This window comes from Altererythrobacter litoralis (assembly GCF_036324225.1).
Lineage (GTDB): Bacteria > Pseudomonadota > Alphaproteobacteria > Sphingomonadales > Sphingomonadaceae > Erythrobacter > Erythrobacter litoralis_A.
Genome location: NZ_JAZDQV010000004.1, coordinates 112,745 through 221,919, shown reverse-complemented (window position 1 = coordinate 221,919; position 109,175 = coordinate 112,745). Strand labels below are relative to the sequence as shown.

General features: G+C 63.8%; 118 protein-coding genes and 2 tRNA genes (2 of these 120 running past the window's edge). 56 read left to right on the top strand and 64 right to left on the bottom strand.

Features of this window, described 5'->3' with window-relative positions; genetic code table 11:
• The 3 genes in view from VRS74_RS06140 to VRS74_RS06130 are tightly spaced (each overlapping or abutting the next) and all read left to right on the top strand, a layout consistent with a single transcriptional unit that may run on beyond the window.
• Positions 1–357 carry the 3' portion of a pilus assembly protein TadG-related protein gene (locus tag VRS74_RS06140; RefSeq protein ID WP_354144364.1) on the top strand. It extends 903 nt beyond the left edge of the window, so only the last 357 of its 1,260 coding nucleotides appear in the window; its start codon lies beyond the left edge, outside the window; it ends in the stop codon at positions 355–357.
• Positions 357–848 carry a TadE/TadG family type IV pilus assembly protein gene (locus VRS74_RS06135; RefSeq protein WP_354144363.1) on the top strand — a complete coding sequence of 164 codons (492 nt, stop codon included), beginning with the start codon at positions 357–359 and terminating at the stop codon, positions 846–848. The genes VRS74_RS06140 and VRS74_RS06135 overlap by 1 nt, the downstream gene beginning before the upstream one ends.
• The gene (locus VRS74_RS06130) at positions 845–1,249 is read left to right on the top strand and encodes a TadE/TadG family type IV pilus assembly protein (protein ID WP_354144362.1); all 405 of its coding nucleotides are present in this window, start codon (positions 845–847) and stop codon (positions 1,247–1,249) included. The genes VRS74_RS06135 and VRS74_RS06130 overlap by 4 nt, the downstream gene beginning before the upstream one ends.
• Positions 1,250–1,282: 33 nt before the next feature.
• Here the strand turns inward: VRS74_RS06130 and VRS74_RS06125 are convergent, their stop codons facing one another.
• On the bottom strand, positions 1,283–2,488 hold the full coding sequence (locus VRS74_RS06125) for a trans-sulfuration enzyme family protein (protein ID WP_354144361.1): 1,206 nt from the start codon (positions 2,486–2,488) through the stop codon (positions 1,283–1,285).
• Between the two features lie 101 nt (positions 2,489–2,589).
• Between VRS74_RS06125 and VRS74_RS06120 the strand changes: the two genes are divergently transcribed.
• On the top strand, positions 2,590–3,864 hold the full coding sequence (locus VRS74_RS06120; RefSeq protein ID WP_354144360.1) for a phospholipid carrier-dependent glycosyltransferase: 1,275 nt from the start codon (positions 2,590–2,592) through the stop codon (positions 3,862–3,864).
• On the opposite strand, the gene VRS74_RS06115 is transcribed toward VRS74_RS06120, so the two are convergent.
• The 6 genes from VRS74_RS06115 to VRS74_RS06090 all read right to left on the bottom strand — a co-directional run bounded on the left by VRS74_RS06115 (position 3,861) and on the right by VRS74_RS06090 (position 8,450).
• On the bottom strand, positions 3,861–4,964 hold the full coding sequence (locus VRS74_RS06115; protein ID WP_354144359.1) for a glycosyltransferase family 2 protein: 1,104 nt from the start codon (positions 4,962–4,964) through the stop codon (positions 3,861–3,863). The genes VRS74_RS06120 and VRS74_RS06115 overlap by 4 nt on opposite strands.
• A gap of 1 nt (position 4,965) precedes the next feature.
• Entirely contained in the window at positions 4,966–6,024 is a 1,059-nt protein-coding gene (gene leuB, locus VRS74_RS06110; protein ID WP_354144358.1) for a 3-isopropylmalate dehydrogenase, read from the bottom strand.
• Between the two features lie 10 nt (positions 6,025–6,034).
• Entirely contained in the window at positions 6,035–6,637 is a 603-nt protein-coding gene (gene recO, locus VRS74_RS06105) for a DNA repair protein RecO (protein ID WP_354144357.1), read from the bottom strand.
• 12 nt (positions 6,638–6,649) lie between these two features.
• Complete coding sequence (locus VRS74_RS06100) at positions 6,650–6,901, bottom strand: accessory factor UbiK family protein (protein ID WP_354144356.1); 252 nt, start codon at positions 6,899–6,901, stop codon at positions 6,650–6,652.
• A gap of 154 nt (positions 6,902–7,055) precedes the next feature.
• Positions 7,056–7,604, bottom strand: a complete 549-nt coding sequence (locus VRS74_RS06095; protein ID WP_354144355.1) for a TspO/MBR family protein — start codon at positions 7,602–7,604, stop codon at positions 7,056–7,058.
• A 108-nt stretch (positions 7,605–7,712) separates the two neighbouring features.
• Positions 7,713–8,450, bottom strand: a complete 738-nt coding sequence (locus VRS74_RS06090; protein WP_354144354.1) for a TlyA family RNA methyltransferase — start codon at positions 8,448–8,450, stop codon at positions 7,713–7,715.
• Between the two features lie 51 nt (positions 8,451–8,501).
• On the opposite strand from VRS74_RS06090, the gene VRS74_RS06085 reads away from it, so the two are divergent.
• The 4 genes from VRS74_RS06085 (at position 8,502) to VRS74_RS06070 (ending at position 12,010) form a co-directional block, all read left to right on the top strand.
• Positions 8,502–8,987 (top strand): hypothetical protein, encoded by a 486-nt coding sequence (locus VRS74_RS06085; RefSeq protein WP_354144353.1) that lies wholly within the window; start codon positions 8,502–8,504, stop codon positions 8,985–8,987.
• A gap of 370 nt (positions 8,988–9,357) precedes the next feature.
• On the top strand, positions 9,358–10,437 hold the full coding sequence (locus VRS74_RS06080; protein WP_354144352.1) for a branched-chain amino acid aminotransferase: 1,080 nt from the start codon (positions 9,358–9,360) through the stop codon (positions 10,435–10,437).
• 2 nt (positions 10,438–10,439) lie between these two features.
• Positions 10,440–11,381 carry an oxygen-dependent tRNA uridine(34) hydroxylase TrhO gene (gene trhO, locus VRS74_RS06075; protein ID WP_354144395.1) on the top strand — a complete coding sequence of 314 codons (942 nt, stop codon included), beginning with the start codon at positions 10,440–10,442 and terminating at the stop codon, positions 11,379–11,381.
• Positions 11,378–12,010 (top strand): glutathione S-transferase, encoded by a 633-nt coding sequence (locus tag VRS74_RS06070; RefSeq protein WP_354144351.1) that lies wholly within the window; start codon positions 11,378–11,380, stop codon positions 12,008–12,010. The genes trhO and VRS74_RS06070 overlap by 4 nt, the downstream gene beginning before the upstream one ends.
• Here the strand turns inward: VRS74_RS06070 and VRS74_RS06065 are convergent.
• On the bottom strand, positions 12,007–12,912 hold the full coding sequence (locus VRS74_RS06065) for a LysR family transcriptional regulator (protein WP_354144350.1): 906 nt from the start codon (positions 12,910–12,912) through the stop codon (positions 12,007–12,009). The two genes, VRS74_RS06070 and VRS74_RS06065, sit on opposite strands and share 4 nt — an antisense overlap.
• A 104-nt stretch (positions 12,913–13,016) precedes the next feature.
• On the opposite strand from VRS74_RS06065, the gene VRS74_RS06060 reads away from it, so the two are divergent.
• Both VRS74_RS06060 and VRS74_RS06055 read left to right on the top strand, forming a co-directional pair.
• Complete coding sequence (locus VRS74_RS06060; RefSeq protein ID WP_354144349.1) at positions 13,017–13,730, top strand: pirin family protein; 714 nt, start codon at positions 13,017–13,019, stop codon at positions 13,728–13,730.
• An 84-nt stretch (positions 13,731–13,814) separates the two neighbouring features.
• On the top strand, positions 13,815–14,408 hold the full coding sequence (locus VRS74_RS06055) for an FMN-dependent NADH-azoreductase (protein ID WP_354144348.1): 594 nt from the start codon (positions 13,815–13,817) through the stop codon (positions 14,406–14,408).
• Between the two features lie 52 nt (positions 14,409–14,460).
• Here the strand turns inward: VRS74_RS06055 and VRS74_RS06050 are convergent, their stop codons facing one another.
• The 3 genes from VRS74_RS06050 to VRS74_RS06040 all read right to left on the bottom strand — a co-directional run bounded on the left by VRS74_RS06050 (position 14,461) and on the right by VRS74_RS06040 (position 19,147).
• On the bottom strand, positions 14,461–15,822 hold the full coding sequence (locus tag VRS74_RS06050; RefSeq protein ID WP_354144347.1) for an MFS transporter: 1,362 nt from the start codon (positions 15,820–15,822) through the stop codon (positions 14,461–14,463).
• Positions 15,823–15,919: 97 nt separating this feature from the next.
• Complete coding sequence (locus VRS74_RS06045; protein WP_354144346.1) at positions 15,920–16,807, bottom strand: DMT family transporter; 888 nt, start codon at positions 16,805–16,807, stop codon at positions 15,920–15,922.
• A 9-nt stretch (positions 16,808–16,816) separates the two neighbouring features.
• The gene (locus VRS74_RS06040) at positions 16,817–19,147 is read right to left on the bottom strand and encodes an NAD(+) synthase (RefSeq protein ID WP_435521376.1); all 2,331 of its coding nucleotides are present in this window, start codon (positions 19,145–19,147) and stop codon (positions 16,817–16,819) included.
• Positions 19,148–19,303: 156 nt separating this feature from the next.
• On the opposite strand from VRS74_RS06040, the gene yghU reads away from it, so the two are divergent.
• From yghU to VRS74_RS06025, 3 genes are all read left to right on the top strand, one after another.
• Positions 19,304–20,155 (top strand): glutathione-dependent disulfide-bond oxidoreductase, encoded by an 852-nt coding sequence (gene yghU / locus VRS74_RS06035; RefSeq protein WP_354144345.1) that lies wholly within the window; start codon positions 19,304–19,306, stop codon positions 20,153–20,155.
• Positions 20,156–20,227: 72 nt separating this feature from the next.
• Positions 20,228–21,607, top strand: coding sequence for an MFS transporter (locus VRS74_RS06030; RefSeq protein ID WP_354144344.1), 1,380 nt, complete (start codon positions 20,228–20,230; stop codon positions 21,605–21,607).
• Positions 21,608–21,653: 46 nt separating this feature from the next.
• Positions 21,654–21,728 (top strand) — tRNA-Gln (locus VRS74_RS06025).
• 21 nt (positions 21,729–21,749) lie between these two features.
• Here VRS74_RS06025 and VRS74_RS06020 read toward each other — a convergent pair.
• The 6 genes from VRS74_RS06020 to VRS74_RS05995 all read right to left on the bottom strand — a co-directional run bounded on the left by VRS74_RS06020 (position 21,750) and on the right by VRS74_RS05995 (position 30,455).
• Positions 21,750–22,421, bottom strand: a complete 672-nt coding sequence (locus tag VRS74_RS06020; protein WP_354144343.1) for a retropepsin-like aspartic protease family protein — start codon at positions 22,419–22,421, stop codon at positions 21,750–21,752.
• 35 nt (positions 22,422–22,456) lie between these two features.
• Entirely contained in the window at positions 22,457–23,443 is a 987-nt protein-coding gene (gene egtD, locus VRS74_RS06015; protein WP_354144342.1) for an L-histidine N(alpha)-methyltransferase, read from the bottom strand.
• Positions 23,440–24,684, bottom strand: a complete 1,245-nt coding sequence (gene egtB, locus VRS74_RS06010) for an ergothioneine biosynthesis protein EgtB (protein ID WP_354144393.1) — start codon at positions 24,682–24,684, stop codon at positions 23,440–23,442. Before egtB ends, egtD begins: the two co-directional genes overlap by 4 nt.
• A gap of 94 nt (positions 24,685–24,778) precedes the next feature.
• Entirely contained in the window at positions 24,779–25,849 is a 1,071-nt protein-coding gene (locus VRS74_RS06005) for a GGDEF domain-containing protein (RefSeq protein WP_354144341.1), read from the bottom strand.
• A 122-nt stretch (positions 25,850–25,971) separates the two neighbouring features.
• Positions 25,972–27,345, bottom strand: coding sequence for a class II 3-deoxy-7-phosphoheptulonate synthase (locus VRS74_RS06000; RefSeq protein WP_354144340.1), 1,374 nt, complete (start codon positions 27,343–27,345; stop codon positions 25,972–25,974).
• 119 nt (positions 27,346–27,464) lie between these two features.
• Positions 27,465–30,455: a M16 family metallopeptidase gene (locus VRS74_RS05995; protein ID WP_354144339.1), complete on the bottom strand. Its 2,991-nt coding sequence runs from the start codon at positions 30,453–30,455 to the stop codon at positions 27,465–27,467.
• Between the two features lie 96 nt (positions 30,456–30,551).
• On the opposite strand from VRS74_RS05995, the gene VRS74_RS05990 reads away from it, so the two are divergent.
• The 7 genes from VRS74_RS05990 to VRS74_RS05960 all read left to right on the top strand — a co-directional run bounded on the left by VRS74_RS05990 (position 30,552) and on the right by VRS74_RS05960 (position 34,861).
• Complete coding sequence (locus VRS74_RS05990) at positions 30,552–31,136, top strand: NifU family protein (protein ID WP_354144338.1); 585 nt, start codon at positions 30,552–30,554, stop codon at positions 31,134–31,136.
• 24 nt (positions 31,137–31,160) lie between these two features.
• Positions 31,161–31,769, top strand: coding sequence for a malonic semialdehyde reductase (locus tag VRS74_RS05985; protein WP_354144337.1), 609 nt, complete (start codon positions 31,161–31,163; stop codon positions 31,767–31,769).
• Positions 31,770–31,814: 45 nt separating this feature from the next.
• The gene (gene tsaB, locus VRS74_RS05980) at positions 31,815–32,438 is read left to right on the top strand and encodes a tRNA (adenosine(37)-N6)-threonylcarbamoyltransferase complex dimerization subunit type 1 TsaB (RefSeq protein ID WP_354144336.1); all 624 of its coding nucleotides are present in this window, start codon (positions 31,815–31,817) and stop codon (positions 32,436–32,438) included.
• A gap of 44 nt (positions 32,439–32,482) precedes the next feature.
• On the top strand, positions 32,483–32,926 hold the full coding sequence (locus tag VRS74_RS05975) for a GNAT family N-acetyltransferase (RefSeq protein ID WP_435521378.1): 444 nt from the start codon (positions 32,483–32,485) through the stop codon (positions 32,924–32,926).
• 123 nt (positions 32,927–33,049) lie between these two features.
• Positions 33,050–33,490, top strand: coding sequence for a Ros/MucR family transcriptional regulator (locus VRS74_RS05970; RefSeq protein WP_354144334.1), 441 nt, complete (start codon positions 33,050–33,052; stop codon positions 33,488–33,490).
• Between the two features lie 89 nt (positions 33,491–33,579).
• Positions 33,580–34,002: a Fur family transcriptional regulator gene (locus VRS74_RS05965; RefSeq protein ID WP_354144333.1), complete on the top strand. Its 423-nt coding sequence runs from the start codon at positions 33,580–33,582 to the stop codon at positions 34,000–34,002.
• Positions 33,974–34,861, top strand: coding sequence for a lysophospholipid acyltransferase family protein (locus VRS74_RS05960; protein ID WP_354144332.1), 888 nt, complete (start codon positions 33,974–33,976; stop codon positions 34,859–34,861). The genes VRS74_RS05965 and VRS74_RS05960 overlap by 29 nt, the downstream gene beginning before the upstream one ends.
• A 3-nt stretch (positions 34,862–34,864) precedes the next feature.
• Here the strand turns inward: VRS74_RS05960 and VRS74_RS05955 are convergent, their stop codons facing one another.
• The 3 genes from VRS74_RS05955 to ybeY all read right to left on the bottom strand — a co-directional run bounded on the left by VRS74_RS05955 (position 34,865) and on the right by ybeY (position 37,287).
• Positions 34,865–35,749, bottom strand: a complete 885-nt coding sequence (locus VRS74_RS05955; RefSeq protein WP_354144331.1) for a LysR family transcriptional regulator — start codon at positions 35,747–35,749, stop codon at positions 34,865–34,867.
• A gap of 78 nt (positions 35,750–35,827) precedes the next feature.
• A complete protein-coding gene (locus tag VRS74_RS05950) occupies positions 35,828–36,751 on the bottom strand; it encodes a hemolysin family protein (RefSeq protein WP_354144330.1) in 924 nt (307 codons plus the stop codon).
• Between the two features lie 20 nt (positions 36,752–36,771).
• Positions 36,772–37,287, bottom strand: a complete 516-nt coding sequence (gene ybeY / locus VRS74_RS05945; RefSeq protein ID WP_354144329.1) for an rRNA maturation RNase YbeY — start codon at positions 37,285–37,287, stop codon at positions 36,772–36,774.
• A 273-nt stretch (positions 37,288–37,560) separates the two neighbouring features.
• Between ybeY and VRS74_RS05940 the strand changes: the two genes are divergently transcribed.
• Complete coding sequence (locus tag VRS74_RS05940; protein WP_354144328.1) at positions 37,561–38,382, top strand: COG4705 family protein; 822 nt, start codon at positions 37,561–37,563, stop codon at positions 38,380–38,382.
• A 63-nt stretch (positions 38,383–38,445) separates the two neighbouring features.
• Here the strand turns inward: VRS74_RS05940 and VRS74_RS05935 are convergent, their stop codons facing one another.
• Together VRS74_RS05935 and VRS74_RS05930 are read right to left on the bottom strand one after the other, a co-directional pair.
• Positions 38,446–38,895 carry a GFA family protein gene (locus tag VRS74_RS05935; RefSeq protein WP_354144327.1) on the bottom strand — a complete coding sequence of 150 codons (450 nt, stop codon included), beginning with the start codon at positions 38,893–38,895 and terminating at the stop codon, positions 38,446–38,448.
• Between the two features lie 194 nt (positions 38,896–39,089).
• A complete protein-coding gene (locus VRS74_RS05930; protein WP_354144392.1) occupies positions 39,090–40,034 on the bottom strand; it encodes a PhoH family protein in 945 nt (314 codons plus the stop codon).
• Between the two features lie 252 nt (positions 40,035–40,286).
• Between VRS74_RS05930 and VRS74_RS05925 the strand changes: the two genes are divergently transcribed.
• Positions 40,287–40,856 (top strand): COG3650 family protein, encoded by a 570-nt coding sequence (locus tag VRS74_RS05925; RefSeq protein ID WP_354144326.1) that lies wholly within the window; start codon positions 40,287–40,289, stop codon positions 40,854–40,856.
• On the opposite strand, the gene miaB is transcribed toward VRS74_RS05925, so the two are convergent.
• Entirely contained in the window at positions 40,845–42,197 is a 1,353-nt protein-coding gene (miaB, locus tag VRS74_RS05920) for a tRNA (N6-isopentenyl adenosine(37)-C2)-methylthiotransferase MiaB (protein WP_354144325.1), read from the bottom strand. The two genes, VRS74_RS05925 and miaB, sit on opposite strands and share 12 nt — an antisense overlap.
• 254 nt (positions 42,198–42,451) lie before the next feature.
• Positions 42,452–42,913, bottom strand: a complete 462-nt coding sequence (locus VRS74_RS05915) for a peptidylprolyl isomerase (RefSeq protein ID WP_354144324.1) — start codon at positions 42,911–42,913, stop codon at positions 42,452–42,454.
• A 96-nt stretch (positions 42,914–43,009) separates the two neighbouring features.
• Here VRS74_RS05915 and mgtE point away from each other — a divergent pair, with 96 nt between their 5' ends.
• Positions 43,010–44,461 (top strand): magnesium transporter, encoded by a 1,452-nt coding sequence (gene mgtE, locus VRS74_RS05910; RefSeq protein ID WP_354144323.1) that lies wholly within the window; start codon positions 43,010–43,012, stop codon positions 44,459–44,461.
• A gap of 23 nt (positions 44,462–44,484) precedes the next feature.
• Positions 44,485–44,877 (top strand): DUF1489 family protein, encoded by a 393-nt coding sequence (locus tag VRS74_RS05905; protein WP_354144322.1) that lies wholly within the window; start codon positions 44,485–44,487, stop codon positions 44,875–44,877.
• A 32-nt stretch (positions 44,878–44,909) separates the two neighbouring features.
• Here VRS74_RS05905 and VRS74_RS05900 read toward each other — a convergent pair whose 3' ends face one another.
• Both VRS74_RS05900 and VRS74_RS05895 read right to left on the bottom strand, forming a co-directional pair.
• Positions 44,910–45,866 (bottom strand): S41 family peptidase, encoded by a 957-nt coding sequence (locus VRS74_RS05900; RefSeq protein WP_354144321.1) that lies wholly within the window; start codon positions 45,864–45,866, stop codon positions 44,910–44,912.
• A gap of 1 nt (position 45,867) precedes the next feature.
• On the bottom strand, positions 45,868–46,392 hold the full coding sequence (locus VRS74_RS05895; RefSeq protein ID WP_354144320.1) for a hypothetical protein: 525 nt from the start codon (positions 46,390–46,392) through the stop codon (positions 45,868–45,870).
• A gap of 194 nt (positions 46,393–46,586) precedes the next feature.
• Here VRS74_RS05895 and VRS74_RS05890 point away from each other — a divergent pair, with 194 nt between their 5' ends.
• Positions 46,587–46,931 (top strand): hypothetical protein, encoded by a 345-nt coding sequence (locus tag VRS74_RS05890; RefSeq protein WP_354144319.1) that lies wholly within the window; start codon positions 46,587–46,589, stop codon positions 46,929–46,931.
• Here the strand turns inward: VRS74_RS05890 and VRS74_RS05885 are convergent.
• From VRS74_RS05885 to VRS74_RS05870, 4 genes are all read right to left on the bottom strand, one after another.
• Positions 46,928–47,737: an SDR family NAD(P)-dependent oxidoreductase gene (locus VRS74_RS05885; protein WP_354144318.1), complete on the bottom strand. Its 810-nt coding sequence runs from the start codon at positions 47,735–47,737 to the stop codon at positions 46,928–46,930. The two genes, VRS74_RS05890 and VRS74_RS05885, sit on opposite strands and share 4 nt — an antisense overlap.
• Positions 47,738–47,859: 122 nt before the next feature.
• Entirely contained in the window at positions 47,860–48,543 is a 684-nt protein-coding gene (locus VRS74_RS05880; RefSeq protein ID WP_354144317.1) for a DsbA family oxidoreductase, read from the bottom strand.
• A complete protein-coding gene (nudC, locus tag VRS74_RS05875) occupies positions 48,540–49,424 on the bottom strand; it encodes an NAD(+) diphosphatase (protein ID WP_354144316.1) in 885 nt (294 codons plus the stop codon). The genes VRS74_RS05880 and nudC overlap by 4 nt, the downstream gene beginning before the upstream one ends.
• Positions 49,417–50,736, bottom strand: coding sequence for a serine hydrolase domain-containing protein (locus VRS74_RS05870; protein WP_354144315.1), 1,320 nt, complete (start codon positions 50,734–50,736; stop codon positions 49,417–49,419). Before VRS74_RS05870 ends, nudC begins: the two co-directional genes overlap by 8 nt.
• 104 nt (positions 50,737–50,840) lie before the next feature.
• On the opposite strand from VRS74_RS05870, the gene VRS74_RS05865 reads away from it, so the two are divergent.
• Positions 50,841–51,062 (top strand): hypothetical protein, encoded by a 222-nt coding sequence (locus VRS74_RS05865; RefSeq protein WP_354144314.1) that lies wholly within the window; start codon positions 50,841–50,843, stop codon positions 51,060–51,062.
• Here the strand turns inward: VRS74_RS05865 and VRS74_RS05860 are convergent.
• Positions 51,059–52,102 (bottom strand): A/G-specific adenine glycosylase, encoded by a 1,044-nt coding sequence (locus VRS74_RS05860; protein ID WP_354144313.1) that lies wholly within the window; start codon positions 52,100–52,102, stop codon positions 51,059–51,061. The two genes, VRS74_RS05865 and VRS74_RS05860, sit on opposite strands and share 4 nt — an antisense overlap.
• A 29-nt stretch (positions 52,103–52,131) precedes the next feature.
• On the opposite strand from VRS74_RS05860, the gene VRS74_RS05855 reads away from it, so the two are divergent.
• The 4 genes from VRS74_RS05855 to VRS74_RS05840 all read left to right on the top strand — a co-directional run bounded on the left by VRS74_RS05855 (position 52,132) and on the right by VRS74_RS05840 (position 57,666).
• Positions 52,132–52,683: a DUF721 domain-containing protein gene (locus VRS74_RS05855; RefSeq protein WP_354144312.1), complete on the top strand. Its 552-nt coding sequence runs from the start codon at positions 52,132–52,134 to the stop codon at positions 52,681–52,683.
• On the top strand, positions 52,680–53,372 hold the full coding sequence (locus tag VRS74_RS05850) for a DsbA family protein (protein WP_354144311.1): 693 nt from the start codon (positions 52,680–52,682) through the stop codon (positions 53,370–53,372). The genes VRS74_RS05855 and VRS74_RS05850 overlap by 4 nt, the downstream gene beginning before the upstream one ends.
• A 91-nt stretch (positions 53,373–53,463) precedes the next feature.
• Positions 53,464–54,213, top strand: coding sequence for a DsbA family protein (locus VRS74_RS05845; RefSeq protein WP_354144310.1), 750 nt, complete (start codon positions 53,464–53,466; stop codon positions 54,211–54,213).
• Between the two features lie 30 nt (positions 54,214–54,243).
• Positions 54,244–57,666 (top strand): chromosome segregation SMC family protein, encoded by a 3,423-nt coding sequence (locus VRS74_RS05840; protein WP_354144309.1) that lies wholly within the window; start codon positions 54,244–54,246, stop codon positions 57,664–57,666.
• Between the two features lie 14 nt (positions 57,667–57,680).
• Here the strand turns inward: VRS74_RS05840 and VRS74_RS05835 are convergent, their stop codons facing one another.
• From VRS74_RS05835 to rpmF, 5 genes are all read right to left on the bottom strand, one after another.
• Positions 57,681–58,070 (bottom strand): MerR family transcriptional regulator, encoded by a 390-nt coding sequence (locus VRS74_RS05835; RefSeq protein ID WP_354144308.1) that lies wholly within the window; start codon positions 58,068–58,070, stop codon positions 57,681–57,683.
• Positions 58,071–58,074: 4 nt separating this feature from the next.
• A complete protein-coding gene (locus VRS74_RS05830; RefSeq protein ID WP_354144307.1) occupies positions 58,075–58,377 on the bottom strand; it encodes an integration host factor subunit alpha in 303 nt (100 codons plus the stop codon).
• A gap of 95 nt (positions 58,378–58,472) precedes the next feature.
• A complete protein-coding gene (locus tag VRS74_RS05825; protein ID WP_354144306.1) occupies positions 58,473–59,441 on the bottom strand; it encodes a beta-ketoacyl-ACP synthase III in 969 nt (322 codons plus the stop codon).
• A complete protein-coding gene (gene plsX, locus VRS74_RS05820) occupies positions 59,438–60,511 on the bottom strand; it encodes a phosphate acyltransferase PlsX (protein ID WP_354144305.1) in 1,074 nt (357 codons plus the stop codon). The genes VRS74_RS05825 and plsX overlap by 4 nt, the downstream gene beginning before the upstream one ends.
• A gap of 25 nt (positions 60,512–60,536) precedes the next feature.
• On the bottom strand, positions 60,537–60,716 hold the full coding sequence (rpmF, locus tag VRS74_RS05815; protein ID WP_165197281.1) for a 50S ribosomal protein L32: 180 nt from the start codon (positions 60,714–60,716) through the stop codon (positions 60,537–60,539).
• A 203-nt stretch (positions 60,717–60,919) separates the two neighbouring features.
• Here rpmF and VRS74_RS05810 point away from each other — a divergent pair, with 203 nt between their 5' ends.
• Entirely contained in the window at positions 60,920–61,312 is a 393-nt protein-coding gene (locus VRS74_RS05810; protein WP_354144391.1) for an MAPEG family protein, read from the top strand.
• Positions 61,313–61,517: 205 nt separating this feature from the next.
• Here the strand turns inward: VRS74_RS05810 and VRS74_RS05805 are convergent, their stop codons facing one another.
• Together VRS74_RS05805 and VRS74_RS05800 are read right to left on the bottom strand one after the other, a co-directional pair.
• Positions 61,518–62,159 (bottom strand): MBL fold metallo-hydrolase, encoded by a 642-nt coding sequence (locus VRS74_RS05805; protein WP_354144390.1) that lies wholly within the window; start codon positions 62,157–62,159, stop codon positions 61,518–61,520.
• An 81-nt stretch (positions 62,160–62,240) separates the two neighbouring features.
• On the bottom strand, positions 62,241–62,675 hold the full coding sequence (locus tag VRS74_RS05800; protein ID WP_354144304.1) for a hypothetical protein: 435 nt from the start codon (positions 62,673–62,675) through the stop codon (positions 62,241–62,243).
• Positions 62,676–63,007: 332 nt separating this feature from the next.
• On the opposite strand from VRS74_RS05800, the gene VRS74_RS05795 reads away from it, so the two are divergent.
• Positions 63,008–63,421, top strand: coding sequence for an ester cyclase (locus tag VRS74_RS05795; RefSeq protein WP_354144303.1), 414 nt, complete (start codon positions 63,008–63,010; stop codon positions 63,419–63,421).
• A gap of 106 nt (positions 63,422–63,527) precedes the next feature.
• Here VRS74_RS05795 and VRS74_RS05790 read toward each other — a convergent pair whose 3' ends face one another.
• Positions 63,528–63,788, bottom strand: coding sequence for a hypothetical protein (locus VRS74_RS05790; RefSeq protein ID WP_354144302.1), 261 nt, complete (start codon positions 63,786–63,788; stop codon positions 63,528–63,530).
• A gap of 145 nt (positions 63,789–63,933) precedes the next feature.
• Positions 63,934–64,602: a S24 family peptidase gene (locus VRS74_RS05785; RefSeq protein ID WP_354144301.1), complete on the bottom strand. Its 669-nt coding sequence runs from the start codon at positions 64,600–64,602 to the stop codon at positions 63,934–63,936.
• A 131-nt stretch (positions 64,603–64,733) separates the two neighbouring features.
• Here VRS74_RS05785 and VRS74_RS05780 point away from each other — a divergent pair, with 131 nt between their 5' ends.
• On the top strand, positions 64,734–64,934 hold the full coding sequence (locus tag VRS74_RS05780) for a hypothetical protein (RefSeq protein ID WP_354144300.1): 201 nt from the start codon (positions 64,734–64,736) through the stop codon (positions 64,932–64,934).
• Positions 64,924–65,283, top strand: a complete 360-nt coding sequence (locus VRS74_RS05775) for a hypothetical protein (RefSeq protein ID WP_354144299.1) — start codon at positions 64,924–64,926, stop codon at positions 65,281–65,283. The genes VRS74_RS05780 and VRS74_RS05775 overlap by 11 nt, the downstream gene beginning before the upstream one ends.
• A 4-nt stretch (positions 65,284–65,287) precedes the next feature.
• On the opposite strand, the gene VRS74_RS05770 is transcribed toward VRS74_RS05775, so the two are convergent.
• From VRS74_RS05770 to fsa, 6 genes are read right to left on the bottom strand one after another with little or no spacing between them, the layout of a single operon-like run.
• On the bottom strand, positions 65,288–66,226 hold the full coding sequence (locus VRS74_RS05770; protein ID WP_354144298.1) for a D-2-hydroxyacid dehydrogenase: 939 nt from the start codon (positions 66,224–66,226) through the stop codon (positions 65,288–65,290).
• Positions 66,223–66,681: an RES family NAD+ phosphorylase gene (locus tag VRS74_RS05765; RefSeq protein ID WP_354144297.1), complete on the bottom strand. Its 459-nt coding sequence runs from the start codon at positions 66,679–66,681 to the stop codon at positions 66,223–66,225. The genes VRS74_RS05770 and VRS74_RS05765 overlap by 4 nt, the downstream gene beginning before the upstream one ends.
• Positions 66,681–68,204, bottom strand: coding sequence for a cysteine--tRNA ligase (cysS, locus tag VRS74_RS05760; protein WP_354144296.1), 1,524 nt, complete (start codon positions 68,202–68,204; stop codon positions 66,681–66,683). Before cysS ends, VRS74_RS05765 begins: the two co-directional genes overlap by 1 nt.
• 34 nt (positions 68,205–68,238) lie before the next feature.
• Positions 68,239–68,913, bottom strand: coding sequence for a nitroreductase (locus tag VRS74_RS05755; RefSeq protein WP_354144295.1), 675 nt, complete (start codon positions 68,911–68,913; stop codon positions 68,239–68,241).
• A complete protein-coding gene (gene cobT, locus VRS74_RS05750; protein ID WP_354144294.1) occupies positions 68,910–70,736 on the bottom strand; it encodes a cobaltochelatase subunit CobT in 1,827 nt (608 codons plus the stop codon). The genes VRS74_RS05755 and cobT overlap by 4 nt, the downstream gene beginning before the upstream one ends.
• 18 nt (positions 70,737–70,754) lie before the next feature.
• On the bottom strand, positions 70,755–71,411 hold the full coding sequence (gene fsa, locus VRS74_RS05745) for a fructose-6-phosphate aldolase (protein WP_354144293.1): 657 nt from the start codon (positions 71,409–71,411) through the stop codon (positions 70,755–70,757).
• A 193-nt stretch (positions 71,412–71,604) separates the two neighbouring features.
• On the opposite strand from fsa, the gene VRS74_RS05740 reads away from it, so the two are divergent.
• From VRS74_RS05740 to VRS74_RS05730, 3 genes are read left to right on the top strand one after another with little or no spacing between them, the layout of a single operon-like run.
• A complete protein-coding gene (locus VRS74_RS05740) occupies positions 71,605–73,770 on the top strand; it encodes a primosomal protein N' (RefSeq protein ID WP_354144292.1) in 2,166 nt (721 codons plus the stop codon).
• A 34-nt stretch (positions 73,771–73,804) separates the two neighbouring features.
• Positions 73,805–75,364, top strand: coding sequence for a cryptochrome/photolyase family protein (locus tag VRS74_RS05735; protein ID WP_354144291.1), 1,560 nt, complete (start codon positions 73,805–73,807; stop codon positions 75,362–75,364).
• 17 nt (positions 75,365–75,381) lie between these two features.
• The gene (locus VRS74_RS05730; RefSeq protein ID WP_354144290.1) at positions 75,382–76,011 is read left to right on the top strand and encodes a glutathione S-transferase family protein; all 630 of its coding nucleotides are present in this window, start codon (positions 75,382–75,384) and stop codon (positions 76,009–76,011) included.
• A gap of 102 nt (positions 76,012–76,113) precedes the next feature.
• On the opposite strand, the gene VRS74_RS05725 is transcribed toward VRS74_RS05730, so the two are convergent.
• Complete coding sequence (locus tag VRS74_RS05725) at positions 76,114–76,770, bottom strand: hypothetical protein (protein ID WP_354144289.1); 657 nt, start codon at positions 76,768–76,770, stop codon at positions 76,114–76,116.
• 489 nt (positions 76,771–77,259) lie between these two features.
• Positions 77,260–77,733 (bottom strand): DUF6456 domain-containing protein, encoded by a 474-nt coding sequence (locus tag VRS74_RS05720; protein ID WP_354144288.1) that lies wholly within the window; start codon positions 77,731–77,733, stop codon positions 77,260–77,262.
• 104 nt (positions 77,734–77,837) lie between these two features.
• On the opposite strand from VRS74_RS05720, the gene VRS74_RS05715 reads away from it, so the two are divergent.
• Positions 77,838–78,410: a helix-turn-helix domain-containing protein gene (locus VRS74_RS05715; RefSeq protein WP_354144287.1), complete on the top strand. Its 573-nt coding sequence runs from the start codon at positions 77,838–77,840 to the stop codon at positions 78,408–78,410.
• A gap of 4 nt (positions 78,411–78,414) precedes the next feature.
• Here the strand turns inward: VRS74_RS05715 and secF are convergent, their stop codons facing one another.
• The 3 genes from secF to yajC are packed head-to-tail and all read right to left on the bottom strand — an operon-like array spanning position 78,415 to position 81,369.
• A complete protein-coding gene (gene secF / locus VRS74_RS05710) occupies positions 78,415–79,395 on the bottom strand; it encodes a protein translocase subunit SecF (RefSeq protein WP_354144286.1) in 981 nt (326 codons plus the stop codon).
• Between the two features lie 13 nt (positions 79,396–79,408).
• Positions 79,409–81,007, bottom strand: a complete 1,599-nt coding sequence (secD, locus tag VRS74_RS05705; RefSeq protein ID WP_354144285.1) for a protein translocase subunit SecD — start codon at positions 81,005–81,007, stop codon at positions 79,409–79,411.
• Positions 81,008–81,048: 41 nt separating this feature from the next.
• Positions 81,049–81,369: a preprotein translocase subunit YajC gene (gene yajC, locus VRS74_RS05700; RefSeq protein WP_354144284.1), complete on the bottom strand. Its 321-nt coding sequence runs from the start codon at positions 81,367–81,369 to the stop codon at positions 81,049–81,051.
• Positions 81,370–81,606: 237 nt separating this feature from the next.
• Between yajC and VRS74_RS05695 the strand changes: the two genes are divergently transcribed.
• From VRS74_RS05695 to VRS74_RS05685, 3 genes are all read left to right on the top strand, one after another.
• A tRNA-Pro gene (locus VRS74_RS05695) sits at positions 81,607–81,683 on the top strand.
• A 75-nt stretch (positions 81,684–81,758) separates the two neighbouring features.
• Complete coding sequence (locus VRS74_RS05690) at positions 81,759–82,679, top strand: HpcH/HpaI aldolase/citrate lyase family protein (protein WP_354144283.1); 921 nt, start codon at positions 81,759–81,761, stop codon at positions 82,677–82,679.
• A 61-nt stretch (positions 82,680–82,740) separates the two neighbouring features.
• Positions 82,741–83,154 (top strand): holin family protein, encoded by a 414-nt coding sequence (locus tag VRS74_RS05685; protein ID WP_354144282.1) that lies wholly within the window; start codon positions 82,741–82,743, stop codon positions 83,152–83,154.
• Positions 83,155–83,250: 96 nt separating this feature from the next.
• On the opposite strand, the gene ada is transcribed toward VRS74_RS05685, so the two are convergent.
• Together ada and VRS74_RS05675 are read right to left on the bottom strand one after the other, a co-directional pair.
• On the bottom strand, positions 83,251–84,270 hold the full coding sequence (ada, locus tag VRS74_RS05680; protein WP_354144281.1) for a bifunctional DNA-binding transcriptional regulator/O6-methylguanine-DNA methyltransferase Ada: 1,020 nt from the start codon (positions 84,268–84,270) through the stop codon (positions 83,251–83,253).
• Positions 84,270–84,737, bottom strand: a complete 468-nt coding sequence (locus VRS74_RS05675; RefSeq protein WP_354144280.1) for a DUF1203 domain-containing protein — start codon at positions 84,735–84,737, stop codon at positions 84,270–84,272. Before VRS74_RS05675 ends, ada begins: the two co-directional genes overlap by 1 nt.
• 100 nt (positions 84,738–84,837) lie before the next feature.
• Between VRS74_RS05675 and VRS74_RS05670 the strand changes: the two genes are divergently transcribed.
• Positions 84,838–86,415 (top strand): S1 family peptidase, encoded by a 1,578-nt coding sequence (locus VRS74_RS05670; protein WP_354144279.1) that lies wholly within the window; start codon positions 84,838–84,840, stop codon positions 86,413–86,415.
• 17 nt (positions 86,416–86,432) lie between these two features.
• Here VRS74_RS05670 and VRS74_RS05665 read toward each other — a convergent pair whose 3' ends face one another.
• Positions 86,433–87,260 (bottom strand): TauD/TfdA dioxygenase family protein, encoded by an 828-nt coding sequence (locus VRS74_RS05665; protein ID WP_354144278.1) that lies wholly within the window; start codon positions 87,258–87,260, stop codon positions 86,433–86,435.
• Positions 87,261–87,466: 206 nt separating this feature from the next.
• On the opposite strand from VRS74_RS05665, the gene VRS74_RS05660 reads away from it, so the two are divergent.
• From VRS74_RS05660 to VRS74_RS05625, 8 genes are all read left to right on the top strand, one after another.
• Positions 87,467–88,021 carry a F0F1 ATP synthase subunit delta gene (locus VRS74_RS05660; RefSeq protein ID WP_354144277.1) on the top strand — a complete coding sequence of 185 codons (555 nt, stop codon included), beginning with the start codon at positions 87,467–87,469 and terminating at the stop codon, positions 88,019–88,021.
• Positions 88,022–88,023: 2 nt separating this feature from the next.
• Positions 88,024–89,553, top strand: a complete 1,530-nt coding sequence (gene atpA / locus VRS74_RS05655; protein WP_354144276.1) for a F0F1 ATP synthase subunit alpha — start codon at positions 88,024–88,026, stop codon at positions 89,551–89,553.
• Between the two features lie 28 nt (positions 89,554–89,581).
• Positions 89,582–90,454, top strand: a complete 873-nt coding sequence (locus tag VRS74_RS05650) for a F0F1 ATP synthase subunit gamma (RefSeq protein ID WP_354144275.1) — start codon at positions 89,582–89,584, stop codon at positions 90,452–90,454.
• Between the two features lie 15 nt (positions 90,455–90,469).
• Entirely contained in the window at positions 90,470–90,823 is a 354-nt protein-coding gene (locus VRS74_RS05645; protein WP_354144274.1) for a hypothetical protein, read from the top strand.
• Positions 90,824–90,858: 35 nt separating this feature from the next.
• Entirely contained in the window at positions 90,859–92,316 is a 1,458-nt protein-coding gene (atpD, locus tag VRS74_RS05640) for a F0F1 ATP synthase subunit beta (RefSeq protein ID WP_354144273.1), read from the top strand.
• Between the two features lie 5 nt (positions 92,317–92,321).
• On the top strand, positions 92,322–92,579 hold the full coding sequence (locus VRS74_RS05635) for an ATP synthase F1 subunit epsilon (RefSeq protein WP_354144272.1): 258 nt from the start codon (positions 92,322–92,324) through the stop codon (positions 92,577–92,579).
• A 178-nt stretch (positions 92,580–92,757) separates the two neighbouring features.
• Positions 92,758–94,863, top strand: a complete 2,106-nt coding sequence (locus tag VRS74_RS05630) for a prolyl oligopeptidase family serine peptidase (protein WP_354144271.1) — start codon at positions 92,758–92,760, stop codon at positions 94,861–94,863.
• A 196-nt stretch (positions 94,864–95,059) separates the two neighbouring features.
• Complete coding sequence (locus VRS74_RS05625) at positions 95,060–95,332, top strand: DUF1153 domain-containing protein (protein ID WP_354144270.1); 273 nt, start codon at positions 95,060–95,062, stop codon at positions 95,330–95,332.
• Between the two features lie 33 nt (positions 95,333–95,365).
• On the opposite strand, the gene VRS74_RS05620 is transcribed toward VRS74_RS05625, so the two are convergent.
• Positions 95,366–95,644: an HNH endonuclease gene (locus VRS74_RS05620; protein WP_354144269.1), complete on the bottom strand. Its 279-nt coding sequence runs from the start codon at positions 95,642–95,644 to the stop codon at positions 95,366–95,368.
• 7 nt (positions 95,645–95,651) lie between these two features.
• A complete protein-coding gene (gene glmU, locus VRS74_RS05615) occupies positions 95,652–97,010 on the bottom strand; it encodes a bifunctional UDP-N-acetylglucosamine diphosphorylase/glucosamine-1-phosphate N-acetyltransferase GlmU (RefSeq protein ID WP_354144268.1) in 1,359 nt (452 codons plus the stop codon).
• A 59-nt stretch (positions 97,011–97,069) separates the two neighbouring features.
• Between glmU and VRS74_RS05610 the strand changes: the two genes are divergently transcribed.
• From VRS74_RS05610 to VRS74_RS05600, 3 genes are all read left to right on the top strand, one after another.
• Complete coding sequence (locus VRS74_RS05610; RefSeq protein WP_354144267.1) at positions 97,070–97,753, top strand: HAD hydrolase-like protein; 684 nt, start codon at positions 97,070–97,072, stop codon at positions 97,751–97,753.
• Between the two features lie 143 nt (positions 97,754–97,896).
• On the top strand, positions 97,897–98,832 hold the full coding sequence (locus VRS74_RS05605) for an SDR family NAD(P)-dependent oxidoreductase (RefSeq protein WP_354144266.1): 936 nt from the start codon (positions 97,897–97,899) through the stop codon (positions 98,830–98,832).
• Positions 98,833–98,902: 70 nt separating this feature from the next.
• A complete protein-coding gene (locus VRS74_RS05600) occupies positions 98,903–99,976 on the top strand; it encodes a hypothetical protein (RefSeq protein ID WP_354144265.1) in 1,074 nt (357 codons plus the stop codon).
• A 63-nt stretch (positions 99,977–100,039) separates the two neighbouring features.
• Here VRS74_RS05600 and VRS74_RS05595 read toward each other — a convergent pair whose 3' ends face one another.
• Genes VRS74_RS05595 through VRS74_RS05580 form a run of 4 tightly spaced genes read right to left on the bottom strand, consistent with a single transcriptional unit; the run spans position 100,040 to position 103,044 of the window.
• Positions 100,040–100,405 (bottom strand): DUF2794 domain-containing protein, encoded by a 366-nt coding sequence (locus VRS74_RS05595; RefSeq protein ID WP_354144264.1) that lies wholly within the window; start codon positions 100,403–100,405, stop codon positions 100,040–100,042.
• Positions 100,405–101,103 carry a serine O-acetyltransferase EpsC gene (gene epsC / locus VRS74_RS05590; protein ID WP_354144263.1) on the bottom strand — a complete coding sequence of 233 codons (699 nt, stop codon included), beginning with the start codon at positions 101,101–101,103 and terminating at the stop codon, positions 100,405–100,407. Before epsC ends, VRS74_RS05595 begins: the two co-directional genes overlap by 1 nt.
• Positions 101,104–101,129: 26 nt before the next feature.
• Positions 101,130–101,741 carry a DnaA ATPase domain-containing protein gene (locus VRS74_RS05585; protein WP_354144262.1) on the bottom strand — a complete coding sequence of 204 codons (612 nt, stop codon included), beginning with the start codon at positions 101,739–101,741 and terminating at the stop codon, positions 101,130–101,132.
• Between the two features lie 19 nt (positions 101,742–101,760).
• Positions 101,761–103,044 (bottom strand): heavy-metal-associated domain-containing protein, encoded by a 1,284-nt coding sequence (locus tag VRS74_RS05580; RefSeq protein WP_354144261.1) that lies wholly within the window; start codon positions 103,042–103,044, stop codon positions 101,761–101,763.
• 73 nt (positions 103,045–103,117) lie between these two features.
• Between VRS74_RS05580 and purM the strand changes: the two genes are divergently transcribed.
• From purM to VRS74_RS05565, 3 genes are read left to right on the top strand one after another with little or no spacing between them, the layout of a single operon-like run.
• On the top strand, positions 103,118–104,224 hold the full coding sequence (purM, locus tag VRS74_RS05575; protein WP_354144260.1) for a phosphoribosylformylglycinamidine cyclo-ligase: 1,107 nt from the start codon (positions 103,118–103,120) through the stop codon (positions 104,222–104,224).
• On the top strand, positions 104,214–105,191 hold the full coding sequence (gene purN, locus VRS74_RS05570) for a phosphoribosylglycinamide formyltransferase (RefSeq protein WP_435521377.1): 978 nt from the start codon (positions 104,214–104,216) through the stop codon (positions 105,189–105,191). The genes purM and purN overlap by 11 nt, the downstream gene beginning before the upstream one ends.
• Positions 105,192–105,195: 4 nt before the next feature.
• Positions 105,196–106,407 carry a sulfotransferase family protein gene (locus tag VRS74_RS05565; protein ID WP_354144258.1) on the top strand — a complete coding sequence of 404 codons (1,212 nt, stop codon included), beginning with the start codon at positions 105,196–105,198 and terminating at the stop codon, positions 106,405–106,407.
• On the opposite strand, the gene mddA is transcribed toward VRS74_RS05565, so the two are convergent.
• The 4 genes from mddA to VRS74_RS05545 form a co-directional block, all read right to left on the bottom strand.
• Positions 106,408–107,145 carry a methanethiol S-methyltransferase gene (gene mddA, locus VRS74_RS05560; protein WP_354144257.1) on the bottom strand — a complete coding sequence of 246 codons (738 nt, stop codon included), beginning with the start codon at positions 107,143–107,145 and terminating at the stop codon, positions 106,408–106,410.
• A 149-nt stretch (positions 107,146–107,294) separates the two neighbouring features.
• Positions 107,295–107,717, bottom strand: coding sequence for a nucleoside-diphosphate kinase (ndk, locus tag VRS74_RS05555; protein WP_354144256.1), 423 nt, complete (start codon positions 107,715–107,717; stop codon positions 107,295–107,297).
• 96 nt (positions 107,718–107,813) lie between these two features.
• Positions 107,814–108,260: a DNA polymerase III subunit chi gene (locus VRS74_RS05550; RefSeq protein ID WP_354144255.1), complete on the bottom strand. Its 447-nt coding sequence runs from the start codon at positions 108,258–108,260 to the stop codon at positions 107,814–107,816.
• Positions 108,261–108,306: 46 nt separating this feature from the next.
• A protein-coding gene (locus VRS74_RS05545; protein WP_354144254.1) for a leucyl aminopeptidase crosses the window boundary here: on the bottom strand, positions 108,307–109,175 show its 3' portion. Its footprint extends 598 nt past the window's final position; 869 of the gene's 1,467 nt are visible here — the last part of the coding sequence; the start codon falls outside the window, past its right edge — the gene reads right to left on this strand; its stop codon occupies positions 108,307–108,309.

Genomic DNA, 109,175 nt, shown 5'->3' with positions numbered 1-109,175 from the left:
GGCAACACGTCGAGCAACGTGGCGACGCTGAACATCAACGGTAGCGCCTATCTCGACCTGCGCGCACCGACCTCGGCCGAAAACGCGACCTGGGCCGGAATCCTGTTCTTCCAGGACCCGATTGGCGACGAGCCGGCGCATATCATCAACGGTGGCGCCGATGTCGATCTTGAGGGCATCATTTACATGCCGACCGGCAACCTCACCTATAACGGCGGCGCGACGCAAGATGCGCAATGCCTGCTGATCGTCACCGAACGAGTGAACTTCGGCGGGACCAACCGGATCGACAATAATTGCAACGACGAGATCGATGCAAACCTCGGCACGGCCCGCGTAATCCGGGTGGTAGAGTGATGGCTATGCTTGGCCAGATGATCCGTATCACCCGCAAGCTGCGCCGCGACAGCCGCGGCTTCGGCGCGATGGAACTGGCGCTTTCGCTGCCCTTCGTGCTGTTCCTGTGCCTGGGCATGATCGAGGCGTTCGGCTTGGTCGCAACCAAGATCGACTATGAGCGCGCGGCCCAGCGGACGACTGACTATGCCTTTGCGAAGCGCCCCAACACTGCCGACGGCACCTATCTGGTGACGGTCGCCAGGGCTGCTGCAAGCGTGCCCGCCGAAAGCGTCGCCGTGCAAATCTTCCTCGAATGCGATGGTACGCGCCAATCGGACTTCAATTCCAACTGTATGGCCGGTGAGGTGCCCGCGCGCTTTGTAAGCGTCGAGATCCGCCAGGCGCAGGCGACGCGTTTCGATTGGGCGGCGCTGGCCGGAATTTTCGGAGTACGCGGTTTCGCCAGTTCGATCGTTGTTACCGGGGACAGCCTAGTGAGGATCCAATGACCTACTTGCGCCGCATCCTGCGCTCTTCGAGCGCCTCGTCGACAGTCGACTTCGGTTTTGCACTTCCCGTGCTGGTCACGATCATGCTTGGCACCTTGCAACTGGGCCAATATTTCCAGGTGTCTGGCACGCTGCGCCATGCGCTGGGCGAAGGCATTCGCTACGCCAAGGTCTATCCCACCGCGACCCAGGCGCAGGTGACGGACGAAATCAGGGACTCGATGCCTGCCGTCGATCAGGGAAAGATCAGCGCTGTGGTGTTCGTGCGCGGCACTTCAGGCGGGATCGACTGGGCTGCAGCCGCGATCCGCTATCGGCTCGAGCCGTTCATCCCGTTCATCCCGGTTCCGCCGATCACGATCCAGGAAACCAGCGTAGCCTATATTCCCGCTGGCGTCTGAGCTCGCTTCGACCGGCGCTGCCGGTGGGAGAAGCTAGAATCCTGCCGATCTGAGCGCCTGGTCGAGATCCTCGATCAAATCTTGTGGGTCTTCCAGGCCAATATTGATCCGCAGCAGCCCCTCGGTCACGCCCATTTCCGCGCGCGCCTCCTCGCTCATCCCTGCATGGGTGGTGGACGCCGGGTGGCACATCAGGCTGCGAGAATCGCCGATATTGTTCGAGATATCGACCAATTCCAGCGCGTCGAGGATCGCAAAGGCCTTCGCGCGGCTACCCACATCGAAAGCGAAGATCGAGCCTGTCGCGTCCATCTGTTTGAGCGCCAATTCATGGCGCGGATGGCTCGGCAGGCCCGGATGGAGGATGCGGGGAACGCGCGGCTCGATAAAGCGCCCCAATTCGAGCGCGTTCTCGCTTTGCTTGTGCGCCCGCAGGCTCAGCGTTTCGAGCCCCTTGTGCACTACCCATGCATTGAAGGGCGAAATGTTCGGGCCGGTATTGCGCTGGAACGGCAGCAGCACATCGTTGATGAACTCCGCGCTGCCGCAAACGGCACCGGCAAGCACCCTGCCCTGCCCGTCCATCAGCTTGGTGGCGGAATAGGCCACCACGTCCGCACCGAATTCGAGCGGGCGCTGAAGCGCGCTGGTGGCGAAGGCGTTGTCGACAACCGTGGTGATGCCATGCGCGCGGGCGAGGCCGCAGACGAACGCAAGATCGACCACGTCGAGCGTCGGGTTGGCGGGCGTTTCGAAGAAGAAGACCTTGGTGTTGAGGCGGATCGCGGCTTCCCATGCGGCGTTTTCAGTGCTGTCGATCACGCTCACTTCGATGCCGAAGCGCGGGCAAAGGTGGTCGAGCAGCCAGCGGCACGAACCGAATGCAGCGCGCGCGCCGACGACATGGTCGCCGGCCGATAGTTGGCACAACAGTGCTGCGGTCATCGCAGCCATGCCGCTGGCCTGGGCGCGGCAGGCCTCTGCGCCTTCCAGCAGAGCGATGCGTTCTTCCAGCATGGCGACGGTGGGGTTCTGCAGGCGCGAATAGGTCATCCCTTCGGCCTCACCCGCAAAGCGGTCTGCCACCGTTTGCGCATCGTCGTAAGTATAGCCCGAGCTGAGGAACAGCGCCTCGCTCGTCTCGCCATGTTCGCTGCGCCAGGTGCCGCCACGCACCGCGCGGGTGGCGGGGCGCCATTTTCGGGTCACGGCCCGATCCATGCCGGTGGTTTTCTTCATGACTGGCGGGTTAGTCGCCGCAGCCACCATCGCGCAATAGAAAAGCGGGGCAGGCAGCCCCTCCTTGCAGGCGCCAATGCAAGTCGGTAATCGCTGGATTGATGAGCCAGGCTCCTGAACAGCCCCGCGACCCGCTCGGCCTGACCATACTTGTCGCCGTGACTTTCGCCGCGCTCTGCTCGATCCGGCTAACGACGCTCGCCATGCCCTATTTCGACGAGGTGCATTACCTCCCAGCTGCGCGCGAAATGCTGGCCGGCGGCGAATACATCAACCGCGAACACCCGCTGCTGGGCAAGGCGATCCTTGCAGCTGGCATTGCGCTGTTCGGAGATACGCCGTTCGGCTGGCGCATATTCCCCTTGCTGGCTGGTGTGCTGACATTGTTCGCGAGCATGCGCGCGATGTGGCACGCCAGCCAGTCGCGCTTTGCGACCTTCGCCTTCGGCTTCCTCCTCGCCAGCGGCTTCATGCTGCTGGTGCAGGCGCGGATCGCCATGCTCGACATCTTCATGGCCTGCTTCCTTGCGCTCGCCGCATGGCAATTCACCGCCGCCATGCGCAAGCCCGAGCAGGGCCGTTCGCGCCTCGCCGCGACGGGCCTGTTCCTCGGTGCCGCTATGGCCGCCAAATGGAACGCGATCCCGCTTGCCATGCTGCCGGGCATCGCCTTTTTCTTCGCGCGGCTATCGGCAGGACGCCGTCGCCTGTTCACCAGCCGCCGCGGTATTCCGGTGCCGGGCGTTTCGCTGCTGGAAGCGGCGCTGTGGCTCGGCGCGGTGCCGCTGGCGGCCTATGCGCTCAGCTTCTGGCCTGCATTGTTCATGCAGGAAAACCCGCTGACCGGCGGAGGTCTTTTCGCGCTCCATGGCGAAATGCTGGCACTGCAAACCCAAGTGCTCGCGCCGCACAGCTACGAGTCGAACTGGCCCGACTGGGTGCTAAATGCGCGCGCGATCTGGTATTATTACGAGGCCGTCGACGGCATCCAGCGCGGCGTGCTCCTGCTTGGTAACCCTCTCGCCATGCTCCTGGGAATTCCCGCGCTTTTCTGGTGTCTTGCCAGCGGTATTTCAGAGAGAAACTGGGCTCGGACCGGCATGGTGGCGGGCTATCTCGCCAGCCTTGGCCTGTGGTTCGTCGCTGAGAAATCGGTGCAGTTCTACTACCATTATTTCGTGCCGCATTTCTTCCTGCTGGGGGCACTCGCGCTAGCGCTCGACGCGCTCTGGCAAGCCGGGAACCGGCGCGTTCCGATGCTGGTGCTGGGGAGCAGCCTGGCCATCTTCGCGTGGTTCTATCCGATCCTCACCGCAGCAAGGCTGGCAAGCCCGCAAAGCTTCCTCGACTACGCTTGGCTCAATGGATGGCGTTAATACCGGCCCCAGACGAAGCGGCTCGATAGCGCATAGTTCCAGACCGAACCGACCAATATCCCCGCCAGCGCCGCGAGGAACCACACCAGCCCCTGCATCTGCAGCAATGTCGCCACCGCCACATTGGCAAAACCGCCCACCGCACAGGTAAGGCAGAAGCCGACCCACCCCTTGAAAAGCGCAGCCCCGCCCTTAAGCCGCTGGTCGCGATAGGTCAGCCAGTTGTTGAGAAAGAAGTTGAAGCTTATCGCGCTGAGCACGGCGAGCGCCTGCCCGACGGCAAAACCCTTGCCGAAGGCAAACAGCAAAAGGCTCAGGACGGCCATATGCACCAATACGCCCAGCGCACCCACAGTGCCGAACAGCGCGAAGCGGGTGGGAATCACCTTGCCGAACACCTTGTCATACATCCCGGCGAGGAAATCGAAGGCGATGGCGCGGTCGAGCTTGCTTTCGCCTTCGCGCCGCGCCGCGAAGTATAGCGGGAACTCCCGCACCTGCAGCGGGCGATCCGAACTCGCCAGCAGGTCGAGCAATATCTTGAAGCCGATGCCTGACAGGCGCGGCACCAGCGCGCGCGCCAGATCGCTCGAAAGCAGGAAATATCCGCTCATCGGATCGCTCAGTTCGACGCCGGTAAGCTTGCGCGCCAAAGCATTGGCGGCCTGGGACAACCGCTCGCGTTCGGGATTGTCCCAGCTGGCAGTGCTGGCACCGTCTGCAAATCGCGAAGCAACCGCAACGTCGGCTTCGCCTGCACGCACGGACGCCAGCATCTGCGGCAACAGCGCCGGATCGTGCTGGTGGTCGGCGTCCATCACCGCGACATAGGTCGCGGCGGTCGCACAAAAGCCCTCGATCGCTGCACTGGCGAGTCCCTTGCGCCCGATCCGCTGGATCACGCGGACGCGCAGGTCCTGCCGCGCGAGCGCGCGCGCTTCGTCGGCCGTGCCATCGGCGGAATTGTCATCGACGACGAGCACTTCCCAACCGGTGTCGCCCAGCGCCGCGGCCACGCGTTCGATCAGCGGAGCAAGATTGCCGCGCTCGTTCAGAGTGGGCAGGATGATCGCGAGTTCGAGTTGTCCCGCGCGCGTCACGTCAAAGCCGCTCGCAGACGGCCTCGCCGATCGCCGCGCAGCCGAGCGTGCCGCCCAAGTCCCCGCCGCGCACGCCGTCCTTCAGCGCGCTGGCGACAGCATTCTCGATCCGTGCCGCTTCGGCTTCGAGCCCGAAGCTGTGGCGCAGCATCATCGCAGCCGAAAGGATCGTCGCCATCGGATTGGCCTTGCCCTGCCCGGCAATATCGGGCGCGCTACCGTGGATCGGCTCGTACAGCCCGAAGGTTCCGTAATCGGTCTGCCTTTCGCCGAGCGAAGCGCTGGCGAGCAGCCCGATCGAGCCGACGCACATGCTTGCCTGGTCAGACAGGATGTCGCCGAAAAGATTGCCGGTCAGCACCACGTCGAATGCCCCGGGCGCCTTCACCAGCTGCATCGCGGCATTGTCGACATACATGTGCTCAAGCGCGACATCGGGATATTCGGCAGCGACTTCCTCGACCACTTCGCGCCAGAGGCGGCTGGTCTCGAGCACATTAGCCTTGTCGACACTGGTGACGCGATTGCCACGCGTCTGCGCGGTGCGGAAGGCGACATGCGCGATCCGGCGCACTTCGTCCTCGGCATAGGCCATGCGATCCCAGCCCTCGCGCCGCCCGTCGGGCAGCACATGGCGCGCCTTGTCGCCAAAATAGACGTCGCCGGTCAGCTCACGCACGATCACCAGATCGATCTCGCGCGCGATCTCGGGGCGCAGCGCGCTCAGTTCCTCAAGCCCGTCAAAGCCCTTTGCCGGGCGAAGGTTGGCAAACAGGTCCAGTTCCTTGCGCAACCCCAGCACCGCCTGTTCGGGGCGCAAGTGCCGGTCCAGATTGTCGCAAGCGGGATCGCCCACCGCGCCGAACAGAACCGCATCGGCTTCGCGCGCCATCGCCAGGGTCTCGGGCGGAAGCGGGTGGCCGTGCTTGCGGTATCCCGCCGCGCCGACATCGCCTTCGAGCAGCGTCAGCCCCGGCAATTGCAGCGCATCGAGCACGCGCAGCGCCTCTTGCGTCACTTCGGGGCCGATCCCGTCACCGGGCAGGACTGCAATCTTCATCGGGGCGCCTTCATGTCAGCATCCGCGCAAGCCGTTCGCGCAGCAGGTGCCGGGCCGCCATAACATCGCCGCGCCGGTCGGCAAGCAGGTAGCGCGCAAGAGGTCCTTCCAGCCGGTCAAACGCAGCTAACAGCCCGGCGAGCTCGTCTCCCGTCTCGGGCCGTTCGCCGCCATAGCCGAGCTCGCGCAGCAGCAGCGTCTCATAGGCGATCATCGCCGGCAGCCAGCCGCGCGCCGAAGGGGCCTGGCACACCGCCGAAAGCAGGGCGTCGAGCGCCGAGAACAGCGAAGGATATGGGTTGCGTTCAGGCAGAGCGGTGGCGGTGAGCGCGCAGGCCCAGCCGATCGCCGCCGCCGGAAGCGGCTCGGTCAGCCACGGCCCGCGGCTTTCGGTGAGTTCGAGCTTGGCGAAAGGAAGCTGGCTGTCCGACTTGCTGCGCAGCTCGGCCTCGATGCGGTTTCCGGGGATCATCACCGGCCGCAGCTGCCGCCCGCGCCCGCCCGCGATATAGGCCGCAACCACGCCGAATTCCTCGGTCAGCAGCCGCGCAATCGCGGCGGTTTCGCCATGGTGGCGCGAAGCGATGAGGATGGCGGGCGCGCGCAGGTTCATTGCGCGGCCGGATTACTTGCCCGCGAGCTTGGCTTCCAGCGCTTCGATCCGCGCCTTGAGCGCGTCGTTTTCTTCGCGGGCCCTCTGCGCCATCAGCTTGACGGTGTCGAATTCCTCACGCGAGACGAAGTCCATGCCGCCGAACGCTTCTTTCAGTCGCTCGCGCGCGCTTTCGCGCGCTTCGCGCGTCATCCCGGCGAATGTGCCCGCGGCACTGTTCGCAAGCTTCACGAAATCGGCGATCATGGGGTTCTGGCTTTGCATGGCCGCTATCTGGCCCCGAAGCCCCGCGATGACAAGCGGAGAATCGGTCGCCGATAGGCGACCGCAAGCGCGACCGCGCGCCCGCAGCGCCGCGAGCTTGGCTCGCTAGGCGCGAGGAAATCGCACACCCGGATGGGTGTGCGGAGAACGAAAGCTAAAGCTGGTATCGCTGGGTCGAGGCCGAGGGCACATCCTGACCGCCATCGGGATTGAGCCGCTGGAACTCATAATTGAGCACAGTCGCGAAACCCACCCAGGCGAGATAGGGCAACAACAGCTGCGCCGCCGAGTGGCGCACGCGCCAGAAAGCCGCGATCACCAGCAGCAGGGTGAAATCGACCAGCCCCAGCACCATCAGCCCGCCTTCGATGTTCTGGTTGCCGAAGAACACCGGCGCCCACGCGAGGTTGCAGAGGAAATGCACCACGAACAGCCCGATCGCGAGGCCGCGCCCGCGTGCGCCCCAGGAGCTGCACACAAGCGCCAGGGAAAAGCCGATCATCACGTAGAGGATCGTCCACACGATCCCGAATGCGGCCGGCGGCGGATAGATCGAAGGCTTTACGAGGCTCTGGAACCACAACGTATTGGGGCTGCCCGCCTGCCCGGCGATAAAGCCCAGCAGCACCACCAACGGCACGGTGAACAGCGCCCAGCGGATCAGGCTGGCGCGCAGCTGGCTGCGTGACGCGATGACGTTCATGCTTCCCCCGTGCTGATTCGATGCCAAATCATGGCCGGGCGATACACGCTGCGCAACCGGCGGTAAAATCTCTGTGCCAGAGCGGGATGGGTTGCATCATGCGCGCGTTCAGCCGCGCCGGGCGCAAATCAGGAACTCGACATTGCCCTGCGGCCCGGTGATCGGGCTCTCGACGATCCCTTCGACCGCCCAACCTGCGCCTTCGAGCCAGTCGCGCACTTCGCCGCACACTCGCTCGTGAAGCGCCGGGTCGCGCACGACCCCGCCTTTGCCCACTTCCTCGCGCCCCACTTCGAATTGCGGCTTGATCAGCGCCACCAGCGTGCAAGGGGTTGCGGCCAGCTCCAGCGGGCGCTCGAGGACCTTTGCGAGGCTGATGAAGCTGGCGTCGCACACCACCCAATTGCACGGCCGATCGATCAGCTCCGGAGTAAGCACGCGCGCGCTGGTCTGCTCAAGCACGGTGACGCGCGGATCCTGCCGCAGCTTCCAGGCCAGCTGGTTGGTGCCGCTGTCGACCGCGAAGACATGCTCCGCCCCGCCTTGCAGCAGCACATCGGTGAAGCCGCCGGTGGAACTGCCGATGTCCATCGCCACCGCGCCCGCCGGATCGAGCCCGAAATGCTCGATCGCATGCGCCAGCTTGATTCCGCCACGGCTGACCCACGGATGGTCGCGCCCGCGCACATCCAGCGGTGTGTCCGCTGGAACCTGCTGCCCGGGCTTGGCGATCTTGGTCTCGCCGCTGAACACCAGCCCCGCCATCACCAGCGCCTGCGCGCGCGCACGGCTTTCGGCGAGCCCGCGCTCGACAAGCAACTGATCGATCCGGCGTTTTCCGCTCATGGTGCAGCCTTGGTCATGGACGCGAAAGGCGTTAGCGCGCATTGTGGCGACATGAAACCGATCTATTTCCTGATGGCTGCGGCAATCGCGGCGACGAGTGCCTTGGCGGCGGGCGTAGCGAGTGCGCAACAGCCCGCCGATGACGACGCGAACTGGCTCGACGCACCGCAAACGCCGGGCGACTGGAGCTATCGCGCCATTGCCGGCGGCACGCAGGCGACCTTTGCCGCTGGCACCGCGAGCGAGTTCATCATGCAATGCCAGTTGCAGCCGCGCGCGATCGTGCTGGCGCGGCCCGGCCATTCGGATACCGACCTGCTGGTGCGGGTGCGCACCGAAACGCAGGACCGCATCCTGCAGGCGAAGCCCTCGACAGCGGGCGCGCCGCAAGTGACGGTGCAATTGCCGGTAAGGGATTCGCTGCTCGATGCCATGGCGATCACTAAAGGCCGCTTCGCGATCGAAGTCGAAGGGATGGCGCCGCTCTATATTCCGGCCTGGGCCGAAGTAACCCGCGTGATCGAGGATTGTAGGTGAAAAAATGGCGCCTCACGGGCGCCACGCAACAGCGCATCATTCTGACGTGGGAAAACTTTTTTACAAGCCTTGTTTTCATGATTCGCATGACTCAAATTGTACCTCGAGGCCAGCGGCGAACGCGGTCCTCGGCCCCCGGTGAAACGGTGCGGGTCTTGGCTCAAAAGCGCGAAAGGAGGTGATCCGATGTCTCATGGTTCAGCAGAGAGGTCGGCAAGTTTCCGCGCGAGGCACTATCGGTAAGCTATTATCGCTAGAGGCTTCGTGAGCGGCACTTCCCGCCGCTGACCATGAAAGGGCGATCCTCCGACGGGCTGGATCGCCCTTTTCATATCTTGCCCTCGTCCATTGCTGGCATTACCCGCGAACTATGGACTTTACGCGCATCCTGCACCCCGCCCCCATGCCCGCCGCCGAGCGCGACGCGGCGCTCGCCAATCCCGGCTTCGGCACGCTGTTTTCCGATCACATGGTCACGATCGACTATGACGAAGCGAAAGGCGGCTGGCACAATGCCGTCGTGGGCCCGCGCGGACCGCTCAGCCTCGATCCTTCGGCAGCCGTGCTGCACTATGCGCAGGAAATCTTCGAAGGGCTGAAGGCCTACAAGCAGGTCGACGGATCGACCGCGCTGTTCCGGCCCGATGCCAATGCGCGCCGCTTCAACGCCTCGGCTGACCGGCTCGCCATGCCGCACCTGCCCGAGGAAACCTTTCTCGAATCGATCCGCCAGCTGGTTGCGGCAGACCGGGACTGGTTCCCCAGCGTCGAAGGCGGATCGCTTTACCTGCGCCCCTTCATGATCGCGACCGAGGCCTTCCTGGGCGTGCGCCCCGCCAGGCAATACAAGTTCATCGTGATCGCGAGCCCTGCAGGCAGCTATTTCAAGGGCGGCCCCAAGCCGGTCAGCATCTGGATTTCGGACTATACCCGCGCCGCGCCCGGCGGCACCGGCGCGGCCAAGTGCGGCGGCAATTATGCCGCCAGTCTCGTGCCCACAGGCGAAGCATTTGCGAGAGGCCATGACCAGGTGCTGTTCCTCGATGCGGTCGAACGCAAATGGGTCGAGGAACTGGGCGGGATGAACCTGTTCTTCGTGTTCGATGACGGGCGGGTGATCACTCCGCCGCTGACCGGCACCATCCTACCCGGCATCACGCGCGACAGCCTGATCCAGTTGCTGCGCGAGGAAGGGCTGACGGTCGAAGAAGGCATGTATTCGATCGACCAGTGGCGCGAGGACGCCGCCAGCGGCAAATTGCTCGAAACGCTTGCCTGCGGCACCGCGGCGGTCGTCACTCCGGTCGGCAAGGTCGCCGGGCCGGACGGCGAGTTCGAGATCGGCAGCGGCGGCCCGGGCCAGATCACGATGAAGATCCGCGAGAAGCTGGTCGGCATCCAGAAGGGCGAAGTTGCAGACACCCATGGCTGGGTGATGAAGCTGGGGTGAGCATGTCGGGCCAATTGCCCATCACCGTCGCCGCGCTCTACCAGTTCACCCGGTTCGACGATCCGGCTGCGCTGCGCGAGCCCCTGCTCGCGCTGTGCGAGGAGGTCGGCATCAAGGGCACGCTGCTGCTCGCCAAAGAGGGCATCAACGGCACGGTGGCGGGCAGCGAGAACGCCATCCGGCAGGTGTTGGCGCATATCCGCGCCCTGCCCGGCTGCACCAGCCTCGACGTGAAGTTTTCGCATGCCGCCGAAATGCCGTTCCACCGCATGAAAGTTCGGCTGAAGCGCGAAATCGTGACCATGGGCGAGCCCGATATCGATCCCACCTTGAGCGTCGGCCATTATGTCGACCCGCAGGACTGGAACGCGCTGATTTCTGACCCCGACACGATCGTGATCGACACGCGCAACGACTATGAGGTCGCTTGCGGCACATTTCGCGGCGCGATCGATCCGCGCACCGCCAGCTTCCGCGAATTTCCCGAATGGTTCCGCCAGCACCGTGACGATCTGCTCGAAGGCCGCAAGAAGGTCGCCATGTTCTGCACCGGCGGGATCCGCTGCGAGAAATCGACCAGCTTCCTGCGCGCCGAGGGGATCGACGAAGTCTATCACCTCAAGGGAGGCATTCTCAAATATCTCGAGCAAGTCCCTGAAGAAACGTCGCTTTGGGACGGAGAATGTTTCGTATTTGACGAGCGCGTGACGGTGAAACACGGGCTGGAAGTCGGCGCATACGGCCTGTGCCGTGCCTGCCGCCGCCCGGTCAGCGAAGCCGACCAGCAATCGCCGCACTATGTCGAAGGCGTCAGCTGCCCGCACTGCATCGACGAACGCGACGAGGAACAACGCGCCCGCTACGCCGAACGGCAGCGGCAGGAAGAGCTCGCCCGCCAGCGCGGCTTGAGCCATGTCGGGGCCGAGTTCTCGCACGAGGAATGAGCCGACACCCGGTCCTTTATTCCTTCCGCCGCTGCCCCTATGCGATGCGCGCGCGCATGGCCTTGTGGATCGCGAGCGTCAGCGTCGAGCTGCGCGAAGTGAAGCTCTCCAGCAAGCCGCCCGAATTGGTCGAAGCTTCGCCCAAAGCGACCGTGCCGGTGTTGGTTCTGCCAGATGGCACCGTTCTGGACGAAAGCATCGAGATCATGCGCTGGGCATTGGCGCAGAACGATCCCGAAAGTTGGCTGACGGGCGATGATCGAGATCTGCTCGCCACGATCGAAGAGCCGTTCAAGCACCACCTCGACCGCTACAAATATCCCACGCGTTACGAAGATTGCGATCCGGATCAGCATCGCGCAGCGGGTTACGAGATTTTGCGCGAACTTGATGCGCGGCTGGCTGACCAGCCCCAGCTATGCGGCGATACCCGCACCTTCGCCGATATTGCCAGCTTCCCGTTCGTTCGCCAGTTCGCCAATCACGATCGCGAATGGTTCGACGCGCAGCCGATCCCGCATCTTCAGGAATGGCTGGAACGCCACCTCGCCTCCGACCTTTTCGCCAACGTGATGCCCAAGTTCGCGCCCTGGAAAGCAGGCGACGAAGAGTCGATCTTCGGTCCTTAGTTGCCGGGACAAAGCGCGAGCCGATCGCGCAGCGCGTCGATCAGCCAGCTGGTCGCCGGGCCCGGGCGGGCATCGCGGCGCCAGGTCGCGCTGAGCGTGTAGGATGCGCCCGGTTTCTCGGGCAGGTCGAGTTCGACGAGCCGGCCCGCCGCAATATCCTCGCGCACAAGATGGCGCGGCATATTGCCCCAGCCGATCCCTTCCTTGAGCAGCGAGTGCTTCGCACCAAGGTCCGCCAGCCGCCAGGTCTGCGGGCTGAGAACAGAAAATTCGCGCCCTTCGGTCAAGCGCGAGCGGTCCGACAGCACCAGCTGCAGGTGATGGCGTGTATCGCCCGGAGCGATGGTGCCTGCTGCCAGCGGATGGTCGGGCGCGGCGACCGGCACCAGCTCGATCTCGCCGATCGCCTGGTGCTCCAACGCGGGATGCGCGGCCACGACTGGCCCTGCCACCGCCAGGTGCGCTTCGCCATCGAGAAGGCAGGCGGTGACTGCGCCCAGCGCCTCGATGTTGAGCCGCAGCGCTACAGTCGGGAACATGCGGCGGAATTCGCGCAGCACCGGCGCAGTGACGTCGCCCGGCACCATTACGTCGAGCACAAGCGAAACGTCGCTCTCCAGCCCGGCGTGCAGGCTGCGCGTCTTGGCCAGCATGGCGTCGGACGCTTCGGCGATTGCGCGCGCCTCCGCCAGCAGCCCCCGCCCCGCTTCGGTCAGCACCGGCTTGCGCGATCCCTCGCGCGCGAACAGCTTGACGCCCAACTGCGCTTCCATCTGCTGGATGCCATAGCTGATCGCCGAAACGGCGCGCCCCATGCGCCGCGCGGCGCCGCCGAAACTGCCTTCCTCCTCCACGCTGAGGAAGATGCGCAACTGGTCGAGGCTCGGCTCTCCAAGTTTCATTGTTCAAATTTTCCGAACATTTCGATGTGTTTTATCGCTGTTTTCAGGACAGGCAGCAAGAACTATCTCGGCTCCACAACGTTACTCCAACGAGGAGATGTCACATGATCGAACTTCGACCCTATGAAACGCTCGGCGCAGCGAACCACGGCTGGCTTGATGCGCGGCATCACTTTTCCTTTGCGGGCTATCACGATCCCGCGCGGGTCCACTGGGGCGCATTGCGTGTGTGGAACGATGACAGGATCGCTCCCAAGAGCGGTTTCCCCACTCATCCGCATAATGACATGGAAATCATCACCTATGTCCGCACCGGCGCGATCACCCACCGCGACAGCATGGGCAATGAAGGCCGCACCGAAGCGGGAGACGTTCAGGTGATGAGCGCAGGGCGCGGGGTGCAGCATTCCGAGTTCAACCTCGAGGATGAGGAAACCACGCTGTTCCAGATCTGGATCATCCCCGACGAGCGCGGCGGCAATCCCGGCTGGGGCGCACGCAAGTTTCCCAAGGGCGACCGCGCTGGTGCCTTCGTGCCGCTCGCCAGCAGCGCGTCCAACGATGACGATGCCGCGGCGGGAGCGCTGCCGATCCGTACCGACGCCCGCGTGCTCGGCGCGACGGTGAAGGCGGGTGAAAGCGTAGCCTACGTCCCGCGCGATCCCTCGCGGCACCTCTACCTCGTTCCCGCGACGGGCCGAGTGAAGGTCGAGGATGTAGAAGCCAAGGCGCGCGACGGCATCGCCATCACCCAGCAGGACAGCATTACCATCACCGCGCTCGAAGACGCCGAGCTCGTCCTGGTAGACGCGGCCTAACTACCACTACCCCTCGCCGCTCCCCTCCAACCCCTCCCCCCTCGGGAGGGAGCGGCACCCCCTTGCCAAAAAAGGAGACCACCAATGTCCACTATCCTCCACATCACCGCTTCGATCCGCAGCGGGGAATCTGTCTCGCGTGACCTGAGCAGCCGCCTGGTCCGCTCGATTGCCGAGCGCGACGGGGCCGAAGTGATCAGCCGCGACCTTTCCGCCAACGACCTGCCCTTCATCTCGGCAGAACGGTTTGGCGCGAACCTGACGCCCGCCGATGCGCGCACCCCCGAACAGCGGGAACTGGCCGCGATCGCGGACACGCTGATAGCAGAATTGCAGGCAGCCGATACGATCGTGATCGGCGTTCCGATCTACAATTTCGGCGCCCCCTCCACCCTCAAGGCATGGGCCGATCTGGTGGCGCGTGCAGGCACGACCTTCCAATACACTCCCAACGGCCCTGAAGGCCTGCTCAAGGGCAAGAAGGCCTATCTCGCCATCGCTTCGGGCGGCACACCGGTGGGCAGCGATTTCGACTTCATGACGCCTTGGCTCAAGTTCTTCCTCGGTTTCCTCGGCATCGAAGTGGTCGCGCATGTCGCGGCTGACGGAATCATGGGTGAAGGCGGCGAGGAAAAGATCGCGCAGGCGCAGGAAACCGCGCTCAAGCTTGCAGCCTGAATTCGCCATTGAACAGATGGAGCCGGGGCCAGTACGCCCCGGCTCTTTCGCGTCAGTCGATGCGCGGCTTCAGCCGGTCGTCATGCGGCAGTTGCTCGGCCTTGGCAGCCAGTGCGGCATAGAATTCAGGGCGGCGCGGGTATCTTGCGAACAGCAGCAGCGTCAGCGCCACCGCCATGCCCGCTCCCACCACCAGGAAGATCGAAGGCAGGCCGCCAAAGCTGTCGACCCGGCTCAGCGCGAAGGCGCCAATGCTGATCCCGAAGTTGGAAATCGCCATGTAGATAGTGAACTGGGTGGCAGCCACGCGCGGGTCGCACAGCCGCATGGAGATCGGCAGGCACGAAACCGTCAGCAGCAGGTCGAGCGAGATCCAGGCATAGACGAAGGCCATGAAGACCAGCTCGTTGTTCCATTCGGAGACCGAGAAATACATGGTGGTGCACATCGCCAGTTGGACGATCAGCCAACCGATCGAGGTGCGCTTCGCGCCATACCTGTCGCCCAGCCAGCCCCCCAGCGTCAGGCACAATATGCCCGCCACCAGCCCGGCCGCCGCGGTCAGCGAGGAAATCTCTGTTTCGTTCCAGCCCAGATAGTTCGAGCCGATCAACGGGGTCGCCCCGGTTAGCCCGCCATAGAGCAACCCGCGCCCCATCAGCACCGGCGCCCATAGCACGCTGGGCATCTTGAACAACGAGCTGAGCGTGCTCTTGAGAATCGGCCACCACGCGCCAACCTGCATTTCGAGATTGCGCGGGTGCGCCGTGCCTTGCTGCCATGGCAGTTTGCGCTCTCCCTCGCGCTCGTTGAAGGCGAGGATGTAGAGGCACAGCAGCAGGATCAATCCGGCCACGATGGCATAGGCCGCCGGCGCGCCATATGCGCCGATCACCGCCCCCGTAAGCGCCGTCGCCACGGCAATGCCGATCGATTGCCCGCCAAACATCATCCCGCTGCCGCGCGCGCGTTCGTCTTCCTCCATGATATCGACCGCCAGCCCGTCTACCGCCACATCCTGGAAAGTGGTCGCCATATTGACCACGAAGCCGATCGCGCCGAGCACAGCGACGTCGCCGACCCCCGGATCGAGCAAGATCGCAGCGCAGAGCGCGGCGATCATCACCGTTTGCGCGCCGAGCAGCCATATCCGCCGCCGCCCCATCGGCAGGAAGGTGTAGCGGTCCATGAAGAAGCCGTTGACGAATTTGAGCGACCAAGGGAGCGCGGTGAGCGCCACCACCGACCCGACATCCTTTGCGGAGGCGCCATTGGCGGCCATCCAGGCTGGTATGGCGAACCAGAACAGCCCGATCGGCAGGCCTTGTCCGACATAGAGAATGAACAGCGTGAACAGGCGCAGCCGCCTGCTATGCGAAAGGATAAGCCCGTTCTGCGATGAAATGGTCACCATCAGTCCCCGTGGCCCGACAGTGTCGGGCATGCGAGCGACCGCTTGGAGGCCAAGCTAACGGCTCGTGCCGGAAGCGCAAGACTGCTCCTGTGGAGAGCTAGAAGCGGGCCTTCACCAGCAAGGGCTTGAAGATGTTCCGGCTCGGGCGAAGCACGATGATCGCCACGCCGACGATCGCCAGCGCGCACCCTCCGATAAGGCGCCAGCCGATCACGTCATCGGTGATCAGCGCCCCGAACACGATCGTCAACAACGGGGTCATCAAGGTGAGCGGCACCACAAGGTTGGCGTCGTTCTGCTGCAGCATCCGGTAATAGGCCGTGTGCGCCCCTACCGAGACGACGATGCTCGCAAAGAACAGCGCCCCGGCAAATTCGAGCGGCTGCGCCGCCACCGAAGCGAACTGCCCGCTCTCTGTCGCGAACGACAGGGGCGCGAGCACGACCACCGAAGCAAGGCCGGACCACGCCTGCATGGCGCGCGCATCGATCTCGATCCGCTTGAAGAAAACCGAGCCCAACGCGCCGATCACCGCCGCTGCGAACAGCAGCATTGCACCCTCGCCGCCGCTCATCCCCGCTGGCGATCCCATCGCGATCAGCACCCCCGCCAGCGTCAGCAAAATGCCCAGCCCGCGGCGCCAGCGCACCCTTTCGCCCAGGAAAATCATCGCGAACACCACCGTCATCGGCGCGCCCGACAGGCTGATGATGCCCGCTACCGAAGGCGAAGCGGTCTCCAGCCCCATGAACAGCAGCGCGAATGAGCCGCCCCCGATCGCCAGCCCGATCAGCAGCACCTTGCCCAGTTCCTTGGGCAGAGGGCGCAGGAGATAGGCCAACGCCACGACCACCAGCAGCGCGCGGGCGGAAGCGTAGAACAGCGGCGGTACGCCCAGATCGTCGACCACCAGCTTGCTCACCACCACGTTGAGCGACCACACCAGGTTGCAAAGCATCAGGACGAGGATCGTGCGCAGGCTCATCGGGTGCGCCTAACCATCCGCAGGCGGCAGCGCATCGCGCAGCTCCGCCAGCCAGACATCCGCCACCGCATCCGACGGCGCGCGCCAGTCGCCACGCGGGGACAGCGCCCCGCCCGCGCTCACCTTGGGCCCATTGGGGATCGCGCTGCGCTTGAACTGGCTGAAGCCGAAGAAGCGCCGCAGGAAATTCTCTAGCCAGTGGCGGATCGTCGCAAGGTCATACTCGTTCTTCTCCGCCTCGGGAAAACCGGCAGGCCACAGGCCGGCGCGCGCATCGCGCCAGGCATGCCATGCCAGGAAAGCGATCTTGCTGGGCCGCTGGCCCCAACGAATGGTGTGGTGCAGGAAGAAATCGTTGAGCTCGTAAGGCCCGATGATGCTTTCGGTGCTCTGGATCTCGCCGCTTTCGCCCGGCGGCACGAGTTCGGGCGAAATCTCGGTATCGAGGATCGACAGCAGCACTTCGTCGGTCGCGGAATCGAACTGTTCGGTGCTCACCGCCCAGCGGATCAGATACTGGATCAATGTCTTGGGAACGCCCGAATTCACCGCGTAATGGCTCATCTGGTCGCCCACGCCGTAGGTGCACCAGCCGAGCGCGAGTTCGCTGAGGTCGCCCGTGCCGATCACGAAGCCCGAATGATGGCCCGCAAGGCGGAACAAATAATCGGTGCGCAACCCCGCCTGCACATTCTCGAAGGTCACGTCATGCACCGGCTCGCCCGCCGCGAAAGGATGCCTCATGTCTTCGAGCATGCGCGTGGCTGCAGGGCGGATGTCTATCTCTTCTGCGGTGATGCCCAGCGCCTTCATCAGCTTCCACGCGTTCGATTTGGTGTGATCGGACGTGGCAAAGCCGGGCATGGTGTAGCCGCGAATGGTGCTGCGCGGCAGGCCCAGCCGGTCGCAGCATTTCGCCGCCACAATCAGCGCATGAGTCGAATCGAGCCCGCCCGAAACGCCGATCACCATCGATTTGGCATGGGTCGATTCAAGCCGCCGCATCAGCCCGTCGACCTGGATGTTGAAGGCTTCGTAGCAATCCTCGTCCAGCCGGTGCTGGCGATTGGGCACGAAGGGGAAGCGCCGGGTCGCGCGCACCAGCCCGCGATCGCCCCCGGTCGGCGCGAGTTCGAATGTGATTGTGCGAAAGCTGTCTTCGGGCCGCCCGGCCGCCTCGGCCGCGTCGTTGAAGGTCTGCATCCGCGCGCGCTCGGCCAGGATGCGCTCGCAATCGACATCGGCGATGCACAATTCGGCGTGAAGGCTGAAGCGTTCGCTCTCGGCCAGCAAATCGCCCAGTTCGTAGATCATGCCCTGCCCGTCCCAGGCAAGGTCGGTGGTGCTCTCGCCATGCCCGCTGGCGCAATAGAGATAGGCAGCTACCGCGCGCGAACTCTGCGCGCGGGCGAGCAGGTGCCGCTCGTCGGATTTGCCGATGGTGATATTGCTGGCCGAAAGGTTCGCCAGCACGGTCGCCCCGGCCAGCGCGCCGCGCGTCGAAGGCGGAGTGGGCGACCAGTAATCCTCGCAGATCTCGACGAACAGGCGGAAGCCCGGCAGGTTCTCCGCCGCGAAGATCAGATCGGTGCCGAAGGGAACCACGCTCCCCGCCACCGCGATCTCCATCCCCTTGATCTCGCGGCCATGCGCAAACCAGCGCTTCTCGTAATATTCGCGATAATTGGGCAGGAAGCTCTTGGGGATGACGCCGAGCAGCCTGCCGCGCGCGACCACCGCGGCGCAATTATAGATGCGCCCGTTGTGCCGCAGAGGTGCGCCGACCAGCAGCACCGGATCGAACTTGCCGCTCGCCGCCACGATTTCACCCAGCCCCGTCTCCACCGCATCGAGCAGGGCCGATTGCAGGTGCAGATCGTCGATCGCGTAGGAGGAAATGCAGAGCTCGGGATAGACCACCAGGTCCACCCCGGCCTCATGCGCGCGCTCCGCCTCGGCGAGTATTCCGGCGACGTTATAGGCGACGTCCGCCGTGCGCGATTTCGGCGTGCTGGTCGCTACGCGGACGAAGCCATGGCGGCGCATGTCGTAAAAGGGATGCGCACGGCTTTCTTCTTCAATTCTATCCTTATAGGATACTTCGTATCCTGCGGATGAATCCAGCGCGGGCGAAGGCTCCAGCCAGTCTTCAGGCGCGCAAATACCCAGTTCGGCCAGTCGCTTCTGCACCGGCGCACGCGCGATTTTCCCTTTGGCTTCCCAGCCATAGACGGTGCGGCTAGGCCACGGATCGCCATAGCGCGCGCCGAATTCCTCCGCCGAAAGCGGCGGTTCGTGCGCTTCGCGCCATTGGCGAATCTTGTGTCCCGCAAGGTGCATATCCCGCAAAGTATCCCTTTGGGATACCAATGGCAAGTGCTGCTTGCAGGGGTGAAAGCATTTGCCGCCATCCTCCATGCAGCCATTCCTTGCGCATGGCGGCGCGATGCGTAACTTCACATGCGAACGCTCAAACCAGCGACAAGGAACCCGCGCATGGCCGATGCCTATATCCCGCCCAAGATCTGGACCTATGACAAGGAAAGCGGCGGTCGCTTTGCCAGCATCAACCGACCGACTGCCGGGGCGCAAGTCGAGAAGGCATTGCCGGTGGGCGAGAACCCCTTCCAGCTCTATTCGCTGGCGACCCCCAATGGGGTCAAGGTTACGGTTATGCTCGAGGAATTGCTCGAGCTGGGCCACCAGGGCGCCGAATACGATGCCTGGCTGGTCAACATCGGCGCCGGTGACCAATTCACCTCCGGCTTCGTCGGGCTCAACCCCAATTCGAAGATACCCGCACTGGAGGATCGCAGCGGCGAAGTGCCGTTCCGCGTGTTCGAGTCCGGCGCGATCCTGGTCCATCTGGCGGAGAAATTCGGCGAGTTCCTGCCAACCGAACCCGCCGCGCGCGCCGAAACGATGAGCTGGCTGTTCTGGCAGGTTGCCTCCGCCCCCTTCATCGGCGGCGGCTTCGGCCATTTCTACGCCTATGCGCCGGAGAAGTTCGAATATGCGATCAATCGCTATTCGATGGAGACCAAGCGCATCTTCGACGTTGCCGACCAGCGCCTCGCCGAAAGCCGCTTCCTCGCAGGCGACGAATACACCATCGCCGACATCGCCAATTATCCGTGGTTCGCGATCTTCGTGGCGGGGGTGGCCTATAACGACGCCAAGACCTTCCTCTCGATCGACGAATACAAACACGTCGCGCGCTGGGTGCAGGAGATCTCCGCACGCCCAGCAGTGCGCCGCGGGCGGATCGTCAACAAGGCCACGGGTGAGGACAACAAGAAGCTGCCCGAGCGCCATTCAGCGGCCGATTTCGAAGGCAAGGATATTTGAGCACTCTTGTGCGTTTGGCTGTCGGGGCGAACATGATAACCCACGCCCTACCAGTCTAGCAGGGAGACGCGATTGGCCCGAACTCCGCCTGAGCGCATCGGACTGAAAGAGAAGCTGGGCTATGGCGTGGGCGACCTCGCCTCAGGCCTCTATCTCAACTTCTTCGGCTTCTTCCTGCTCTATTTCTATGTCGACTTGCATGGCCTCGCACCCGCGGCAATCGGCCTGATGCTGCTGCTGACCAAGCTGGTCGATGCGGTGACCGACCCGATGATGGGGATGATAGCAGACCGCACGCGCAGCCGCTGGGGCAGATACCGGCCTTACCTCCTGTTCGGGGCAGTGCCGTTTGGCCTGTTCGGCGTGCTGGTGTTCGCAGTGCCCGATTTGAGCCAGGGCGGGATGCTGGTGTGGGCCTATGTCACCTACACCATGGCCATGGTGGTCTATACGGTGGCGAACGTGCCCTATGGCGGCTTGCTTGGCGTGATATCGCCCAGCGCGACGCAACGTGCGAGCGTTACCGCCTGGCGCATGTTCTTTTCAGCCACTGCGGGCATCATGATCGGTGTGCTCGCAACCACGCTGGTGCGCGAGTTGGGCGGAGGCGACGAAGCGCGCGGCATCATGCTGACCATGGGCTGCATCGCGGTGGTCTCGGTCTTCTGCCTGTTGACCACTTTCGCCACCACGAAAGAGCGCATTCCCCCTGCGGCGCAGAACGGATCGATCGGTGGCGACTTGAGGGAACTCCTGCGCACCGGCCCATGGATCGCCGTGGCGGTCGCAGCGATCATGGGGGTGATCGCCATCGCTTCGCGCGCGGGCAGCGCGCTGTTCTATTTCAAATATGTCGTAGGGGATGACGGCACGCCGGTGTTCTTCTTCCTCGACCGCGTCGCGCTGTTCTACACCGCGCTGGCCCTGGGCCAGGTGAGCGGCGTGATCCTCGGCAACTTTCTCCAGCGGCGTTTCGAGAAGGCGCATCTGATCATCGCCGCGGGCGCGCTCAAGGCGAGCGCGATCGTGCTGTTCTACATGTTGCCGCTCGATGCAGTGTGGCCGCAAACCCTCGTGCAATATTTCGTCGGGGTCGGCTTCGGCATACTGATGGTGCTCGCCTTCGCGATGTTCACCGACATCGCCGAATATGTCGACTGGCGTTCAGGCAAGCAGATGACTGGGCTGGTCGTTTCCGCTTCGATCTTCGCTGTTAAGGCCGGGGTAGCATTGGGCGCGGCCGTACCCGGCTTCGTGATGGGGCTGACAGGCTTTGTCGCGGGCGAGAGCCAGTCCGAACAGGCAATGATGGGAATCAACCTTGCATTCGCGCTGATTCCGGCCGCCGCGCTGATACCCGGCGGGATTGCGATGATGTTCTACCGGCTCGACCGGCGGCTGATCGCCACTGTGGAAAGCGAGCTTGCGACGCGCCGCGAATTACCCGGCTGATGGGCCTTCACATTGCTTTCGAAGCCGCTATAGAGCGCCCCTCTGCTGGGGTGTAGCCAAGCGGTAAGGCAGCGGTTTTTGGTACCGCCATGCGCAGGTTCGAATCCTGCCACCCCAGCCAGATATCTCGATCCTGCAGCGCCTACTGCCAGTCGCCCTCGGGCTCCGGCACGCGCGGCACCAATATCATCGTGGTGCCTTCCACCCGCCACGACGCGAGCCGCGAAAGCAGGTTCATGCCCACCACATTCGTATCGCCCAGCGTGGGGGCAATCACCACGTCGAGCCCGCGCGCCGCGACATTGCCGAAGCGGATCTCGCCCGCGGTTGCGAGATGCGCGCCGACCGGTCCATTGGCGGTGTTGATGGTGACCGGCAGGCCGCCGCGGCGCGGCTCAAGCCCGGCGCGATCGGCCAGCCCTTTCGACACGGCGGTGAGCGTGGCCCCGGTATCGATCAGGAAATTGGCGGGGACGCCATTGAGCTGCGCCTGCAGCCAGTAATGCCCATCCGGCGCCATCGCGATGCGCGTCTCGCCGCCTTCGACCACTTGCTCGGGGAGGCCGATCTGCGGCACCGCCACTTCCAGCCGCGAATCGAAGCGCGACAGCTGCAGCACCACCAGCACCAGCACGCCCGCGAGCACTATTGTGCTGCCCCGGCGCACGAGCTGGCCGAGCGGCAACTGGCGGCGCACCATCAGGCTACCAATCCAGCTCAGCCCGATTGCCGCGACAACCAGCAGCAGCAGGCCCGAGCGCGGGACCGCAGCGAGCGTCATCGCGAGATATTGCCAGGCGGATTCGATCGTCATTCAGAGGATATAGGAAGCGCGGCTGGCTTGGTCCATCACGGCGCGCTGCGCGGGAGCGTGGCGTCGGCCAGCACCAATGCGAAGCGCCCTTCGCTGTCGGTCCAGCAGCGAATGGGCGTCCACCCCCCTGCCAGAAGCAGCATATTGCCCGTGCGCCGATCGAACTTGTGGCTATTCTCGGTGTGGATGCTCTCGCCCGCGCGCATCGCGAAATGCCGCCCCGAAACAGTGAAGGCGATATCGCGCGTGGCCACAAGATGCATCTCGATCCGCGCGATATCGTCATTCCAGCGCGCCTCGTGCCGCAAGGCGTCGAGCGGGATATCGCCATCGAGTTCGCGGTTGATCCGGCGGACCAGGTTGAAATTGAACGCGGCCGTCACGCCTGCCGCATCGTCATAGGCAGCGACCAGCACTTCCGGATCCTTGATCTGGTCCACCCCGATCAGCAGCTTGGCGCCCTCGCCCAGCGTTTCGCGCATGGTGCGGAGCAGGTCCACTGCGGTGCGCGCGACCATGTTTCCAATGGTCGAGCCGGGGAAGAAACCGAGCTTGGGAAGTTCCGCGACTTCGCCGGGTAATTCCACCCGCCGCATAAAGTCAGCCTCGACCGGATAGACCGGCAGGCCCGGGAATTTGGCGGCGAGATCTGCCGCCGAGGCGCGCAGGAAATCGCCGGAGATATCGAGCGGCACATAGGCCGCAGGCGCGATCGCGGAAAGCAGCAGCGGGGTCTTGACCGAGCTGCCCGATCCGAATTCCACCACCGCGCGGCCCGGCCCGATCAGCTCGGCGAACGCCTTGCTGCGTCCGGTCAGAATCTCGGTCTCGGCCCGGGTAAGGTAATATTCGGGGAGCTGGGTGATCTCCTCGAACAGGCGCGATCCGGCATCGTCATAGAACCATCGCGCTGGCACCGCCTTCTGCGGCTCCGTCAGGCCCTGCAGCACGTCGGCGCGGAAGGCGCGGTCGACGCCGTCCTCGTCCAGATTGACCAGCGCAATGCCTTTGCGCGGGCTCATGCGAGATCCCTCGCCAGCCTCAGGCCGGTGAACTGCCAGCGCTGGTGCGGGTAGAAGAAATTGCGATAGGAAGCGCGCGAATGCCCGCGCACCGTGGCGCAACTGGCACCCTTGAGCACGAACTGGCCGCTCATGAACTTGCCATTGTATTCGCCCACCGCGCCTGCGGCGGGCTTGAAGCGCGGATAGGGGAGATAGGCCGAACGCGTCCACTGCCAGCCATCGCCGAACATGCCTTCGCTGCCGCCGGGCAATACCGGCTCCGCTCGGTCGAGCTGGTTGCCGCTTGCGGGATCGCCCAGCTGGCCGATTGCTTCCCATTCGGACTCGGTCGGCAGCCTCATCCCCGCCCAGCTGGCGAAGGCGTCAGCCTCGAAATAGGAGATGTGCGTGACCGGCGCGTTCAGATCGCGCGCCTGCCAGCCCTGATGGGTGAAATACTCCTCATCACGCCAATAGAGCGGCGCGGTGATCGCTTCACGCTGGACCCATGCCCAACCGTCGGACAGCCACATCGAAGACGTGCGATAGCCGCCATCCTCGATGAACTCGCTCCACTCGCCATTGGTGACGAGCCGGTTCGACAGCGCGAAGGGCTCAAGCAGCACACGATGGCGCGGCCCTTCATTGTCGAAAGCGAAGCCGAAGCCGTCATGGCCGATCAGTGCGATGCCGCCCGGATGCTCATGCCAGCCCGCTGCGACGCGTTCCTCCGCCGGCTTTGGCGCCCCCTCCCACATAGCGGGGCCAAGAGGATTGCAGAACAGCGCGTGCTTGATATCGGTCAGCAGCAATTCGATGTGCTGCTGCTCATGCGCGATGCCCAGTTCGACGAGCGAGGAAAGCTCCTCACGCCCGAGCAGCGCCTCCATCGCCGTGGTTACATGCGCGCGCCAGGCCAACACTTCCTCAAGCGAAGGGCGCGACAGCATCCCGCGCGAGAAACGCGCGATCCGCGCGCCTTCGCCCTCGTAATAGGAGTTGAACAGGAAGGGCCAGCGCTCGTCATACAGGCGATATCCCGCTGCATGATCGCGCAGCAGGAACGTCTCCCAGAACCAGGTGGTATGCGCCAAATGCCACTTGGCGGGCGATGCGTCTTCCATCGACTGGATCGTCGCGTCGGCGTCGCTGAGCGGAGCGACCAGCGCCTCCATCAGCGCACGTGTCGCATGGAAGCGATCCGCCAATGGCGCGCTCGCTTCGGCCAGCGAACGTGCGAAGGGTTCGGGCACGGGCATCTCCTGCGGCAACCGATCCATGGTCGGGATCATGCCCCATAGAGCTTGCAATTGAAAGACAAGCCGCGCTGCGCCATGCAGTGCCGATTGCGCGTCAGGCCGCCATGCGCACGGTGTTCCTGCCTTGATCCTTGGCCTGGTAAAGTGCCTGGTCCGCCCGCGCGAACAGCCCCAACCCGCTGTCTTCGTTGCGCATGGTGGCAAGGCCCACGCTTATCGTCACCGGCGGCGCCCCGATCCCTGCGCCGCGTTCGGCCACAGCCTGCCGCAAGCGTTCGGCCAGCGCGCGCGCGACGGACACATCCGCTTCGCGTGCGATCCACACGAATTCCTCTCCGCCGATGCGCCCTGCCACATCGCCCGCGCGTGCCTGCTGGCGCAGGATCTGCCCGATGTTTCGCAGCACATCGTCGCCCACCGGGTGCCCGTGAATGTCGTTGACCTGCTTGAAATAGTCGATGTCGAGCATGATCACCGCCAGCGGCTCGCCGCTCTGGCGCGAACGGACAATGAGCCGGTCGAGCTCCGCCATCACCCTTCGGCGATTGGCAAGGCCTGTGAGCGGGTCCGTATTGGCCAGTTCGCGCGCCTTGCGCGCTTCGCGCAGGGCGATGTCGCGTGACTGGGCGAGGCCCTTTTCGCGCCGGGATTGTTCGGTGATGTCGGTCACCACGCCCAGCACGCGCCGCGAACGGGTAGCCAATGCGCCGATGTGCCGAGCACGAACCGCGAGCACCCGCATCGATCCGTCGAGCCGCATGATCGCGAACCGCAAGGAAAACGGCTTCGACTCGTCCTGCCGGGCCATCACCATCGAAACGAGGTCGACGCCGTTTGCCGCAAGCAAGGTTTCGGCATCGCCGGGTAGGAATATCTCGTCCTGCCCCAAGCCGAAGATGTTCCGAAGCCCGGGCGACCATTCGTGCCGCCCTTCGTCCGGGGAATATTGCCACAGGCCAATCGCGGCGATCTCCTCGGCCGATGCGGCCAGCCGCTTCGCTTCATCCAATTGCCCGTTGATCCGTTCCGCATCCTTCGACGCGGCAATGCTCTCACGCTTCAGCCGTGAACAGCACGCCCACAGCCAACAGCATAGTAACAGCAAAGCGCCATGCAGCCCCGCCAGGGCCAGCAGGGCCTCGCTCGATTCTCCTAAAAACCGCACCCTCTGGCGCCTCCTCGTTAACGAGGAAGCTCCCTAAAGCGTCGAGGCTCAAGAAAGGCGCGCGCCTGCCTCCGCAATTGCGCGTAGGTTGGCGATGGAGTCCCGGTAGCGCCGGGCGTGGTTCAGGCGGCGTCCGCCTGCCGCTCGCCCGCCTGCTGGTTAAGCATTTCGGCGAGCAGGAAAGCCAGCTCCAGCGATTGCGCCGCGTTGAGCCGCGGGTCGCAATGCGTGTGATAGCGATCGCCCAACGCATCGTCGGTGATCGCCACCGCACCGCCAACGCATTCGGTCACGTCCTGCCCGGTCATCTCGATATGGATGCCGCCCGGATGGGTGCCTTCGGCGCGGTGGACCGCGAAGAAGCCCTTCACTTCGGACAGGATGCGGTCGAACGGGCGAGTCTTGTAGCCGCTGTCGGACTTTATGACGTTGCCGTGCATCGGGTCGCAGCTCCATACCACCGGATGGCCTTCGCGCTTCACGGCGCGCACCAGCCGCGGCAGGCCTTCCTCGACCTTGTCGTGGCCGAAGCGGCTGATCAGCGTGATCCGCCCGGCTTCGCGCGCAGGATTGAGCGTGTCGAGCAGGCGCAGAAGCGCATCCGATTCAAGGCTGGGCCCGCACTTCATGCCGATCGGATTGCCGACGCCGCGCAGGAACTCGACATGCGCCGATCCTTCGAAGCGGGTGCGGTCGCCGATCCACAGCATGTGTGCCGAGCAATCGTACCAGTCGCCCGTGAGCGAATCGCGCCGCGTGAGCGCTTGCTCGTAAGGGAGCAACAGCGCCTCATGGCTGGTGTAGAAGCTGGTGCCCTGCAATTGCGGCACGGTCGCCGGATCGATCCCGCACGCTTCCATGAAGTCGAGCGCTTCGCCGATCCGGTCGGCGACGTCGCTAAAGCGGTCGGCCCAAGGCGTGCGGCCCATGAAATCGAGCGTCCACTGATGCACCTGGCGCAGGTTCGCGTAACCGCCGCCGGCAAAGGCGCGCAGCAGGTTAAGCGTGGCCGCAGCTTGCGAATAGGCCTTCACCATCCGCGCCGGATCGTTGCGGCGCGCTTCGGGTTCGAACTCGATGCCGTTGATATTGTCGCCGAGGTAGCTCGGCAGGGTCACGTCGCCCTGCGTCTCTGTGGGCGAGCTGCGCGGCTTAGCGAACTGGCCCGCCATGCGCCCCACCTTAACGACGGGGCGCTTGCTGGCAAAGGTCATCACGACCGCCATCTGCAGCAGCACGCGGAAGGTATCGCGGATATTGTTCGGATGGAACTCGGCAAAGCTTTCGGCGCAATCGCCGCCCTGCAGAAGGAAGCCGTGGCCCTGCGCCACATCGGCCAATTCCGCCTTCAGCGCGCGCGCTTCACCCGCGAAGACGAGCGGCGGATAGGTCGCAAGCGTGGTCTCCGCTGCGGCCAGTTCGGCTGCATCTTCATATTGCGGCAAGTGCCGCGCTTCATGGGCCTTCCAGCCCTCGGGAGTCCAATTCTGCGCCACGTTCACTGTCTCTGTAAGGTCAATCGAGCAGGCGCGGTTACACGCGCCGTCTCAGAAATGCAAAGTTGATCGGGCCGAAACGATAACAAAATTTCAAGCCCATTCCCAAGCCAGACTTGTCAGCGCCCCGAGATAGCGGGCACCTGCGGGTGCTTCGCCTCGGTACGCTCGTTGTCGTTTGCCGCCCGCGCCAGCTCCTGCCCTTCGGGAATTACCGCCAGTCGCCAGCCCGGTCGCCCGCCAAAATAACGGCGTGCGAGCAGCTGCATGATCTCGCCCCGCGTCGCCGAATGGTCGGCCACAAGGCTGCGGATCAGCTCGACCCGGCCCGGATCGCTGGTCGCGCCTTCGAGCTGGAGCAGGATGAACATATTGCTGGTCATCGCGCGGTTATAGAGCTGGCCCAGCGGCTGCGCCGCGCGTTGTATTTCGTCTTCGCTGGGCGGGTTCTCGACCAAGTCCTGCGCGATCCGGTCTGCTTCGGCGAAGAACACCGGCACGTCCTTGGGCCGCAGCTGCGCCAGTGCGCGGATCGTCCCGCCGCCGGGCAAATCGGTCGGCCAGTCGGAGATCGCCGCCGGGGCATAGCTCGCACCCAGCCGTTCGCGCAGCGCATCCATCAGCCTGTTGTTGAACAGGTCGACCAGGATCGACAGCTGGCGGGACTCGCGCAGGCGCGCCGTGCCCCCTCCAGTGGGCCAGGCGATGACCGCCGCGGCCTGGTCTGCATCGCCGCGATGCTTCAGCACCACCGGCGCACCATTGTCTGCGTCAGGGAATGCAGGCACGCGCGCTGCCACTTCGGGGCTGAGCGGCACGCGCGGCGGCAAGGCGCCAAAGGTGCGGCGCAAGGTTTCGACCACGGCCTCGCGGTCGAACTCGCCGATCACGAGTATTTCGACCGGCCCTTCGGCCATCCGCGCTTCCCAGAACTCGCGGAAACCCTCAGGCGTGGTGCCCTTCATCATCGCCGGATCGGGCGTGGCAAAACGCGCATCCTTGTCGCGGACGAGATATTCGAGATCGCGTGCCAGCACGCCTGCGGGGCTGGTGGCGTAAGACGCATAGCCGATTTCCGCCGCCGCCTTGGCGCGCAGCACGGGGTTGCGGTCCCAGCGCGGCATGCCGAGCTTGGCGGCGAAGAGGTAGAGCTGGTCGGCAACGTCGGCAGATCGGGTCTGCGCGCCGAAACTGAACACGGCATCGCCGATCTCGAAATCGAATGCCATCTTGCGCCCGGTCACGAGGCGGTCGAGATCGTCCTCGTCGAGCTCGCCGATGCCCGAGGAAACCAGCGCCATTTCGCCCAGCGTGGCATAGGGTGCAGTGGCATCGGTGAAGCTGCGATAACCGCCGCCGAACCGCACCTTGACAGAGACGCGGCCCGGCTCGTCATTGTTCGACCACACGATCGCTTTCACTCCATTGGCGAAATCGACCTGCTCGATATCGAGCAGGCCCAGCGGCTTGCGCTCGACGATCTCGCCAGGCTTGCCGACGGGCGGCAGCTTGTCGAAAGAGATGGTGCGATTGGCCAGCCGCGAGGCGCCATCGGGATCGGCATCGCGGGCCAGCGCCAGCCGCAGCTGCGCCGCACTCGCTTCGTCACCCTGCGGAGTGACGTAGATGCCGCGCACCACATCGCCTTCGAACAGCTTGCGCGTATGCTCGAACACATTGGCAGGGTTGAACCGCGCCCGCATCCCGCGGAAGATCGCCAGCGCCGTCTCAGGCGACGCAACCGTCTCGCGGATATCGAGCGCGCGCACGATATTGTCGGCCAGCTTGGCCCCGGCGAGCACCTTGCGCTGTTCGACCTCGCTCGCGAAAGTGGTGTCGAACTGCGCCACTTCGCGGTCGATCTCTTCCTGTGTGGGCGGGTGCGACAGCGCATCGGCAATCACGCCGCGCACGTCGGCCAGCGCTGCCTGCCAATCGCCGTCGAGCGGCGCGAAGCTGACGAAAGTGGCGTCGGCGGAGCGCGAGATGTCGTCCTGCTGCACTTCTGCGTAGAGGTAGCTGCCGCCGCTCCGCGCGCGCGATTCCAGCCTGCGATTGATGATCGCTTGCGACACCGCATCGAGCATCAGCCCTTCATTATAGACCACCGTGTCCTGCACCTGGCGCCATGGCCGCATCACGGCATAGGTCATGTTGCGCGGCATGTCGGCTTCCACCGCCACCGCCACTTCGCCGATTGGATTACTGCCGTCCGCACCGGCAGGCGCCAGAGGATCGCCGAAATCGGGTGCGGGCACTGCCGGGCCTTGCCCGTGCCAATCGCCGAAATAACGTTCGATCAATCGGGCGAACTGGACCGGGTCGACATCGCCCACAACCACGATCACGGTGTTCTCCGGGCGGTACCAGCGCTGGTGGAATGCCTCGAGGCTGGCCTGGTCGGTTGCGCGCAGAGTGGCTTCGGTTCCGATCGGGCGGCGATTGGCCAGCCGTTGCCCGGCGAACAGCGTCGCCAGCGTCTGCTCGCTCACACGTTGCCCCGCCCCGCTCTGCTCGCGCATTTCGGCGAGCACGATCGGCACTTCAGCGGCGATATTGGCGTTGCTCAGCACCGGTTCGCGCACCATGCCGGACAGCAGCTTGAAGCTCTCTTCCAGCCCCTCGGGCGTGATCGCCGGCAGGTCGATCTTGTAGACCGTGTGCGTCGGCGTGGTTTCGGCATTGGTGTCATGCCCCAGCGTCGCGCCCAGCCGCTGCCAGGTCGGGATCGCTTCGCCCGATCCAAGGTATTTGCTCTCGCGGAACAGCATATGCTCGAGCAGGTGCGCATAGCCCTGCTCCTTGTCGGTTTCGTGCAGCGAACCGGCGTCGATCCGGATCCGGATCGAAACCTGCCCCGGCGGCACGCCATTCTCGCGCACTGCATAGCGAAGTCCGTTCTTCATCTCGCCGAACAGCCACTCGCGATCGACGGGGATGTCGCTGCCCTGATAGAGCCACGGCACTTCGTCGCCAGATTGCAGCGAGGCTGGCGGCGCTTGCGGAGCGGGCACAGCAACAGGTGCCTCTTGCGCAGCAAGCGGAAGCGGGGCGGCCAGCGGGGAAACCAGCAGGGCGAACGCGCCGATGGCGCAGAACAACGCAGTCATGGGCGCGACTATAAGGGTTCAACAGGTGAAGGGATAGTGAATGGAGCGCGGCTTTGCCCGCTTGCCGCGGCGCTGCGCCGTACCTACATGGACTGCATGTTCATCGAGACCGAAACCACGCCGAACCCCGCCAGCCTGAAGTTCCTGCCCGGGCGGCAGGTGATGGCCAGCGGCACGCGCGAATTCGCCACGCCCGAAGCCGCCGAAGCAAGTCCGCTGGCGCAAGCGATCTTCGATACCGGCGAAGTAACCAACGTGTTCTTCGGCAGCGATTTCATCAGCGTGACCGCCGCACCCGGCACCGGCTGGACCGCGCTCAAGCCGCAGGTGGTCGCGATCCTGCTAGATCATTTCGTGTCCGAAGCCCCGCTTTTCGCAGGCGGCGACGCCTCGGGGATCAGCGTTCCGCCCGAAGCTGACGAGGCGCTGCTGGTCGAGGAAGACCCGGCCGATGCCGACATCGTAGCACAGATCAACGAGCTGCTCGAAACCCGCGTCCGCCCTGCGGTGGCAGGCGATGGCGGCGACATCGCCTATCGCGGCTTCAAGGACGGGGTCGTCTATCTCACGCTGCAGGGCGCCTGTTCGGGCTGTCCATCCAGCACCGCCACGCTCAAGCACGGGATCGAGGGGCTGCTCAAGCACTACGTGCCCGAAGTTATCGAAGTTCGCGCCGCCTGAAGCGCGCCAGCCGGGGGGCAAGCCATGACCAAGCAATTCCACGATCACGTGCTGTCCAGCGAAGCGCTTGACCAGCTCTTCAACGAAGCGCGCACCTATAACGGCTGGCTCGACAAGCCGGTTACCGACGCGCAACTCCATGCGATCTACGACCTGATGAAGATGGCGCCCACTTCGGCCAACATGCAGCCGGCGCGGATCGTGTGGGCGAAGTCGCGTGCCGCCAAGCAGAAGCTCGCCGATTGCGCGTCCGAAGGGAACAAGGCCAAGATTCTGGCCGCGCCCGTCACTGCGATTGTGGCCTATGACATCGACTTCCACGAACAACTGCCCTGGCTGTTCCCGCACACCGACGCGAAGAGCTGGTTCGAAGGCAATGAGGAAGGCCGCAAGGAAGGCGCTTTCCGCAATTCCTCGCTGCAAGGCGCCTACCTGATCCTCGCTGCGCGCGCGCTCGGGCTCGATTGCGGGCCGATGTCGGGCTTCAGTCCTGACGCGGTCAACGCCGCCTTCTTCGGCGACGAACCGCGCCACCGGGTGAACTTTATCTGCTCGATCGGCTATGGCGACCCCGCCAGTATTTTCGACCGCAGCCCGCGCCCCGCCTTCGACAAGTTCAACCGCATCCTGTGATTTGACACGCTTGAACCGCGCGCAGGCTTGAGGCATCGCGCGGGGATGCGCACGCTAGCGATAGAAACCGCCACTGAAGCCTGTTCAGTCGCTCTGTTCGACGGGACGGAGCTCATCGCACGCGACCACCGCGTGCTGGGCCGCGGCCATGCCGAACAGCTCGTGCCGATGATTGCTGCGCTGCCCGGCAAGGGCGAGGCCGGGCGCATTCTCGTGTCGCGCGGCCCGGGCAGCTTCACAGGGGTCCGGATCGGGATCGCGACTGCGCGAGCGCTGGGTTTCGCCTGGAAGGCCGAAGTGCTGGGCTATCCCACACTCGCGCTGGTGGCCGCGATGGCTCGCGCCGATCTTCCGGACCAGCCCGTCACTGTTTGCATGAACGGCGGACACGGCGAATGTTTCGTGCAGGATTTCGGCGACGCGGGGCCGCTTGGCGAAGTGCACTCGCTTGCGCCGGCTGAAGCCGCCGCCTCATGCCGCTCCAAGCTCGTCGCCGGCAATCGCGCAAAGGAACTGGCTGAGCTTCTGGGCGGCGGCGCGACCGCGCTCGACATATTGCCGGATGCAAGCGCGGTGCCGCTCCTGCACGAAAGCACCCTCGGCAGTGACCTCACTCCGATCTATGGGCGCGGCCCCGATGCAAAGTTGCCCGGCGAGGCCAAGGCGTAATGAGCGGCCCCATCCATCCTCCGCTTTGCCGGGTCGACCAGATCATGGAGGTGATGCAGGCGGCCTTCGATCCGGCCTGGGGCGAGGCATGGAATCGCCGACAGATCGAAGACTCGCTGGCCATGCCGAATGTCTTCGTCTTGCTTGTCGACTCCTCGGGCGATTTGGTTAACGCCGATGCCGGCGCGTCCGGATTGGCAGCCGGCTTCGTGCTCGCTCGCCATGCACCCGGTGAAGAAGAATTGCTGCTGATTGCGGTGCGGCCGGAGTTTCGCCGGAGAGGTATTGGTGAGGCGCTGATCCGTCAACTTGCGCAGGATGCCCGGGCGCGCGGGGCAGAACGTATCTTTCTGGAAATGCGCGAGAACAACCCCGCATCTTCGCTCTATCACAAGGTCGGATTCGAGCCGATTGGGCGACGCAAGGCCTATTACTTGTTTGCCGATGGCACCCGCATGGACGCGATTACTTTCGGCCTTTCGATTTGATCATCACAATTACTAGTTAAGGTAAATTTATCCACCTTCTGTGGTTGCAAATTCACGGGTCGAGGTTCATGTATTTTTGGTCGGAGCAAAAATCCGATCAAAAGAAAGAAATACGAGGAACTCATGGATACGACTGAAGCAGAAATGAAGGAGACGCTGATCACGCTCACTTCCGATATTGTTGCCGCGCATGTCAGCAACAATAATGTCGGTGTTGAAGACGTGCCGTCTCTGATCACCAATGTGTTTGCAGCCTTGTCATCGCTTGGCGGCGCCATGCCGGTGAAGGAAGAGCGGCCCGAACCTGCTGTGTCGGTGCGCTCGTCGGTGAAGAAGGATCACATCGTCTGCCTCGATTGCGGCAAGAAGATGAAGATGCTCAAGCGCCACCTGTCGACCGAACACGGCATGACGCCAGAACAGTACAAAGCGCGGTGGGACCTGGGGTCGGATTATCCGCTCGTTGCTCCCGACTATGCCGACACTCGGCGCAAGCTGGCCAAGCAGATCGGCCTGGGCAAGATGCCCGGCCAGAAGCGCGGTCGGCGCAAGAAAGCCGCCTGATCCGGCTTGCCTGCAGCTTGAGGTGAGCGCCATGTGCCGATACAGGGTATCGGATCACTGAGCGCTCACCTTACCCGGCGGAGGGATATTTGCCGCAAAAAATCGATCTTGAACAATTGTGTGCCGACAAGGGGCTGCGCATCACCGAGCAGCGCCGCGTGATTGCGCGCGTCCTGTCGGAAAGCGAAGACCATCCCGATGTCGAGCTGCTGCACCAGCGCTCGTCGGCGATCGATCCGAAGATTTCGATCGCCACGGTCTATCGCACGGTGCGCCTGTTCGAAGAGGCCGGCATTCTCGACCGCCACGATTTTGGCGACGGGCGCGCGCGCTACGAAGCTGCTCCCGAAGCGCACCATGACCATCTGATCGACGTCGAAACGGGCAAGGTCGTCGAATTCGTCGATCCCGAGCTCGAAGCTTTGCAGCGGGTCATTGCCGAACGACTCGGTTATCGCCTGGTCGACCACCGGATGGAGCTTTATGGCGTCCGCCTCTCGCGCGACGACTGACGCCGAGTTGCGCGCCGCCGCAGCGCGCGGCGAACCAACCCCGATCAGCCCGATGGGATGGGCCCGGCTGTGCTGGCGCGGGCTGCTACTGGTTCTGGCATTGCTCGTGCTCACGCCGCTGCATTACCTTTTCCGTACCCTCGCCTATGGCTCCCCCTTCCCGATGTATTTCCTGCGCTTTGCCGCATGGGTGGCGGGAGCGCGGGTGAAGGTAGTGGGCACGCCGCTCAAGCGCGACGTGTTCTTCATCGCCAACCATATCTCCTGGATCGACATCCTCGCACTCGCCGGGGCGAGCGGCACCGCTTTCGTTTCCAAGGCCGAGCTGGGCGATGTGCCGGTGGTGGGCTGGCTCGCCCGCCTCAACCGCACGGTCTTCGTCAAGCGCGAGAACCGCATGGGCGTGGCGGCGCAGATCAACGACCTGCGCGAGGCGCTGAGCGACAACTGGTCTGTCACCGTCTTCCCCGAAGGCACCGTTACCGACGGGCAGTCGCTGCTGCCGTTCAAGACCAGCATGCTGCGTGTGCTTGAGCCTCCGCCGGCGAACGTGCTGGTCCAGCCGGTAATGCTCTATTACGGCGAGATCGCCGAATGGATCGGCTGGGTGGGCGATGAAAGCGGGGTCAACAATGCCAAGCGCGTGCTCGCGCGACGCGGCTCCTACCCGCTCGAACTCCACTTCCTCGAGCCGTTCAGCCCCGAGGACCACCACGGGCGCAAGGCGATCGCCGCAGAGGCGCGCAACCGCATCGAGGAAGCTCTCGTGAACGCGCTCGGCAAGCCACTGCGCGATTTCGAGTTCTCGGTCGGTCCGGTCCGTTACCAGGCGCCCGAACGCAACATCCCGATCGAATAGGGCTCAAAGCCCGGCGCTGATCAGCCAGTCGTGGAACAGCCGCACCGGGCGCGATTCAAGCGCGGTCGGCTTGCAGACGAACCAGTAGCTATAGGGGCTTTCGACTTCGACCCCATAGAGGTTGGTCAGGCGGTTGTCCCCGGCACGGCGGAAGTGATCGTCATGCATGATCGCGATGCCCAGCCCCTGCGCCGCGGCAGCGAGCATCAGCTGGCCCGAATCGTAATGGTCGATCGCGGCCGGATCGAAGTCGACGAGGCCCAGTTCGTTCTTCCACGCCTCGAAACTGGCAGGAAGCTCGTTGTGGATCAGGAAGGTCTGCTTTGCCAGCTTGGCCGGGTCGACCTCCGTGCCCAGCGCTTCCGCCATCTCCTTGCTGCAGATCGCATGCACCATGTTGTGATCGAGCCTCACCGCATGCAGTCCCCGTTCGGGCCCGCGCGACAGGATGATCGCAGCGTCGAGCGTATCGCCCACGCGGTCTTCCAGATGCGGCCCGGTATCGATGTCGATATGCAGCAGCGGGTGCCGCTTGCGCAGTTCCCGCAAGTGCGGGAACAGCCGCTGGCTGCCGAACAGCGGGAGCACGCCCAGCCTGAGCCGTAGCAGCGAGATATTGTCCGACTGGCTTTCCACCGCCCGCGCCAGCGCTTCCATGTGCGGGTTGACCGCTTCGTAAAAGGCCTGCCCCTCGTCGGTCAGCTGCATCGACTGCCGCGCACGAGTGAACAGCTTCTTGCCGACGAAATCCTCGAGATTGCTGATCCGCCGCGACAGCGCCGAGGGGCTCAGGCCGATCTCTTCCGCCGCCGCGCGCGCCGAGCCAAGGCGCACGGTGCGCATGAAGGCCTCTAGGGCGCGCAGGGGCGGAAGGCGGCGAGTGGGCATCATCTCTCTCTTAATCCTGCTGCAGATACGCGCCACCCACCAAAAAGGGTGCAAAAAATCGAACCTGCTGCGAGTTTTTTATTCGTCGCTTGCCGTTTCTGCATCTGCGGGAGCGTGCAGGCGCAGCCGGGTGACATGCGTTTCGTCACCCGCAGTCACTTCGATCCGCCAGCCGCTGGGATGCTGGACCACAGCACCCACCGAGGGGACCTGCTCGGCCAGGACATAGGCAAGCCCGCCCAGAGTATCGACCGACTCCTCGACTTCGGCGAGGCGCGGATCGACCAGTTCGGCGACATCGTCGAGCTCTGCCCGTGCATCGCAATCCCACATGCCCTCGCCGATCGGCACGATCAGCGCTTCGGGCGCGTCGTCGTGCTCGTCTTCGATGTCGCCGACGATTTCCTCGACCAGGTCCTCGATCGTTATAAGCCCGTCGGTGCCCGAGAATTCGTCGACCACGATCGCGAGGTGCGTACGCTTGGCGCGCATGTCTGCCAGCACGTCGAGCGCACCGCGGACCTGCGGCACATAGAGCGGCTGGCGCATCAGCGTGGTCCAGTCCTTCGGCGGCGGAATACGGTCGGCCAGATAGGGGAACACATCCTTGATGTGGATCATCCCGATCACATGGTCGAGCGTGTCGCGATAGACCGGCATGCGCGAATGGCCGTGCTCGCTAAAGGCCGCGACCATGTCTTCCCAACTGATCGTGGCCTCGACCGCGATGATCTCGCTACGCGGCACGGCGACATCGTCCGCATCGTGTTCGCTGAAATGCAGCAAATTGCGGAACATCTGGCGCTCGACCGACGAGAGATCGCCGCTGGCACTTTCGGGTGCGGTTTCCGAGCCCTGTTCGTCTTCGTGTTCGTCGATCGCCTCTTCGAGCTGCGCGCGCAGCGAGCGATCGCCCTCGCCGATCTTCAGGAATTTGCGCAAGGCGGGCAAAAGCCCGCCGCTACTGTCCGCGTCTCCGGCGGGGGATGGGGAATCGGGCATGGCCCTGCAAAGCGTCCTTCTCAAGTTTCGCGGTCACCATATGGGTCAGCGATACCCACTTTTGCAAGTATCGCTATCTCCAGTGCTTCCATCTTGTCCGCATCTTCATCGCCGGTCTCATGGTCGAAGCCGGCAAGATGGAGCAATCCGTGAACGATCAGATGCGTTGCGTGATGTTCGAGCGGCACGCCCTTTTCCTCCGCCTCGCGCGCGCAAGTCTCATATGCCAGCGCCAGATCACCCAAGAGCAAGGGGGGCATTTCGGGCGGGCCGTCCGGGGCGAGCGAGAGCAATTCCTCGCGCTCGAGCATCGGAAAGCTCAGCACATTGGTGGGCTTGTCGCGCTGGCGCCATTCGCGGTTGAGCGTGCGCACATCCTCGTCGGAGGTGAACAGCAGGCTGGTGTAGAGGCGCGGATTGGCGAGTTCGGGCACGATAGCGCCGCAAGCCTGCGCCGCGCGTTCGGCCAGTTCCTCCCACTCGCGCGCTTTTGTATCCGGGCCAGGCCAGCCCTCGATGTCGATATCGAGCTGCATCAGGCCGCCCCGTACGCCGGATCGCAGCCAGCGATGCGACACATGCGACACTGTCTTAAAGCAAAAAAGCCTGTGCCCCGCGCAGACCTGCAAAAACCGGCGAAACGAAGGACTGGCAATGCGTGGCTCATGCCTGCCACCTAGCGCGGACAGCGCGAGTAGGAAAGAAGAGGTGTTGGAGCGGATTCCTCACGTAGGTGCGAGGATGCCATTCAAGCACCGTTCATGGCGAAAGGCGCTCTGCTTGGACTCCCTGATTGCGCGAGGTCCTGCATGGATTCGGTCGAGCGTGACGCACTGAGCAAGGTCCCAGCCATCACTCTGGGCTTCTGGGTCATCAAAATATTGGCAACGACCTTCGGCGAAACCGCCGGTGATGCCGTGAGCATGAGCTGGCTGGGCGAAACGACCGCTCAAGCGGGGCATTCCGGCATTAACGGTTACCTTGTTGGAACCGCTATCTTCGCCGCAGCCCTCGCGCTGCTGGTGGCAGCCCAGATCAGGGCGCGCCAATTCCATCCGTACCTGTATTGGAGCACTATCGTCGCCTCGACGACGGTGGGAACAACCATGGCGGATTTCGCGACCCGGTCGATGGGGATTGGCTATCCCGGTGGATCGATCCTGCTTCTTGCGTTGGTGCTGGGCAGCCTGGCCGCTTGGTATCGCGCGCTCGGTTCTGTCAATGTTGCCGACGTCCACGAACCCCGTTCTGAGGTTTTCTACTGGATAACGATCACCTTCTCGCAAACGCTCGGCACCGCACTAGGGGACTGGGTGGCGGACGGCTCGCTCGGCTATCTCGGCGCGGCAGCGATTTTCGGTGCGCTGCTTGCCATCATCGCGCTGTGTTATTGGAAGACCGCAATCGACCGCGTCATTCTGTTCTGGGCCGCGTTCATCCTGACGCGCCCGCTTGGCGCAACGGTGGGAGACTTCCTCGACAAGCCGATTGCAAAGGGAGGGCTTGAGTTCAGCCGAACTACCGCATCGGCGGTGCTCATCGGCACGATCATTCTGCTCATTCTGCTCGTCCCGCAACGAGCGCACAAGGGAGCCACTTCCGCTCAGCCAAAAGCCACCGAACCTGCGTAGCGCTTCGGTCAGTGAGTAACCAAAAGCGGAAAAGCGCCATTCAACACATTTATGGCGTAACGATCACTCTGGCACCGTCTCGCCCGAACCGCCAAACTCGATTGGGAAGTCGCGATATTTGGGCAAGCCGTCCATCATTGGCAGAACGGTCTCCGCATAGTTGACGTGAAGGATCGGCTCGAATTCAAGGCCGGGCAGAGTTGCCGCCATCACATCAACCACGCCCAGGGTGGGGTGTGCGATCATGAGGTGGCCGCCGCAGTTGCGGCAGAACTGGCGGTGGCTGATGCTTTCCCGGGTCTTGTGGAAAGTTGCCACTTGTTGCGCGCCTTGCGTAATCCGGACATCCTCCGCAGCCCAGATCGTCGAGCAATGGATCGGACTCGCAGACCAGGATCGGCAGGACTCGCAGTGGCAATATCCCATCGCGGCTGGCGCCCCGGTTGCCTCGATCGCGACCGCTCCGCAAAAGCAGGTTCCGACATACAGCGGGCCTTCGTCTTCGGCTTTCATTTGGCATTCTCCATTGGCCGATTTCGCAAGGAAGCGGTTGGGCACGCGATCTCACCGCAGTGACAGGACTCAATCTATCCTTCGGTGCAAATTCCCATAAGGGAACTGAGAAGAAGCAACCATGGCAAATGCTTCCACCACGCAGGCGAGCCATTCGCCTATCGACCCCAGAAAAGCTTGCTGTCCTCGCTCCGCTACTCCGCCTTGCCTTCATAGGCTTCGACGATCCGGCCCACGATCGGGTGGCGCACCACGTCCGCCGCGGTGAAGCGCGTCACTGCGATGCCATCGACGCCTTCGAGCCTCCCCACCGCATCGGCGAGCCCGCTCATCCGGTCGCCGCCGGGGATATCGACCTGCTTCGGGTCGCCGCACACCACCATGCGGCTGTTCTGGCCGAAGCGGGTGAGGAACATCTTCATCTGTTCGCGCGTGGTGTTCTGCGCCTCGTCGAGGATGATGAAGCTGTCAGCCAGCGTGCGGCCGCGCATGAAGGCGATCGGCGCGATCTCGATCTCGCCGCTGGCCAGCCGCCGCTCGACCTGCTCGGGCGGCATGCAGTCATACAGCGCGTCGTAAAGCGGGCGCAAATAGGGATCGACCTTTTCCTTCATGTCGCCGGGCAGGAAGCCGAGCCGCTCGCCCGCTTCCACCGCCGGGCGGCTCAGGATCAGCCGCTGCACGCTGCCGCTGATCAGCTGCGCCACTGCCTGCGCCACCGCGAGGTAGGTCTTGCCGGTGCCCGCCGGGCCGAGCGCGAAGATGATGTCGTCACGCGCGAGCTGGCGCATGTAGGGGATCTGGTTGGCGCTGCGCGGAACGATCGTCTTGCGGCGCGTGCGGATCATGATCGGCGGCGCATCGAGTTCGCCGCTTATGATCCCTTCCAGCGTCGGCTCGTTCGACATGGCGATCAGCGATTCGATCGCCCCGGCGTCGAGGTCCTCGCCCCGCGCCAGCCGGTCATACATGGTCTGGAGCACGTCGCGGGCGCGCGCCACGCTGTCTTCCGGCCCCTCGATCACAACCCGGTCGCCGCGCGCCGAGATGAAAGTGCCGAGCCGGTTCTCCACCTGCACGAGGTTGGCGTCGAACTGTCCGAACAACGGGCCGAGCAGCGACTGGTCTTCGAAGCTCATCTCGGTCCGGGCGCGGCGCGGTTCGCGCGCGACTTCTGGAAAGGCGGATACGGTGTTTCCGGGTCCGCGGGCGGGCTTGCTGGCAGGTTTGCGGGCCATGCGCTCCTTTCGACTTAAGCGAGTCGGAATCTAGGCTCGAATGCGGCCAAGGCAAGCGAACCCCCGCAACGTGGCAGTGGAAAGTAATCGGGTTGAAAGAATCGGGGCGCCTCGTCATCCTCTGCGCCCTGCTCACAAGCCCGGGAGAATCCGATGCTCCGCCTGCTCGCTGCACCTGCCATCCTTCTGACAATCGCCGCCTGCTCGCAGCCCGAAGAGGCCGCACCGCCGGCCGAGACCGCGGCGGAGGATGTGTCGCCCGCGCCTGCGAGCCGCGACGAGGACATCCGGCATTTCCTGGCGCAGGAATATGCCGACTATTTGCCCTTGAGCTATGCCGTGGCCTGGACCGACCTCGACAGTGACGGCGCAGACGAAGCGATCGTGCATGTCGTCTCGCCGATGCTGTGCGGATCGGGCGGCTGCAACACGCTGGTGCTGGCGAGCGCAGGGCCGATGTGGCGCAAGGTAGGCGACATCAGCGTGTCGCGCACCCCGATCGCGGTGATGGAATCGAGCAGCAATGGGTGGAAGGACATTGCCGTGGCGATCGCGGGTGGCGGTGGGCCTTCGGGCAGCGCCCTGCTCAAGTTCGACGGCACGAAATACCCTTCGAACCCCACGGTCCCACCCGCAGAAATGACCGCGGCTGCCGGGAATCAGGTGTTGGCAGAAGAACCCGAACTGATCGAGCTCAAGCCCGAGACGGCATCAGCCGACTGACGACAGCGCCGCGACTTTCGGGATACCCCGCAGCGAGTTCGGGCCCGCTTCTGCGAGTTCTGCCGTCACGAGGTCGCCAATCGCGCAATCGGCTTCGAACCACACGCTTTGCAGCCAGGGCGACTTGCCCAGCCATTGGCCGGGGTGCTTGCCCTTGCGTTCGACCAGCACTTCGCAGGTCTTGCCCACGCTCGCCTGGTTGAACGCCAGCTGGTCGCGGTTGAGCGCGGCCTGCAGCCGCTGCAGCCGCTCGTCCATCACTTCGCGGGCGATCTGGCCGTCCATCGTCGCGGCGGGCGTGCCGGGGCGGGCCGAATATTTGAAGCTGAAGGCCTGCGCGTATTTGACTTCGTCGACGAGGCTCAGCGTGCCCGCGAATTCCGCCTCGGTCTCGCCCGGGAAACCGACGATGAAATCGCCCGACAGCGCGATATCGGGCCGGGCTGCGCGGAAACGCTCGAGCAAACGCAGATAGCCTTCGGCGGTGTGGCTGCGGTTCATCGCCTTGAGCACGCGGTCATTGCCGCTCTGCACCGGCAGGTGGAGATAGGGCATCAGCTTGGCGATTTCGCCATGCGCGGCGATCAGCGCCTCATCCATGTCCATCGGGTGGCTGGTGGTGTAGCGGATCCGCTCCAGCCCATCGATCGCGGCGAGCGCGTGGATCAGGCCGGCGAGGCCTTGTCTCCTGCCCTTGTCGTCTTCGCCTGACCAGGCGTTGACGTTCTGGCCCAGCAGCGTGATCTCGCGCGCACCGGCTTCAACCAGTTTCTGCGCTTCGCTCACCAGATCGCCGTAAGGGCGGGAAATTTCGGCCCCGCGCGTATATGGCACCACGCAATAGGTGCAGAATTTGTCGCAGCCTTCCTGCACCGTCAGGAATGCGGTCGGGCCGATCTTCCTGCGCTGCGGCAGAGCATCGAATTTGGCGATCGCGGGCATGTCCGTATCGGTCGCGCGTTCGCCCGCCACCGCCTTGTCGAGCATTTCGGGCAGGCGGTGATAGGCTTGCGGGCCGACCACCATGGAAACCGCCGGGGCGCGCGCCATGATCTCTTCGCCTTCGGCCTGCGCGACGCAGCCCGCGACCGCGATCAGCGGCTTCTTGCCCGCTTCCTCGCCCGCTTTTACCAGCCGGCCGATGTCCGAATAGACCTTCTCCGCCGCCTTCTCGCGGATGTGGCAGGTGTTGAGCACCACCAGGTCCGCATCCTCGCCCTCGGGCGCGGGCGTGATCCCGCGCGCAGCCAGCATCTCGCCCATGCGATCGCCATCATAGACGTTCATCTGGCAGCCGAAGCTTTTGACCCGGTAGGTCTTGGGTGTGTCAGTCGGTTTCATCGGAGGCGGCGCTTTAGCGCCGATGCTGGCGGGGTTCAATCACCCTGCACAAACCCAGTTTGTGCAGAGACGGTTGAAGCACTGCCTTTCTTTGCGTGCGATCTGTCGGAAGATAATTGCGGCCCTTCGACAAGCTCAGGGCGAACGGAGTTAATCAAGAACCCAATTCAATCATGGTGTTTCGTCGCCTACGCGCTGCGTTCAATGAAAAGGGCGGCACATGGCCGCCCTCTCCTTCAGCGTTGCAGGACCGGTCAGGCAACCGTTGCCTTCACGATCTTGCCCGGTTCGCGTGGTGGCTCGCCCTTGGGCAGCGCGTCGATGTGTTCCATCCCGCTCTCGACCTGGCCCCACACGGTGTACTGGTTGTCGAGGAAGCGCGCGTCGTCGAAGCAGATGAAGAACTGCGAATTGGCGCTGTGCGGATAGTTGGTCCGCGCCATCGAACAGGTGCCGCGCACATGCGGCTGTGCGTTGAATTCGGCCTGCAGGTCCGGCTTGTCGCTGCCGCCCATGCCGGTGCCGGTCGGGTCGCCGCCCTGCGCCATGAAGCCGGGGATCACGCGGTGGAACACCACGCCGTCGTAAAAGCCTTCATTGGCGAGCTCGGTGATCCGCTCGACATGGCCCGGTGCGAGATCGGGGCGCAGCTTGATGACGACATCCTTGTGTTCGCCATCGCCGGTGTCGAGCGTGAAAGTGAGCGTATCGGCCATCTTTGAATCTCCTTCGGTTGCGCTGGCCTATAATGAGTTGTCAGCCGGAGTCACCCTCCTGCTTGCCTTTTCGCCCTGCCCGCCTAGACCGTGCGCATGTCCGACGAAGCGCGCCTCGACGAAGACGACATCCTGCTGGCGGAAGCCCCGCCAGAGGAAGGCGCGCGCCCTGACGACCGGATCGACGACGAGCGCCACGACGAGGAAAACCGGCTCAAGCCCGAATATCTTCGCGCGGTGCGCGAAGCGCTGGAAGAGGGCGACAAGGGCGCGGTCTATGAACTGGTCGAGCCGCTGCACCCGGCCGACATCGCCGACCTGTTCGAGCTGATCGACCGCGACGAGCGCGGAGCGCTGGCCGCCGCGATCACTGACCTGATGAGCTCGGACGTGATCGCCGAGCTCAACGATTACGTCCGCGAAGACATGATGGAGGCGCTGCCCGCAGAAGCGGTCGCCACCATCGCTGAACAGCTTGAGACTGACGACGCGGTCCAGCTGATCGAAGACCTGGACGAGGAAGACCAGCAGGCGGTGCTGGCCGAACTCGATGCGGAAGACCGCGCGGCGATCGAAAGCGCGCTGGCCTATCCTGAAGAGACCGCCGGCCGCCTGATGAGCCGCGATTTCGTGGCCGTGCCCGAACACATGACGGTGGGCGACGTGATCGACTACCTGCGCGGGCGGCTCGATATCTCGAGCGATTTCTTCGAAATCTTCGTGGTCGACGAGCGGCACCACCCGGTCGGCACCTGCGCGCTCAGCTGGATCCTCACCACCCCGCGCCATATCGCGCTGTCGGACGTGATGAAGCGCGACCAGACGCTGATCCCGGTCACGATGGACCAGGAAGAACTGGGCCTGATGTTCCAGAAATACGGGCTGATCTCGGCTGCCGTGGTGGACGAGAACGGGCGGCTGGTGGGCCAGATGACGGTGGACGACGTGATCCACATCATCTCCGAAGAGGCCGGTGAGGACGTGCTGCTGCTTTCCGGTGCGGGCGACGGCGACATCAACGAGCCGATCCTCGAAGCCTATGGCGCGCGCGTGCGCTGGCTTATCGCGAACCTCGGCACCGCGTTGGTCGGCAGTGCGATCATCGCCATGTTCGGCGCCGCGATCGAGAAACTGGTCGCGCTGGCCGTGCTGATGCCGATCGTCGCCAGCATCGGCGGCAATGCCGGTACGCAGACCATGGCAGTTGCGGTGCGCGCCATCGCCACCAACCAGCTCACCCGCGCCAACACCTGGCGCATCGTCGCGCGCGAATTGCGCGTGGCCTTGCTCAATGGCGCCACCATCGCCGTGCTGATCGGGATCGGCACAGCTGCAATCTTCACTCCACACCTCGGCGCGGTGATCGCCGCCGCGATGATCGTGAACATCATCGTGGCTGGCATGGCCGGGGTACTGGTGCCGGTGGTGTTCGAACGTCTTCGGCAGGACCCGGCAGTCGCCAGCAGCGTGTTCGTGACCATGATCACCGACAGCATGGGCTTCTTCGCTTTCCTGGGGCTGGCGGTCGCGAGCGGGTTGGCGGGATAGGCTGAAGCCCCTATGTGGCGCACATGCCGCTCCACATGACCAAGATCGCCTACCGTTCTGGCAGCATCGAAAACCTTCGCCGCTGGGTCGAAGCCGGCGAGCGTGCGGAGATGACGACGCGTTACCTGCCCAAACGGCACGAAGAGATGATCGGCGGGTCACTCTACTGGATCATCGACCACACGATCGTGGCGCGCAGCCCGATACTGGAATTCGAACAGCGGCCCGACGGGCGCTGGACGATCTGGCTCGAACCCAAGCTGGTCTCGGTCCACCCGCGCCCAAAGCGCGCGCACCAGGGCTGGCGCTATCTCGCCGATGCCGACGCGCCGCGCGACCTTGAGGAAGGCGAGGACGTGAGTGACGCCATGCCCGGGCGGCTTGCGGGCAAGCTGGAAAAACTGGGGCTGATCTAGACTCGCGATTGGGCGGGCGGCGCCCGTTCAGTTCAACGCGACAGCAGCACTTGCGTTACCGCTGTTTCCAGCATGAGGTCTTTGCTCTGCCCTACCGGATTGGGAGCAATGACGAATTCGGGAACCACCCCCCTTGCCCCTTCCGATCCTGACGGGCGCACCATGTAAGCCTTGGGATACACGATGCTGGCGCCGGAATGGGACAGGCTGAAGCTTTCAACCGCGCCATAAGTGGTCGGAACATCGGCCGTTTCCTCACCCATGATGGTCGCAATACCGAGGTCCTGCATCAGCGCGGCAATGACGGCCGCGTTCGAATAGCTGTGGCGGTTCACGAGCACCCACACGCGGCCTCCGAACGCGTTGTCGGCGATGGGTTGCGTCTCAGGCAGTTCGATCGAGACCAGCTCGCCCTCTTCGGCATCCGCCACCGCCGCTGCCAACCGGCCGGCAATCGTATCCGGATCGCGAGGCCGATCGGCCCACACGGCCTTGGTGTTCGAGCCAGCCCTGACCTCGTATCGCGATGCATAGCGATAAGGGGCGTCCACCAGCCGGGCGATGATGAGATCGGAGAAGCTGGCATCGCCGCCGCCATTGTCGCGTAGGTCGATTATCAGGTCTTGCGCGCCGCTTTCGGCCATTGCTGCAAAGGCTTCGCTGACGAAGGCGCGGAACGGTTCGATCGCATAGGCATCGCCACCTTCCCCGCGCTCGCTCTCGGTGGCCGAGAATGGCCCGGGCTGGAGGTAGAACACGCCGTCTCCCAGGTCGCGGTGGATTCGTGCGCCTGCCTTCCGGTCAGGGCGTGGCAATGCGCGGGCTCCCTGCAGGGCGTACATGTCGCCAATCGCCACGGCAGAGACGCGATGCGAACCGGGTTTGCCATCGGGGGCAATGTAATCGACCTGAAGATCGTCGACAGGGCCGAAGATCAGATAGAGGTAAGCGGGCATCCCCATTTCGACCTGCGAACGAAGCAGGCGCAAGTTATCGGCAGAGACAATCTTCCTTGCGCGGCTCTCGAACTCCGAAACAGCTATCCCGCCAAGCGCCGCGATCCGCGATCCGCGATCCGGGCGGCAAGGTAGCGCCTTCGCCCGTCCAATTGTCGGTGATCATCCTCTCGCCGCGATAGACGATCGAGATCGGAATGATTTTGCCGCCATTGCCGATATGGGCAAAAACATCGCCCAGCGCCGCTTCGGTTTTCGAATGGCCGATATTCCCGAAAGCCATCGCGTCATGCAGCATCAAGTGGAATTCGGCACGCGGCACCGGCCCATCTATGCGGGCCAGCAACTCCTGCAGATGGGCGTCGTAGTCTGCCTTGCTGCGCCGGGCGAACAGATTGACGTGTTCTTGCTGCAGCCTGGCATACAACGTCTCGAGGTCTTCCCGGGCCTCTTGCTCGGTGTAGCAATTGGCGCAGTCATCTGCCGTTTGGGCATGAGCAGGCGCGAATGTAGCGAGTAGCAGAAGAGCGAGAAATGTGCGGGCAAGTCTAAAAGTCATCCGGGGCGCATAGCAAGGCACGCCCAGTGGTCAACCGAAGGCCCGCACAGTCTGATCCTTGAGTTCGGGCCGTAGCACTATAACCGGGCGGCTTGCGGGCAAGCTGGAAAAGCTGGGGCTTTTTTGACCGAGATTGTCTTTCTGACTGTTCCGAGGCATGATCGGCCTTGGGTCGCCTCTGTGGAGGATGTCCGATGGAACGCGGGATCGAGAGCGGGCTGACGCTGACCGAAGAACAAGCAATCGAGAAGATAAGAGCACTGGGCTTTCATCCGGTCGTGGTCGAAGTGCCGCCGGCAGACAACGAATTCCACTGGCACGATTTCGACTCGGTTTTCTACATCCTCGAGCGCGGTCTGGATGTCACCGATATGGAAACCGGCCAGACGGTTTCGATTGTCGAGGGTGACTGGGTCAACGCTCCAGGCGGTTTTGCGCATCGAGAGAAGCACGATGGCTTCAAGGCCGTGTTCGGCGTCTCCGTAGATCCGGAAACCCTGCAATTTCCATTGGAGCGCCCGCTGCCAGTCACTGCCTAGTCCGGTACGGGCTTGCGAAAGCGCTCCATCACCAGCCGCACGTCGTATTGCGCGTCCTGTTCGGGCGGCAGGGCGAATTCGGCGTAGCTCGCCGCGAGCTCGTCCATTCGCTCGGCGATCCGCACTGTATTGTAGCCATGACTGACCACGAAGCGGCGGCGCTGGAGGATCTGCGGCACCACGATCCGGGCAAACTGTTCGGCCGGCATGCCGGGCTTCATGAATTGCTCGGGGCCGATCGCGGTGAACACCCAGCCGGGCACGATCAGCCCTGCATGGACATGCTCGGGCAAGTCTTCGCGCAAATTCTCCGTCAGCCCAAGCACGGCGTGCTTGGCCGCGATATAGGCCGCCGATTGCGGCATGGCGCAGAAGAAGCTGTTCTCACTCCCGGTGTTGTAGAGCGCGCTGGGTGCCTCCTGCGCGACGAGGCGCGGCGCGAAGGCGCGGCAGCAATTCCACACGCCCCAGAAGTTGATATCGAAATGCGCGCGCGCCACAGCGGGATCGACTTCCCACATCTTGCCGCGAGGGCCGCCCACCCCGGCATTGCTGAGCACGAGATGCACTTCACCCAGCTGGGCGAACGCCGCTTCCGCCAGCGCTTCGACCTGCTCGGGATCGCTCACATCGCACGGATGCGCCAATGCACCGGGGATCGAGCCCACCGCCTTGTCGAGCTTCTCGCCCGGCAGGTCGGCCAGCATCACGCTGATGCCCTGCGCCGCGAGTTCGCGCGCGATGGCAAGGCCGATCCCGCTCGCCCCGCCGGTAATCACTGCCGTGCGAGGCGAGAAAGAGCTCATGTGCGCGCGCTTTCTTGTTGATCGCTTGCCATGCCACCCGCACCCTCCGCCCTGCCACCCGGATGATATCCCGGTAGGCTCCGGGTGGCAGGGCGGAGGGAGCGGGTGGCTAGGTCGGTCATTCAGGCACCGCTTTTCTCAGCGACGCGGCGCAGCACGTTGACGTAGGTTTCGGGGCTTTGCGCGCCGGGCACCATGAAGCGCCCGTTGACGATCATCGCCGGCACGCCCGAGATATTCAGGTCCCACGCCTGCTGTTCCTCGGCGATCACGCGCGCTTCGAGATCGTCATCCTCGAGCGCCGCCTTGGCCGCTTCGCGATGCAGGCCGACAGTTGCGGCAATGTCGAGCAAGGTCGCGGGATCGGAGACATTGCGGCGTTCGTTGAAATGCGCGCGGAACAGCGCGAGCTTGAGATCGGTCTGGACCTTCGGCCCGGCCTCTTCCAGCGCAAAGGCGAGCAGTTTGTGCGCGGCGCGGGTGTTCCACATCATCGGCGGCGGCGCTTCGCCCGCGCCTTCATATGCCAGCGAAACCCCGGCGCTGTCGGCAATCGACTTCATCTGCCCACGGATCGCCGCGCCCTCCTCGGCGCTGCGGCGATATTTGCGCTGGAGGTGCGATTCCTGGTCTTCGCCTTCAGGCGGCATGTCGGGATTGAGCTCGAACGGGCGCCAGCGCAGCTGCGCCTCGACCTCGCCCTCCAGTTCCTCCAGCGCCTTGGTCAGCTGCCCATAGCCGATCAGGCACCAGGGGCACATCACATCCGAATAGATATCGATCGTAAGGCGTTGAGGCTGGGTCATCGGTCGAGCCACCATGTTACAAGGTGATGCGCAATCACAAAACTGCGCGGAAAGATCAGGTCATCGGTACCGCGATCGCCCGCCGCGCGCGCCGCTTCCAGCTCTTCGCGAGTGAACCAGCGGGCATCGTCAAGTTCGGTGGTGTCGATCGTGAGTTCCGGATCGTCGGTCACCGAATAGCAGCCGATCATCAGCTGGCTGGGGAACGGCCAGGGCTGGCTGGCGACATATTGCACGTCTCGCGCGCGCACGCCCGCCTCTTCCCAGATTTCACGCGCAACCGCTTCCTCGATCGTCTCGCCCGGCTCGACGAAACCGGCCAAGGCCGAATACATGCGCGGCGGGAAACGCGGCTGGCGGCCGAGCAGCAAGCGCCCTTCATGTTCGACCAGCATGATCGTGACCGGGTCAGTGCGAGGAAAATGCTGTGCGTCGCAGCTGCTGCAATTGCGCTGCCAGCCGCCCTTGGCCAGCTTGGTAGGGCCGCCGCAGCGCGCACAGAAGCGGTGCCGCGCGTGCCAGTCGACCAGGCTGCGCGCACCGCCATAGGTCGCCAGTTCGCCGGGTTGGAGCGCCTGCATCGCACTCCATATCTGCGGATTGGCATAGGCCGGGCCGGTCGCGCCTTCATCGGGCACAGGGGCAAAACAGGCCTTTCCGTCGAGCAGGCCGAGGAAGCACAGCTCCGCCGTTTCGGGCACATCGGCCAGCGTGCCCCATTCGAGCGCGCCGGAATCGTCGAACACGGGATTGAGTCCATCGAGCCTGAGCACCCGCGCGCGCCAATTCATCTGCGCCGCCAGCGCATCGTCATCGACGCGGATATGATCCGCACGCTCGATCGGCGAGCCCGAGAAGGCGATGTTCGCGCGGTCAGCCAAGCGAGAACGCCCTTTCGTTGACGCCGAGGTCCTTGGCGAGAGCGGCAAGGAATTCGTCGCGGATGGGATAGGATTCGGAAGGCATGTACTGGACGAACAGCCCCGCCCGCAGGCCCGAACCGAAATCGACCGAAGCCAGCGTGCCGGCCGCGCCGCCCCAGCCATAGGTCTGCCCGACCACGCGGCCACCCGCGCCAAATTGCTGACCGGCCACCCATGTGCCTTCCATGGTCGCGGTTTCCGGCAGCAGGTTTGACGTCCCGATGCGCACGGCGGTCTCGCCCATCACGCGCCTGCCATCGATCTTTCCGTAGCCCAGCAGCATCTTGAGGAAGCGGTCATAATCGCGCGGGCTGCTGACAAGGCCCGAACCGCCCCACGCCAGCGGCGGCCGGTCGAGGAAGATCGAATTGCCCGCCGGATCCATCGGCAGCGGCATTCCGGCGAGAATGCCGTAATTGTCGGTCAGCCGCCCCACTTCGCTTTCGGGCACCTGCCAATAGGTGCTGTCCATGCCGCATGGGTCGAACATGCGTTCCTGCATGAACTGGGCGAAGTCCTGGCCTGAAGCCGCCTCGATCACGCGGCCGAGCAGGTCGATACTCGCGGAATAGCTCCATTTGGTACCCGGTTGCAGAAGCAGCGGAAGCGCGGCGAGCCGGTCTGCCCATGCTTCGAGCGAAGGAGCGGAACGCACTTGCGGCATCCCCGGGATCGGCAAGCGGCTGACCTGGCCCGAAGTGATGCCGTTCGCGCGATAGGCATCGAGCAGCGGCCCCTTGTTGACGATGTCGTAGCCGAGCCCAGCAGTATGAGTGAGCAGTTGGCGGATCGTGATCGGACGCTCGGCCGGGACAGTATCGTCGAGCGGGCCGTCGGCGCGCTTGAGCACGCGCATTTCGGCAAAGGCCGGGAGAATTTCGGCCAGCGGCTGGTCGATGCCGATCTTGCCGTCTTCCAACAGCATCATCGTGGCCATGCCGGTGATCGGCTTGGTCATCGAATAGATGCGATAGAGCGAATCGATCCCGGCCGAAGTCGCTCCCCCGAATTTGAGCGTTCCGCGTGCAACGGTGTGCGGATCATCAAGGCCCCAGCCGAAGCTGGCGACCATATTGGGGACCTTGCCGCCATTCACATAATGCCCGATGCGCTCGGCAACATTGGGCCATGCGGCGCCGACATCATGCGCCCGCAACAGGTCGCTGCCCAGCGGCATGCCGGCCAGCACGCCGCCGGCAGCAAGATAGGCGCTGCCGCGCAGCAGATTTCGACGCGATAATTGGGAAGCCGGAAATTCGCGGAAAGCCATTAGAGGGTCCTCTTTTGCAACCGAGCGGGATGCTGTTTGAGCGATTGGCGGCGACGGGTCAATTGGCCCTTGCATCGCAAAAGTGTCTTACTAATATAAGACACATGCTGAACCTCATCTCTATCCTGATCGGTATCGTCGCGCTGGTGATCGTGGTCCCTGCGCAAATCCCCCTGCTTGGCGCGCTCAACTGGATCGCCTTGCCGCTGGTGGCGGTCGGCATCGGGCTGGGCCAGCTCTCATCCAGCCGCGGTGGGCGCAATTTCTGCCTGATCGTCGGCCTGATCGCCGTGGTCCGCCTGAGCCTGGGCGGCGGAATCATCTAACCCCTGGCAGCCAGCGCCAGCCGCGCGGCCTTGGCGAAGAGCGTCGGCAGCCCGGCCTCCTCGATCCGTTCGAGTGGCCACCATTCGCCATCTCCATCGGGCTCGCCTTCAAGCCTGACCAGTTCCAGCGTCAGCGAAGCGTGAGTGAAGACATGCCTCACCGCGCCCAGCGACAGTTGCGCACCCGGCACCGGAGGCATTGCCGAACCGTCGGCCTGCGCGCTCCAGCCATCGTCGGGCAGCGCCCGCATTCCGCCCAGCATGCCATTGCCGGGCCTGGTGACCAGCCACACCGCGCCATCCCGCTCGATCCAGTAGGCGCGCCCTTGCCGCTCAGGCTTGGGCTTTCTGGGAGCCTTGACCGGCAAACGCGCGGGATCGCCCTTGGCGCGCGCGGCGCAATCGCCCGCCAGCGGGCACAGCAGGCACCTCGGATCGCGCGCGGTGCAGATCTGCGCGCCGAGGTCCATCATGGCTTGCGCGAAATCCCCGGCGCGTTGCTCTGGAGTAATCTCTTCCGCCCTCTCCCGGATCGCCTTTCGCGCAGCCGGCAGCGGCTCGGTGATTGCGAACAGCCGCGCGACCACCCGCTCGACATTGGCATCGACCACCACGGCGCGCTGTCCAAAGGCAATCGCCGCCACTGCTGCTGCCGTGTAGGGCCCCAGACCCGGCAACCCGCGCAGTGCTTCCTTGCTCTCGGGAAATCCGCCGCGTGCCGCCACGGCCCGCGCGCATTTGAGCAAATTGCGGGCGCGCGAATAATATCCCAGCCCCGCCCACGCAGCCATCACCTCGGCCTCTTCCGCTGCGGCCAGTGCTTCGACCGTGGGCCAGTTTGCGACGAATTTCGCGAAATATGGCTTCACCGCGGCAACCGTGGTCTGCTGCAGCATCACTTCAGACAACCACACGCGATAGGGCCAGGCCGGATCGCTTGGCCGCGGCGCGCGGGGCGGATTGCGCCATGGCAGGTCGCGCGCATAGGCATCGTACCAGTGGAGCAATGCGTCGGAGATGGTCTTGGCGCTGGCAGTCACGCCGGGCCTATGGCATTGGCGGCACCCAGATGGAAAGCGATAAGCCACCCAAACCGGCAGGAAAGCAGGGCCCGCGCAAGCCAGCGCAGCCCTATTCCCGCCCGCGTGGCGGCTCTCCAAAGCCGATCGGCGAACTGATGCCGCAGATCGGGCGCACAGCTTTCCGGCGCTTCGGTTTCGTGCAGAGTTCGGTCGTAACCCGTTGGCCCGAGATCGTCGGCCCGATCCACGCCCGCGTCTGCGCGCCCGAAGCGATCCGTTTCCCGCCGGGCGAGAAGACCGACGGCATCCTGCAACTGGTGGTGGTTCCGGCGCATGCTCCGCTGATCCAGCAGGTGACGCCTGAGATCATGGATCGCGTGAACCGCTTTTTCGGTTACAAGGCGGTGGCGCGGGTAAAGCTGCGGCAAGGTGAGGTTAAGCCGCCGCGTGCTGAAACGCCCGCCAAACCGCCGCCATCGCTCAAGCCGATCCCGATGGAATTGGGTGACAGCCTGCGCGATATCGGCGATCCCGAACTGCGCGCCGTACTGGAATCGCTCGCCCGCAGCCTGGGCGACAAGGAGGCCAAGACCAAGTGAAAGCGTTCAAGATTGCTCTTTTGGCCGGCACGCTGGTGATGGCCACTGGCTTCGCGCCCGACTGGACCATCACTGTCGCCAAGACCGATGCCGGCCATCTGATCGGCAATCCGGATGCCACCACCAAGGTCGCCGAATATATCAGCTATACCTGCTCGCACTGCGCCGATTTCGCCCGCAGCGGCGATCCCGCGCTCAAGATCGGCTATGTCCGGACCGGCAAGGTCTCGGTCGAGATCCGCCACTTGCTGCGCGACCCGATCGACCTCACCGCAGCGATGCTCACCCATTGCGGCGCGGCAGACAAGTTCGCGCTCAACCACGCTGCGATCATGCTGAGCCAGGACAAGTGGTTGCCCGTGGCGGCTAGTTCCACGCAGGCGCAGCGCAATCGCTGGTCGAACCCCGATCGCGCCGCTGCGCGCCGCGCGATTGCCGCCGACCTCGACTTCTACCAGCTGATGGAAGGCCGCGGCTATCGCACCACCGATATCGATCGCTGCCTGGCGGACAGCGCGATGGAGACCAAGCTGGTCCAGGCCTCGCGCGACGACACGGTCCGGTTGGGGCTGAGGGGCACGCCAAGCTTCACGATCAACGGCAAGCTGCTCGACAATGTCCACAACTGGCCCGCGCTGCAGCAGGCGATTGACGCCCAACTCGTTGCTAGACCCGCCGACAAGCCCTGACCGAGACACTTGTGGATAGCTGAGCCTCGTGCTTCACCCTCTACCCCGCTTGGTATAGCCTCATCCCTTCGAGCCAAAGGATTCAAAACAGATGACGATTTCGCGCCGTATCCTCACCTCTTCGCTTGCTGCCGGCCTTGCGCTGGCATTGGCCGCGTGCAGCGGAACCGAAGAGGCTGATGAGACGCTGGCCGGCGAGCCCATCGCCGCCATCCCTGCTCCTGACGGGCAAGCCTGGACCGAAATGGTTACAGTGACACCCGAAGACGGCTATCTGGTCGGGAACCCCAATGCGCCGATCAAGCTGATCGAATATGCCAGCCACACTTGCGGGCATTGCGCAGAGTTTTCAGCGAACGGTTCGCCGCAGCTGAAGAAGCAATATGTTTCGACCGGCGTGGTCAGCCTTGAGCTGCGCAACCTCGTGCGCGATCCGCTGGACCTGACCATCGCGGCGCTGGTGCGTTGCGGCCAGCCGCAGAACATGATGCCCCTGGCTGACCAGGCCTGGGCTTCGATCGACGCCATTTTCGACAATGCGAACCGGAACGGCGCAGCGCTTGAAGCTGCAGCGCAATTGCCGCCCGAGCAGCGCTTTGTCGGTATCGCACAGGCTACCGGGCTGATTGATTTCTTCGCCGCGCGCGGGCTGAGCAGCGAACAGGCACGCACCTGCCTGTCCGACAACGCCAAGGTCGAAGCGATTGCAGCTCGTTCGCAGCAGCAGGGTACCGAACTGAACGTCACCGGCACGCCGACCTTCTTCCTCAATGGCAGGAAGTTGGACGTGAATACCTGGGCGGCGCTCGAACCGATCCTGCAGACCGCCGGCGCACGGTAAGCCGGCCAAAAAGGGGGGTACCATAGCGTAATGGAGATCCACCGGCTCAAGCTCAGCGGTTTCAAGAGCTTCGTCGAGCCGGCAGAATTGCGCGTGGAACCCGGGCTGACCGGCGTGGTCGGCCCCAATGGCTGCGGCAAGTCCAATTTGCTCGAAGCGATCCGCTGGGTGATGGGCGAAAATTCGCCGAAATCCATGCGCTCGGGCGGGATGGAAGACGTGATCTTTGCCGGGACGCAATCGCGCCCGCCGCGCGATTTCGCCGAAGTGGTGCTGCACGGGCGCGATGCCGAAGGCGAAGAGCTTTCCGTGACCCGCCGGATCGAGCGCGGTGCAGGCAGCGCCTATCGCGTCAACGGGCGTGACGTGCGCGCGAAGGACGTGGCGCTGACCTTCGCCGATGCCGCCACGGGCGCGCACTCCCCCGCGCTCGTCAGCCAGGGCAAGATCGCGCAGGTGATCGCCGCCAAGCCGACCGAGCGGCGCGCCATGCTGGAAGAGGCGGCAGGGATCGCGGGCCTGCACGTGCGGCGCAAGGATGCCGAAGGCAAGCTTCGGCAGACCGAAGCCAACCTCGCACGGCTCGAAGATTTGATGGCGGGTCTCGACGCGCAGATTTCCTCGCTGCGCCGCCAGGCCAAGCAGGCCGAGCGCTACACCAAGCTTTCCGAGCAGATCAAACTCGCCGAGGCGCGGCTGCTTTATGCGCGCTGGCGCGATGCCGCGCGCATGGCCGAAGAGGCGCGCAAGGCAGCGCAGGCGGCGGAAATTCGTGTGACTGAGGCCAAATCGGCCGCGGACGAAGCGCAAAAGGCGCAGGCGCAGGCCGCGCATGCCGTCAGCGAAGCACGTGACGAACTGGCCGACCGGCGCGATGACGCCAGCGCGCACGGCCACCGCATGGCTGCGCTCACCAGCCAGCTCGAAGCTGCCGAACAGCGGCTGGCCGACCTTGAGCGGCAGAAGACGCGGCTTGAGGAAGATCGCGGCGATGCCGGGCGTGTGACCCAGGATGCCGCGGAAGCACTAGCCCGACTCGAACGCGACCTTGCAGCCAGCGCGGCTGCGCTCGCCGCCGACGAAGAGCGCCGCCCCGACATCCTTCGCCGCACCGACGATGCCGACCGCGCTTCCCGCGGAGCGGAACTGGCGCTGGCTCGCGCAACCGCCGATCACGCCGGAGTAGAGGCCGAATGGCGCGTCGCCGAAGCCGAAATCGCGCAAGCGCAATCGCGGCTCGAGCGGCTCGAAGCCGATCGCGCGCGGCAGGAACGGCAATTGCAGGAGCTCGCTGCAGGCGGCGACCCGGCGGCGGTGGTGGAGCAGGCCCGCAACGAAGCGGAAACCGCTGCAAAGGCGCTCGAGCAATTGCGCGAGGCGTTGGCTCACGGGCAGGCACGCAAGGCCGAACTCCAGGCGCAGCGCGACGAAGCAGGAGCGGCATCGGCTTCGGCCCGGGCCGAGCTGGCAGGGGTCGAACGCGAGTACCAGGCATTGGTGCGCGACCGCGAAGCGCGCGAGCGGCAGGCGAAGGGCCGCGCAGGCCTTCCCGCTGCGCTCGACAAGGTGGCTGTCGCACCGGGCTATGAACGCGCATTGGCCGCTGTGCTCGGCCGCGATGGCAAGTCGCCGCTGGGCCGCCCCGAAGGCGACAGCGACGGCAGGTTCTGGACCGGCGGGAATGCGCCCGCGCCGCTCGTCGACAGCTTGCTGGCGCATATCACCGCCTGCCCGGACGAGCTGAAACCGCGCCTTGCGCTGGTGCATGTCGCGGACAGTGATGACGGGCGCACGCTGAAGCCAGGCGAATGGCTCGTCACCCGCGCAGGCCATTTGCGCCGTTGGGACGGCTTCGTGGCGCGCGGCGAAGGTGCGGCGGAAGCGGCGCGGCTCGAAGCCGCGAACCGGCTCGCCGAACTCGAACAGCAACTTCCCGGCCTCCGCGAAGCATTGGCAGCAAGCGAGCAGGCAGAAGCTTCCGTACGCGAAGAGCTGACAGCGCTGCAAACTGACCTTGTCGCGCGCGAGCGGGAGCTGGCACAGGCAGCCGATACCGAGCGGCAGGCATTGCGCGCGCTCGACCAGGCCGAGGCGGCGCGCGAACGCTATGCGGTGCGCAGCCGCGAAATCGAAGAGGCGCTGGCGCAGCTCGCCGAAGAGATCGCGGCAGCTGGCAAGGATGTTTCTGCCGCCGAAGCCAAGCGCGCAGGGCTGCCCTCACCCGACAGCGGCAGGGCAACGCTGGAAGCCGCACAGGCGCGCAATGAGGCCGCGCGTACCGCCGTGCAGGCGAGCGCCGCTGAGCTTGCCGCGCATGACCAGGCGCTGGCTGTGGCGCGCGAGCGCCTCGCCGCGCAACGCAGCGACAAGGCCAATTGGGAAGCCCGCTCGGGCGAAGCGGCGCGGCGCATGGCCGAAGTCGCGCGGCGGCTGGAAGAAATTGAGGAAGAGCGCGCCGTGGTCGCCGCCAAGCCCGCCGGGCTCATGGCGGAGATCGAACAGGGCGACACGATGCGCGCGCGGCTTGCCACCGAGCTGGCCGAAGCTGAACGGGTCGTAGCCGAGGCGCAAACTGCGCTCGATGCCGCCGATCGCGCCTTTGCCGAAGCCAATGAGACGCTCGCGACGCAGCGCGAAGCGCGCGCCGGTCTCACTGCAAGGGCCGAGAATGAGGAAGCGCGGCGCGGCGAGATGGCGCGCATTTCGGGCGAGCGCTTCCAGTGCCCTCCCCCGCTGCTGGCCGAGCGTTTCGAATTCGATCCCGAACAGGTTGCCGACGCGTCCGCCGAATCCGAAGCGATGGAGCAGCTCACCGCCAGCCGCGAACGGATCGGGCCGGTGAACCTGGTGGCAGCGGAAGAACTCAAGCGGATCGAGGAAGAACACGGCGCGAATGCGGGCGAACAGGCCGAGCTCGCCGAAGCGGTCAACCGGCTGCGCGGTTCGATCGGCAATCTCAACCGCGAAGGCCGCGAGCGGCTGCGCGCCGCATTCGAAGAGGTCGACGGGCATTTTCGCACGCTGTTTACGCGGCTGTTCGAAGGCGGGCAGGCGCATCTGGCGCTGGTGGATAGCGACGATCCGCTCGAAGCCGGGCTGGAAATCTATGCCCAGCCGCCGGGAAAAAGGCTGCAGAGCCTCAGCCTGCTGTCAGGCGGCGAGCAGGCGCTGACCGCGACCGCGCTGATCTTCGCGCTGTTCCTGACCAATCCTGCACCGATCTGCGTGCTTGACGAAGTCGACGCCCCGCTCGACGACGCCAATATCGAGCGCTTCTGCGACCTGCTCGATGCCATGGTGCGCGACACCAGCACGCGTTACCTCATCGTCACCCACAATGCGGTGACGATGAGCCGGATGCATCGCCTGTTCGGCGTGACGATGGCGGAAAAGGGCGTGAGTCGCCTGGTCAGCGTGGATTTGGGTGAAGCGGAACTGCTCGCAGCCGAATAGGGCTGCGGCAGAAGTCAGGCCTCCAGCGCGGCCGCCAGCCGGTTACGGATCGATTTGAGCTGCCGCCGGACGTCATCTCCGCCAGCCGATTGATCCACGGAAATCGCTACCCCCGGTTGCACAGCCAGCGGCGGCTTGCCCTGCGACTTTCCTTCGCGGATCGCCGCCTTGGCGCCTTTCAGCGTATAGCCTTCGCTGTTGACCAGCCGGTCGATTGTTTCGACCAGTGTCACGTCTTCGGGCCGGTAGTAACGACGCCCGCCGCTGCGCTTGAGCGGCTTGAGCATGGGAAATTGCTGTTCCCAATAACGCAGCACATGCTGCTTTATACCTAGCGCATCGCTCACTTCGCCGATGGTCCTCAGCGCGCTCGCGTCCTTGCCATCGTCGAAGGAAGCCGACATCGGATCAGTCGGCCTTGGCGATCCGCTCCTTGAGGAGCTGGCTGGCGCGGAAGGTCATCACCCGGCGCGGGGTAATGGGAACTTCGATGCCGGTCTTGGGATTGCGCCCGACGCGCTCGCGCTTGTCGCGCAGGACAAAGGTGCCGAAACCCGAAATCTTGACGTTTTCGCCCGCCTCGAGCGCTTTCGACATCTTCTCTAGGATTGCTTCAACCAGATCCAGAGATTCCGCCCGCGAGAAGCCCATCTTGCGGTTGATTGTCTCTGCCAGGTCTGAGCGTGTTAGCGTGCCCACCGAACGCATCATGCGCTGCCTCCCTTTATCCCGACGACCCTCTGCTGCACAGTGTATGGCGAACAACTAAGCTTGGCAAATCACATGTTTGAGAGGGGGGCGATTGTTCACAACCGGGCGAGGCAGGCACCCCAGGTAAAGCCGCCACCCATGGCTTCGAACATGACAAGATCGCCGGGTTTGATGCGCCCGTCCTTGCGCGCAACATCAAACGCAAGCGGGACCGATGCCGCCGATGTATTGGCGTGCTGGTCGACCGTTACGATGACCTTTTCGTCGGAGATTCCAAGCTTCCGGGCAGTCGCATCAAGGATGCGCTTGTTCGCCTGATGCGGCACAACCCAGTCGATATCGGCCGCAGAAAGCTCTGTATGTTCAAGGACTTCATTGAGCACGTCAGCCAGGTTCACGACCGCGTGGCGGAACACTTCGCGCCCCTTCATCCGCACATGCCCGACCGTCTGCGTGGTCGAAGGCCCGCCATCGGTATAGAGCAATTCGTGCTGCGCGCCGTCTGCATGGAGGCGCGTCGAGATGAGGCCAGGTGCGTCGTCCGAATTGCATTCGGTCGCTTCCAGGATCACCGCGCCGGCGCCGTCGCCGAACAGCACGCAAGTGGTACGATCTTCCCAATCGAGGATGCGGCTGAAGGTTTCCGCACCGATCACAAGCGCGCGACTCGCAAGGCCCGTGCGCAGCATCGAGTCGGCAGTGGCCAGCGCATAAAGGAAGCCCGAACATACTGCGGCGACGTCGAAAGCGATCCCGCCGTTGCAGCCAAGCGCATCCTGCACCTTGGTCGCCGTGGCCGGGAAGGTGTTGTCCGGAGTGGCCGTGGCGAGCACGATCAGGTCGATCGACGCGCCGTCCATCCCGGCATCGGCCAGCGCCGCACGCGCAGCATCGATCGCCAGCGTCGCCGTGGTTTCGCCCTCGCCCGCGATATGCCGCTGGCGGATCCCGCTACGCTCGACGATCCATTCGTCGCTGGTATCAACGCGCTCAGCCAGTTCGGCATTGGTGACCACCTTGGCCGGGAGCGCCGACCCGCTACCTCGAATGACCGAACGGATCACTGTGACCCCTCGTCAGTCGCGCCGCTATTGCCGGGAGCAACGCGCAGACGGTCCTCGCCAAGCTCGGCGAGGTCATGCGTAATCCGCTGTGTCAGATTGTCCTCCAGGAGTCGGGCCGCGACGGCCACTGCATTGGCGACGCCCTTGGCATTGGCGCTGCCATGGCTTTTCACCACCACACCGTTCAGGCCAAGGAAGACCGCGCCATTGTGATTGTTGGGGTCGAGATGGTGCCGCAGCAATTCGGTTGCCGGGCGCGAGACCAGGAAGCCGATCTTCGAACGCAGCGAACTGGTGAATGCATTGCGTAGCAGGTCGGTGACGAAGCGCGCAGTCCCTTCGATCGCCTTCAGCGCTATATTGCCCGAGAAGCCGTCGGTCACCACCACATCAACTTCGCCGCGGTTGATCTTGTCCGATTCGACGTAACCGTCGAATTGCAGGTCGAGGCTGGTCGCATTCTGCAGCTGGGTCGCGGCTTCGCGCAGCCGGTCGAAGCCCTTGATTTCCTCAGTGCCGATATTGAGCAGGTGGACCCGCGGGCGATCGCGCCCGGTCACGATTCGCGAATAGGCCGCGCCCATGATCGCGAACTGCACGAGGTTGCGAGCGTCGGCTTCGGTATTGGCGCCCAGGTCGAGCATGATCACGTCATTGTCGCCCAGCGTCGGCAGCAGCGCAGCCAGAGCCGGGCGATCGATGCCGGGCATGGTGCGCAGCGCGAGCTTGCTCATTGCCATCAGCGCGCCAGTGTTGCCCGCACTCACAGCGGCGCCAGCCTTGCCTTCCTTCACCGCATTGACCGCAAGGCCCATGCTGGTGGTCTTGGCGCGGCGCAAAGCGCGGCTGGGCAGCTCGTCGCCGGCCACCACATCTTCGCAATGCAGGATTTCGGAGGCACCGCGCATGTTCGGATGCGCTTCGAGCGCACGAGCGATGCGCGCTTCGTCGCCCACCAGCAGGAACTGGAACTTGTCGTGCCGGCGACGGGCGAGCGCGGCGCCCTCGACCATGACGCGCACGCCTTCGTCGCCGCCCATCGCATCAATAGCGATACGCGGCAGACTCATTCCTCGTCCTCCAGTTCAGCGGTGCTTAAAGCCCGACCGCCACAACCTCGCGACCATTATAATAGCCGCAGTGCGGGCACAGATTGTGCGGCCGCTTCAATTCACCGCAGTTCGAGCATTCGTGGAATGCTTCGACCTTGAGCGAATCGTGAGCGCGGCGGTTGCCGCGACGATGGGGCGATACTTTCCTCTTGGGGACAGCCATAGCGGCACCTGTTCCTCAAACAAAACAACAAAATCGTGGGTCGCCCTAGGGCAGGCACGGCGGGCGCACAAGTCACTCGTGCGCAGCGTCGAACCCGGCCATGGCGGGAAGTCGCGCGCTATAGCGCAATTTTCTCCCGTTGCAACCCACATGGCAACTCGGTAGCAAACCACAACCCGAGGAGGAGAGTATCCCGCATGGTCATGTTGCTACCCGTAACGCTATCCGCCGCAGCCGCGGCCGCAATCATCAATATCTGGCTTAGCATGCGCGTGGGGCAGATGCGCGGCAAGCTGAAAGTGATCCATGGCGACGATGCGGGTGGCCCGCTGACGCGCCGGATGCGCGCACAGCTGAACTTCGTCGAGAACACGCCTTTCGTCCTGGTTCTCGTGGCCGCGATCGAACTGAGCGGAAAAGGTGGCCAGTGGCTGGCCTATGTCGCCGGCCTCTACATGCTCGGCCGCATCGCGCACGGCATCGGAATGGATGGCGAAGGCCCGACCAAGCCGCGCATGATCGGCACGCTCATCACCATGCTGACCTTGCTCGGCCTGGCTATCGTAGCGGTGCTGATCCTCACGGGGATTCTTTGATTTCCGCACGCCATCCGGCGCGCGATTTCCTCGCTCACGCGACCTGAAGGTCGCATCGCTGCGTGCGGGCGGTCGCCCTTGCGGCTCGCTCGTCGCTCGCCGTTCGGTTCCTGGTCACGGCAGTCAAAGCCCGACCGGGCGCCGCGGGTTATGCCGCGAGAGCCAAGCGACGCGGACGCGTCGCGCCCGGCGTTTGAGGGTCAAATCAGGAGAGCGCGTAATCGCTGACGAAGGCGTTGGTCTTGCGTTCGTGGCCGAATGTGCTGACCGGCCCGTGGCCGGGAATGAAGGTCACGTCTTCGCCCAGCGGCCATAGCCGCCGCGTGATCGAATCGATCAGCTGCTGGTGATTGCCGCGCGGGAAGTCGGTCCGTCCGATGCTGCCCTGGAACAGCACGTCTCCCACGATCGCAAAGCGGCTGGGGCCGTGATAGAACACGACATGGCCGGGCGTGTGGCCGGGGCAATGGATCACGTCGAGCGTCAGTTCGCCGACAGTCACCGTGTCGCCATGCTTTAGCCAGCGCGTCGGTTCGAAGCTCTTGGCGAACATGCCCCAGCGTGCGCCGTCATCGTCCAGTTGCTCGATCCAGAAACCGTCATCCTCGTGCGGGCCTTCAATTGGCAAGCCGAGTTCTTCGGCCAGCATGCCGGTTTGCCCGCAATGGTCGAGGTGGCCATGCGTGACGAGCAGCTTTTCCAGCGTTACGCCCGCCTGCGCCACCCCGGCTTTGAGCTTGTCGAGATCGCCGCCGGGATCGACCAGTGCCCCGCGCATCGTCTTGGTGCACCAGATCAGCGAGCAATTCTGCTGCAGCGGCGTGACGGGTATGATCGCGGCCTTCATTGGCGGCACTGGATTTGCGGTTGCGTCGTTCATGCTGCTGGAAATGGCCAGTCAGCCGCGCCAATGCAAGGCGCATAATCGCTAGAACGGCAGCAGCGCCTTGTCAGGCGCCACCCATCCTCGCCGCGCCTCGACGCTGAAAAGCCAGTCACGCGTCCAGTACTCAAGGATCCAGTCCGACTTGCCATAGGGGCCAGACAAGAGAGCCGCGAGCACGTTGGGGAGCGCCTCGCCGCTATCATGCGCATCATGCACTGCCCGCGCCGCTGCCAGCGAAGCAATGGTGATGGTGTGATGATAGCCCGAACTGTCAGTATTCGGCGTGCCATGCGCATCGTTGAGGCGCAGGATCACTTCGCGGAGCCCGTCCGGTTCGGCGAGATCCGCACGGTGGCGGATGCACCACAGCGCCATCGCAAAATGCGCCGCATGGCTCCATTCGGCATAAGGCAGGCTGGTGTCGAGGACGCGCGCGGCGAGGCGCTCGATCGCTTCGTCTGAAGAAAATTCGGTCATTGGCTTGGTCCTTTATCGGAAAGGCCCGACCGGCACGAAAAACCCCGCCGGCCGGGCGGGGTTTCGGTTGGCTTGGTCTCGAAGGAAATTCGCTTCAGATGACAGGCACGCCGATCGCCGCCGCAGGTATTGGGCGACGGGCTTGGATGCCGGTCGTGGCTGAACGAAATTCCATGCGAGCCAGATGCCGCGCCCGGCTGGCGAGGTCAAGTCGCAGAAAATGGCGTGCAAGATGGGCGCAGCATGTTAGGCATGCGGACGGTCGCTTTGTGGATCACCTTTGCGTGCTTGTTGCGCTGGGAGTTGAACCTGATTTCGGGGAGAGAACAAAGATGGCCATCAAGGAAAATGCACTCGCCTTTTTCGACGCCTGCGAAACCGGCAAGGGCTGGGAAGTCTGCAAGCAGTGGTGCACGCCCGACGCGACGTTTCGAGCGCAAGCCGATGCGCTGGCAGGCGTCAACACGCTCGCGGGTTATACCGACTGGATGCACAGCATGGGCGGCGCGATGCCCGATGCGGGATACGAAATGCTTTCCTTCGGCGTCGACGAGGATCGCGGGTCTATCTGCGCGGCTGCGGTGTTCACCGCCACCCATACTGGTGAAGGCGGCCCTGTTCCGCCGACCGGCAAGTCGACCGCTTCGGACTATTGCTATGTGATCGAATTCGAGGGCGACAAGATCTGCAGCATGGTCAAGATCTGGAACGACGGGCACGCGTTGCGCGAACTCGGCTGGGCCTGATAGCGCCCATAATGAAAGACCCCGCCTGGGAAGGCGGGGTCTCTGTAGGCTTGCGCGGCGGACCGGAGCAGGATCGACCTGACACGCGGCCCCAGCTAGCGTGGCGTCAGCCCCGGCAAGCAACTCCGGGATGGTGGAATTCGCCGGGCGCGAACCCGCCAAACGCCTTCACCAGCATCCCATATGCCTGGACTTGACCAAACCCGTCTTCACCGGGCGTGTCGTTATAGCCGCTGAAGCTGCAGATCGAGCTGGCGACATAGTCATGAACTGGCGTAAATTTGCCATTGCCCGTGATTTCGCCGGCCAGTGCGGGCGTGGCGATGGCAAGAACCGCAATTGCTGCTACGAATTTTGACCTGGTCATTGTCGTCTCCCCAAAAGGATGGTGCACGACCCAACGACCCGCTCTTATGCTCGCGACTCTACCCACGATTGTGGCGGAAAAAGGCCGACGCCAATCCGATTGGCGCAACACCGCGTCGGACTGGCGCAATTCGCCGATCGGAGCGCTAGATCCGCCCACCCTTCCAAACCACGCGGCCGATTATCTCGACGTCTTCCGCCGCCACTTCGACCGGCGGATAGGCGAGATTCTGGCTGAGCAGCGCCAGCCTTCCCGCCCCGGTCGACGCGACCCGCTTGACCATCAACGTGTCGCCCAGGCGCACGACATGCACTCCGTCGCGGAATGGGCGCGCAGTGCGGTCGACCAATATCTCGTCGCCATCGCGCAGCAGCGGCTCCATGCTGTCGCCTTCGACCGTGATGGCGGAAAGCTGCGCGCCCGCCAGCCCCTGCTCGCTGAGCCAGCGGCGCGAAAAGCGGAAGGCGTCGAACGGCATCTCGGATAGCGGCGTTGTGCCCGGACCGGCGGAGGCGCCGATATCGAGCCGTGGCACCTCGACCCAATCGGGGCGCGACGGTGCCGCGCGCGGCTTTGCGTAGGATTTTTCCTGCACCGGCGCCGCTAATCCGCCCAGCTCCGCTTCATCCACTCCGAAGAAGCTCGCCAGCGTGCGGCGGTCCTGCTCTTCGAGCTTCCGCGGCGAACCCTTGCGGATAAATTGCTGCAAATAGCTGGGGTTGCGCCCGATCATGTCGGACAGCGCTGTCAGGCTGACCCCCGCCCCCTGCGCCAGTTCGAGCAACCGTTCCCGCTCATTCTCGCCCTTGTCCATGGCTTCGTTCCTCAACTCATCGGAAAATTCCTATATCATAGGATTTTTCCTAGACAAGTAGGAATTCGGATGGAACGAATAGGGAATGCAATCAATGATTCGCCAGCAATTCCAGACCAATGAGGGCCGCCATGCTGATAAGAACCGTCGAGAAATTCCTTCGCGAGCACGAAATGGCCGCGACCAAGTTCGGCCGCCTCGCCGCGCATGATCCGCGCTTCGTGCTCGACCTGCGCATGGGAAGGACCCCCCGTCCGCACACCGAGGCGCGCGTCCGCCAATGGATGGCGGGCTATGCCCTCGAAATGAAGGAATATGCCCATGCGCGCTGAGTTCATCGAAACCAAGAGCCGCAATTACCGTCCGCGCCGCACAACGGGCGACCGCGTTCAAGAAGCAGTGCTGATGCTGGGTGAAGCGCAAGGACGCCTGCTGAACCATGGCGAGACGCCCTGGGCCAGCATCACCTTCGCAGGCTCGCGCCACGAGCTGATGCTCGATTTCGCAGGACCAGAAGCTGTGGCGGCAGGCGAACGCTTGATCGCCGCCCTGCCCGATCACGAATTCGCGATCCCCGGCCAGCTGGTGGCCGATGCGACCGTGTCATCCGTCCATCATGTGATGCATCCTGCACCGCGCATGATCGTCACGGCGACCTTGCTGCTGTTGGAGGACGCCTGACGCCTCAGTAACCCAATCGCGGATCGAACACCGGCGCGACCGGCTCGCCCTTGAGGTATTTGCCGAGATTGTCGAGGAAGCGATCTGCCGAACGCTGGAACATCTTGTCCTGCGCGCGGCCCGACAGATGCATGGTGATATGCGCATTGTCGAGCGTCCACAGCTTGTCTTCGGGCGGCAGCGGCTCGGGCGTCGTCACGTCGAGGAAGGCACCACCGATCCGCTTGGCTTCGAGCGCCTCCACCAGCGCGGGCTGGTCGATCACCGCGCCGCGCGCGATGTTCACGATCACCGCATCGCTCTTCATCGCGGCGAGTTCTGCCGCGCCGATCATCCCGTCCGTCTCCGGCGTGGCGGGTACGGCCAGGATAACCCAGTCGAATTCTCCCAGCTTGCCGCGCCACTGGTCGGGCGTGAGCGCGCCCTCGCCGCCCGACCGGCGCACCACGGTCACCTCGACGTCGAACGCCTCCAGTCGCGGCTTGATCAGCTTGCCGATCGCGCCATAGCCGAGCAGCAGCGCCTTCGAGCCTGCCAGCTCGCGCTTGCCGGGGCTGTCGAGCAGCCATTCGCGACGTTCCTGCGCGCGCACCACGTCACGATAGCCCTTGGCGATGGTGAGCATCCCCATCACGACATATTCGGCGATGGTGATAGCGTTGATCCCCACGCCATTGGTGACTGTGATGTCGCGTTCGATCAGAACGTCCATCGGCAGGAAATCGAGGCCCGCATAGATCGAATTGAGCCATTTGAGCTTTGTGGCGGCGCGCACCGTGTTAGCCATGGCCTGCTTGTCATAGAGATCGAACCAGCCGATTTCAGCCTGCGGCGCCACCTGCAGCGCCTCTTCCTGCGTGGCGAACCAATGCACGTCGAGCCCTTCGGGCAAGCGCGGCTCGAGCAGCGGACGCATCAGGGCGGAAAGGACGAGCGTTGTCATGATAGGCTCCCATATTGGTCGAGCATTGGCGGACGATGGAGGCATTCGGCAAAATCGAACGTCCTGCAAGTCAGCGGTGGAACTTTCGCCGCATCGGGGTGAAGCGGGTTGAGGTAGATCACATCGGCTTCGGGCAAGACGCGAGACCGGATGGCGACAGCCAGCGAGCGGCGCTGATCGAGCCATTCGCTGACGAAAGCACGGATCGAGTCCTCGTCGGCATCGGGCACGCGCTCGGGCTCTGTATCGATCTCGGTCCAGCCCAGCACGAAGTCATCGGAAGCCTGGCTAAGGTCGGTCGGCTGGTATCTGAGCGCCACGAGCACCGCGAGCCCGGCCTCGCTGGCGAGGCTCACCACCGGATGGCTCGGCGGGGCGTAGCGCGCTCCATGCAATTCCGCGCCCTTCCCGTCGAGCGCCACGAAGGGCGCACGGGTGAGCCGCCAGAGCCGCATCAGTCGAGCTTCCACCCCCAGCCGAGCGGATCGCCGTCCATCACTTCGACGCCCTTGGCGGCGAGTTCGTCACGGATGGCATCGCTGGTGGCGAAATCCTTCTCGGCCCGCGCGGACTTGCGGCGAGCGAGAGCGTCCTCGATTTCGGCTTCGGTGATCTGCGCGGATTTGGGCCGGATCCGTAGATCGGCGCGAGTAAGGTTGAGGAGGTCGAGGCCCAAAACGGAATCCATCGCCGCCACGAGCGCCAGCTTCTGCGCAGGATCCACCTTCTTCGTTGCCAGAGCGTCTTCCAGCGCGGTCAGAGCGATGGCCGTATTCAGATCGTCCGATATGGCGACATCAAGCTTGTCGAGCGAAGCCTGGAGCTTCCCCCAATCGTCACCCTGAACTTGTTTCAGGGTCCATCCGTCAGAGCGCACCCACGGCTCGGAATTCGGCATGGATGCTGAAACGAGTTCAGCATGACGCGCCTTGAGTGTTTCCACCGCCATCACGATCCGCTTCAGTCGCGTCAGCGCGGCGCCCAGCCCTTCCCAGCTGAACTCCAGCTCGCTGCGGTAATGCGCCTGAAGGCACATCATGCGGTCGGCGAGCGGGTGATAGCCCTTGTCGATCAGCAGCTGCAGCCGCAGGAACTCGCCCGCGCTCTTGCTCATCTTCCCTGACCGTTCGACCAGGAAATTGTTGTGCATCCAGATGCGCGCGCCGGAATTCTCCGCCACGTCCAAGCCATTCGTGCAGCAAAACGCCTGGTTCTGCGCGATCTCGTTGGGGTGGTGGATCTCGCGGTGGTCGATCCCGCCGGTGTGGATGTCGAAGGGGAAGCCGAGCAGCTTGCCGCCCATCACCGAGCATTCGAGGTGCCAGCCCGGCGCGCCCTTGCCCCATGGGCTGTCCCATTCCATCTGGCGCTTTTCGCCCGGCGGGGTCTTGCGCCAGATCGCGAAATCGGCGGCGTTGCGCTTGCCCTCCACCGTCTCGATGCGGCCCTCGCCCTCGTCAGTCACGGCGCGCGCAAGGCGGCCGTAGTCGTCGACGGTCGAGACATCGAAATAGAGCCCGCTATCGAGCTCGTAGCAGTGTTTGTCGGCAATCGACTTCGCGAAGTCGATCATCTCTTGGATGTACTCGGTCGCGACCGACCATTTGGCAGGCTCGCGGATATTGAGCGCCTTCACATCGGCCCAATATGCCTCGGTATAGTGCTTCGCGATGTCCCAGATCGACTGCGCCCGCTCGGCAGCCATCTTCTCCATCTTGTCCTCGCCCGCATCGGCATCGTCGGTGAGGTGGCCGACATCGGTGATGTTGATGATGTGGGTGAGCTTGTAGCCCTTCCAGCTCAGCGTGCGGCCCAGCACGTCCGCAAAGACATAGGCGCGCATATTGCCGATGTGGGGATAGTTATAGACCGTCGGCCCGCAGGTATAGACGCGCGCCTCACCCGGATGGACCGGCTCGAAAGTCTCGAGCTTGCGCGTAAGGCTGTTGAACAGCTTCAATGGAACGGCGTCTGTCATCGCGTGCGCGCTTTGCGGCGGCGCGCTAGCAAGGTCAATCCCACCCTTCCCAGCTGATCGATTCCGAAATGTCGGCACGCGGAACGTCGAAGCAGTTCACCGGTGCATCGGGATCGCGATAACCGATCGCCACGCCGCAGAAGAAGATGTGATCGTCCGGGATTTCGACGACTTCGCGGATCTGCGGGGAATAGACCGCCCACGCCTCCTGGAAGCAGGTGTCGAGCCCTTCCTCACGCAGCAGCAAGCCGATCGTCTGCAGCCACATGCCGATGTCAGACCATTGCGGCGGGCCCATATATTTCGGCGTGTGCACCAGCATCAGCACCGGGGCACCGAAAGCGCGGAAATTCTCCGCGAACCACATCAGCCGCTTGGCCCGATCCTCGCGCGGGATGTCGAGCGCGGCATACATCGCCTCGCCCACGCCAAAGCGGCGCGCTTCATAGGCGCCTTCAAGCTCAGGCGGGTAGATGTGGTATTCGGGGGCATGCGCTTCGCGCCCCTTGGGGAATTGCTCGGCCACCTTGGCGAACAGCGCCTGCATCGGCGCGCCGGTCAGGATCGTCGCATTCCACGGCTGGGTATTGCCGCCCGATGGCGCGCGCTGCGCCTTTTCGAGAATGCGGGTGAGCGTGGCGCGATCGACCGGCTGGCCGGTGAACTTGCGGACAGAGCGGCGGGTGGCAACGGCTTCGGATACGTTCATCTGCGCTTTTCATCCTCGAACAATTCGGCCAGCTGCTCCATGATCGTCCCGCCGAGTTGTTCGACATCCATGATCGTCACCGCGCGGCGATAGTATCGCGTCACATCGTGGCCGATCCCGATCGCCACCAGCTGAACCGGCGAGCGGTTTTCGATCCATTCGATCACCTTGCGCAGATGGCTTTCGAGATAGCCCGCGCTGTTGACGCTGAGCGTGCTGTCATCGACCGGCGCACCGTCCGAGATCACCATCAATATGCGGCGGTCCTCGCTCCGGCCGATCAGGCGGTTGTGCGCCCACAGCAGCGCCTCACCGTCGATATTTTCCTTGAGCAGCCCTTCGCGCATCATCAGGCCGAGATTGCGGCGCGCGCGGCGCCACGGCTCATCCGCCTGTTTGTAGATGATATGTCGCAAATCGTTGAGGCGGCCGGGATTGGGCGGCTTTCCGTCTGCCAGCCATTGTTCGCGGCTTTGCCCACCCTTCCACGCGCGAGTGGTGAAGCCGAGGATCTCGGTCTTGACCCCGCAGCGTTCGAGCGTGCGCGCTAGGATGTCCGCGCTGATCGCGGCGATGCTGATCGGCCGCCCGCGCATCGAGCCCGAATTGTCGATCAGCAGGGTGACGATCGTGTCCTTGAACTCGACGTCGCGCTCGGTCTTGTAGGCCAGCGAAGTGCCCGGCGTGATGATCACGCGAGCGAGCCGCGCGGCGTCGATCACGCCTTCTTCCTGGTCGAAATCCCAGCTGCGGTTCTGCTGCGCCATAAGGCGGCGCTGCAGCCGGTTGGCGAGGCGGGTGACGACGCCCTGCAGGCCGGTCAGCTGGCTGTCGAGATAGGCGCGCAGCCGGTCGAGCTCTTCATTGTCGCACAGCTCGCCTGCCGGCACTTCCTCGTCGAACTGCGTGGTGTAGGCGCGATACTCGAAGCTGGAAGGAATATCGGTCCACGGCCGGTTGGGGCGCACGGGCATCATGCCCTCCTCGCCCTCGTCGCCCGGCTCGCCTTCCGACATTTCCTGTTCGGACGACATTTCCGTCTGGCTCTCGCTATCGGCATCGCCTTCGGTTACGTCGCCGGCCATCTCGGTCGCCTGTGGGTCGCCTGCGCCCTGTTCCTGCTCGCCCTCGTCCTGTTCGTCCTGCCCGTCCTGGTCGTCGCCATCCTCGCTGTCGCCTTCGTCGGGCGCGTCGGCGGGATGGGTCAGGTCGAGATGTTCGAGCAGGTCGAGGCTGAGTTCCTGGAATGCCTTCTGGTCGTCGAGCGAATGCGCCAGCGCCTCGAGGTCGCCGCCCACCTTATCCTCGATGAAGCCGCGAACCAGTTCCACCCCGGCCTTGGCGCGCTCGGGCACAGCTTCGCCGGTCAGCTTTTCACGCAGCATCAGCGCAAGCGCGGTCTGCAGCGGCACATCGTCCTGGCTCTGCGCGCGCGCAATCGGATCGGTCGCGATCCGCATGTCGAGCGCCGCATCGAGGTTAGAGCGCACTCCGCCGAAATTGTTCGCGCCCAGCGCTTCGTAGCGGACCTGCTCGATCGCATCGTAGCAGGCGCGCGCGACCGCTTCGGGCGGCGAATTGCGGCCATGCAGAGCGGCATCGTGATGGCGCAGCTTGAGCGCAAAACTGTCGGCAAAGCCGCGCGCTTCGGCGACCTGCTCGGGCGGCAAATTGCGCCCGGGCAGCGGCACACGGAAGTTCTTGCCCGATGAGGAGGGCGCATCCGCGCTCCACGCCACTTCCACCTCTCCCTCGCGCGCCAGCGCACGGCTTGCGCCGGTCAGCGCGTGCTTGAAGCGATCGAGAGGGGTTTCCTGGGACAAATGCGTGGTTCTTGCAGTTTAACGGATGATCGACTGGCCCGTCTTTGCCCAATCTGCAAGGAAGCCTTCAATCCCCTTATCTGTCAGGACATGCTTGAACAGCGCCTTGATCACTGCAGGCGGCGCGGTCATCACGTCGGCGCCGATCCGGGCGCTTTCGAGCACATGGGTGACGTGGCGCACCGAAGCGACGAGGATTTCGGTTTCGAAATCGTAATTGTCGTAGATCAGGCGAATGTCGCTGATCAGTTCCATCCCGTCGAAGCCATTGTCGTCATGTCGGCCGACGAAGGGCGAGACGAATGTCGCCCCCGCCTTTGCCGCGAGCAGCGCCTGGTTGGCGCTGAAGCACAGGGTGACATTGACCATGGTGCCGTCGCCGGTCAGCGCCTTGCAGGTCTTGAGCCCGTCAATCGTCAGCGGCACCTTGATGCAGACATTGTCCGCCAATTTGCGCAGGATCTCGGCCTCTTTCATCATGGTTTCGTGATCGAGTGCGACAACTTCGGCCGATACCGGCCCGTCGACGATCCCGCAGATTTCCTTCGTCACTTCCATGAAGTCGCGGCCCGACTTGGCGATCAGCGAGGGGTTGGTGGTGACCCCGTCGAGCAGGCCGGTCGCGGCCAGTTCCCGGATGTCGTCGATCTCGGCAGTGTCGGCAAAGAATTTCATGATGGCTCCGTGTTGCACCCGGAGGGCGCTTTTTCGATTCGATTTCCAACCTAGCGCATAGCAGCCTTTTTCCGACAGGCCATCCGCCGGGCGGCGGAGCCTGACAGACGGGCCACATCCGCAAAGCAGGCGTTCATATCGGTGCGTGACTTCTTGTCGGGCAGGCCAATAGGACCCCATATGTGCTTGTCCGATGAACCGCATTCGCCTCCTTGTATTCAACAGCGCGCTCAGCGTGCTCGACTATCGCGTGCCCGATGGCATGCGCGTCGAGCCCGGGTCGGTGGTCGTGGCTCCGCTGGGACCGCGCCAGATCACCGGGATCGTGTGGGAAGCGGATCGGTTGCCGGCCAACGAAGTGCCGGCGGAAAAGCTTCGCCCGATCATCGAAGTGCTGCCGGTGCCGCCGCTTGCGGCACCCTTGCGGCGGCTGATCGAGTGGACTGCGGACTATTATTGCGCGCCGATGAGCTCGGTGGCGCGAATGGTCATATCGAGCGGCGGTGCATTGAACGGCCCGGCCACTATGACCGAATATCGCCTGTCAGGCGGGATGCCCGAGCGGATGACGCCGCAGCGCGAACTGGCGATTGCCGCGCTCGAAGGCGAACAGGCGACCATTCGCGAACTCGCAGGCATAGCGGGCGTTTCCGAAGGCGTGCTGCGCGGGCTGGTCAATCAGGGCGTGATCGAGCCGGTGACGGTTTCGATCGACCGCCCCTTCGCGCCCGCCGATCCCGATTTCGACGTGCCTGAGCTCTCGCCCGAGCAGCGCGAAGTGGCGGACGAACTAGTCGGTGCGGTGCGTGCCAGGGCATTCGCGCCCTTCCTGCTCGACGGGGTTACCGGATCAGGCAAGACCGAGACCTATTTCGAGCCGATGGCGGAAGCGGTGCGGATGGGCCGCCAGGTGCTTGTGCTGCTGCCCGAAATCGCGCTTACCGAGAATTTCCTCAAGCGGTTCGAGCATCGCTTCGGTGCCGCCCCCGTGCAGTGGCATTCCTCGCTCAAATCGACCGAGCGACGACGCGCCTGGCGCGCGATCAGCGAAGGGACGGCGCAAGTCGTGGTGGGCGCGCGCTCGGCGCTGTTCCTCCCCTATCGCGACCTTGGACTGATCGTGGTCGACGAAGCGCATGAGGTGAGCTTCAAGCAGGATGACGGGGTGCGCTATAACGCGCGCGACGTTGCCGTGATGCGCGCGCATTTCGAAGGCTTCCCGGTCGTGCTCGCCAGCGCTACCCCGGCGCTCGAAAGCCTGCACATGGCCGAAAGCGGCACCTACAAGCGGCTCGAACTGCCTAGCCGCTTCGGCGGGGCCGAACTGCCGCATATCGACACTATCGACCTGACACAGGAGCCACCCGAGCGCGGGCACTGGCTCGCCCCCCGGCTGATCGCCGCGATCGAGGACCGGCTGGCGAAGGGTGAACAATCGCTGCTGTTCCTCAACCGCCGCGGCTACGCCCCGCTCACCCTGTGTCGCAATTGTGGCTTCCGCTTCAAATGCCCCAATTGCAGCGCATGGCTGGTCGAGCATCGCCTCTCGGCGCGGCTCGCCTGCCATCACTGCGGGCATGTGGAGCAACCGCCCGCCACTTGCCCCGAATGCGGCGAGCCCGATTGCCTTGTCGCCTGCGGGCCGGGGGTCGAGCGGATCGCTGACGAGGTCGAGCAGCTGTTCCCCGAAGCACGGGTCGCCGTGGCAACTTCCGACACGCTCAACTCGCCTGAACGCGCGGCGGACTTCATCGAAGCGGCGGAAAGCGGCGCGATCGACATCATCATCGGCACGCAGCTCGTCACCAAGGGTTTCCATTTCCCCGAACTCACACTGGTGGGCGTGATCGACGCGGACCTCGGCCTCGAAGGCGGAGACCTGCGCGCGGCCGAGCGCACTTACCAGCAAGTGGCGCAAGTGGCCGGACGCGCAGGGCGCGGCGCAAAGTCGGGCGAAGTGCTGATCCAGACCCGCCATCCCGGCGCGCCGGTGATCGCGGCTCTGGCGGAAGGCAATCGCGACTCCTTCTACGGGGCCGAAACTGAAGCGCGCCGCCATGCGGGCGCACCGCCCTTCGGCCGCTGGGCGGCAATCATTATCTCAAGCGAGGACGACGCCGAAGCCCGCGAAGCCGCGAACCGGCTGGGCGCAACCCGCCCGCAGCACGATGGGCTGATGATCCTCGGCCCGGCCCCCGCCCCGCTGGCCTTGTTGCGCGGTCGCTATCGCTATCGCTTCCTCGTCAATGCGCGGCGCAATGCGCAATTGCAGGCGATCCTGAACGATTGGCTCGCCACGCAGAGTTTCGCTCCCGGCGTACGCGTGGGCATCGACATAGACCCATACAGCTTCGTTTGAGGCACCAAACCGCAGCTTGAGCATTATCTCGGCAATGCCCCGCCCGATCCTAGTCCCCGTCCTCGGCGACCAGCTGACCCGCAATCTCGCCTCGCTGCGCAGACGAGCGATGGACGATACCGTCGTGCTGATGATGGAGGTGTGGGACGAGGCGACTTACGTAAAACACCACAAGCAGAAGATCGCACTGGTGTTCTCCGCCATGCGCCATTTTGCCGCTGAGCTGCGCGAGGCCGGGTGGAAGGTCGACTATGTGAAGCTGACCGATCCGGACAATTCAGGCAGTTTCACCGGCGAAGTCGCCCGCGCCATCGAACGGCACGATCCGCGCGCGATCCACGTAGTCGAAGCAAGCGAATGGCGCGTACAGCAGGCCATTGAGGAATGGGCCGACAGGTTCGCCTGCGAGGTCGAAATCCTGCCTGACGATCGTTTCCTTTGCAGCCACGCCGAATTCGAAAAATGGGCGGAAGGTCGCAAGCATCTGACGATGGAGTACTTCTATCGCGAGATGCGCAGGAAGACCGGGCTGCTGATGCGCGGGGACGGCAAACCGGTTGGCGGCGAATGGAACTACGATAGCGAGAACCGCGAGCCGCCCAAGGAAGGTCTGAAAGCTCCGCCGCGCCCGAAATTCGCACCCGACGACATTACGCGGGAGGCAATCGAACTTGTCGAAGAGAAGTTCGACGATCATTTCGGTTCGCTCGAACGCTTCGGATGGCCCGTGACCCGCGATCAGGCGGAGCGAGCCGCCGATGCCTTTTTCGCCGAGCGACTGGAGCAGTTCGGCCCCTATCAGGACGCGATGGTGCACGGGCAGGACGATCTATATCACTCGATGCTGTCGTCGAGCATCAACCTGGGCCTGCTTGACCCGCTCGATCTGTGTCGCCGCGCCGAGCAGGCCTATGAAGAGGGCCGCGCCCCGCTCAATTCAGTCGAAGGCTTCATCCGCCAGATAATTGGTTGGCGCGAATATGTCCGCGGTTTCTACTGGTATTTCATGCCTGATCTGGAAAGCCGCAACGCGCTCAATGCCCAGCGCGCCCTGCCCGAATTCTACTGGACCGGCGAAACAGACTTGCGCTGCATGGCGGATTGCATCCGCTCGACCCGCGACAACGCGCATGCGCATCACATCCAGCGGCTGATGGTGCTGGGCAATTTCGCTCTGCTGGCCAGCATCGACCCGCGCCAAGTGCAGGACTGGTATCTCGCCGTCTATGCCGATGCCTATGACTGGGTCGAAATGCCCAATGTGGTGGGCATGATCCTCTATGCAGATGGCGGGAAACTCGCGACCAAGCCCTATGCCGCGAGTGGCAATTACATCAACAAGATGTCCGACTACTGCACGGGCTGCCGCTACTCGCCAGCCAAGAAGGCCGGCGAAGGCGCCTGCCCGTTTGGGCCCCTCTACTGGCACTTCTTGGACCGGCACCGCGACCGGCTGGAAAGCAATCACCGGATCGGGCGGATCTATGCTACCTGGGACCGAATGGGCGAAGCGAAGCAGCGAGAATATCTGGAGAGCGCGGAGAAATTCCTCGACTCTATCGTGCCCGCAAGCAAGGAATGGGCGAGATACTGAAAGGGAGAGCCGCCGCCATGCTGACCGTCCACCACCTGCGCCTGTCGCAGTCCGAACGCATCGTCTGGCTGTGCGAGGAATTGGGTATCGATTACGAGCTCAAGCTCTACAACCGGCGCGAAGACAACCGGCTGGCGCCCGATGAGTACAAGGCGCTGCACCCGATGGGCATTGCCCCGGTGATCACCGATGACGGTTTCGCGCTGGGCGAAAGCGGCGCGATCATCGACTGGATCATTTCCAAATATGGCGATCGGGGGCTGGTCCCCGCGAAGGACCATCCCGATTTCGCCGATCACCTGTTCTATTATCACTGGGCCAACGCCACTTTCATGGCCAATGGCATGATGGGCCTCGTTTGCCAGTTCCTCGGCTCTGCGCCGCCGCCCTTCGTGGCCGACCGGATCGAGAAAGGCTGGGCGATCGTGGAGAAGCGGCTGGGAGAAGCAGACTATTTCGGCGGGGGCGAGCTTTCCACTGCGGACATCATGATGGGCTTCCAGCTCACCACCAGCCGCGCGATGAGCGGGATGAGCATCGATCACATGCCGAACCTCAAGGCCTATCTGAAGCGGATCGGCGAACGCCCCGCCTACCAGCGCGCGATAGCCAAGGCCGAACCGGGCATGCCGCCCAAGCTGGATTGAATCAAACGGCTGGAATTGGGTGGAAAGCGGACGTTTGAGGTTTCTGGGGAGTCGCGCAACCAAATAAAATGCGACCGACCCCAAAGGGGGACTGGTTTAAGACTATCTGGATTTAGAGGCAGCCGGCGTCGCGAATTTGAACCACTGGCCGTAACCAGACGAGAAGCCAATCAGGAAAAAATTGAAATAACTGTACGAGGACCAGGTGGAAACCGTCTCTTTCCTTCTAGCCCTTACGCTCCAATAATATTTTCTATTGGGCTCAAGCGCCACATTGGGTGTCCACTGTGGTTCGGCCAAACCTTGGCTGTAGTCAACCAATCGACCTTCGGTGAACTGGCGGGTAATTCCGTCGTCATTGAACGACGCAGCTTCATAAAGAACGATGTCATAGGTGACTGTGCTGTCCGCAGACGGCGTCCAGCGGAATTGTGGGCTCAGCCCATCAACTGAAGCGAATTTCTTGCCGTCAGATGGCAGAAGCGGAGTTACGCCCCAATAGTTTTTGGTACACCCTATCTTCCAATCGGGGGCGCAAATGCCACTCATCTTCAGCCAAGTTCCAGGCCTTGGTTCGGGACTTACCAAACCTCTGCTGAGCTTTTGTGTCACGCTAGGATAGTTTGCTTCGAACTGCAGGGCTTCCCGCTCAAAATCGTCGCCAGCACCAACGGTGTATCGTCCATCACTCTGTTCGAAAACGAGCTCCCCAATATAAGTCGGTGTCAGGTCATCCGGCACTGTGAAAATTGCCCGCATTGACTGAATGTTCCAGCCACTATCCCTCCTTGCGAACGCGAGGATCGTGTACTGCCCTGGAGGCAGGGACCATACGAAGTCTGTGGATCTCTCGAATTCATAAACGGAGGCTTTGTTACCGTCGGGCGGCAGGATGATGGCTACGCATTTGTAACCGCCATCAGCGCATTTCTTCTCTTCCCCGTCTCTTATGTATCGGATCGTTCCGACAACAAGGCTCTGACCGACTGTAGCTTGTTGCGCGTTCTTTATTCGCCAAGGCAGCGAGGAAGGATCTTTTGCCCCACCTGAGGATATTACCAACCCAAAACTGAGGAGCAGAGCGGCCGCAAGACGTCTAACCATAAGCCCGTCTAGGTGCATATGAGCCCAATTCACTTGATTTCCGTCAAAGCGGTAAATTCAGGTGAAAGCTCTAGGCAGTCCCCAAGTTACCCATCTCGAGTTTCTTTCGCGAACTAGATTCTGCTCTAGGTCCTTAGCTGACGATCAAACAATCCTGTAAAAACCGGCCACACGTTCCAGCGCCAGCCTGAGCACCAGCTTGCCGCTGCGCGTGGGCCAGCCGAGCTGCTTCTCCGCTTCGGGAATGCCTTCGCCAGCGCAGACCACGCGCCACAGGATGTCCTGCAACCCATTGCCCGCCTCGCGCATTGCGCCATCGAAGCGCGCCTTGGCCGCAATCTGGCGTTCGGTTGGCGAAAGGCCGACATCCCCGCTCGCCTTCACCCGCACGGGTTCCGAGCGCATGGTGACGTTCGGGCCCAATTGCGCGCGCTCAAAGTCGCTGCGCAGCCGTTCGCCTGCATCGAACAACCGGTCGTCCAAATGCCCGCGCGCATGGAGCCAGCTCAGGGGGGATTCGGCCAGGTTCACCGTGACGGTTCGCCGCTTCCCACGCGCACTCTCGCCGCGCAGCGGCCCCTCCAGCGTCAGTTCGCGCTCCACCAGCATGCGCCGCATAGCCTGTCTCCTGTTGATGATTCCGACAGCGGGCTTGCAACGTGAAGGTTCGTGTAGGAAAGTAAATTCACCAATCAGGTTATTTTTGAAGCGGGAGGCTGCCGGTGATCAATCGCATCCGCGACATTCGCAAGAGCAAGGGCATTACGCTGGCCGAACTGGCAGAAGCATGCAGCCCGCCCACCACGCCGCAAACCATCGGTCGCCTCGAGACGGGCATGCGCAGCCTCTCGCTCAAATGGATGGAACGGATCGCCGCCGCACTCGAAGTCGAGCCAGAAATACTGGTCAGATCGGAGGAAGCGCCGACACCGATGGTGGTTGCCAGCCTTCGCGCTGCCGGCCCGGAAGCGCTGGCAAAGCCGCGTGAAGCGATTTTGCCAAGCGAGCTGGGAAGCGAAGGCGCGCTGACGGTGTTGAGCGTAGAGGAAAGCGTTGGCGAATTCCGCCCGGGCGATTTGATCTGGCTGCGCCAGCTTGCGCCCGACGCCGCAGGGCAAGCGATCAACCGCGATTTACTGGTGCCCCGCGCAGGCGGGCGCTTTGCTTTCGGGCGGCTGATCGACCGTCAGGGGACGCTGATCGGTGTGCTCCCGCCCGGCAGCGGGCAGAAGCAGCAGGTGGTCGACAATCCGCCGTGGATCGCCGTGGCGGAAATGCTGGTGCGGAAGCTCTAGCGAGCTAGAGCTCGCCGCGCGCGATCCGCTCCTGCTTGTCGATGTCGCTTTCCTGCGGCACGAAACTGTCGGAAGTCACGCCCATCCACACCAGCAGCGGCGCCGCCATGTAGATTGAGCTGTAGGTGCCGACGAAGATGCCCAGCGTGATCGCCGCAACCAGGCCGAACAGGCTGGCCGGGCCGAACAGCAGCAGCGGCACCAGTGCCACCAGCAGCGTAAGGCTGGTCATCACGGTGCGAGCCAGCGTTTCGTTCACCGACAGGTCGAGCAATTCGGCCACATCCATCTTGCGATACTTCTTCAGGTTCTCGCGGATCCGGTCGTAGACGACGATCGTATCGTTGAGCGAGTAACCAATGATCGCCAGGATAGCCGCGATGATCTGCAGGCTGAATTCGAGCTGGAACAGCGCGAACATGCCGAGCGTCAGCGACACGTCGTGGAAGAGCGCGAACAGGCCGCCCACGCCGAACTGCCATTCGAAGCGGATCCAGATGTAGATTGCCACCGCCAGCATGGCGGCGAGTAGTGCCAGCACGGCATCGTTGCGGAATTCGCCCGAGACCTTGCCCGAAACCGAGTCGACCCCGTCGATCCGCAAGTCCGCATGCCCCTGTTTCAGGGCATCGGTGATCCGGGTGGTCATCTGATTGGCATAATCCGGATTGCCTTCGGCTTCGGGCGGAAGCTTGACGCGGATCGAGACCTCATTGGGCGCACCGAATCGCTGGATCACCGGGTCGCCAACACCCTCGAGATTACCAACCGTCTGCCGCAGTTCGGCAACCGGGGCCTCGGCAGTCTCGGTGAAGGTCACGCGGATTTCCTGGCCGCCTGCAAAATCGACGCCGAAGTTCAGGCCCTTGGTCATCACCAGCGCCCAGCTTGCGGCGATCAGCAGCAGACTGATCACGAAGAAGGGCACGCGCCACTTGAGGAACTTGATGTTCGTGTCGTCGGGGACGAGTTTCAACAGTCTCATCGTCCTGCCCCCCTTAAAGACTAATGTCGCTCGGCCGCGACTTGCGCAGCCAGCCGGCGACCCACATGCGGGTCAAGGTTACGGCGGTGAAAACGCTGGTGAACAGGCCGATCACCAGCACGACGGCGAAACCGCGCACCGGGCCAGAGCCGAACAGGAACAGCAACACGCCCGCGATGAAATTGGTGACATTCGCGTCATAGATCGCGCGGCTCGCTTCCTTGTAGCCATTTTCCACCGCAGCAACCACGCGCCGCCCGCGTTTCCGCTCTTCGCGTATGCGTTCGTTGATCAGCACGTTGGCGTCCACCGCCGCGCCGATGGTGAGAACGAAGCCTGCGATACCGGGCAGCGTCAGCGTGGTGTTGAGCCCGGCCATGATGCCCAGGATGATCAGCACGTTGAACACCAGCGCGATCGTCGCATAGACGCCAAAGCGGCCGTAGCTCGCTATCATCAGCACGATCACCGCGACCGAGCCTATCATCATCGCAAGCAGGCCGCGCTTGATCGAGTCCGCGCCGAGGTCAGGCCCGACCGTACGTTCCTCAATCACGCTCAGGTCGACCGGCAATGCACCCGAACGGAGCGAGATCGCGAGGTTGTTGGCAGTCTCGACCGTGAAGCCGCCGGAAATCTGTGCGCTGCCGCCCAGGATCGGTTCGCGGAAGCTCGGCGTCGATAACACCTTGCCGTCGAGAATGATGGCGAAGGCGCGGCCGACGTTTTCCGTGCTCAACGTGGCAAATCTTGCGCCACCCTGCTGGTCGAACTGGATGTTGACCACTGCTTCATTGGTCTGCTGGTCGAAACCCTGCTGCGCGTTGACCAGGCTGTCGCCGCGAATACCGCCAAGCCGCTTCACAGCAACCGAGGACCCGGCAAAGCCCGAAGTTTCTGCGAAGGGGAATATTTCGGAACCCAGCGGTGCAATGCCCTGCTCGACGTCACTCGGCAATGCAGTCGGATCGACCAGCTTGAATTCGAGCTTTGCCGTCTGTCCGAGCAGTTCCTTGAGCTGGTCGGGATCCTGCAGGCCGGGCACCTGCACCACAATGCGGGTATCGCCCTGGCGTATGATGGTCGGCTCGCGCGTTCCGAGCGCGTCGATACGCTTGCGGACCACTTCGGTCGCGCTGTCCATCGCCTGCGCCACAGCGGTTTCGATCCCGTCTTGCGTGGGCGTAAGGATCATGCGCTGTCCATCGACAACCGACAAATCCCACTCGCGCACAAGGCCATTGCCATTGATCACCGGCAACAGCCGCTCGCGTGCACGATCGAGATCGGCCGGATCGTCGAGCATGAAGCTGAGCCTGCCGTCGGCTGTCGAAACATCTCCAATGCGGATGCGCGGTTCGGCATTGCGCATCGCCGAACGGGCCGATTCCTCCATGTTCTCAAGCCGCTGCACCTGTACCTGGCTGGCATCGGCCTCAAGCAGGATGTGGCTCCCGCCGGCAAGGTCGAGACCGAGATTCACTTGCGGGTCGGGCAGGAAATCGGGCCATTTGACGCTGGTGGCCGAAAGCAGCGACGGCAGCGCCGCCGCTGCCGCGATCAGCGTCAGCCCCCACAGCCAAACCTTTTTCCAGGTCGGAAAATCGAGCATCGGGTTAGGATCCGTCCGTTCGTTGGAATGAGTTCAAGGCGTCAGTCGTTGGCGGGGTTGCCGCCGGGCGGAATGATATCGCCAATGGTGCTCTTCACCGCCTTGACGCGGACACCCTGCGCGAGGTCGATCTCGGCATAGACGTCATCAACTTTGGCCACCTTGCCCACGAGGCCGCCGGCGGTGATCACCTGATCGCCCTTCTTGAGAGCGGAAATCTTCTGCTGGTGTTCCTTCTGCCGCTTCATCTGCGGGCGAATGATGAGGAACCAGAAGATCGCGATCATGCCTATGATCGGCAGCCACTGGATCCAGGCGGGCGGTGCTTCGGCACTGGCCGCGGCGGCAAGGAATTCAAGCATGGAGTGAGTCCTGTCAGACTGAAATTGCAACCATGGCGGAGCTGCAAGTGGCGGCGGCCATGCCGTTCGCCCGATGTCTCCCCGCTTCGATAAGTGGGCGCGGTTAGCAGCATTGCAAGCGCGTCGCAATTATTCTGGGCAATTGCTACGCCTCAACTCGAGGTGCCACACGCGAAGGCCCGATCGTGGCTTGCCAGCCTGATGGCGCCGCCCTATAGGGCCGCCCTCCACTGGTCTCGGGACGTAGCGCAGCCTGGTAGCGCATCACACTGGGGGTGTGGGGGTCGGAGGTTCGAATCCTCTCGTCCCGACCAGTGGCAAATCCCCATAAACTTGCTGTTGCACCGCTTGCCCGCGCGCCCTAACCCGCGCTGCGAGGAGTTACCTGCATGAGCGAGCCCGCCGCCAACCTTCCCCGCCCGATGCCGCCGCGGATGCGTAGCTGGCTGTTTGCTCCCGGCGACAGCGAGCGCAAGATGGCGAAGGCGAGCGAAAGCGGCGCCGACATCGTGTTGCTCGACCTGGAAGACTCGGTCACTCCGGAAAACAAGCCTGCTGCGCGCGAAGCCGTAGCTGCATTCCTTGCCACCCGCGCTGATCGTCAGCGGATCTGGGTGCGGGTAAACCCGCTGTCCGGCGGCGAGACAGCTGCAGACCTTGATGCGATCATTGCCGCGGCGCCGGGCGGCGTGTTCCTGCCCAAGGCCGAAGGTCGCGAGGATGTCACCACGCTCGGTGCCATGCTGGCAGAGCGCGAACCCCGGCACGGGCTTGCTGCCGGTTCAACCCGTATCGCGGCGCTCGTCACCGAAACGCCCAAGGCGATGTTCCATTGCGGCGATTATGCCGGCGACTATCCGGGTTCGCAGCGTCTCGTCGCAATGAGTTGGGGCGCGGAAGACCTCTCTTCTGCTCTCGGCGCGCGGGTGCAGCACCGGCCTGACGGTTCCTATATGCCCACCTATGAACTAGCCCGCAGCCTGTGCCTGCTCGGCGCGGTGGCAGCGGGGGTCGCGCCGATCGAAACCGTCATGCCGGAATTCCGCGACCTTGACGCATTACGCGACCGTGCGCTGATGGTGCGCAGCCAGGGCTATCGCGGCATGCTGGCGATCCATCCCGCGCAGGTCGAAGTGATCAATGAAGCCTTTACGCCCAGCGCCGATGAGATCGCCCAGGCCCGCGCAGTGGTGCAGGCCTTTGCCGACAATCCCGGCGCGGGAACGGTGGGGCTGAACGGGCAAATGCTCGACCGCCCGCATCTAGCCCTGGCTGAAAGATTGCTGGCCGAGGCCGGCGAAAGCGCCTGATTTTCCTACACGAACCTATTTAGTTACTGGCTCTACGAATCATCTCGCAGGAGCAAGCAAAATGGCGCTACTCGATTCGCTGATCGGCCCGATCGCTTCGATCATCGACAAGATTATCCCTGACAAGGAGGCGCGTGCGCGCGCCAAGCTCGAGCTGCTCAAGCTCGAAGGCACGCAGGAGATGCAGCTGATCGAGGCGCGGCTGCAGGCGATCGTCGCAGAGGCCAATTCCGCCGATCCCTGGACCAGCCGCGCACGTCCGAGCTTCCTCTATATAATGTATGCCATGATCCTGTGGGCGCTGCCGATGGGCGTGCTCGCTGCCTTCAACCCGGCCGCCGCGCGCGAGATTGCCGCTGGCATGAACGCCTACCTCAACGGCCTGCCGGAGCCGCTCTACGCCCTCTTCGGCACAGGTTACCTCGGCTACACGGCCGCGCGCCAATGGGGAAAGGTCAAAGGCGTCGACCGGTAGCGCCTGGAGCCCGCGAGTGCCTCTCCGCCTTGCGTTCGGCACGATATCTTGTGCCGCGAGTCCCGGTGTGCCCCGCCCTACGCGAAACTACCTTGGTCAACCGGCCCTTTCTCGGCTGAGGAGCTCTTCCTTGATCTTCAGGCCGTAGGCGTATCCGCCCAGTGTCCCGTCCGACTGGATCACGCGGTGGCACGGGATCAGCACAGCGATATTGTTCGCGCCGTTTGCGCCGCCCACAGCCCGGCTCGCCTTGGGATTGCCCAGCGCGGCTGCAAGCTCGCCATAGCTGCGCGTTTCGCCCGCGGGGATGCGAAGCAGTTCCTGCCACACGCGCTGCTGGAACGCGGTGCCTTTGACGTCGAGCGGGATATCGGCGCCTGTACCGGGTTGCTCGACCGCCTGCGTGACCCGTTCGAACAGCGCGCGGAACTCCTCTCCGCCGCGGACAAGATCGGCCTTCGGGAAGCGCGCGCGCAATTCCTCTTCGCCTTCGTTGAAACTCAGGCAGCACACGCCCTTTTCGGTCGCCGCGACCAGCATCGGCGCCACCGTGGTGTCGATCACGGTCCAGTGGATCACCCGGCCCGCACCGCCATTCTTCCAGTCGCTGGGGGTCATGCCCATCTTGCCTTTCATTCCTTCGTAGAAGCGGCTCGGCGCTTCGTAGCCCGCATCGTAGATCGCGTCGGTAACCCTTTCGGCCTGCGCCAGTGCATCGCGAGCACGTTCTTCGCGCAGCGCACGCGAATAGGCGGCAGGCGAAAGCCCGGTGGCGCGTTTGAATACGCGCTGGAAATGCGCAGGGCTGTAGCCGGTGATCGCCGCGAGCTCGTCGAGGCGTTCAGCTTCGCCCAGTTTGATCGCTTCGATCGCCGCCAGCACGGCCGCTTCGTCGCGCCCCACTTCGTCGGGCCGACAGCGCTTGCATGGCCGGAGACCCGCCGCGAGCGCCTGCGCGCCGGTGGCGAAGAAGCGCACATTCTTGCGATCGGGGTGACGCGCCGCGCATGACGGCCGGCAATAGATGCCGGTTGTGAGCACGCCGGTAACGAAGCGCCCGTCAAACGACCGATCGCGCCGTTTCACGGCGTCCCAGGCTTTATTATCGTCGAGCATCACGCCCTCCTCGCACGAGCCAGGAAACAGCCGCGTGCCACATTATGCGCGTCGACTTCAACGATGCGCGGATCTTCGAACAGCTTCAGCAGCCCTTCCTCGGCCCCGCCCGGCTCGGTCGTCATGGCATCGGCCATCATGCCCGCCGCGTCGAAACCGCGCAAGGACAGCGCACGGGTGCGGAGCACCGGCGGAATCTCGTCCTCAAAGCGAGCGGGTGCCACAGCGGTTTCGCGCACGAATATGGCGTGGCTGGCGCGAAAGGGCGTGTCCTCGTCGCGGCTGTAATGGTTGATCAGGATCGCCGTTTCGCCGGGATCTGAATCTTCCAGCGTAATGCGGCAGGGAAAGCCCGGCTTGTTGGATACTGCATAGCGGATGGCATTGTACGCAGCCAGTTCGCCATCGGGCATGCCGATGAAACGCTCGAATTGCTGCGGGCTCAATCCTTCGATGATGTAGGCCATTCCTGTTCTCCGTCTGGTGTGACCCCGGCCTACCCATGATCATCGCGCGCCACATCCCGAAGCTTGCGGTCAAAGCAAATGCGGGCCAAACACGCTGGCCATGGGCCGCATTCTCACGCTTTTCGCACTCTTCCTTGCGCTGGCCATGCCGCAACCGGCAGGCGCAGATCCCGCCGATATCGACGCGGCGGCGCGCGGAGTGGTGCGTGTGGTCATCATCGGCACTGACGGTCGAGAGGTGTTCCCGGTGAGCCACGGATCGGGCTTTGCCGTTACCCCGACGCAGATCGTCACCAACGCGCATGTGATCCGCGAGGCGCTGCATGACGACACGCTGAGGATTGGCGTTGTGCCCTCGGAAGGCGCCGATGCCGCCTATGCCCGTGCGGTCTCGGTCAACCCGCGCAACGATCTGGCGCTGATCGAGATCATCGACGGCAGCTTACGGCTGCCTCCCCTGACGATTTCGGGGAGCACCTTGGGCGACATGGGCGAAGTGTCGGCAGTCGGTTATCCCATGAATGTCGACCAGGCGCAGGGGCTCGAAATCGGCGACATCTTCCGCGCGCAACCGCCGGTGAAGAGCCGCGGCTTCCTTTCGGGCGCGCGCCCTTCGCGCCAGTTCGACACGATCCTCCACACCGCGCCCATCGCGCGCGGCAATTCGGGCGGCCCGCTGCTCGACGGATGCGGTCGAGTCGTAGGCGTGAACAGTTTCGGCGCGGATTCGGACGGTTCCGATGCCGAGTTCTACTTCGCCGTGTCGACCCGCGAACTGCTGCCGTTCCTGCGCAGCAACGAAGTGGAAGCGAGTATCAATGCGTTGCCTTGCCGCAGCCTAGACGATCTCGAACAAGCCGAGCGCACCCGCATCGAACAGCAGCGCGCGGAAGCACGCGACCGGCTTGCAGCGCGCGAAGCCGAGCTGAACGACCGGCGCGACCGCGCCCAGCTCGAAGCGCAGCTTGAAGTCCAGGGTGAGCGCGAGAACGCGATGGCGCTGGCACTGATTCTGCTGCTCATGGCCATCGCGGCGGGTTATGTGGCCGTGCAGGCGCGCGGACAGGAAGGCATGGAGCGCCGCGTGACCGCGGCAGGAGCCATAGCCATTGCTACTTTCTTCGCAGCCGTAGCGCTGTGGGTCATGCGTCCGGGGATCGACGAGATCGACCGGCGCGTAGAGAATGCGATGAAAGCCGCGACTGGCGAAGCGCCTCCCGAACCTTCGTCCGAGGCGCGCGAAGGCACCATGCTGTGCACGCTGGTTCCCGAGCGCAGCCGCGTGACGGGCGCGCGCACGGACGATGTCGAATTCGACTGGGCCGCAGACGGCTGCGTCAACACGCGCACGCAATACGGCCTCAACAGCGGCGAATGGACCCGTGTGCTGATCCCCGACGATGAGGATGCGGTTTCGGTCAACCGCTACGATCCGGAAACGCGAACCTTCCTGAGCGAACGCTATTTGCTCGGTCGCAATGCGATGGCTGAGGCTCGCGCCGCGCGCGACGCCTATACCCCGCCGCAATGCCACACCACCGACGCAGCGAAGGTTTTGGGCGAACAGCAGCAGGCGGTGATATCGATGCTGCCGCCCCAGCCGAACGAGCGCCTTGTATATAGCTGTGCGCCCTCGGCGCTGCGCACACCTGCCGCGCCAGGCGGCGGCGAACAGTAAGCTAGTCGGCCAATAAACTACGCCGCGAGCGCTTCCCCGCTCAGCGTGATGCGATGCATCTCGCGGTAGTACCCTTGGTAATCGTTGAGCGCATTGTGCCAGGTGGTGCGGTTGTCCCAGATCGCCACCGTGCCCGGCTCCCATTCGACCCGGCACTGGTTGTCGTCGCGCACGGCCGCCGCGAGCAGTTTCTGGAGCAGCGGCATGCTCTCTTCGCGCGTCTTGCCGACGAAATTGATCGTGAAGGCGCTATTTACATAGAGCAGCTTGCGCCCGGTATGCGGATGGCGGATCACCACCGGATGGACTGCGCCGGTCTTCAGGTCCTGCCCGCGAAGTTCGCCGCCCATGTCGGTCTGCGCGTAAATGCCACCTTCCTGATAGACGTGATCGGCAGTGTGGAAGGCTTCTAACCCTTCGATCTCGGCCTTCAGCTCGTCGGGCAGCGAATCATAGGCTGCGCCCATATGCGCGAACAGCGTGTCTCCACCCTTGGGCGGCAGCTCCCTTGCCACCAGGATCGAGCCCATCGCGGGAATCTGGTCGTATGAATGGTCGGTGTGCCAGGCCCCGCCGATATTGGTCACCTGGTCCGGCTTCTTCCGCACGATCGCGATTTCGGGATATTTGTCCTGCAGCGGGAAGTAGTTGTTGATATCGATTCCGCCCCACCTTTTGGCAAAGGCAATGTGATCTTCTGGCGAGAAGTCCTGCCCTCGGAACATCGCGACGCCATGCTCATAAATCGCCTGCTTGATCTCGCTCATTTCCGCATCGCTGCAATCAGCCAGCGAAACTCCCGAAATCTCAACCCCGCAATTGGGGGACATCGGCGTCAGCTTCATGTTCCTCTCCCTGGCCATTCCGTGGGCCTTCAGGGGGTATCTTACGCCTCGAAGCAAACGAGTCCATAGAATCGCTTCCATTCGGGTTGCATCGCAGCATCCTCGATGCTAGGCGCGCGCCAGCTTTGCCGGGGTGCCCCCTTACGTGCCCGGAACGGTCAAGGCTGTGCAACGTTATCTTCCGGATCCAAGAGGACCTTCAGCGCGTGGATATTTCCGCCGGTATACAGGCTAGCCTTGCTGGGCGTTATGCTTCCGCTCTGTTCGAGCTTGCAGCCGAACAGGGGGCCGTGACTGCGGTCGAATCGGACCTCGAAACGCTTGGTGCCGCGCTGGCCGAATCGGCCGACCTGCGCGAAGTCACCACCAACCCCGAATTGAGCCGCAAGGCGCAGCGCGGAGCGATCGCCGCTGTTGCCGCGCTTCTCGGGCTTGGCGAGCTGACGGGGAACTTCCTCGGCGTGCTCGCCGCCAACCGCCGCCTTTCGGCCGTTGGCGACATGATCCGCGCCTTCCAGATGATCGCTGCCGCACAGCGCGGCGAAGTCACCGCAGAAGTCGCCAGCGCACACCCGCTCACCGAAGAGCAGCTCAATGCGCTCAAGGACAAGCTGACCGCCCGCCAGGGCCGCACAGTAAAGCTCAAGCCGAGCGTCGACCCGGATCTCCTGGGCGGCCTCGTCGTCACCATCGGATCGCAGCGCATCGACGGCTCGATCCGCACCCGTCTGAATTCCCTCGCTAACGCGATGAAAGGCTGAAAATGGAAATCCGCGCCGCAGAAATCTCCAAGGTCATCAAGGACCAGATCGCCAATTTCGGTACCGAAGCCGAAGTGAGCGAAGTCGGCTCCGTGCTTTCGGTGGGTGACGGTATCGCCCGCATCCACGGCCTCGACAAGGTCCAGGCCGGTGAAATGGTCGAGTTCGCCAATGGCATCCAGGGCATGGCGCTCAACCTCGAAGCTGACAATGTCGGCGTCGTGATCTTCGGCTCGGACGCCGAAATCAAGGAAGGCGACAGCGTCAAGCGCACCGGCACCATCGTGGACGTGCCGGTCGGCAAGGGCCTGCTGGGCCGCGTGGTCGACGCGCTGGGCAACCCGATCGACGGCAAGGGCCCGATCGAAGGGGCAGAGCGCCGCCGCGTTGAAGTGAAGGCTCCGGGCATCATCCCGCGCCAGTCGGTCAGCGAGCCGGTGCAGTCGGGCCTCAAGGCCATCGACGCCCTCGTTCCCGTCGGCCGCGGCCAGCGCGAACTGATCATCGGCGACCGCCAGACCGGCAAGACCGCCGTCGCGATCGACACCTTCATCAACCAGAAGGACATCAACAAGTCGGGCGACGAATCGAAGAAGCTCTACTGCATCTACGTCGCCGTCGGCCAGAAACGCTCGACCGTTGCGCAGATCGTGCGCCAGCTCGAAGAAAACGGCGCGATGGAATATTCCATCGTTGTCGCCGCGACCGCTTCGGAGCCCGCTCCGCTGCAGTATCTCGCGCCCTACACCGGCTGCGCCATGGGCGAATTCTTCCGCGACAACGGCATGCATGCCGTGATCGTGTATGACGACCTTTCGAAGCAGGCTGTCGCCTATCGCCAGATGTCGCTGCTACTCCGCCGCCCGCCGGGCCGCGAAGCCTATCCGGGCGACGTGTTCTACCTCCACAGCCGCCTGCTCGAGCGTGCGGCGAAGATGAACGACAGCCAGGGTGGCGGCTCGCTCACCGCTCTGCCGATCATCGAAACCCAGGCAGGCGACGTGTCGGCCTATATTCCGACCAACGTGATCTCGATCACCGACGGCCAGATCTTCCTCGAAACCGGCCTGTTCTACCAGGGCATCCGCCCGGCCATTAACGTCGGCCTGTCGGTCAGCCGCGTCGGCGGCGCCGCGCAGACCAAGGCGATGAAGAAGGTCGCCGGCTCGATCAAGCTCGAGCTTGCACAGTATCGTGAAATGGCTGCCTTCGCGCAGTTCGGCTCGGACCTCGATGCCGCAACGCAGAAGCTGCTCAACCGCGGTGCACGCCTCACCGAGCTGCTCAAGCAGGCCCAGTTCTCGCCGATGCCGGTGGAAGAGCAGGTCGTGTCGATCTTCGCCGGCACCAACGGCTACCTCGACACCGTCGCTGTCGACCGCGTCACTGCCTATGAAGAACAGATGCTGGCGTTCATGCGCGCCGAGCATGCTGCCGTGCTCGCGGAAATCCGCGACACCGGCAAGTTCGAAGACGATGTGAAGGCCAAGGTCGTCACCGCACTCGACGCTTTCGCCAAGCAGTTCGCCTGAGCCTGAGAGACACGATTAGGGAGCCGATATGGCCTCGCTGAAGGAACTCAAAGGTCGGATCAACTCGGTCAAGTCGACCCAGAAGATCACAAAGGCCAAGCAAATGGTCGCAGCGGCCAAGCTGCGCCGTGCGCAGTCGGCTGCCGAAGCCGCACGCCCCTATGCCGAGCGCCTGGCTTCGGTGATGGCTTCGCTCGCCGCCAAGGTCGGCAAGAGCGACAGCGCACCCAAGCTGCTCGCCGGCACCGGAAGCGACCAGCGCCACCTGCTGGTGGTAGTCAACACCGACAAGGGCCTGTGCGGTGGCTTGAACTCTAACATCATCAAGGAAGCCCGCTCGCAAGCCAACAGGCTGATCGGGGCAGGCAAGGATGTGCAGTTCTACCTCGTCGGCAAGAAAGGCCGCGCGCCGATCAAGCGCGACTTCGGACAGCGCATCGCCAAGCTTTTTGACACGGCAAACGTCAGGACGCCGGGCTTCGAAGAAGCCGACGCCATCGCGAACGAGCTGATCACCATGTTCGAAGAAGGCAAGTTCGACGTGGCTCACCTCGTCTACCCGACCTTCAAGAGCGCGTTGGCGCAGGACCCGACGACGGTCCAGCTGATCCCGGTTCCCTCTCCTGAGGAATCTGCAGGCGGCGACGCAGTGGCCGAATATGAGCCGGGCGAAGAGGAAATCCTCGAGGAGCTGCTGCCGCGCTACGTCAAGACGCAGCTGTTCGGCTCGCTGCTCGAACGCGAAGCTTCCGAACAGGGCGCTTCGATGACCGCAATGGACAACGCCACGCGCAACGCTGGCGACCTGATCAACAAGCTCACCATCCAGTACAACCGCAGCCGCCAGGCCGCGATTACCACCGAGCTGATCGAAATCATCGCCGGTGCGGAAGCGCTGTAAGTAAGGGATAGCCCAGTGAAGAAACTCGCCCTCGCACTCCTGCCAGCCTTCGCCCTCGCCGCTTGCGGTGAAGAGCCCGCGCCCGCGCCGCAGCCGACCCCGACCGAAACTGCTGTTGCAGTGCCGGAAGAGCCCGCCCTGCCCGCGCCCGACGCGGCGGTGTTCGCTGAAACCCTTGCCAAGGCATGCCCCGCGGCCAAGCCAGTCAGCACCTCGGCTTGCAAGCGCGCCGGCTTCGGCTCGGAAAACGTGATTTGCCAGTACGGCCTCGGTAAGGATGAATATCTGCGCCACTCGGCCACACTGACCCCAGGCGACGGCGAATGGACCGTAGCCGAACCCGAAACCGTTTGCGCCCAGGGCGCCTGACACAACGCCAAGAATTCTCAGAGCAGGATATAGAAATGGCCACCGCACCCGTACTCAACCAGACCACCAATGGCACGATCAGCCAGGTCATCGGCGCTGTCGTCGACGTCCAGTTCCCTGGCGAGCTGCCGGCGATCCTCACCGCGCTGGAAACCAAGAACGGCGATAACACGCTCGTTCTGGAAGTTGCCCAGCACCTGGGTGAAAATACCGTGCGCACCATCGCCATGGACGCGACCGAAGGCCTCACCCGCGGTCAGGAAGTGATCAACACCGGCGCGCAGATCTCGGTCCCCGTCGGCCCCAAGACGCTTGGCCGCATCATGAACGTGGTCGGCGAGCCGATCGACGAGCGCGGCCCGATTGGTGCCGATCAGCGCGCGCCGATCCACGCTGAAGCCCCTGCCTTCATCGACCAGTCGACCGAAGCTGCCATTCTCGTCACCGGCATCAAGGTGATCGACCTGCTCGCGCCTTACGCGAAGGGCGGCAAGATCGGCCTGTTCGGCGGCGCCGGCGTGGGCAAGACCGTGCTGATCCAGGAACTGATCAACAACATCGCGAAGGGTCACGGCGGCGTGTCCGTGTTCGCCGGCGTGGGTGAGCGTACCCGCGAAGGTAACGACCTCTACCACGAATTCCTCGACGCCGGCGTTATCGCCAAGGACGCCGACGGCAATGCGACCTCGGAAGGTTCGAAGGTGGCACTGGTGTTCGGCCAGATGAACGAACCCCCGGGCGCCCGCGCTCGCGTGGCTCTCTCGGGCCTGACCATGGCGGAATACTTCCGCGACCAGGAAGGCCAGGACGTGCTCTTCTTCGTCGACAACATCTTCCGCTTCACGCAGGCGGGTTCGGAAGTGTCGGCGCTGCTCGGCCGTATTCCTTCGGCCGTGGGCTACCAACCGACCCTGTCGACCGACATGGGCAACCTTCAGGAACGCATTACCTCGACCACCAAGGGCTCGATCACCTCGGTGCAGGCGATCTACGTTCCGGCCGACGACTTGACCGACCCTGCGCCGGCAACTTCGTTCGCCCACTTGGACGCGACCACCACGCTGAGCCGCGCGATTTCGGAGCTGGGCATCTACCCGGCGGTGGATCCGCTCGACTCGACCAGCCGCGTTCTCGAACCGCGCGTTGTCGGCACCGAGCACTACGAAACCGCTCGTAAGGTTCAGGAAACGCTGCAGAAGTACAAGAGCCTGCAGGACATCATCGCCATTCTCGGCATGGACGAACTGTCGGAAGAAGATAAGCTGACCGTCGCCCGCGCGCGCAAGATCCAGCGCTTCCTGTCGCAGCCCTTCCACGTCGCCGAAGTTTTCACCAACATCCCCGGCAAGTTCGTGCAGCTCGAAGACACCATCAAGTCGTTCAAGGCGGTGGTCGAGGGCGAATACGACCACCTGCCCGAAGCCGCTTTCTACATGGTTGGCGGCATCGAGGATGCGGTGGCCAAGGCCAAGAAGCTAGCTGAGGACGCCTGAGACCGATGGCACTGCACTTCGAACTCGTAACGCCGGAAAAGCTGGTCCGCAGCGAGGACGTCTACATGGTGGTCGTCCCCGGTTCGGAAGGCGAGTTCGGCGTGCTTGAGGGCCATGCGCCCTTCATGTCGACCATTCGCGACGGCGCCGTGCAGGTCTACAAGACCGAAGGCGCCAGCCCCGAGACCATACAGGTCCGCGGCGGCTTTGCGGAAGTGGGCGATGCCGGCCTGACGGTGCTCGCTGAACACGTCGAAGCCTGATAGTTCTGGCGACAGAAGGAAATTTGAAAGGGCGGCCTGAAAAGGTCGCCCTTTTCATTTGCGGAACAGGATGATCCGATTAGGGTTGCTCCATTGAGAATCCGGTCCCGGGTTCGCCTTCACAAATATCCGGAGAGGACATTTGAACCTTGTTTCGAAACTGGCGCTGGCCGCAGTCATGACCCTTGGTACCGTAAATCCCGCTTTCGCAGACAATCAGGCCGCCGATACCGGTGTTCCTGGCCCTGAACAGGATCCGCACATCTGGCTGGAAGAAGCTCGCGGCGAAAAGGCGCTCGAGTGGGTCAAGGCCGAGAATGAGCGTACGCTGGGCTTGCTCACCGCCGATCCCCGCTTCGAGCAGCTCAAGGCCGAAGCACTGACCATCCTCGACAGCGAGGATCGCATTCCCTTCGTGTCGATCCGGCCAGACGGGCTCTACAATTTCTGGCAGGACAAGGCGAACCCGCGCGGCCTCGTCCGCAAGACCACGCTTGAGAGCTACCGCACCGATACGCCCGAATGGGAGGTTGTGCTCGATGTCGACGCGCTGGCAAAGGCCGAAGGGCGCGAATGGGTGTACCAGGGGTCGACCTGCCTGCCGCCCGAGTTGCGCCATTGCATGATCTCGCTGTCGGATGGCGGCAAGGATGCCACCATCATGCGCGAATTCGACATGGTGACGAAGAGCTTCGTCGAAGGCGGCTTCGAACTGCCCGAAAGCCAGGGCAACATGCAGTGGATCGACAAGGATACGCTGCTCGTCACGCGCAATTTCGACGATACGCTCAAGACCGAGAGCGAATATCCCTTCACCTCGCGCATCTGGAAGCGCGGCCAGTCGCTTGACGATGCGCAGGAGATCTTCCGTGGCTCGCCCAAGGACGTATGGGCAGGTGCCAGCCTGCTGCGCGACAACAAGGGCACGATCCACGCCTACACAGCCTTCCGCGCAGTGAGCTTCCACGAAACCGAATATTACGTGCAGAAGGATGGCGAGTGGCTGCGGCTGGATATCCCGCTCAAGGCCTCGCCCTACGGCATCGTCGACGGTCATTTGCTCTATTCGACCGATGTGGACTGGACCGTGGACGGCCAGACTTTCCCGGCTGACAGCCTGATCGCGGTCGACCTTGAGGAGTGGAAGGCCAACCCCAACGGCGCGAAGAAGACGCTCGTCTGGGCGCCCGGCGAACGCCAAACCAAGCAGGGCGGATCGATCACCGGCAATTCGCTTTTCGTGACCATGCTCGACAATGTCGTGGGCAAGGTGGTGCGGTTCGACTTCGCAGACGGTGCCTGGCACCAGACGCCGGTTGCGCTGCCCGACAATGCGACGCTGGGCATCGCGACCTCGTCGGACGAGACCGACCAAATCATGTTCACGGTCACGGACTTCCTCAATCCGACCACGCTCTATTACTCGGACGGCGGAAAGCCCGAGGCGATCAAGACTTCGCCGCTCTATTTCGATCCGGCGGGGATGGACGTCGAACAGTTCTCGGCGACCAGCAAGGACGGAACGAAAATCCCTTACTTCATCGTCAAGCCCAAGGGCATGAAGGTGGACGGGACCACCGCGACGCTGCTGACCGGTTATGGCGGCTTCCAGGTGCCGCGCCTCCCCGCTTACCTCGGCACGACCGGCAAGCTGTGGCTCGAAAAGGGCGGCGCCTATGTGCTCGCCAACATGCGCGGCGGCGGCGAGTTCGGCCCGAACTGGCACCAGACCGCGATCCGCGAGAACAAGCAGCGTACGTGGGATGACTTCATTGCTGTGGGTGAAGACCTGGTGAAGCGCGGCTTCACTTCTCCGCAGCATCTCGGCATCCAGGGCGGTTCGCAAGGCGGGTTGCTGGTGGGTACAGCCTTTACCCAGCGGCCCGATCTGTTCGGCGCAGCCATCGTGCAGATCCCGCTGTTCGACATGCTGCGCTACCACCTGATCGGCCGCGGTGCTTCATGGATCGGCGAGTATGGCGATCCGCGCATTCCCGAACAGCGGGCCTGGATCGAAGGCTATTCGCCCTACCAGAAGATCGTCGAAGGGGTGGACTACCCCTCGCCCTTCCTCTGGGCTTCGACGGCCGATGACCGCACCCATCCCGCGCATGCGCGCAAGGGTGCCGCCAAGCTGAAGGCGCTCGGCCAGCCATATTACTACTATGAGGAAATGACCGGCGGCCATTCGGGCGGGGTCGACAACGAGCAACGCGCGCAGCTCCAGGCGCTGCAGTTCATCTACCTGATGGAAAGGCTGATGGACGACCGCTCAAAGGACTGAACGCAGTCTTTCGCAAAATCGGCAAGGGCGGCCCGCAAGGGTCGCCCTTTTCGTTTCGGGCAAAGCACGCCAACGCTTCATCGCATCGCGGGCACCGCCCGGATGATGAATCGCGCCCTAAGCACAAGCGATTACCCGGAATTAAGGCTCGAAACCGAATGATTACAGGCAACGGGGGCCAGTCAGGAGACAAAGCATGCCCTATGCCCCGCATGAGACCGTAGCCGACGCGATCAAGCGTGCCGCCCTGCCTACTACTCATCGGATCTATTGGTCCGCAGCCCGCAAGGCCGAAGTCGTGCGGGCAGTGCGTAAGCAGGTGATAAGCTTTGCTGAAGCGCGCGAACGCTATTTGCTCAGCCACAGCGAATTCCGCGAATGGGAAGATCTGGTCGATCGGCGCCATCGCGATGAAGTGCAGCCCAAGCGACCGCCCGAAGCGGTGCGTCACAAACTCGAAGAGGCCTGACCCGGGTCCAAATGGCCGGCCGCCCGCTTTCGCCTACCTTGTCCTGGTCGGTGCGTGAAAGTCGGGCGGCTTGGAGCTAACCCAGCTGACGAATTTGGCGATCTCGACATGCGCGAGGATGACGGCGCGATCATCGCCAATCCGCGCCAGCTGGGAGTTGGTGAAATGCGTATGGATCGCCTTGTGGCAAATCGGATGGACCGGAACCGTCCCCCGACCCTTCTTCGCCTTCGGCACAGGATGATGCCATTGCAGCAGCGTGTCGATCGCGCGATCGCACAGCCAGCACGTGAGCGCTTCATCGCCATCCATTGGCGGGTCAGCCCTTGTCTTTCGCTGCGGCCTTTTTCTTCTTCATCGCATCGTGGAAGCGGTCGGCCCAGCCGGGTTTGACGATCTGCTCCCCGCGCACCATGCGCAAATCCCCGTCGCCGACATCGCGGCTGACCGCGCTGCCCGCCGCGACAATCGCGTCGGCACCGATCTTGACCGGCGCAATCAGCGAGCTGTTCGATCCGATGAAGGCACGCGGGCCGATCTCGGTCTTGTATTTGAAATAGCCGTCGTAATTGCAGGTGATGGTGCCCGCGCCGATGTTGGCATGTTCGCCCACGATCGCATCACCGAGATAGGTCAGGTGACTCGCCTTGGCCCCCTCGCCCAGCACCGCCTTTTTCATCTCGACGAAATTGCCGACCTTGCTGCCCTTTTCCATCACCGCACCGGGCCGCAGCCGGGCGAAGGGGCCGACCGAGCAGTCGGCACCAATCGTCGCGCCGACGATGTGGCTGAAGGCATGGATTGTGGCGCCATCGGCCACGCTGACACCGGGGCCGAATACGACATTGGGTTCGACCGTCACGTCGCGCCCCAAGCGCGTGTCGAAAGCGAAGAAAACGGTTTCGGGTGCGACCAGCGTTGCCCCGTCGGCCATCGCTTCGGCGCGGCGCGCGGCTTGCCATTGCGCCTCGGCCCGAGCGAGTTCTGCGCGGGAGTTGATGCCCTGAACCTCAGCCTCGTCCGCCTCGACCCAGGCGCTTGCCCTGCCATCGCCGAGCGCAGTCATCACGATATCGGGCAGGTAATATTCGCCTGCGGCATTGTCGTTCCCGATGCGGCGCAGCAAGGCAAAGAGATCCTGCGCCCGCACCGCCATCATGCCCGAATTGCACAGGTCGACCGCGCGCTCGGCGGCAGTCGCATCCTTGAACTCGACCATCTTGGCGATGGTCCGGCCATCCTCGCTGATCACCCGTCCATAGGCGCCCGGATCCGCCGCACGGAAGGCCAGCACCACGCAGGGCGGCGCATCGGCTTCATGCAGCCTGTCGAGCATCCGCCGCATGGTCTCAGGCCGCACGAAAGGAACGTCGCCGTAGAGAATCAGCACATCGCCGTCGAACCCGGCAAGCGCGGCTTCGGCCTGTTGAACCGCATGGCCGGTGCCCAGCTGCGGTTCCTGCAGGCAGCAATCGGCGCGACCCTTTACTGCAGCCTCGATTTGCTCCGCTTTGTCTCCCACCACCACCACGCTGCGCGCGGGCTCAAGCTCCGCCACCGAAGCAAGTAGATGATCGAGCATGGCGCGCCCGGCAATCGGGTGCAGCACCTTGTGCAGGTCGCTCTTCATGCGGGTGCCCTTGCCCGCGGCAAGGACGATGGCGGCGAAATCACTCATGCGCGCTTCATGGCACCAAACGCTTGCGGTTTGAAGAACCATCGGCCACCGGATGGTGCATGGCTGATTTTCCTTTCCGCGGCATAGGCTTCGACCTCGACGGCACTTTGCTCGACACTTTCCGCGACCTGGGCGCGGCGGTGAACCATGCGCTCGAACTCGGCGGCTTCTCGCCCGTCTCGGTCGAAAGCTCGAAAGACCTGATCGGCGGCGGGGCCAAGATCATGCTGGCCCGCGCGGTCGAGGCGCAGGGCGGCATGCCCGAAGAGGATTTTCGCGCGCTCTACAAGGCGATGCTGGCCTATTATGCAGAGCATAACGCGGTCCACACCCGCCCCTATCCGCATGCCGAAGAGGTGCTGAACGAGCTTGCCTCACGCGGTGTGCAGATGGCGGTCGTCACCAACAAGTTCGAAGCCTTTGCGCGCAAGGTGCTCGGCGATCTGGGTCTCGACCGGCACTTCGTCAGCGTGATCGGCGGCGATTCGATGGGCCGCGCTGCGGACGGCAGTTTCCTTGCCAAGCCGGCGCCCGATCCCGTTATCGAGGCACGCAAGCTTTGCGGCGGCGAGGCATTCGCTTTTGTCGGCGACAGCTCTTATGATGTGCGCGCCGCGCGCGGTGCCGGGGTTCCGGTGGTAGTGGCGGGATATGGTTATTGCGATGCCGCCCCGCACGAACTGGGCGGAGACGCAGTGATCGATTCGCTTGCCGGACTCATCGCGGCGCTCGAGCGGCTTTGAGGCGCTTGCCGGCGGCAAATGCCGTTACGGAATCGCGACCTCACCAAAGTGCGGTTGCAAGCTTCGCGCGAAACTGCCAACCGGGCGTCACATTTACGCAAACGTAAGGCCGCTGGGCCGACCTGAAGCAGGAGAGAACCCCCATGAGCATCGACTTCAAGGACAAGGTTGCGATCGTCACCGGCGCCGGCGGCGGTCTGGGTCGTGAATACGCACTCGAACTCGCGCGGCGCGGCGCAAAGGTCGTGGTCAACGACCTCGGCGGATCGCGCGACGGCACCGGCCATTCGGACATGGCGCTGCAGGTGGTCGAGGAAATCGAGAAGATGGGCGGCGAAGCCGTTTCCAACGGCGGTTCGGTCACCGAATACGAACAGATGGAAAAGATGGTTGCCGACGCCAAGCAGAAGTGGGGCGGCGTGCACGTCCTCATCAACAATGCCGGCGTGCTGCGCGACAAGACCTTCGCCAAGATGACCCCGGAAGATTTCGAGTTCGTGCTCAAGGTGCACCTGACCGGTTCTGCCTTCGTCACCAAGGCGTGCTGGGAAACCTTCCGCGAGCAGGCCTATGGCCGCATCCTGATGACCGCTTCGTCCACCGGCCTCTTCGGCAATTTCGGCCAGGCTAACTATGGCGCAGCCAAGCTCGGCCTCGCCGGCCTGACCAAGACGCTGCAGCTCGAAGGCGCGAAGTACAACATCAGGGTCAACACGCTGTCGCCCGTCGCGGGCACGCGCATGACCGAAGACCTGTTCCCCGAAGCGGCCTTCAAGCTGTTCGATCCGGTGAACGTCGTCCCCGCGGCGCTGTTCCTGGTGAGCGAAGATGCGCCGACCAACGCCATCGTCGGCGCTGGCGCAGGCGGCTTCCACAGCGCCTGGACAGTGATGAACGAAGCGGTGTGGCTGAAGGAAGAAGACCGCACGGTGGAAGGCTTCGCGGCAAATTGGGACAAGATTTCGTCCTTCACCAACCTCACCGCTCCGCAGAGCGGCAGCGAGCAGAGCGCCAATATCCTCAAGGCAATGCAGAAGGTGCTCGGCCCCGATGCGGCGCCTTCCAGCGCACGCGGATAATTCTCTGCTGTATTGACACAGTAATACACTAGGCGTACCTCTCCCTGCATCAACAGGGAGAGGTTTGCCCATGTATACTGAAGACGACCTGCGGCAGGCGGTGGCTTCGGGTGCGATCAGCGCCCAGGCCGCAGATGCACTGCGCGAGTCGGTGAAGCTAACGCGCGATGCGCCGGCCACCGACGAAGAGCATTTCCGGCTCATCAACAGCTTCAACGATATCTTCGTGACCATCGCGGCCGTACTGCTGCTGGTGGCAATGGCCGGTATCGGGCAGGCTTTCACGCCGAATCTCGACGGGCCGCCACCCTTCTCCGGCCTGCTGATCGCAGGCGCGGCATGGGGCATGGCCGAATATTTCACCCGCATCCGGCGCATGGCACTGCCCAGCATCGTGCTGCTGCTCGCCTTTGTCGGCGGCGTTTTCGAAATGCTGCTCGGCACTATCGTCATGTCGCTCGGCGGTGACAATTTCGATGGCAATCAAGTGTTGGCCGGATCGCTGATCGCGGGCGCCGCGCTCGCCACCGCGGGTGCCGCATGGATTCACTGGCGCCGCTTCATGGTGCCGATCACCGTTGCTGCAGGAGCAGGCGCACTGACTGTCACTGCTATCGCGCTGATCGTAACAATCATCGGCCCGAACAATATCGACAGCCCTGAGCCGATCTTCATCCCGCTGGTATTCATCGCTGGCCTGTGCGTCTTCGCTTTCGCCATGCGTTGGGACACCAGCGACAGGGAACGCCAGACGCGCCGCAGCGACGTGGCCTTCTGGCTGCACTTGCTTGCAGCGCCCATGATCGCGCACCCGCTGTTCCACTGGCTGGGCGTGACGGGCGGCAACAACATCGGCCTGGGCGCTGCAATGGGCGTGCTCGTGGTCTATGTCGCGCTCGGAATGATCGCGCTGGCGATCGACCGCCGCGCGCTGCTGGTCTCGGCATTGGCCTATGTGCTCGCCGCCTTGACCTTTCTGTTCGACCGCTTCGGCGCGGTCGAACTCAACGTTGCCCTCACCGCCCTGGTGATCGGATCGGCCTTGCTGACGCTCTCGGCTTTCTGGACCCCGATCCGCCGCGCGATCGTGCAGCCGTTGCCTGAAGGGCTCCAGGCGCGCCTGCCGCATGCAGCGACTGCCTGAGGAAGGGAATTCGCGATAGAGGAATGGGGCTCGCACTGCGGTGCGGGCCCCTTTTCATTGCGCTCAGCTGCCGACTGCTTTGACCAGCCGACGTTCCATCGGCGCCAATACACCCGCCAGTTCATGTCCGCGCTTGAGCACCTGGCCATGCTCGCCGAACAATGTCCACATACCCTGCTTCGAACGTAGCGCCGGGCGCTTCTCGATCCGCGCCTGCGGATGCTCGGCGGTGCGGCGGAAGGCCGCGAACACGGCAACGTCGCGAGTGAAATCCATCGCATAGTCGCGCCATTCACCTGCTGCGACCATTCGCCCGTAGAGATCGAGGATTCGTTGCAGTTCTTCGCGCTCGAAACCGACCTGGTTGGGAACACGACCCGGAAATGCGACGACGGACCCTGGCAGTCCGGAGCGCATGCCCGAGCTCATCAATCGTCAGTCCCGCTGCGCTTGGCCATTTCGCGCGGCATCGCGAGGCGCTTCAGCGTTTCGACCTCCGCCTTGAGCTCGGCAATCTCGCCCTCAAGCTTCTCGATGCAATCGCGGCTGGGCTCGCAAGGATCGTCGCACGGCGTGCCATAGGGGATGAATTCGCGCATCCACTCTTCTGCCGGAACAAGCGTGGACCGCGCCTTGAGCCCGATCATGGTTGCGCCTTCCGGAACATCGTCCGTAACCACTGCATTTGCACCGATCCGGGCGCGCTCGCCCACTGTAATCGGGCCGATAATCTGCGCCCCTGAGCCGATGATCACATTGTCGCAAATGGTCGGGTGGCGCTTTCCTGCGATACCATTGGCGGGGTTGGTGCCGCCTAGCGTGACGCATTGGTAGATCGTCACATTATTGCCGATCTCGGCGGTTTCCCCGATCACGGTGAAGCCATGGTCGATAAAGAAATTGCTGCCGATACTGGCGCCCGGATGGATGTCGATCGCGGTCAGGAAGCGCGAGAAATGGTTCACTAGCCGCGCGAGGAAGAACAGCTTGGCTTCGAACAGCCAATGCGCAATCCGGTGGAAGAACAGCGCCCAAACGCCCGGATACAACAGGATTTCCCAGCGCGAGCGCGGAGCGGGATCGCGTGCCCGGACCGAGTCCAGATAGGCTTTGAGCCGGTCGAACATAGTTGTTTTCTCCCACCAAACGCGGGTCAAAGCAAGCGTGCCTGCTCCGGGCCCTGCGTGGCGTCCAATGCGTCGCGCCAGAGAGACATGGTGGCTGGCACCTTGCGTTCAAGGCTTAGCCGGTCGATCGCGATCACAAGATGCTCGATTTCCGCGAAGCTGCGTTCGGCGCGCGGAACGAGATATTCGAGCGCGCCTTCGCCCAGCATCAACCCGCGCTGTTCGGCAATTGCCGCGATCAGCCGGGCGACCATGTCGTCATCGGGCACACCGATTTCGAGCTGCAGCGAGCCGCCCAAACGCGAACGCAAGTCAGGCAGGGCGATCTCCCACGGCTGCCGATCCGAGATCAGCAGCAATGGCTCGCCGGTCTCCTGCGCGCGGTTCCAGCAGTGGAACAGTTCGGCTTCGCCCCAGCTGTCCGCTCCGTCGATCACGTGGATGCCCTGTGTCTCAGCCCATTTGCCAAGCAGCGACTTGCCCGAGCGGGGCGGCCCGGTGAGCACCGCCGTGCGAAAGGGCCATGCCTGCGGGTTGGAGAGCGCCTCATAGGCAGCGGAATTGGCATTGCCGATCACAACCCGGCTTGCCTCTCCGCTGCCCGGAAGCGCCAATGGAAGCGCGATTTGCGTCGACATGCGCCTTCCCTCCCCGCGCCTAGCGGCTGATGGCGAGTGCGTTCGAGCCCTGCTGCACGGAAAAGCCTCGCGCACGCAGGCCCGCAGCGAGTTCGTCCAGCGAGCCCGCGAAGCTCACGCTCATCACCGATGTGCCGCCGAACGCAAGGCTGGTGGTGGCGGCGCCGCGCACGCCGGGCGTGGCGCGCACTGCGGCAAGCGTCGCGTCGATTGATGCGGCGTCCGGGCTGGCGAACTGGACCACATAGGCGGTCACAACGCCCGCCGGTTGGTTCGGCTGTGCAACGCCCGGGCCCACCCCGGGCTGGAGTTCACCTGCGGCGATCGCTGCTTCGCGCGCTTCGATCGCACGACCGATCTCGATCAACCGGGCGATGGCCGGATCGACGATCAGGTCGATATCCTGTTCAAGTGTCGAGTCGGGGCGCAGTTTGCCCTCGGCAAGAGCGTTCTCGTAGATCAGGTCAAATCGGCGAACCGCCTGCCCCAGCATGTCCTGAAGCCCATCAGGCGTATCCGCGGTCATGGTGAAACCGTCGAGATAGCGATTGTCAGGGCCATAACGTGCAGTGAAGGTCCCCGTCACCGGTCCACCGGGATAGGTATAGTCGAGGTGGGCAACCGGAACGAGCACGTCGGCTGCACCGAACTGGTCGAGGATCACCCGCCACCATGCGCGGCTGCGGCGCATCGTCTGGCCCTGGTTCAACAGGAGCGAATCACCCCCGGCCCCGGCCGGGCGGACATAGTTGATCCGGCTCGTCCCCGGATTGAACTCAGCCCAAGCGCGCTGCCACGGGTTGCGCACCTCATACATGGTGTAGGTGCCTGCGCTCGCAGTGACGGGAAGCAGCAGCATCGGTGCGGATGGCTGGCCCCTTACCGCACCGCCAAGATATTGCCCTGCGCGCGTGCGGTCGAAGATCACGCCCAGCGTTGCGCGATAACGGCGCGGACCGATCAACTCGTTCTCGATCACCACAGCGGAGACCATCGCCTCGATTGCCGATGCCGGCAGTTCAGGTCCACCGATCTTTTCCCACGCGATGCGCTGCGCTTCACGCCAACCCTGCTCGCGCGCCTGTTCGGCATTGTCCGCCCGAACGTCTACCTCGATCCCGCCGACATCGATGTCGCTGCTCGATGCGACCGGGGGAATCCCGCGATCGCCCGCCACTTGGGCCACCAGTGCCGCAATCCCAAGCCCCAGCAGCGCAAGCGCGGCAATCCACGCCAGAACGCGCGCGAGCGGGCGGGCGGGAAGCATTGGCGACAGGCGCGAGGTGAGAAGGCTGGCAGTCATCGGGGAAAAGCTGACGCCTTTTGCCTAAAGGCGAGTGGAATTCCAAGCGCGAAAGGCTAAAGCCGTGCACATTATGGCCAGCAACAACCCGCCGCCCGAAAGCTACACCTACCAGGATGCCGGAGTCTCGATCGACGCGGGCAATGCGCTCGTCAAGGCGATCGGCCCGTTGGTGAAGGCAACTGCTCGTCCCGGAGCAACCAGCGAGCTAGGCGGTTTCGGCGGTTTCTTCGATCCCAAGGCGGCCGGATACAAGGATCCGCTGCTGGTCGCGGCAAATGACGGCGTCGGCACCAAACTCAAGCTCGCGATCGAGCATGACCGGCATGACAGCGTCGGGATCGACCTCGTCGCCATGTGCGTGAACGATCTGATCGTGCAAGGCGCCGAACCGCTGTTCTTCCTCGACTATTTCGCCACAGGCAAGCTCGAGAACGGCATTGCCGAACGGGTCATTGCCGGCATAGCCATTGGCTGCAAGCAGGCCGGCTGCGCCCTGATCGGCGGCGAAACCGCCGAAATGCCGGGCATGTATGCTGCGGGAGATTACGACCTGGCCGGGTTCTGCGTTGGCGCCGTCGAGCGCGGCGAACAATTGACCGGCGAAAAGGTTGCGCCGGGCCATGTGCTGATCGGGCTCGCGTCATCGGGCGTCCATTCAAACGGCTATTCGCTCGTGCGGCGGCTGGCCGAAGACAAGGGCTGGAAGCTCGATCGCCCGGCGCTGTTCGATTCCGACCGGCTGCTGATCGATGCGCTGATCGAGCCGACGCGAATCTATGTCGCCAGCCTGCTGCCGCTGATCCGCGAAGGCCTGATCGACGGGCTTGCGCATATTACCGGCGGCGGCCTGCTCGAGAATATCCCGCGCATCCTGCCGGAAGGCGCGCATGCCATGGTCGATGCCGACAGCTGGGAACAGCCGCGGTTGATGGCCTTCCTTCAGGCGCAGGGCAATATCGAGCCGGGCGAAATGGCGCGCACCTTCAATTGCGGCACCGGCATGGTGCTGGCGGTCGCGCCAGACAAGGTCGAAGCGGTGCTCGAACGGCTCGCGGCAGCAGGCGAAACCGCCTTCCGCATCGGAAGCATCGAAGGCGGCGCGCGCGGCTGCACCGTTCGCGGCGGTCAGGGCACCTGGTCGGCCAAGGACGATTGGGAGGCGACGCATTTTGCCTGAGGCAGGTCGCGCCAAGGCAAAAGTCGCCATTTTCATTTCCGGCGGCGGCACAAACATGGCCGCGCTGCTTTATGCCAGCCGCCTGCCCGGCTGCCCCTATGAGATCGTGCTGGTGGCGAGCAATCGCGAGGACGCGGGCGGGCTCACGCTCGCGCGGGCCGAAGGCATCGCGACCTTCGCGCATCCGCACAGGGGAATGGAGCGTGCCGAACACGATAAGGTGATGGAGCGCGCCGCCAGGGATGCCGGGGCCGAATTTATCGTGCTGGCGGGATACATGCGTATCCTGTCGGAGGAGTTCGTCACGCGTTGGGCCGGACGGATCGTCAACATCCACCCGTCGCTGCTGCCGAAATACAAGGGGCTCGACACCCATGCGCGGGCGATCGCGGCGGGTGACAGCCATGGCGGCACGACCGTCCACCTTGTGACTCCGGAACTCGATTCGGGTGCGATCCTGCAGCAGATCGAAGTCGCGATCCTTCCCGACGATACAGCCGAAGCACTGGCCGATCGGGTCAAGCTGGCCGAGCACCAGCTCTACCCGCGCGCGCTGGCCGATTACGTCTCGCGCGGAAACGATCCGGCGTGGCTGATCGAGCAGGTCCGCCAGCGGATAGCCGCGCTGCCCGAAGTCGAAGAACGCCCGAGCCACGGAGCGCCCGGGTGGCGGACCGGAGGCAAGAGCGGCAAATATTTCGCCTATTTCAGCGACCAGCACCACGGCGAGAAAGCCATAGCCTTGCTGGTCAAAACCAGCGGCGCCGACGAGATGAACGCTCTGATCGAGAACGATCCGGCGAGCTTCTATCGCCCGGCCTATTACGGGGCGAGCGGCTGGGTCGGCCTGGTGCTCAACCGGCCCACCCTCGACTGGGGACAGGTCGAACACTGGCTCTGGCGGAGCTGGCGCAGCGTTGCGCCGAAGCGGCTGACTTCACTGATCGACGCAGCGGAGGAATTCTAGCCCGATGGGTGCAATGCTGCCCGAACGGCCGCATCCGCTGGCTCGAGCACCGCTGGTCGACAGGACCTGCGCCGGGCTCGACCATGCCTGGGAGAGGGGCTGGCTACCGCCGCCGTCGATCGATCCGGACGAGCTTTGGCGACGTGCGGCCAAGGGCTATGCTGTAGAGACCGAACGCGGAGGACGGAGCGAGGAGGATGTCGCAGATTTTCGCGAGCGGCTCAGCGCATTATGCTCGGCGGTTGCAAGCGAAGCGCGGCTCAACGCGCTCGGCAAGACGATGGCGCACGGCCAGATCGTGCGCGTGATCCGCCAGCGGTTGGGGCTCGGCCAACTCTGGCTGCAACGACCCGAATTGCTCGACACGCCGCTTGCACCGCCAATCGTGGTGGTGGGCCCCATGCGCAGCGGCACGACCCGCCTCCACCGCCTGCTCGCCGCCGATCCCGCACATTGCGCCACACGCTTCTGCGACAGTTGGTCACCGGTGCCGCAACGGATCGACATGCGCCCGCTTTGGGGCGGCATGATGCTCGCAGTGGCGCGCCAGCTCGATCCATGGATCGACGCGCTCCACCCCATGGGGTCGATGCGGGCCGAAGAGGAACTGGGCTGGATCACCAGCGCGCTGGGCCACAGCACTTTCGAAACGCAATGGCGCGTGTCGTCCTTCACTTCGTTCTGCGAGAAGCGCGATGCGACGCCAATCTACCGCGAATTTGCGCGCATCCTGCGCACCGATGCCGCGCATCACGGCAATGCCATGCGCCCGCGCGTGCTAAAGGTTCCGCAATTTTCGGAGGAGCTGCCTGCCCTGCTGGCGCAATTCCCCTGCGCGCGACTGGTGATTGCGAACCGCGATGGCGAGGATGTGTTGCGCAGCGCGGTTTCGCTCGTGGCCAACCAGATGACGATCCAGTCCGACCATGTCGATCTCGACTGGATCGAAGCCGAATGGCGCCGCAAGCTCGACCTCAGCCACGCGCTGGTCGAAGCGGCGCTGGCGGATTTTACGGGACCGGTCGCGCATGTGCATTTCGATGCGCTCGGCGCGAATTGGGAAGCCGAAATCGCGCGGATCTACGCCGAATTGGGGATCGATCTTGCTCCGGAAGCCCGCACAGCCATGCGCGCCGAAATGCGCGAAAGCGAACTGAGCCCACACCGGTTCCACGCCATGCAACTGGCGCGCTTCAAATCCGGAAAAGCAGCCTAGCTAGCCTGCCTTGCCAATTCCCGGGATGAAGGCCCCCACCCGCTTGCGATAATCGGCATATTGCTGGCCAAATACGGCCAGCAGGTCGCGCTCCTCATAGGATATGCCGATCATGATGTAGATCGTGAAGCCGACCGCCGCGAGTAGATGGCTGTAACTCATGTCCGGCGCCGCCCAGAAAGCGATGAAAAAGCCCGTGTAGAGCGGATGGCGAACGAACTTGTAGAACAGCGGCGTTCGCATTTTCGGCGGCGCTTCCTGCTTGCCCGTAAGGTTGAGCCAGGCCTGTTGCAGCCCGAACAGCTCGAAGTGATTGAGCAGCCAGGTCGAAATGAACAATATGCCCCAGCCCAGCCAGAACATTGCCCAGATCGCCATCCGTGCAGTCTCGTTCTGCACCGACCAGATTGTGCCTTCGATCGGGTGCCAGAACCGGAAAAGCACGACCAGCACCAGCGCGGTCACAAGGCAATAGATGCTGCGCTCTGCCGCCGCGGGGATCATCTTGGTCCAGGCGGCCTTGAAGCCGGGCCGCGCCATCACCGAATGCTGAATGCCGAATAATGCAATCAGCCCGATATTGATGAGCGCCGCAGTAGCCGGTGCCGCAGACAGCCCGTTGTCGACATGCGTCGGCATGAATTCAAATCCGCCGACCCAGCCGACCAGATAGACGAAGCTGGCAAAGAACGCGGCGTAGCACACCAGCGCCAACGCCATGATGACAAGCCTTCCCATTGTTCCCCTCCCCGGAAGAACGATGCGACCCAAGCGGGAGGATAGCACCCGCTGCCCGTCAGGGCGAATCACCCGGCCAAGCCCCTGAATCGAAAGGGCCCCACCGCTCATTGAGCAGCAGGGCCCCGAAAACTTTCAGGTAAAAGGTATCAGCCGACGATTTCTTCAGGCTTGAAGAAGAAGGCGATTTCGATCGCAGCGTTCTCATCGCTGTCCGAACCGTGGACAGTGTTTTCGCCGATCGACAGCGCCAGTTCCTTGCGGATCGTGCCCGGAGCAGCATCGGCCGGATTGGTCGCGCCCATGATGTCGCGGTTGCGGGCGACAGCGTCTTCGCCTTCGAGCACCTGCACCACCACCGGCTCGCTCATCATGAAGTCGACGAGTTCACCGAAGAAGGGACGTTCCTTGTGAACAGCGTAAAAGCCTTCGGCCTGCTCGCGGGTCATGTGGATGCGCTTCGAAGCGACGACACGCAGGCCGGCTTCTTCCAGCATCTTGGTGACGGCGCCGGTCAGGTTGCGGCGCGTGGCATCGGGCTTGATGATCGAAAAGGTGCGGGTAACCGCCATGCTCTTGTTCCTTGCGAATTTGGGGGTGTTTTCGAGTTGCGCGCGCCCCTAGCGCCGAGTTGGGGCCACTGCAAGCCCTGCGACGCCCCAGAAGGGCTAGCCCCCTGCCCGCCAGCGGCCCGACTCATCCTGCTTGTGTATCTCGCGCGCGACCCCTTCGGCCCCGTCAAGCTCGCGCCACAGCGCGCGCGCAGCATCAGTCTCGGCTGCGCCGAACAGCAGGAGCGCGCGTTCGAACTGCAAGGCTTCGGGACGCCACTGCCCGTCCGCCAGCAGCACCATACTCGCCCCATTGGCGGCCTCGACCTTGTCCGACAGCAGGATCGGTTGCCTCTCTGCGTGGCCTGCATCCGCCTCGCCATTGGCAAGGAATTCCTCGGGCCCGCCGCGCCACAATTCGCGCCCGATCACCGCGCGCTGCCCCGGATCGCCGCTCACGACAAGCAGCCGCTGGCCCGCCTGCAAAACCTTGCGCGCCAGCATCGCCGCGACGCGTTCCACAGGGTCGCGGCTTAGCTGGTAGAAGTCGACGCGCGTTGCCATTTGCGCCCTATCGCATTGCGTCAGGCAACGGCTGGCACGCCATGCTTCAACCCTTCAGCGTATTGCGAACGAAGCGATCGAGCAGGCGTACGCCATAACCGGTCGCGCCCTTGTCCCAGGTGCGGCCCGGCTTGTCCGACCAGACCATGCCGGCGATGTCGAGATGCGCCCAGGGCGTATCGTTTTCGACGAAGCGCTTGATGAACTGCGCTGCGGTGATCGAACCGCCTTCACGCGGACCGAGGTTCTTCATGTCCGAGATCGGTGAATCGATCAGCTTGTCGTAGGCCGGGCTGAGCGGCATCCGCCACAGCTTGTCGCCCACGGCCGCGCCCGCCTCAGCAAGATCTGCCGCGAGATCGTCATCATTGGCGAACATGCCGCCATACTCATGGCCGAGCGAAATGATCATCGCACCGGTAAGCGTTGCCAGGTCCACGATCAGCGAAGGCGAGAATTCGCGCTGGGTCCAGGTGATCGCATCGCCCAGCACCAAGCGGCCTTCGGCATCGGTGTTGAGCACTTCGACGGTCTGGCCACTCATCGAGGTGACGATGTCGCCGGGGCGCTGCGCACGTCCGTCAGGCATGTTCTCGACCAGCCCGACGACGCCGACGATATTGGCCTTCGCCTGGCGCTTGACCAAGGTGAGCATGGCACCCGCGACTGCGCCCGCGCCGCCCATGTCCCACTTCATGTCCCACATGCCCGGCCCGGGCTTGAGCGAAATGCCGCCGGTGTCGAAGGTCACACCCTTGCCGACGAAAGCAACCGGCGCATCGCCCGGCTTGCCCCCCATCCATTTGATCGCGAGCACGCGCGAGGGCTGCTCGCTGCCCTGGCCGACGCCGAGCAGCATAGCCATGCCGAGCTTTTCCATCTCATATTCGTCGAGCACCACCAGTTCGGCGCCGG

Excerpts from the sequence above, each read along its gene's own strand:
- VRS74_RS06135 (WP_354144363.1), top strand. The coding sequence starts at position 357 with ATGGCTATGCTTGGCCAGATGATCCGTATCACCCGCAAGCTGCGCCGC.
- VRS74_RS06130 (WP_354144362.1), top strand. The coding sequence starts at position 845 with ATGACCTACTTGCGCCGCATCCTGCGCTCTTCGAGCGCCTCGTCGACA.
- VRS74_RS06125 (WP_354144361.1), bottom strand. The coding sequence starts at position 2,488 with ATGAAGAAAACCACCGGCATGGATCGGGCCGTGACCCGAAAATGGCGC.
- VRS74_RS06120 (WP_354144360.1), top strand. The coding sequence starts at position 2,590 with ATGAGCCAGGCTCCTGAACAGCCCCGCGACCCGCTCGGCCTGACCATA.
- leuB (WP_354144358.1), bottom strand. The coding sequence starts at position 6,024 with ATGAAGATTGCAGTCCTGCCCGGTGACGGGATCGGCCCCGAAGTGACG.
- recO (WP_354144357.1), bottom strand. The coding sequence starts at position 6,637 with ATGAACCTGCGCGCGCCCGCCATCCTCATCGCTTCGCGCCACCATGGC.
- VRS74_RS06100 (WP_354144356.1), bottom strand. The coding sequence starts at position 6,901 with ATGCAAAGCCAGAACCCCATGATCGCCGATTTCGTGAAGCTTGCGAAC.
- VRS74_RS06095 (WP_354144355.1), bottom strand. The coding sequence starts at position 7,604 with ATGAACGTCATCGCGTCACGCAGCCAGCTGCGCGCCAGCCTGATCCGC.
- VRS74_RS06090 (WP_354144354.1), bottom strand. The coding sequence starts at position 8,450 with ATGAGCGGAAAACGCCGGATCGATCAGTTGCTTGTCGAGCGCGGGCTC.
- VRS74_RS06085 (WP_354144353.1), top strand. The coding sequence starts at position 8,502 with ATGAAACCGATCTATTTCCTGATGGCTGCGGCAATCGCGGCGACGAGT.
- VRS74_RS06080 (WP_354144352.1), top strand. The coding sequence starts at position 9,358 with ATGGACTTTACGCGCATCCTGCACCCCGCCCCCATGCCCGCCGCCGAG.
- trhO (WP_354144395.1), top strand. The coding sequence starts at position 10,440 with ATGTCGGGCCAATTGCCCATCACCGTCGCCGCGCTCTACCAGTTCACC.
- VRS74_RS06070 (WP_354144351.1), top strand. The coding sequence starts at position 11,378 with ATGAGCCGACACCCGGTCCTTTATTCCTTCCGCCGCTGCCCCTATGCG.
- VRS74_RS06065 (WP_354144350.1), bottom strand. The coding sequence starts at position 12,912 with ATGAAACTTGGAGAGCCGAGCCTCGACCAGTTGCGCATCTTCCTCAGC.
- VRS74_RS06060 (WP_354144349.1), top strand. The coding sequence starts at position 13,017 with ATGATCGAACTTCGACCCTATGAAACGCTCGGCGCAGCGAACCACGGC.
- VRS74_RS06055 (WP_354144348.1), top strand. The coding sequence starts at position 13,815 with ATGTCCACTATCCTCCACATCACCGCTTCGATCCGCAGCGGGGAATCT.
- VRS74_RS06050 (WP_354144347.1), bottom strand. The coding sequence starts at position 15,822 with ATGGTGACCATTTCATCGCAGAACGGGCTTATCCTTTCGCATAGCAGG.
- VRS74_RS06045 (WP_354144346.1), bottom strand. The coding sequence starts at position 16,807 with ATGAGCCTGCGCACGATCCTCGTCCTGATGCTTTGCAACCTGGTGTGG.
- VRS74_RS06040 (WP_435521376.1), bottom strand. The coding sequence starts at position 19,147 with ATGCACCTTGCGGGACACAAGATTCGCCAATGGCGCGAAGCGCACGAA.
- yghU (WP_354144345.1), top strand. The coding sequence starts at position 19,304 with ATGGCCGATGCCTATATCCCGCCCAAGATCTGGACCTATGACAAGGAA.
- VRS74_RS06020 (WP_354144343.1), bottom strand. The coding sequence starts at position 22,421 with ATGACGATCGAATCCGCCTGGCAATATCTCGCGATGACGCTCGCTGCG.
- egtD (WP_354144342.1), bottom strand. The coding sequence starts at position 23,443 with ATGAGCCCGCGCAAAGGCATTGCGCTGGTCAATCTGGACGAGGACGGC.
- egtB (WP_354144393.1), bottom strand. The coding sequence starts at position 24,684 with ATGCCCGTGCCCGAACCCTTCGCACGTTCGCTGGCCGAAGCGAGCGCG.
- VRS74_RS05995 (WP_354144339.1), bottom strand. The coding sequence starts at position 30,455 with ATGACTGCGTTGTTCTGCGCCATCGGCGCGTTCGCCCTGCTGGTTTCC.
- VRS74_RS05990 (WP_354144338.1), top strand. The coding sequence starts at position 30,552 with ATGTTCATCGAGACCGAAACCACGCCGAACCCCGCCAGCCTGAAGTTC.
- VRS74_RS05985 (WP_354144337.1), top strand. The coding sequence starts at position 31,161 with ATGACCAAGCAATTCCACGATCACGTGCTGTCCAGCGAAGCGCTTGAC.
- tsaB (WP_354144336.1), top strand. The coding sequence starts at position 31,815 with ATGCGCACGCTAGCGATAGAAACCGCCACTGAAGCCTGTTCAGTCGCT.
- VRS74_RS05975 (WP_435521378.1), top strand. The coding sequence starts at position 32,483 with ATGGAGGTGATGCAGGCGGCCTTCGATCCGGCCTGGGGCGAGGCATGG.
- VRS74_RS05970 (WP_354144334.1), top strand. The coding sequence starts at position 33,050 with ATGGATACGACTGAAGCAGAAATGAAGGAGACGCTGATCACGCTCACT.
- VRS74_RS05960 (WP_354144332.1), top strand. The coding sequence starts at position 33,974 with ATGGCGTCCGCCTCTCGCGCGACGACTGACGCCGAGTTGCGCGCCGCC.
- VRS74_RS05955 (WP_354144331.1), bottom strand. The coding sequence starts at position 35,749 with ATGCCCACTCGCCGCCTTCCGCCCCTGCGCGCCCTAGAGGCCTTCATG.
- VRS74_RS05950 (WP_354144330.1), bottom strand. The coding sequence starts at position 36,751 with ATGCCCGATTCCCCATCCCCCGCCGGAGACGCGGACAGTAGCGGCGGG.
- ybeY (WP_354144329.1), bottom strand. The coding sequence starts at position 37,287 with ATGCAGCTCGATATCGACATCGAGGGCTGGCCTGGCCCGGATACAAAA.
- VRS74_RS05940 (WP_354144328.1), top strand. The coding sequence starts at position 37,561 with ATGGATTCGGTCGAGCGTGACGCACTGAGCAAGGTCCCAGCCATCACT.
- VRS74_RS05935 (WP_354144327.1), bottom strand. The coding sequence starts at position 38,895 with ATGAAAGCCGAAGACGAAGGCCCGCTGTATGTCGGAACCTGCTTTTGC.
- VRS74_RS05930 (WP_354144392.1), bottom strand. The coding sequence starts at position 40,034 with ATGAGCTTCGAAGACCAGTCGCTGCTCGGCCCGTTGTTCGGACAGTTC.
- VRS74_RS05925 (WP_354144326.1), top strand. The coding sequence starts at position 40,287 with ATGCTCCGCCTGCTCGCTGCACCTGCCATCCTTCTGACAATCGCCGCC.
- miaB (WP_354144325.1), bottom strand. The coding sequence starts at position 42,197 with ATGAAACCGACTGACACACCCAAGACCTACCGGGTCAAAAGCTTCGGC.
- VRS74_RS05915 (WP_354144324.1), bottom strand. The coding sequence starts at position 42,913 with ATGGCCGATACGCTCACTTTCACGCTCGACACCGGCGATGGCGAACAC.
- mgtE (WP_354144323.1), top strand. The coding sequence starts at position 43,010 with ATGTCCGACGAAGCGCGCCTCGACGAAGACGACATCCTGCTGGCGGAA.
- VRS74_RS05905 (WP_354144322.1), top strand. The coding sequence starts at position 44,485 with ATGCCGCTCCACATGACCAAGATCGCCTACCGTTCTGGCAGCATCGAA.
- VRS74_RS05895 (WP_354144320.1), bottom strand. The coding sequence starts at position 46,392 with ATGACTTTTAGACTTGCCCGCACATTTCTCGCTCTTCTGCTACTCGCT.
- VRS74_RS05890 (WP_354144319.1), top strand. The coding sequence starts at position 46,587 with ATGGAACGCGGGATCGAGAGCGGGCTGACGCTGACCGAAGAACAAGCA.
- VRS74_RS05885 (WP_354144318.1), bottom strand. The coding sequence starts at position 47,737 with ATGAGCTCTTTCTCGCCTCGCACGGCAGTGATTACCGGCGGGGCGAGC.
- VRS74_RS05880 (WP_354144317.1), bottom strand. The coding sequence starts at position 48,543 with ATGACCCAGCCTCAACGCCTTACGATCGATATCTATTCGGATGTGATG.
- VRS74_RS05870 (WP_354144315.1), bottom strand. The coding sequence starts at position 50,736 with ATGGCTTTCCGCGAATTTCCGGCTTCCCAATTATCGCGTCGAAATCTG.
- VRS74_RS05865 (WP_354144314.1), top strand. The coding sequence starts at position 50,841 with ATGCTGAACCTCATCTCTATCCTGATCGGTATCGTCGCGCTGGTGATC.
- VRS74_RS05855 (WP_354144312.1), top strand. The coding sequence starts at position 52,132 with ATGGAAAGCGATAAGCCACCCAAACCGGCAGGAAAGCAGGGCCCGCGC.
- VRS74_RS05845 (WP_354144310.1), top strand. The coding sequence starts at position 53,464 with ATGACGATTTCGCGCCGTATCCTCACCTCTTCGCTTGCTGCCGGCCTT.
- VRS74_RS05840 (WP_354144309.1), top strand. The coding sequence starts at position 54,244 with ATGGAGATCCACCGGCTCAAGCTCAGCGGTTTCAAGAGCTTCGTCGAG.
- VRS74_RS05835 (WP_354144308.1), bottom strand. The coding sequence starts at position 58,070 with ATGTCGGCTTCCTTCGACGATGGCAAGGACGCGAGCGCGCTGAGGACC.
- VRS74_RS05830 (WP_354144307.1), bottom strand. The coding sequence starts at position 58,377 with ATGATGCGTTCGGTGGGCACGCTAACACGCTCAGACCTGGCAGAGACA.
- plsX (WP_354144305.1), bottom strand. The coding sequence starts at position 60,511 with ATGAGTCTGCCGCGTATCGCTATTGATGCGATGGGCGGCGACGAAGGC.
- rpmF (WP_165197281.1), bottom strand. The coding sequence starts at position 60,716 with ATGGCTGTCCCCAAGAGGAAAGTATCGCCCCATCGTCGCGGCAACCGC.
- VRS74_RS05810 (WP_354144391.1), top strand. The coding sequence starts at position 60,920 with ATGTTGCTACCCGTAACGCTATCCGCCGCAGCCGCGGCCGCAATCATC.
- VRS74_RS05805 (WP_354144390.1), bottom strand. The coding sequence starts at position 62,159 with ATGAAGGCCGCGATCATACCCGTCACGCCGCTGCAGCAGAATTGCTCG.
- VRS74_RS05800 (WP_354144304.1), bottom strand. The coding sequence starts at position 62,675 with ATGACCGAATTTTCTTCAGACGAAGCGATCGAGCGCCTCGCCGCGCGC.
- VRS74_RS05795 (WP_354144303.1), top strand. The coding sequence starts at position 63,008 with ATGGCCATCAAGGAAAATGCACTCGCCTTTTTCGACGCCTGCGAAACC.
- VRS74_RS05790 (WP_354144302.1), bottom strand. The coding sequence starts at position 63,788 with ATGACCAGGTCAAAATTCGTAGCAGCAATTGCGGTTCTTGCCATCGCC.
- VRS74_RS05785 (WP_354144301.1), bottom strand. The coding sequence starts at position 64,602 with ATGGACAAGGGCGAGAATGAGCGGGAACGGTTGCTCGAACTGGCGCAG.
- VRS74_RS05780 (WP_354144300.1), top strand. The coding sequence starts at position 64,734 with ATGCTGATAAGAACCGTCGAGAAATTCCTTCGCGAGCACGAAATGGCC.
- VRS74_RS05775 (WP_354144299.1), top strand. The coding sequence starts at position 64,924 with ATGCGCGCTGAGTTCATCGAAACCAAGAGCCGCAATTACCGTCCGCGC.
- VRS74_RS05770 (WP_354144298.1), bottom strand. The coding sequence starts at position 66,226 with ATGACAACGCTCGTCCTTTCCGCCCTGATGCGTCCGCTGCTCGAGCCG.
- VRS74_RS05765 (WP_354144297.1), bottom strand. The coding sequence starts at position 66,681 with ATGCGGCTCTGGCGGCTCACCCGTGCGCCCTTCGTGGCGCTCGACGGG.
- cysS (WP_354144296.1), bottom strand. The coding sequence starts at position 68,204 with ATGACAGACGCCGTTCCATTGAAGCTGTTCAACAGCCTTACGCGCAAG.
- VRS74_RS05755 (WP_354144295.1), bottom strand. The coding sequence starts at position 68,913 with ATGAACGTATCCGAAGCCGTTGCCACCCGCCGCTCTGTCCGCAAGTTC.
- fsa (WP_354144293.1), bottom strand. The coding sequence starts at position 71,411 with ATGAAATTCTTTGCCGACACTGCCGAGATCGACGACATCCGGGAACTG.
- VRS74_RS05740 (WP_354144292.1), top strand. The coding sequence starts at position 71,605 with ATGAACCGCATTCGCCTCCTTGTATTCAACAGCGCGCTCAGCGTGCTC.
- VRS74_RS05735 (WP_354144291.1), top strand. The coding sequence starts at position 73,805 with ATGCCCCGCCCGATCCTAGTCCCCGTCCTCGGCGACCAGCTGACCCGC.
- VRS74_RS05730 (WP_354144290.1), top strand. The coding sequence starts at position 75,382 with ATGCTGACCGTCCACCACCTGCGCCTGTCGCAGTCCGAACGCATCGTC.
- VRS74_RS05725 (WP_354144289.1), bottom strand. The coding sequence starts at position 76,770 with ATGCGGGCAATTTTCACAGTGCCGGATGACCTGACACCGACTTATATT.
- VRS74_RS05720 (WP_354144288.1), bottom strand. The coding sequence starts at position 77,733 with ATGCGGCGCATGCTGGTGGAGCGCGAACTGACGCTGGAGGGGCCGCTG.
- secF (WP_354144286.1), bottom strand. The coding sequence starts at position 79,395 with ATGAGACTGTTGAAACTCGTCCCCGACGACACGAACATCAAGTTCCTC.
- secD (WP_354144285.1), bottom strand. The coding sequence starts at position 81,007 with ATGCTCGATTTTCCGACCTGGAAAAAGGTTTGGCTGTGGGGGCTGACG.
- yajC (WP_354144284.1), bottom strand. The coding sequence starts at position 81,369 with ATGCTTGAATTCCTTGCCGCCGCGGCCAGTGCCGAAGCACCGCCCGCC.
- VRS74_RS05690 (WP_354144283.1), top strand. The coding sequence starts at position 81,759 with ATGAGCGAGCCCGCCGCCAACCTTCCCCGCCCGATGCCGCCGCGGATG.
- VRS74_RS05685 (WP_354144282.1), top strand. The coding sequence starts at position 82,741 with ATGGCGCTACTCGATTCGCTGATCGGCCCGATCGCTTCGATCATCGAC.
- ada (WP_354144281.1), bottom strand. The coding sequence starts at position 84,270 with ATGCTCGACGATAATAAAGCCTGGGACGCCGTGAAACGGCGCGATCGG.
- VRS74_RS05675 (WP_354144280.1), bottom strand. The coding sequence starts at position 84,737 with ATGGCCTACATCATCGAAGGATTGAGCCCGCAGCAATTCGAGCGTTTC.
- VRS74_RS05670 (WP_354144279.1), top strand. The coding sequence starts at position 84,838 with ATGGGCCGCATTCTCACGCTTTTCGCACTCTTCCTTGCGCTGGCCATG.
- VRS74_RS05665 (WP_354144278.1), bottom strand. The coding sequence starts at position 87,260 with ATGAAGCTGACGCCGATGTCCCCCAATTGCGGGGTTGAGATTTCGGGA.
- atpA (WP_354144276.1), top strand. The coding sequence starts at position 88,024 with ATGGAAATCCGCGCCGCAGAAATCTCCAAGGTCATCAAGGACCAGATC.
- VRS74_RS05650 (WP_354144275.1), top strand. The coding sequence starts at position 89,582 with ATGGCCTCGCTGAAGGAACTCAAAGGTCGGATCAACTCGGTCAAGTCG.
- atpD (WP_354144273.1), top strand. The coding sequence starts at position 90,859 with ATGGCCACCGCACCCGTACTCAACCAGACCACCAATGGCACGATCAGC.
- VRS74_RS05635 (WP_354144272.1), top strand. The coding sequence starts at position 92,322 with ATGGCACTGCACTTCGAACTCGTAACGCCGGAAAAGCTGGTCCGCAGC.
- VRS74_RS05630 (WP_354144271.1), top strand. The coding sequence starts at position 92,758 with ATGACCCTTGGTACCGTAAATCCCGCTTTCGCAGACAATCAGGCCGCC.
- VRS74_RS05625 (WP_354144270.1), top strand. The coding sequence starts at position 95,060 with ATGCCCTATGCCCCGCATGAGACCGTAGCCGACGCGATCAAGCGTGCC.
- VRS74_RS05620 (WP_354144269.1), bottom strand. The coding sequence starts at position 95,644 with ATGGATGGCGATGAAGCGCTCACGTGCTGGCTGTGCGATCGCGCGATC.
- glmU (WP_354144268.1), bottom strand. The coding sequence starts at position 97,010 with ATGAGTGATTTCGCCGCCATCGTCCTTGCCGCGGGCAAGGGCACCCGC.
- VRS74_RS05610 (WP_354144267.1), top strand. The coding sequence starts at position 97,070 with ATGGCTGATTTTCCTTTCCGCGGCATAGGCTTCGACCTCGACGGCACT.
- VRS74_RS05605 (WP_354144266.1), top strand. The coding sequence starts at position 97,897 with ATGAGCATCGACTTCAAGGACAAGGTTGCGATCGTCACCGGCGCCGGC.
- VRS74_RS05600 (WP_354144265.1), top strand. The coding sequence starts at position 98,903 with ATGTATACTGAAGACGACCTGCGGCAGGCGGTGGCTTCGGGTGCGATC.
- VRS74_RS05595 (WP_354144264.1), bottom strand. The coding sequence starts at position 100,405 with ATGAGCTCGGGCATGCGCTCCGGACTGCCAGGGTCCGTCGTCGCATTT.
- epsC (WP_354144263.1), bottom strand. The coding sequence starts at position 101,103 with ATGTTCGACCGGCTCAAAGCCTATCTGGACTCGGTCCGGGCACGCGAT.
- VRS74_RS05585 (WP_354144262.1), bottom strand. The coding sequence starts at position 101,741 with ATGTCGACGCAAATCGCGCTTCCATTGGCGCTTCCGGGCAGCGGAGAG.
- VRS74_RS05580 (WP_354144261.1), bottom strand. The coding sequence starts at position 103,044 with ATGACTGCCAGCCTTCTCACCTCGCGCCTGTCGCCAATGCTTCCCGCC.
- purM (WP_354144260.1), top strand. The coding sequence starts at position 103,118 with ATGGCCAGCAACAACCCGCCGCCCGAAAGCTACACCTACCAGGATGCC.
- VRS74_RS05565 (WP_354144258.1), top strand. The coding sequence starts at position 105,196 with ATGGGTGCAATGCTGCCCGAACGGCCGCATCCGCTGGCTCGAGCACCG.
- mddA (WP_354144257.1), bottom strand. The coding sequence starts at position 107,145 with ATGGGAAGGCTTGTCATCATGGCGTTGGCGCTGGTGTGCTACGCCGCG.
- ndk (WP_354144256.1), bottom strand. The coding sequence starts at position 107,717 with ATGGCGGTTACCCGCACCTTTTCGATCATCAAGCCCGATGCCACGCGC.
- VRS74_RS05550 (WP_354144255.1), bottom strand. The coding sequence starts at position 108,260 with ATGGCAACGCGCGTCGACTTCTACCAGCTAAGCCGCGACCCTGTGGAA.